The 94,165-nt window shown below is 42.2% G+C and carries 73 protein-coding genes, 1 tRNA gene and 1 pseudogene (1 of these 75 cut by a window edge); 44 read left to right on the top strand and 31 right to left on the bottom strand.

All coding sequences use genetic code 11. The annotated features are described in order from the left end of the window. The 15 genes and pseudogenes from DW640_RS05270 to folK all read left to right on the top strand — a co-directional run. Positions 1–257 (top strand): annotated as a pseudogene (locus DW640_RS05270) (N-acetylmuramoyl-L-alanine amidase); the annotation flags it as partial. Positions 258–262: 5 nt separating this feature from the next. Continuing rightward, positions 263–358 carry a smalltalk protein gene (locus DW640_RS23525; RefSeq protein ID WP_149192781.1) on the top strand — a complete coding sequence of 32 codons (96 nt, stop codon included), beginning with the start codon at positions 263–265 and terminating at the stop codon, positions 356–358. Positions 359–470: 112 nt separating this feature from the next. Beyond that, positions 471–3,617 carry a hypothetical protein gene (locus DW640_RS05265; RefSeq protein ID WP_048699344.1) on the top strand — a complete coding sequence of 1,049 codons (3,147 nt, stop codon included), beginning with the start codon at positions 471–473 and terminating at the stop codon, positions 3,615–3,617. 197 nt (positions 3,618–3,814) lie between these two features. Continuing rightward, complete coding sequence (locus tag DW640_RS23930) at positions 3,815–7,615, top strand: JAB-like toxin 1 domain-containing protein (RefSeq protein ID WP_370448813.1); 3,801 nt, start codon at positions 3,815–3,817, stop codon at positions 7,613–7,615. A 7-nt stretch (positions 7,616–7,622) separates the two neighbouring features. Continuing rightward, positions 7,623–8,663, top strand: a complete 1,041-nt coding sequence (locus DW640_RS05255; protein WP_225637758.1) for an Imm65 family immunity protein — start codon at positions 7,623–7,625, stop codon at positions 8,661–8,663. 169 nt (positions 8,664–8,832) lie between these two features. Further along, a complete protein-coding gene (locus DW640_RS05250; RefSeq protein WP_370448814.1) occupies positions 8,833–9,678 on the top strand; it encodes an RHS repeat-associated core domain-containing protein in 846 nt (281 codons plus the stop codon). 773 nt (positions 9,679–10,451) lie between these two features. Then, the gene (locus DW640_RS23925) at positions 10,452–10,613 is read left to right on the top strand and encodes a hypothetical protein (RefSeq protein ID WP_206665472.1); all 162 of its coding nucleotides are present in this window, start codon (positions 10,452–10,454) and stop codon (positions 10,611–10,613) included. 894 nt (positions 10,614–11,507) lie between these two features. Continuing rightward, complete coding sequence (locus DW640_RS05235; protein WP_022471749.1) at positions 11,508–12,407, top strand: methyltransferase domain-containing protein; 900 nt, start codon at positions 11,508–11,510, stop codon at positions 12,405–12,407. A 3-nt stretch (positions 12,408–12,410) separates the two neighbouring features. Further along, on the top strand, positions 12,411–13,292 hold the full coding sequence (locus DW640_RS05230) for an ABC transporter permease (protein ID WP_008762817.1): 882 nt from the start codon (positions 12,411–12,413) through the stop codon (positions 13,290–13,292). A 49-nt stretch (positions 13,293–13,341) separates the two neighbouring features. Beyond that, positions 13,342–13,575, top strand: a complete 234-nt coding sequence (locus tag DW640_RS05225) for a DUF3098 domain-containing protein (RefSeq protein WP_008762818.1) — start codon at positions 13,342–13,344, stop codon at positions 13,573–13,575. Positions 13,576–13,587: 12 nt separating this feature from the next. Next, positions 13,588–14,382, top strand: a complete 795-nt coding sequence (locus DW640_RS05220) for an undecaprenyl-diphosphate phosphatase (RefSeq protein ID WP_008767449.1) — start codon at positions 13,588–13,590, stop codon at positions 14,380–14,382. A gap of 52 nt (positions 14,383–14,434) precedes the next feature. Next, positions 14,435–15,157, top strand: coding sequence for a tRNA pseudouridine(55) synthase TruB (gene truB / locus DW640_RS05215; protein ID WP_048697329.1), 723 nt, complete (start codon positions 14,435–14,437; stop codon positions 15,155–15,157). Between the two features lie 17 nt (positions 15,158–15,174). Further along, a complete protein-coding gene (gene queA / locus DW640_RS05210; protein ID WP_008762821.1) occupies positions 15,175–16,233 on the top strand; it encodes a tRNA preQ1(34) S-adenosylmethionine ribosyltransferase-isomerase QueA in 1,059 nt (352 codons plus the stop codon). A 16-nt stretch (positions 16,234–16,249) separates the two neighbouring features. After that, positions 16,250–16,585, top strand: a complete 336-nt coding sequence (locus tag DW640_RS05205; protein WP_008767450.1) for a hypothetical protein — start codon at positions 16,250–16,252, stop codon at positions 16,583–16,585. Between the two features lie 7 nt (positions 16,586–16,592). Further along, positions 16,593–17,075 carry a 2-amino-4-hydroxy-6-hydroxymethyldihydropteridine diphosphokinase gene (gene folK, locus DW640_RS05200; protein ID WP_008762823.1) on the top strand — a complete coding sequence of 161 codons (483 nt, stop codon included), beginning with the start codon at positions 16,593–16,595 and terminating at the stop codon, positions 17,073–17,075. Between the two features lie 30 nt (positions 17,076–17,105). Here the strand turns inward: folK and DW640_RS05195 are convergent, their stop codons facing one another. After that, positions 17,106–17,297: a hypothetical protein gene (locus DW640_RS05195; RefSeq protein WP_117577499.1), complete on the bottom strand. Its 192-nt coding sequence runs from the start codon at positions 17,295–17,297 to the stop codon at positions 17,106–17,108. Further along, complete coding sequence (locus tag DW640_RS05190) at positions 17,294–17,497, bottom strand: hypothetical protein (RefSeq protein WP_225700516.1); 204 nt, start codon at positions 17,495–17,497, stop codon at positions 17,294–17,296. Before DW640_RS05190 ends, DW640_RS05195 begins: the two co-directional genes overlap by 4 nt. A 237-nt stretch (positions 17,498–17,734) precedes the next feature. Here DW640_RS05190 and metK point away from each other — a divergent pair, with 237 nt between their 5' ends. Continuing rightward, positions 17,735–19,027, top strand: a complete 1,293-nt coding sequence (gene metK / locus DW640_RS05180; protein WP_008762826.1) for a methionine adenosyltransferase — start codon at positions 17,735–17,737, stop codon at positions 19,025–19,027. Between the two features lie 1,130 nt (positions 19,028–20,157). Here the strand turns inward: metK and DW640_RS05175 are convergent. Together DW640_RS05175 and DW640_RS05170 are read right to left on the bottom strand one after the other, a co-directional pair. Then, positions 20,158–21,804, bottom strand: a complete 1,647-nt coding sequence (locus tag DW640_RS05175) for a lipopolysaccharide assembly protein LapB (protein ID WP_225664795.1) — start codon at positions 21,802–21,804, stop codon at positions 20,158–20,160. Positions 21,805–21,950: 146 nt separating this feature from the next. Further along, on the bottom strand, positions 21,951–22,313 hold the full coding sequence (locus DW640_RS05170; RefSeq protein WP_011108706.1) for a DUF3244 domain-containing protein: 363 nt from the start codon (positions 22,311–22,313) through the stop codon (positions 21,951–21,953). Between the two features lie 396 nt (positions 22,314–22,709). On the opposite strand from DW640_RS05170, the gene DW640_RS05165 reads away from it, so the two are divergent. The 13 genes from DW640_RS05165 to DW640_RS05105 all read left to right on the top strand — a co-directional run bounded on the left by DW640_RS05165 (position 22,710) and on the right by DW640_RS05105 (position 32,756). Then, positions 22,710–23,558 (top strand): DUF4848 domain-containing protein, encoded by an 849-nt coding sequence (locus DW640_RS05165; RefSeq protein WP_225664797.1) that lies wholly within the window; start codon positions 22,710–22,712, stop codon positions 23,556–23,558. An 87-nt stretch (positions 23,559–23,645) separates the two neighbouring features. Beyond that, complete coding sequence (locus DW640_RS05160; protein ID WP_074859802.1) at positions 23,646–24,227, top strand: hypothetical protein; 582 nt, start codon at positions 23,646–23,648, stop codon at positions 24,225–24,227. 180 nt (positions 24,228–24,407) lie between these two features. Continuing rightward, a complete protein-coding gene (locus DW640_RS05155; RefSeq protein WP_055219156.1) occupies positions 24,408–24,995 on the top strand; it encodes a TIGR00730 family Rossman fold protein in 588 nt (195 codons plus the stop codon). Next, positions 24,992–25,714 carry a DUF4271 domain-containing protein gene (locus DW640_RS05150; protein WP_008767457.1) on the top strand — a complete coding sequence of 241 codons (723 nt, stop codon included), beginning with the start codon at positions 24,992–24,994 and terminating at the stop codon, positions 25,712–25,714. The genes DW640_RS05155 and DW640_RS05150 overlap by 4 nt, the downstream gene beginning before the upstream one ends. 4 nt (positions 25,715–25,718) lie before the next feature. Continuing rightward, positions 25,719–26,465 (top strand): uroporphyrinogen-III synthase, encoded by a 747-nt coding sequence (locus tag DW640_RS05145; protein ID WP_008762834.1) that lies wholly within the window; start codon positions 25,719–25,721, stop codon positions 26,463–26,465. A 5-nt stretch (positions 26,466–26,470) separates the two neighbouring features. Then, entirely contained in the window at positions 26,471–26,860 is a 390-nt protein-coding gene (rnpA, locus tag DW640_RS05140) for a ribonuclease P protein component (RefSeq protein WP_008762835.1), read from the top strand. 32 nt (positions 26,861–26,892) lie between these two features. Further along, complete coding sequence (gene yidD / locus DW640_RS05135; protein WP_370448174.1) at positions 26,893–27,132, top strand: membrane protein insertion efficiency factor YidD; 240 nt, start codon at positions 26,893–26,895, stop codon at positions 27,130–27,132. A 28-nt stretch (positions 27,133–27,160) separates the two neighbouring features. Further along, positions 27,161–27,850, top strand: coding sequence for a TatD family hydrolase (locus tag DW640_RS05130; protein ID WP_008767460.1), 690 nt, complete (start codon positions 27,161–27,163; stop codon positions 27,848–27,850). Positions 27,851–27,934: 84 nt separating this feature from the next. Then, positions 27,935–29,227 (top strand): tyrosine--tRNA ligase, encoded by a 1,293-nt coding sequence (gene tyrS, locus DW640_RS05125; protein ID WP_008762838.1) that lies wholly within the window; start codon positions 27,935–27,937, stop codon positions 29,225–29,227. A 108-nt stretch (positions 29,228–29,335) separates the two neighbouring features. Beyond that, positions 29,336–29,409: transfer RNA gene (locus DW640_RS05120), tRNA-Gln, on the top strand. A gap of 264 nt (positions 29,410–29,673) precedes the next feature. Beyond that, complete coding sequence (kduI, locus tag DW640_RS05115; protein WP_061473786.1) at positions 29,674–30,516, top strand: 5-dehydro-4-deoxy-D-glucuronate isomerase; 843 nt, start codon at positions 29,674–29,676, stop codon at positions 30,514–30,516. Positions 30,517–30,555: 39 nt separating this feature from the next. Continuing rightward, on the top strand, positions 30,556–31,359 hold the full coding sequence (locus DW640_RS05110; RefSeq protein ID WP_008762840.1) for a gluconate 5-dehydrogenase: 804 nt from the start codon (positions 30,556–30,558) through the stop codon (positions 31,357–31,359). A gap of 152 nt (positions 31,360–31,511) precedes the next feature. After that, positions 31,512–32,756: a DUF4861 domain-containing protein gene (locus DW640_RS05105; protein ID WP_008762841.1), complete on the top strand. Its 1,245-nt coding sequence runs from the start codon at positions 31,512–31,514 to the stop codon at positions 32,754–32,756. Positions 32,757–33,034: 278 nt separating this feature from the next. Here the strand turns inward: DW640_RS05105 and DW640_RS05100 are convergent, their stop codons facing one another. The 6 genes from DW640_RS05100 to DW640_RS05075 form a co-directional block, all read right to left on the bottom strand. Continuing rightward, complete coding sequence (locus DW640_RS05100; protein WP_117577497.1) at positions 33,035–34,225, bottom strand: hypothetical protein; 1,191 nt, start codon at positions 34,223–34,225, stop codon at positions 33,035–33,037. A gap of 205 nt (positions 34,226–34,430) precedes the next feature. Further along, positions 34,431–35,465: a BACON domain-containing protein gene (locus DW640_RS05095; protein WP_008762843.1), complete on the bottom strand. Its 1,035-nt coding sequence runs from the start codon at positions 35,463–35,465 to the stop codon at positions 34,431–34,433. 17 nt (positions 35,466–35,482) lie between these two features. Beyond that, positions 35,483–36,739 carry a DUF4302 domain-containing protein gene (locus tag DW640_RS05090; protein ID WP_008762844.1) on the bottom strand — a complete coding sequence of 419 codons (1,257 nt, stop codon included), beginning with the start codon at positions 36,737–36,739 and terminating at the stop codon, positions 35,483–35,485. A 12-nt stretch (positions 36,740–36,751) separates the two neighbouring features. Further along, positions 36,752–37,630 (bottom strand): putative zinc-binding metallopeptidase, encoded by an 879-nt coding sequence (locus DW640_RS05085; protein WP_008762845.1) that lies wholly within the window; start codon positions 37,628–37,630, stop codon positions 36,752–36,754. A gap of 13 nt (positions 37,631–37,643) precedes the next feature. Further along, a complete protein-coding gene (locus tag DW640_RS05080) occupies positions 37,644–39,203 on the bottom strand; it encodes a RagB/SusD family nutrient uptake outer membrane protein (RefSeq protein ID WP_008762846.1) in 1,560 nt (519 codons plus the stop codon). Between the two features lie 18 nt (positions 39,204–39,221). Next, positions 39,222–42,353 (bottom strand): SusC/RagA family TonB-linked outer membrane protein, encoded by a 3,132-nt coding sequence (locus DW640_RS05075; protein ID WP_072067222.1) that lies wholly within the window; start codon positions 42,351–42,353, stop codon positions 39,222–39,224. Positions 42,354–42,720: 367 nt separating this feature from the next. On the opposite strand from DW640_RS05075, the gene DW640_RS05070 reads away from it, so the two are divergent. Genes DW640_RS05070 through DW640_RS05050 form a run of 5 tightly spaced genes read left to right on the top strand, consistent with a single transcriptional unit; the run spans position 42,721 to position 50,992 of the window. After that, positions 42,721–46,050 (top strand): SusC/RagA family TonB-linked outer membrane protein, encoded by a 3,330-nt coding sequence (locus tag DW640_RS05070; protein WP_165360391.1) that lies wholly within the window; start codon positions 42,721–42,723, stop codon positions 46,048–46,050. A gap of 35 nt (positions 46,051–46,085) precedes the next feature. Beyond that, a complete protein-coding gene (locus DW640_RS05065; RefSeq protein ID WP_008767465.1) occupies positions 46,086–47,639 on the top strand; it encodes a RagB/SusD family nutrient uptake outer membrane protein in 1,554 nt (517 codons plus the stop codon). Positions 47,640–47,653: 14 nt separating this feature from the next. Next, entirely contained in the window at positions 47,654–48,568 is a 915-nt protein-coding gene (locus DW640_RS05060; protein ID WP_008762851.1) for a putative zinc-binding metallopeptidase, read from the top strand. A gap of 12 nt (positions 48,569–48,580) precedes the next feature. After that, positions 48,581–49,912 carry a DUF4302 domain-containing protein gene (locus DW640_RS05055; RefSeq protein WP_032850617.1) on the top strand — a complete coding sequence of 444 codons (1,332 nt, stop codon included), beginning with the start codon at positions 48,581–48,583 and terminating at the stop codon, positions 49,910–49,912. A gap of 15 nt (positions 49,913–49,927) precedes the next feature. After that, positions 49,928–50,992 carry a BACON domain-containing protein gene (locus tag DW640_RS05050; RefSeq protein ID WP_048698138.1) on the top strand — a complete coding sequence of 355 codons (1,065 nt, stop codon included), beginning with the start codon at positions 49,928–49,930 and terminating at the stop codon, positions 50,990–50,992. Positions 50,993–51,110: 118 nt separating this feature from the next. Here the strand turns inward: DW640_RS05050 and queG are convergent, their stop codons facing one another. The 12 genes from queG to epsC form a co-directional block, all read right to left on the bottom strand. Further along, on the bottom strand, positions 51,111–52,142 hold the full coding sequence (gene queG / locus DW640_RS05045) for a tRNA epoxyqueuosine(34) reductase QueG (RefSeq protein ID WP_048698141.1): 1,032 nt from the start codon (positions 52,140–52,142) through the stop codon (positions 51,111–51,113). Next, positions 52,142–52,756, bottom strand: coding sequence for a polysaccharide deacetylase family protein (locus DW640_RS05040; RefSeq protein ID WP_016269215.1), 615 nt, complete (start codon positions 52,754–52,756; stop codon positions 52,142–52,144). Before DW640_RS05040 ends, queG begins: the two co-directional genes overlap by 1 nt. 102 nt (positions 52,757–52,858) lie before the next feature. Then, positions 52,859–56,233, bottom strand: a complete 3,375-nt coding sequence (locus DW640_RS05035) for a protein O-mannosyl-transferase family (RefSeq protein ID WP_117577495.1) — start codon at positions 56,231–56,233, stop codon at positions 52,859–52,861. 418 nt (positions 56,234–56,651) lie between these two features. Next, positions 56,652–57,443 carry a metal ABC transporter ATP-binding protein gene (locus DW640_RS05030; protein ID WP_048698145.1) on the bottom strand — a complete coding sequence of 264 codons (792 nt, stop codon included), beginning with the start codon at positions 57,441–57,443 and terminating at the stop codon, positions 56,652–56,654. A 59-nt stretch (positions 57,444–57,502) separates the two neighbouring features. Continuing rightward, on the bottom strand, positions 57,503–58,429 hold the full coding sequence (locus tag DW640_RS05025) for a metal ABC transporter solute-binding protein, Zn/Mn family (RefSeq protein WP_048698147.1): 927 nt from the start codon (positions 58,427–58,429) through the stop codon (positions 57,503–57,505). Positions 58,430–58,431: 2 nt separating this feature from the next. After that, on the bottom strand, positions 58,432–59,178 hold the full coding sequence (gene mnmD, locus DW640_RS05020; protein ID WP_048698149.1) for a tRNA (5-methylaminomethyl-2-thiouridine)(34)-methyltransferase MnmD: 747 nt from the start codon (positions 59,176–59,178) through the stop codon (positions 58,432–58,434). Positions 59,179–59,224: 46 nt separating this feature from the next. Next, a complete protein-coding gene (locus DW640_RS05015) occupies positions 59,225–59,704 on the bottom strand; it encodes a YqaA family protein (protein ID WP_008767474.1) in 480 nt (159 codons plus the stop codon). Further along, a complete protein-coding gene (locus tag DW640_RS05010; RefSeq protein WP_048698152.1) occupies positions 59,689–60,699 on the bottom strand; it encodes a membrane protein in 1,011 nt (336 codons plus the stop codon). Before DW640_RS05010 ends, DW640_RS05015 begins: the two co-directional genes overlap by 16 nt. After that, the gene (gene purD, locus DW640_RS05005; RefSeq protein ID WP_117577493.1) at positions 60,699–61,973 is read right to left on the bottom strand and encodes a phosphoribosylamine--glycine ligase; all 1,275 of its coding nucleotides are present in this window, start codon (positions 61,971–61,973) and stop codon (positions 60,699–60,701) included. The genes DW640_RS05010 and purD overlap by 1 nt, the downstream gene beginning before the upstream one ends. Before the next feature lie 73 nt (positions 61,974–62,046). Beyond that, positions 62,047–64,245 (bottom strand): S9 family peptidase, encoded by a 2,199-nt coding sequence (locus DW640_RS05000; protein ID WP_048698156.1) that lies wholly within the window; start codon positions 64,243–64,245, stop codon positions 62,047–62,049. Between the two features lie 209 nt (positions 64,246–64,454). Then, the gene (locus DW640_RS04995; RefSeq protein ID WP_008762863.1) at positions 64,455–65,900 is read right to left on the bottom strand and encodes a class I SAM-dependent RNA methyltransferase; all 1,446 of its coding nucleotides are present in this window, start codon (positions 65,898–65,900) and stop codon (positions 64,455–64,457) included. A gap of 16 nt (positions 65,901–65,916) precedes the next feature. After that, positions 65,917–66,819, bottom strand: coding sequence for a serine O-acetyltransferase EpsC (gene epsC, locus DW640_RS04990; RefSeq protein ID WP_117577491.1), 903 nt, complete (start codon positions 66,817–66,819; stop codon positions 65,917–65,919). Positions 66,820–66,938: 119 nt separating this feature from the next. Between epsC and DW640_RS04985 the strand changes: the two genes are divergently transcribed. Together DW640_RS04985 and DW640_RS04980 are read left to right on the top strand one after the other, a co-directional pair. Continuing rightward, on the top strand, positions 66,939–68,975 hold the full coding sequence (locus tag DW640_RS04985) for a histidine kinase (protein WP_117577490.1): 2,037 nt from the start codon (positions 66,939–66,941) through the stop codon (positions 68,973–68,975). Beyond that, on the top strand, positions 68,972–69,751 hold the full coding sequence (locus DW640_RS04980) for a LytTR family DNA-binding domain-containing protein (protein ID WP_008767481.1): 780 nt from the start codon (positions 68,972–68,974) through the stop codon (positions 69,749–69,751). Before DW640_RS04985 ends, DW640_RS04980 begins: the two co-directional genes overlap by 4 nt. Positions 69,752–69,858: 107 nt before the next feature. On the opposite strand, the gene DW640_RS04975 is transcribed toward DW640_RS04980, so the two are convergent. Together DW640_RS04975 and polA are read right to left on the bottom strand one after the other, a co-directional pair. Then, positions 69,859–70,254 carry a DUF3836 domain-containing protein gene (locus tag DW640_RS04975; protein ID WP_008767482.1) on the bottom strand — a complete coding sequence of 132 codons (396 nt, stop codon included), beginning with the start codon at positions 70,252–70,254 and terminating at the stop codon, positions 69,859–69,861. A gap of 332 nt (positions 70,255–70,586) precedes the next feature. Continuing rightward, positions 70,587–73,436, bottom strand: coding sequence for a DNA polymerase I (gene polA, locus DW640_RS04965; RefSeq protein ID WP_117577488.1), 2,850 nt, complete (start codon positions 73,434–73,436; stop codon positions 70,587–70,589). An 88-nt stretch (positions 73,437–73,524) separates the two neighbouring features. Between polA and DW640_RS04960 the strand changes: the two genes are divergently transcribed. Next, entirely contained in the window at positions 73,525–74,499 is a 975-nt protein-coding gene (locus tag DW640_RS04960) for a polyprenyl synthetase family protein (protein WP_011108724.1), read from the top strand. Here DW640_RS04960 and DW640_RS04955 read toward each other — a convergent pair whose 3' ends face one another. From DW640_RS04955 to mnmG, 7 genes are all read right to left on the bottom strand, one after another. After that, positions 74,500–75,180, bottom strand: coding sequence for a DUF1266 domain-containing protein (locus DW640_RS04955; RefSeq protein ID WP_008767486.1), 681 nt, complete (start codon positions 75,178–75,180; stop codon positions 74,500–74,502). It lies immediately after the preceding gene. Positions 75,181–75,586: 406 nt separating this feature from the next. Then, positions 75,587–76,489 (bottom strand): deoxyribose-phosphate aldolase, encoded by a 903-nt coding sequence (gene deoC / locus DW640_RS04945; RefSeq protein WP_008762870.1) that lies wholly within the window; start codon positions 76,487–76,489, stop codon positions 75,587–75,589. After that, entirely contained in the window at positions 76,476–76,814 is a 339-nt protein-coding gene (locus DW640_RS04940) for a nucleotide pyrophosphohydrolase (protein ID WP_008762871.1), read from the bottom strand. Before DW640_RS04940 ends, deoC begins: the two co-directional genes overlap by 14 nt. A gap of 88 nt (positions 76,815–76,902) precedes the next feature. Beyond that, positions 76,903–77,355, bottom strand: a complete 453-nt coding sequence (gene dtd, locus DW640_RS04935) for a D-aminoacyl-tRNA deacylase (protein WP_016269223.1) — start codon at positions 77,353–77,355, stop codon at positions 76,903–76,905. 484 nt (positions 77,356–77,839) lie between these two features. After that, positions 77,840–79,669, bottom strand: coding sequence for an excinuclease ABC subunit UvrC (gene uvrC, locus DW640_RS04930; RefSeq protein ID WP_011108727.1), 1,830 nt, complete (start codon positions 79,667–79,669; stop codon positions 77,840–77,842). Between the two features lie 75 nt (positions 79,670–79,744). Beyond that, positions 79,745–80,275, bottom strand: coding sequence for an adenine phosphoribosyltransferase (locus tag DW640_RS04925; protein ID WP_008762874.1), 531 nt, complete (start codon positions 80,273–80,275; stop codon positions 79,745–79,747). A 50-nt stretch (positions 80,276–80,325) separates the two neighbouring features. Further along, positions 80,326–82,212: a tRNA uridine-5-carboxymethylaminomethyl(34) synthesis enzyme MnmG gene (gene mnmG, locus DW640_RS04920; RefSeq protein WP_117577486.1), complete on the bottom strand. Its 1,887-nt coding sequence runs from the start codon at positions 82,210–82,212 to the stop codon at positions 80,326–80,328. 832 nt (positions 82,213–83,044) lie between these two features. Between mnmG and DW640_RS04910 the strand changes: the two genes are divergently transcribed. From DW640_RS04910 to DW640_RS04880, 7 genes are all read left to right on the top strand, one after another. Continuing rightward, positions 83,045–83,617 (top strand): RNA polymerase sigma-70 factor, encoded by a 573-nt coding sequence (locus DW640_RS04910; protein ID WP_008762876.1) that lies wholly within the window; start codon positions 83,045–83,047, stop codon positions 83,615–83,617. Between the two features lie 764 nt (positions 83,618–84,381). Further along, complete coding sequence (locus tag DW640_RS04905; RefSeq protein WP_008762877.1) at positions 84,382–85,590, top strand: FecR family protein; 1,209 nt, start codon at positions 84,382–84,384, stop codon at positions 85,588–85,590. A gap of 44 nt (positions 85,591–85,634) precedes the next feature. Continuing rightward, entirely contained in the window at positions 85,635–88,967 is a 3,333-nt protein-coding gene (locus DW640_RS04900) for a SusC/RagA family TonB-linked outer membrane protein (RefSeq protein WP_199610239.1), read from the top strand. 19 nt (positions 88,968–88,986) lie between these two features. Next, entirely contained in the window at positions 88,987–90,456 is a 1,470-nt protein-coding gene (locus DW640_RS04895) for a RagB/SusD family nutrient uptake outer membrane protein (RefSeq protein WP_117577481.1), read from the top strand. A gap of 24 nt (positions 90,457–90,480) precedes the next feature. Further along, complete coding sequence (locus DW640_RS04890) at positions 90,481–91,206, top strand: DUF4843 domain-containing protein (protein ID WP_008767496.1); 726 nt, start codon at positions 90,481–90,483, stop codon at positions 91,204–91,206. Between the two features lie 24 nt (positions 91,207–91,230). After that, on the top strand, positions 91,231–92,889 hold the full coding sequence (locus DW640_RS04885) for a PKD-like family lipoprotein (RefSeq protein ID WP_255420896.1): 1,659 nt from the start codon (positions 91,231–91,233) through the stop codon (positions 92,887–92,889). Between the two features lie 70 nt (positions 92,890–92,959). Further along, positions 92,960–94,165, top strand: partial view of a zinc-dependent metalloprotease gene (locus DW640_RS04880; RefSeq protein ID WP_117577517.1) — the beginning only. The gene runs 1,377 nt beyond the window's last position; the window shows 1,206 of its 2,583 coding nt (coding positions 1–1,206); its start codon is at positions 92,960–92,962; its stop codon lies off the right edge, out of view.

The raw sequence follows: 94,165 nt of genomic DNA, 5'->3' as shown, positions 1-94,165 counted from the left end.
CCCGGACGCCGGAACAGCGTGCTACGCTTCGGCTGCTGATTCATCAGCTGCTGGAGGTATTCCCCGGCTGCCGGGTGTGCGGGCATCGGGATCTCTCGCCGGACAGGAACGGTAATGGAGAGATAGAACCGGAAGAGTGGATGAAGGCGTGTCCGTGCTTTGATGCCGAGCAGGAATTTAAAGAATTTGCGGCAGAAGACACGGAAGAAACACAGAGTAAACTAAACTATTTAAAGAACAAGAAAGGAGGTAAATGATGGCAATGAAGAGATCTGTATGGGATATGATCCTGAAGGTGGTTATCGCGGTAGCGTCGGCTGTGGCAGGCGTATTGGGTGCTAATGCGATGAATCTGTAAGAGAAGTAATTAACGGGAACTCCCTGTCATGGGAATATGCGCGCTACTTTATCGGGCAGGGAGTTTCTTAGTATTGTGATTTTATTTAAGAAACTATTATATATCAAAGAATATGAAAAAAAGACTACTATCAGTATTTGTTTTTCTGGCAATATTCAGTTTCAACTGTATAGGTCAGCAACAAATACCTATTAAAAATGTACCCAGTCCGGAAATAGCCGGTTTGGGAGAATATGGAAAAGTTCCAGTTAGTTTATATACGGGAGTTCCGGATATATCCGTGCCTATTTATGAATTGAAAGCTGGTAACTATTCGTTATCACTTGCTGCAAGTTATCATTTGGCTTCGGTAAAGCCTAATTCCCAGTCTGGTTGTCTTGGACTTGGATGGAATCTTATAGCAGGCGGCTATATTACACGTTCTGTTCGTGGAATGTATGATGAGAAATGTCAATCAAATGGATATGCTCCGGGTTATTATGCACATGCTTCTAAATTGAAAAATATCAGTAATGAACAGTTTAAAGCAGAAACGATGCATATACAAAGCACGGAAAATGATTATTATGAATTAACTGCTGACGAATTTTCGTTTAGTGTTTGTGGTTATTCTGGAAATTTCTACTATGCCGGTAATGGAGAGTGGAATGTTGTTTCTGATCAGGATATACGTGTGGAATTTAATCCTGTTGATGGGGAAGGCTTTCTTAGTTTGTCGGAAGTCGGAAAACGTCTTGATGTAAGTAGATGGGGAGCAAGCACAAGAAACAATCGTTTTTTCAATAAATTTACGCTGATTACTCCTGATGGATGCAGGTATGAATTTGGTGGAATCAACGCTACTGAATATAGTATTCCTTATTATGCCCGCTATAACAGTGATTTAATAGCTACTACCTGGAGGTTGTCCAAAATAACAACCGTAGACAAGCGGGTAATAGAATTCAGTTATGACACTTCAGCTATCATGTGTGATCTTCGTTATGTACCCCAACAGAAAGTGGTGACCAACATACCATGCACTTATAGTGGTATACAAAGTGGGCGTTCAGGGATGACTGGGTATCTGCTTTTCCCAGTTAATTTAAAGACTATAAAAACACCTAACGAGATATTGGAATTCAATTATTACAATGAATACGGATATGGAGATAAGTTTGTTGATAGTTATTTGGCATGGAAAGACAATGCAAATTATGACCGTCAGGATATAGATAACATGAATTTTGAAGACCCGGCTAATCAATTTACTCTGTTTTTAGGAAACCAAATTGATAATACCGATCAGGCAACATTGCGTCAATCGATTAAATCAAAACTACAACATAAAATTCTTCATTGTATTTATGTGAAAGGAAAGAACTCCAAGGCTTTGAAAACTATATATTTTGACTATGCAAGGAATAATCGTACTAAATTGTCTTTAATTACGGAACGTTCAGGGAATCCGGATTTGATCCCTAACTATGTATGGCACCCACATGGATTTTATTTTCTTACTTGGTATAATATACCTGAGAATTTGACCGGAGGTCGCGTACCTGAATATCGTTTTCTTTATAATTCGGAAAAACGTATGCCAAATGATTATGTACGCCCGATTGCCGATTCGTGGGGATATTATACAGGAGGAAGTGTTGCTTTTGCCGAGATACCTAATTTTTCTCAGACTTATAGTAGTTTGCAATATACTTTGGCAGAGGTCTTGACGGAAGTCATTTATCCAACAGGTGGAAAAAGCCGTTTTGAATATGAATTGAACAACTATTCAAAAGTGGTAGCTCCTTCTTTGATGTCATTAACAGACAAAAGTGGTACTGCAGGCGGTTTGCGTATTCGGCGTATTACCAATCTGGATAATGAAGATAATGTGCTTGGTGCCAAGCAATATTACTATTCGAATACCCGTGACCGATTTGGAAAAAGTAGTGGAATATTGAAAAGTCTTCCTGTTAATGAGATGGTGTATACTCTTAAGGATGGAGATAAGGAGCCTGATCCTAAGAATGCAATATCGTTATATCTCAAATCAAAGGGAGGTTTTTTCCCATCAGTTACTAATCTGAATACACCGGATGTAGGTTATTCTTGTGTAATTGAAGAAGCGTTCGACAAAGATAATAAGTCGCAAGGTTATATTGTGCGTCATTACTCTAACTATAATGAGGATATTTATGGTAATACTCATTATGACGAGCTTGCTTTTTATTCTATGTTTGAAGGGAACTCTTATACAATGCCATTTAGCAGTCGTTCTATGGAGAGAGGAAAGTTGTTGTCTGAAGAATACTATGATGTCAATGATCGTTTGCGAAAGAAGGTGAATTACCGATACAAAGAGGTAACTCCAGGCTCATTTGTAACAGCTGATCAAATGGTGTTGTTCTTTTGTACAGATTTAGACAATTTCATGCTAGGAAAAGTGGGGACTTTAACTCGTACATATACACATGCTTATCTGACCGACTCTGTTATAGAAACTCTTTATCCTCAATCGGGAAATACGGCATTTGTTATAGAAAAGGCGTATCAATATAATAAGTATAAGCAGTTAAGCCAAATAGCCGGTAGAAACAGCGATGGAAAAAGTACTCTGACAGAATATGTTTATGCTGCAACTTTACCGGAATATAAATGGATGGAAGAAGCACATATACTATCTCCGGTTTCTAGTAAAAAAGAACAGACAGGCGGCTCTTATTTAAAAGAGGTATATCAGTATATGGGTCCTATACCTTATATAAAGCAGATTAGTACAGATAGAGATGGTTATGTGCATAAACATTACACTGTGCAGGCTGTGGATGGTTATGGGAATCCTATATATCTTCACGAAGAGTCAACGCCCGTTGTATTGATATGGGGAGCTGAAGGTCAACGGTTAATATCACGGATAGAAAATGCCACTCTTAATCAAGTGGAAGAAGCATTGGGAATGAATGTGAAGGATTTCTCTTCATCCGATATCTCTGCAACTAATTTGCTAAAAATAGAAAATATCAGGCATAAGATATCCGGAACGCATTTCTATATTTACAAATATACAAATGAGTTGCGTTTGGTCTCAGAAACAAAGCCTAATGGAATCACTGTGTTTTATAAATATGATTTTCTGGGTCGCCTGACAGAGAATTATATTATGGAATTTAAAGATGGAGATTATCAAAAACGGATATTAAATATATATGATTACAATTATTATTATGGCTCCAAGATTGAAAGTGGAGAAGTAGCCATAGAGAAAGGAGGACAACTATGAAATTGCATAAAATAATATTACTTCTAATTTTGCTGTCAGGATTTTCGATAGAAATACCTGCGCAGAATTCTTTGCAGAATGAGATAGGTAAGCTCGAATATGACACGTTGAAGAGGGATATGGTTAAAACAAAACATCTGGACCATATAAACATTTCTGATACATCGTCAGTGAGTTGCGCAAACTACTTGTTTCGTGTGAAAGAACCATTATATATTTCTTTTAAGTCTAATTATTTCACTATGGGAATGGAAATGGAGAAAGTTCCGGGACAATTGGAATGTCAATTAAAAATAACAGATGATAATTTGCTCACTAATCAGGTGTATTATCAGAATGCGAAAAGTGTTGATCCGGATTCTTTATCATCAGTGAGTTTCACTGATACTCTTTTGTTATTTGCCGGTACATATTGTTTGACATCGACTGTAATAGAAAAGAACAAAGATATTCTTGTTCCTGATGATAATGGTGTGAATGCTGCAAGTGTATTGAAAACTAATACTTTTGATATTAAACCGATCGACCCGCATGAACCAATAAAGCCTTTTCCGCCGATTGATCCTTTTCCGCCAATAGATCCGGTCTTGCCGATGGACTCAATTCGACCACTTCCTTTATTTTATATCATGACTCTGTCAATAGAGACAAAAGGACTTGCTCCGGAAGAACAGCCGATGCCGGCTATTCCTTTTCCTGCAATAAATTGGGGAAATGATCTATTGCCCGAACGTTTTGGCAAAAATGCTGTTTCTGTTTTCAAGAGTAGGACAGGAAATAAGGAAGAAGGTATGCTTGTGGTTAATTACTATGATGGGCTGGGGCGTTCGAAAGAAACGGTACAACAAGGTGTGAGTCCTAGTCATAAAGATTTAGTAACCCTACAAGAATATGATGGGTGGGGGCGTAAAGCCAATACATGGTTGCCAGCTGTAACGACACAAAACACAGGTGATTTCATATCTGTAGCTTCTTGTGGAGAATTGGCACGCAATACTTATGGAGGAGATGCTTATCCGTATTTAACCTTTACCTACGAAAATTCTCCTTTGGAAAAAGTAATTAAACAGCATAATCCGGGGAGAGTATGGCGTGAAAATGGCAGATCATTGAAAATAGATGAGTACGTTAATATCGCTGGTAATGATACTTTAGGTTGTTTCGGTTTTCAATTGATCAATGGGGCAAGAGAAGCATTAAATATTAGTGTAAGTAAACAGTATGAAAATGGAAGCTTGCTTGTTACACGCTCAGAGGATGAAGATGGAGTCACTTTGTTTGAATTTAAAGACCGTTTGGAAAGAACCGTTCTGGAACGTCGTATAGAATCAAGACTGAAAGGGGATAAGCAATTGTCGGATACTTACTATATTTATGATGATTTGGGAAAACTTTGTGCTGTTCTTCCTCCTGCATTGTCCGATCAGTTGAGTGTAGGTAATATTCCTGCAGAAAAACTCGATATGTATGGATATTTGTATAAATATGATGTGGCGGGAAACCTCATGGCTAAAAAGCTTCCAGGAATTTCATGGGAATACTATGTCTATAATGTAAACAACAATCTTATATTTAGCCAGAATGGCGAGGAACGTAAAAGAGGAGAATGGAAATTTAGTATTCCGGATGCATTCGGTCGTGTATGCTTGCAGGGAGTATGTAAAGTTGCGATTGATCCGTTTGATAATCCTTATTTAAAACCTATTTTTAGTGGATTGTCGAATTGGTATGTTTGTCAATACGTAGGAAGTACTGAATATGGGGGGTATCAGTTTAGTGGAAGTCTTATGGCAGGATTAGTGGGGCCGAAACCATTAGTTCAGGTAATCAATTATTATGATAACTATGACTTTATGTATCGGACAGATCTTTCGGCAAGAGATGAATTTAGATATACCCATGAAGAAGGTTTTGCCGCTACGTCATCCAGTGCTAAAGGAATGTTGACAGGAATAGCTAAGTTGCATACGGATGCATACGATCAGTATCGTAATGGTGAATATGGAGTGGATTCTCCCTACAATTACTCAGTGATGTATTATGATGATCGTGGTCGCCTTTCTCAAACTGTTTCTGACAACCATTTAGGTGGTATGGACCGTGATTTCTTTTCCTATGATTTTAATGGGAACGCCTTGCGGCATTTACACCGTCAGACCGGGGCTGGAAATGAGATTTTGAGTGACAGTTATACCTATGAGTATGATCATGCCGAACGTCTTGTAAAGGCGCTGCATCGTTTGGGAGATGCTCAGGAAGTGATTCTTATTGACAATGTGTATGATGATTTGGGACGCTTATCCCGGAAGACGTTCCATAACGGTCTGTTGAATACGTCTTATTCGTATAATATTCGTAGTTGGCTAACTGGTATCACTGGTTCATCTTTTGAGCAAGTATTGCATTATACGGACGGAACGGGTATTCCATATTACAATGGTAATATCAGCAGTATGGTTTGGAAATCGGGTGAAGATGATATAATGAGAGGCTACCACTTTACTTATGATAATTTGAATCGTTTGACGAATGCGGTGTATGGAGAAGGCAGTGTTCTCGTTCAAAATCAGAATCGCTTCAATGAACAAGTAACCGGATACGATAAGATGAGTAATATTTTAGGGATCAAACGTTCCGGACAGACTTCATCTACCGGATACGGCTTGATAGATGATCTGGCAATGTCCTATAATGGGAACCAACTAAAATCAGTATCAGATAGGGCTACAAATTCTGTTTACGGCAATGGCTTTGATTTCAAAGACGGAGTAAACAAAGAAGCTGAATATGAATATGATGAAAATGGTAATATGACGAAAGATTTGAACAAGAAAATATTGAATATCCAATATAATTGTTTAAATTTACCGAGTCGTATAGAATTTGAAAACGGTCATGTCATTTCTTATCTTTATGATGCTGATGGAATAAAACTTCGTACGACGCATATCATAGGGAGTGATACTACAGTAACTGATTATTGCGGCAATGTGATCTATGAAAATGGAATCCCTGTCAAGTTGCTTACAGAAGCTGGCTATGTTACACTGGACGATTCTAAGTATCACTATTTTGTCCAGGATCATTTGGGTAATAACCGTGTGGTTGTAGACCAGAGTGGTAATGTTGAAGAAGTGAACCATTATTATCCGTTTGGCGGTCTGCTATCAAGTTCGGTAAGTAATGCTGTGCAGCCTTATAAGTATAACGGTAAGGAGCTGGATAGGAAGAATGGTCTTGATTGGTATGATTATGGGGCGCGTATGTATGATGCTGCATTGGGTAGATGGCATGCGGTTGATCCGATGAGTGAGAAGTATTATAGTTGGAGTCCGTATACTTATTGTAAGAACAATCCTGTGTTGAGGATAGACTTAGACGGAAAGGATGATTATGTTATCAGCAGATCAGGAAGATTATTTAATGAGACTCCTATTGATAAGAGAGGTAAAGGCTCAACAGATAATTTATATCTTTCCAGTGATCGTTCTATTTCAGTAACTGTAAATCAGGGGTTACTTGGGGAAATACATAGTATGCAGGCGAAAGAGCAGAAGGAAAATCGGGTGAAGAAATCTTATGGAAGTACTCAAGATTTGGAGACAGCTGCTACTGTTTTTAAATTTGCTGCTGATCACACAACTGTTGAATGGAAGTTAGATGTTTATGATGATAATGGTACAAGAACAGCTGTTGTTGCGACAGATCGAGATCCATATGGGGTAGATAATGGTGTATATGCTCAAAATAAACTTTCTGTGAAAGGAGAAAAAGTTATAGATATTCATTCTCATTTGCTCGGAGGAACGAAAGGTGGAGCTGGTAATGATTTTAACTTAGCTAAGCCACAACGTAAGAATGCTGTGTATATGAAAGATAACCGTGTGAGTACTGATAAAAAGGGTATGATATATGAATATACCAAAAATGCAAGTCGGGTAAATTCTATTCGTGTATATGATGCTACAGATTTATTGCAATATATAAAACGTAAATGATATGCTTATGAGAAAATTAGTCTATGTTGTTCTATTAATTATACTGGGGGGATGCATATCCCCCTCCCCTTCTTTGGAAGATATTCATCAGCGTGTAGCAAAACAGGTGGAAGTGCTGATAGATAGTGGCTATTTACTTACGACATATATAGAAATAGATGAAGTGTTTTCGACAGATTCTAATTCACTTTATTATATCGGTGAATCAGATTCTCCTGGTTCTGATGGTGCTGAGTTACCTTCCAGAGTGATAAAGTATAAAGAAAGATATCTTTGCTTTATCGAATTAGATGAGCCTGAAATGTCACGCACAGAATTGTTTGAGAGAGGTTTTGTTTCGGACTCTAACTTTCATGAAAATTTATGTTTAAACAGAGGTCGTGATTGGCTGTTGGCTCTTCGAAAATATGAAGATAAACATATCTTAGTAAAGATGTTGCCTAATTATTATCGTCTATTTGAATATCCGGAACTTTGGTCGTATTTTTCTGGAGATATACCCCAGGAGAAAACTGCATTGATGGGATTGACTTCGCACGATATTATTGTTCCCAGTTCATATATTCCGGACCTTTTTGAACTTGAGATTGATAGTCTGAAGAATTATGTAGAAAGATTCTCAGGAGAAATATTTGTAAGAAATCAGACTGATTCCGTTTTGCTATTATCGAGGAATTCAGCGAGGAGTATGTGCTATGCTGTAATAAATGGACCGGATACATTAAAATTGGTTTTGAGGGATTCACTTCCAGTTGCTATTGCCCCTCATGATTTTAAATCCTTGAAATATGATAGTGAACCTCCCCATTCATTTCTTCAGAATTTACCGGATAAGGATATTTGGATGTCTATGTATAAGCTGTTTAGCGATTCGACTTTTTGCTTCTTGAATATTAATAATATCCCACAGAAATTTAGAATAATGCATAATGATGCAGTTTATTCGAGTGACTTAAGAGATTCTTTATCAAAAAGGGTAAGGTATATTTATAATAAAGGGGTTTATGATAAAGAAGAGAGAATACGACGTTTTTTTAAGTGGGATTAGAATTACAGCAGTTTAAATGAAGTTGGCTATATTGAAGATGGGCAGTATTCTTTTTATCTTCAGGATCATCAGGGTAATAGCCGTGTGGTAGCAAAGTTTGATGGAACAGTTGTCCGGACTAATCACTATTATCCTTATGAGGTGTCATTTGCAGAGAGTACATTAGTAGATAAACATTCGTAAGTATAACGGTAAAGAACTTGATAGGAAGAATGGTCTTGATTGGTATGATTATGGGGCGCGTATGTATGATGCAGCGCTTGGTAGATGGCATGCGGTTGATCCGATGAGTGAGAAGTATTATTCAATTAGTTCGTATGTATATGGATTAAATACACCACATAATTGTATTGACCCCGATGGGCAGAAGATTATTTTTGTTAATGGGTATTTAGGGTTTGGATCTCCTAGAGGAGGTGGCACTTATTGGGGAGGAGTAAATAGTTCTTTTGTTAAAGGTGCAAAAAACTTTTTTAATGATCAAAGTGCCTATTTCACCGACTTTGATTTTAACTATTTGCGTAGTTCTACCTTTTTAAGAAATTTAGATGGATATGCATATGCTAAAGAAAATTACAAACAATTGATAATGGGTATGAATCCACAAGAGGATGTATTCCGAATTATTTCTCATAGTATGGGAGGTGCTTTTTCAGAAGGTATTGTTCGATATTTAAAAGAGCAAGGTTGGAATGTTGATTTCTCAATTCATCTAAATACATGGTTGCCTTCTGAATTGATGGGCTCGGTTGGAACATTTTTGATTGATGCTACGATTACTAATGATTGGGTACAAGGATTAAGTCTTCCAATAGATGGTAGCAGAGATATTCCTAATGCGAATTATAAAATAAGAAAGAAAAGCAATGAAGGGTATCAATATAGGCATAGAGATTGGATTGATAGTGGAAGTTTTTGGAATGCTAACAATGGTATAACTTGGAATCAACTTATGCCAATCTTAGATTCATGGTTAATACAAAATCCAAATATACAAATAAATTATGGACAATAACATATTGAAAATTATTTTCAGAGTAGTTGCAGTGCTACTAAGTTTAGGTGCATTATTTTTTCAATTAATTAATTTTGTTTTTGGGACTATGGTTAAAAATGTCTCAGATATGCAAGATGATTATTGGTATTATGGTACAGAACTTATACCTCATTTATTTACGATTATTATTATTATCTGGTTTGTAGTATTCCAAATAAGGAAGATTATAAATATGAAATAATTATAGATATTTTGATATAGATTGGCCTCTTGCATTAATAAGTGTTACCCTGACATGAAACGATATATATACTCATGTTGGGGTACCTTTTATTCGAGGAGCTATGTGAAAATTGATTTATTTAGATAATATGAATTTTAATACTGAATTAAAAAAGAATATAGGTTGTAACATCGTATATAGTAGTTCTGATGGAGGTAATTACTCAATTATTCTTATGGAATTTGATAGTGGGAATCGTATAATGACATATTGCTATTGGGAAGTTCAGAAAGATGGAAAATGAATTGCTACATCAGAAGATGATATTACAGCTGTCATGGTTTGATGGCACGAACAATTTGACTTTTCGAGAGTCAAAAGGTTGTGGATCTTGAAATAGATGAATCACTTAATTTATTCATTGAAGTAGAGGATGGGTTGAAATAAAGTAAATTTTTCATTTTGGTGATTATGAGAAAAGTGATTATTTCTTTGATATACGTATCAATAGTATTGACTATTCCCCTGGCAGTTGCCTGTCAGGGGGTAAATTTTACCTACCAATGCTATGAATTACAAAGATAAATATATTCTTTTTTATTTGGAAGGGAAAAAAGCGCTGAGTGAAAAGAGAGTTAGTAGAATATTAGGTATTTCATATCCAGATGATATGCCTGATGGCTATCATGGACAAGATCCACGAATATGGGTATACATCAAAGATAAGTAATTAGATAAATCAGCTTTTACACAAATAGGTTATGACACTGAAATTAACTAGAATTTTCATTTGAGATATTTTAATGGTGGAGAAAAAATCCGCTGTAATTGATATCATAGCTTGTGGTAGCCTATTAAATTAGAAGATACGTTCCCGCATGAATACCCTCACAAATTATATGTTCTATTTTGAAGATTACTTTTAAAAAGGGGATGTTCAGACTTATCCTGATAGAAGAAATACTGCATAAAAAGCTGCAAGAATATGCAGGAATGATCTTGCTTTTGGATATAAATAGGTGAAATATGCATGATAACTACCAATGTTAGGAGACGTTTCATTTAAAGAAAAGCTTCGTTGGTTTTAAAGGAACGACTCGTTGGTCGGTGAGAAGCACTTCGCTTCATTTAAAGGAACGGGTAAAAAGGTACTTTGAGTGCTTGTTTTGCTCCGGATGTCGTCAGTTACAGAAGAGTTTGAAAATGTTAGATTGAAAGTTAAATGATGAAATACATATTCGGAATTTATGTTTTTGATCTTATCTGTGTTTTATTGATCGCTATAAAGTAAAATCTGTGTGATTCGGAAATATGCCAATCGCGAATCCTTCCGTTTTTCCTGTTCAGTCCGTACTTGTGTTGTATATTTCTGATTCTACGAGATGATTCCTATCCATTCTTCATGTACTGAGAAATGGCTGTTCTGATTGAGGGAAGTTGATTCACATTTAATTTCATTCTCTGTTTTGAGATACACTTTGAAATAAGTGTCAGAGTAACGTTATATTATTAAAAGTACTTAACGAAAGCCCAATCCATCACTTTTTATTTGTTTCTTTGCACCAAATTCGGGAATAGTGTTGTCTTGTGAATCGAGGCAGCACTTAATTTTGCTTAGAAATTAATGGAGAAACTCATTATAAATGCTTGTCCGGTGTGTGGCAGTACGCACTTGAAACGCGTCATGACTTGTACGGATTTTTATGCTTCGGGCGAACAGTTTGAACTGTGTTCGTGTGAAGACTGCGGATTTACGTTCACGCAAGGTGTGCCGGTAGAAGCAGAGATAGGCAAGTATTACGAGACTCCCGATTACATTTCCCACACTGATACGCGCAAGGGCGCGATGAATACCATCTACCATTATGTACGTTCCTATATGCTGGGTCGCAAAGCGCGTCTGGTAGCAAGAGAAGCACACCGTAAAAGAGGGCGTTTGCTCGATATCGGGACGGGAACCGGATACTTTGCCGACACCATGGCACGCCGTGGATGGAAGGTGGAAGCAGTGGAGAAAAGTCCGCAGGCACGTGCTTTTGCAAAGGAGCATTTCGATTTGGACGTAAAACCCGAATCCGCTTTGCAGGAGTTTGCTCCCGGCAGTTTTGATGTGATCACCCTTTGGCACGTGATGGAGCATCTGGAACACCTCAATGAAACATGGGAAATGCTTCGTGAACTGCTGACAGAGAAAGGGATGCTCATTGTGGCAGTGCCCAACTGTTCTTCCTATGATGCAGGACGTTATGGTGAATATTGGGCGGCATACGATGTCCCCCGCCATCTCTGGCATTTCACTCCCGTCACTATTCAGCAGCTGGCTTCCCGTCATGGATTCATTATGGCGGCTCGTCATCCGATGCCGTTTGATGCGTTCTATGTATCGATGTTGAGTGAGAAACATCGCGGCAGTTCGTGCAGTTTCCTCAAAGGGATGTATGTGGGGACGCTTGCGTGGTTCAGCACGTTGGGGCGGAAAGAACGGAGCAGTTCGATGATTTACGTATTCCGGAAAAAAAGATAGCGCATGGGAAATAAAAACAGATATAAGTCGAAGTCACTGTTCGATATGCAATTCATAACGTCCAGTATCAGTACGACATTGGTGTTGCTGCTGTTGGGGCTGGTTGTGTTCTTTGTGCTCACAGCGCACAATATGTCTGTATACGTCCGCGAAAATATCAGTTTCTCCGTTCTTATCAGTGATGACATGAAGGAGGCGGATATTCTGAAACTCCAGAAGAAACTGAATCAGGAACCTTTTGTGAAGCAGTCCGAGTACATCTCCAAAAAACAGGCTCTGAAAGAGCAGACGGAGGCGATGGGCACCGATCCCGAAGAGTTTCTTGGCTATAACCCTTTCACGGCCTCCCTTGAAATCAAACTTCACTCCGATTATGCCAATTCCGACAGTATCGCGAAGATAGAGAAAATGATCAAGAAGAACTCTAACATACAGGATGTGCTCTATCGGAAAGAGCTGATCGATGCCGTCAATGAGAATATACGGAACATCAGCCTTGTGCTGCTGGCGCTGGCGGTGGTGCTCACCTTCATATCCTTTGCACTGATTAACAATACGATACGGCTTGCCATCTACTCCAAGCGGTTCCTCATTCATACCATGAAGCTGGTGGGTGCCAGCTGGAGTTTTATCCGCGGACCTTTCCTGCGGAAAAACGTGTGGAGCGGCGTATTGGCAGGTATGCTTGCCGATGCCATTCTGATGGGAACTGCCTACTGGGCGGTGACGTACGAGCAGGAGCTGATTCAGGTCATCACACCCGAAGTGATGCTCATTGTCTGCGGCAGCGTGCTGGTATTCGGAATAGTGATAACGTGGTTGTGTGCTTACATCTCGATGAATAAATATCTGAGGATGAAAGCCAATACCTTATATTATATTTAGGAGAATAACATATAGTTGGAAATTTAGTAACTTGTAACAAAATAAGCTTATGTCTGACAAACAGAAATTTGCCTTCGATAAAGTGAACTTTATCTTGCTCGCGATAGGGATGGCGATTGTCATTATCGGATTTCTATTGATGACGGGACCTACGTCGTCCGAAACGGTTTTCGAACCGGATATTTTCAGTGTACGCAGAATCAAGGTAGCACCTGTTGTTTGCCTGTTTGGCTTTATATCGATGATATACGCAGTGTTGCGTAAACCTAAAACAAAAGAATAATAAAAAGAAATTATGAGTTGGTTGGAAGCAATGATCCTCGGATTGATTCAGGGATTGACAGAGTATTTGCCTGTAAGCAGCAGTGGCCATCTGGCCATCGGATCGGCATTGTTTGGGATACAAGGGGAAGAGAATCTGGCATTTACGATTGTCGTGCATGTAGCTACCGTATGTAGTACGCTGGTGATTCTGTGGAAAGAGATTGACTGGATTTTCAAAGGATTATTCAAGTTTCAGATGAACGATGAGACTCGTTATGTGATCAATATCGTGATTTCGATGATACCGATTGGTATTGTAGGCGTATTCTTTAAAGATTATGTAGAAGCTATTTTCGGTTCGGGACTGATGATTGTAGGCTGTATGCTGTTGCTGACTGCTGCCCTGCTGTCATTCTCGTACTATTATAAGCCACGCCAAAAGGATAAGATTTCGATGAAAGATGCCTTTATCATTGGTCTGGCACAGGCTTGTGCGGTGTTGCCGGGGCTGTCCCGTTCGGGATCTACTATTGCTACGGGACTTCTGTTGGGAGATAACAAGGCAAAACTGGCGCAGTTCTCTTTTCTGATGGTGATCCCTCCCATTCTCGGGGAAGCGTTGCTTGATAGTGTAAAGATGATGAAAGGTGAAGATGTAGTAGGGGATATCCCTGCGTTATCATTGATTGTTGGCTTTCTGGCGGCTTTTGTAGCCGGTTGCCTTGCCTGCAAGTGGATGATTAATATTGTGAAGAAAGGAAAGCTGATCTACTTTGCCATCTATTGTGCAATAGCGGGATTGGCGGTAATTATTACGCAGTTGTAAGTCGTGGGTCATTTTACTCCCACTCACAACTCGTTATTTATAACTCTATAACGTGAATTTTAAAAAAGGAGAAGTACTGTTTTTCAATAAACCTCTCGGCTGGACATCATTTAAGGTAGTAGGACACGTCCGCTATCATATCTGCCGCCGGATAGGAGTGAAAAAACTGAAAGTAGGTCATGCCGGAACGCTCGATCCTCTCGCCACGGGAGTGATGATCCTCTGCACCGGCAAGGCTACGAAACGAATAGAAGAATTTCAGTATCATACCAAGGAATATGTAGCCACGCTCCGGCTGGGCGCTACCACTCCCTCGTACGACCTGGAACATGAAATAGATGCCACCTACCCTACCGGACATATCACCCGGGAGCTGGTGGAAGAAACACTGACGCACTTCCTTGGTGCCATCGAGCAGGTGCCCCCTGCCTTTTCCGCCTGCATGGTGGACGGCAAGCGCGCTTATGAGCTGGCACGTAAAGGTGAAGAGGTGGAACTAAAGGCGAAGCAACTTGTTATTGATGAGATAGAGTTGCTTGAATGCCGTCTGGACGATCCGGAACCGACGATCCGAATCCGCGTGGTGTGCAGCAAAGGGACGTATATCCGTGCCCTGGCCCGTGACATCGGCGAAGTGCTTCAGAGCGGAGCCCATCTGACGGAACTGATCCGCACACGTGTGGGGGATGTCCGTCTGGAAGATTGCCTGGACCCCGAACACTTTAAAGAGTGGATCGACCGGCAGGAAATAGAAAACGACGAAGATAATAATTAACGTAATAAGGAATAGATATGAAGCTATCACAATTCAAATTTAAGTTACCCGAGGATAAAATCGCTTTGCATCCTACGAAGTATAGAGATGAGTCGCGCTTGATGGTGTTGCACCGTCGTACTGGAGAGATTGAACACAAGATGTTCAAGGATGTTTTGAACTACTTTGATGATAAAGACGTATTTATATTCAACGATACGAAGGTATTCCCGGCACGTCTGTATGGTAATAAGGAGAAGACGGGAGCTCGTATCGAAGTATTCCTGTTGCGTGAGCTGAACGAAGAACTCCGTCTGTGGGATGTGCTGGTAGATCCTGCCCGTAAAATCCGTATCGGCAACAAGTTGTATTTCGGTGCCGACGACTCGATGGTAGCGGAAGTAATAGACAACACCACTTCCCGCGGCCGTACGCTCCGTTTCCTTTATGACGGACCGCACGATGAGTTCAAGAAAGCCCTCTATGCTCTGGGTGAGACTCCCCTGCCCCATTCCATCATCAACCGTCCTGTAGAGCCGGAAGATTCGGAACGTTTCCAGTCCATCTTCGCCAAGAACGAAGGTGCGGTAACTGCTCCGACAGCCAGCCTGCACTTTAGCCGTGAGCTGATGAAGCGTCTGGAAATCAAAGGTATTGATTTCGCTTATATCACCTTGCATGCCGGTCTGGGCAACTTCCGTGATATCGACGTAGAAGACTTGACGAAGCATAAGATGGACTCCGAGCAGATGATTGTAAACGCGGAAGCTGTCAATACGGTCAACCGTGCCAAGGATAAGGGTAAAAACGTGTGTGCGGTAGGTACAACTGTGATGCGTGCTATCGAAAGTGCGGTGAGCACCGACGGACATTTGAAAGAATTTGAAGGCTGGACCAACAAGTTTATCTTCCCTCCGTATGAGTTTACTGTGGCCAATTCGATGATTTCCAACTTCCATATGCCGTTGTCTACACTGCTGATGATTGTGGCCGCTTTCGGTGGTTACGAACAGGTGATGGATGCTTATCATGTAGCGTTGAAGGAAGGTTATCGCTTCGGTACATACGGTGATGCGATGCTGATTCTGGATAAATAAACGAAAAGATACCGCTATGAAAATCTGTCCCAAATGCCACGAAGAAGTAGAAGATAGCTTTGAAATCTGCTGGAACTGTAATTACAGCTTTCCGGACGATAAGATATTGGATATGACTCCGGCGGAAGAGAGTGATGACAGCGGGCGGTCTATCGACTGTCTGCGTTGTCAGGTCAGGATGGTTTATTCCGGAAAATATGAGTTTCATGAAGGAATGAACACGGGCATTTTTGGAAACTTGTTTGAGTTATTCCAGAATCGCGAAGCATTCGACTTATACGTCTGCCCGAAATGTGGCAAAGTAGAGTTCTTTGTTCCTTTGGACAGGGAGCGGGAGTTTAAGGTAGAATAGACCGGTAATGGCGAAAGTGTATATAAGTCTCGGCACTAATCTGGGAGATAAAGAACAGAATCTCCGGACTGCCGTGCAAAAGATAGAGGAGCAGGTAGGGAAAGTCATTTCCCTGTCTGCTTTTTACATCACTGCCCCTTGGGGATTCGATTCGGAGCATAGTTTCTTGAATGCGGCGGCGTGTGTAGAAACGGAACTGTCGCCTCTGGAAGTACTGCAGAAGACGCAGGAGATCGAACGGGAACTGGGACGTACGCATAAGTCTGTCGGCGGCGTATATAGCGACCGGCTGATTGATATAGACCTGCTGCTTTATGATGATCTGATACTTTCGGTTACTTCTCCTTCCGGAGCAGCACTCAACCTCCCCCACCCTTTGATGGCGGAACGTGACTTCGTGATGCGCCCCTTAACGGAGATTGCCCCCGAACTGGTGCATCCGGTATTGGGAAAGGCAATGAAGGTGCTGCTGGCGCAGATAGAAAAATAATACAGCATTCTCTTCCCCTTGCTTATCCTTTTACTTTTTACTTTTCTTTTCGGCGATAAACCTCGGCAGATAAGCCACACAGCCCACCAATACTGCATATAACAAGTGAAGATCCTGAAACTCAATCTTTAGGAAGTGGCATACAATGGCGTAAATGGCAATGGTGAATCCTATATAAAGCGCCAGTACAAAAAGAGTTCTTAATTTATTGTTGATAATCATATTTTTTTCTGTTTAGGATTAGGATGGCGGAGGAATAAATGACGGTTCAGAAGGCAGATGATAGTTCCGCCGATTCCTCCTTTTGCAAACTCATACATCCATGAAAATTCGTCTCCTTTCCAGAAATAATCCATGACGAGGAAGATGATGACCAGAAGGATAATGGAAAATACATATTGCATTAATGTAATTGTTCTCATACCAATTTCCTGTATATATGTGTTAAACATTGCCCAAAGATAAATATAATCTCCGAATAATACCTATCTTTGTCCCCGAAATGAAAGTGTGGACAGATTTGAGCAGCTTGCAACCACGGAAAAAAATGCTAAAACACGTCTTGTTGACGCCTTTTCGGCAATGCTTCCGCAGCTCTCTTCCTCCCCTCTTTATTTTCCCAATTTTAATTTTCAATTTATAATCTTTAATTTAAAAAGATGGGATACTTATTTACATCCGAATCGGTGTCGGAAGGACACCCCGACAAGGTAGCCGATCAAATATCGGACGCCGTGCTTGACAAACTGTTGGCTTACGACCCCAGTTCTAAAGTAGCTTGCGAAACACTAGTAACTACCGGACAGGTAGTATTAGCGGGTGAAGTGAAAACTAAAGCGTACGTTGACCTCCAGCTCATCGCACGTGAAGTGATTAAGAAAATCGGTTACACTAAAGGAGAGTACATGTTCGAAAGTAACTCTTGCGGTGTGCTTTCTGCCATTCATGAGCAAAGTCCCGACATCAACCGTGGCGTAGAGCGTCAGGACCCGATGGAACAGGGTGCGGGCGATCAGGGCATGATGTTCGGCTATGCAACGAACGAGACAGAAAACTATATGCCGCTTTCGCTTGATCTGGCACACCGCATTCTGCAGGTGCTGGCTGATATCCGCCGCGAAGAAAAGGTGATGACCTACCTCCGTCCGGACGCCAAGAGCCAGGTGACGATTGAATATGACGACAACGGAACTCCTGTCCGTATTGATACTATTGTTGTTTCTACGCAACACGATGACTTTATTCAGCCGGCTGATGACTCTGCCGAAGCACAGCTCAAAGCTGACGAAGAAATGCTGTCTATCATCCGTCGTGACGTTATCGAAATCCTGATGCCCCGTGTCATTGCTTCTATCCATCATGATAAAGTACTGGCATTGTTCAATGATCAGATCGTCTATCACGTCAATCCGACCGGAAAGTTCGTGATCGGTGGCCCTCACGGAGATACCGGTCTGACAGGCCGCAAGATTATTGTGGATACTTACGGTGGTAAAGGCGCCCACGGTGGTGGTGCTTTCTCCGGAAAAGACCCCAGCAAGGTAGACCGTAGCGCTGCTTATGCTGCCCGTCACATTGCCAAGAATATGGTTGCGGCAGGTGTTGCCGACGAAATGCTTGTACAGGTGAGCTATGCTATCGGTGTAGCACGCCCGATCAACATCTTCGTGGACACTTACGGACGTAGCCACGTGAATATGACCGACGGCGAGATTGCCCGTGTGATTGACCAGTTGTTCGACCTTCGTCCGAAAGCTATCGAAGAGCGTCTGAAACTTCGCAACCCGATCTATCAGGAAACTGCCGCTTATGGTCACATGGGACGTGAGCCGCAAGTGGTATCGAAAACGTTCTTCTCCCGCTATGAGGGCAACAAGACCGTAGAAGTAGAACTCTTTACATGGGAGAAACTGGACTACGTGGATAAGATCAAGGCAGCTTTTGGTCTGTAATATTATTTGAAATCAGCTTATAGCTTTACGGCTATTTAGTCCATAGTGAGCCGCAATTTCATCTCTTCTTATACGGGAGAGATGAGTTGCGGCTTTTGTTATTCGGGGTGATGCTATAAGTTACGACTTATAAATAGGTTGAATTTGAACTGTTTATAAGTTATGATTAATAAAATCGTTATATTTGTTGCGGTTGACAAACTTGTAAACAGCAGATGACTATATTTGATTTCTGACACAAAGTATGGGTTGTGGTATATAGTACATGACTTGGTTGTGAGAAGTACTTCAGTTACTGGGTTTCAGTACTACAGTTAGGTTGATGATGTATAACGTTTGGGGCGGAGATGTACAACAATTGAATGAAAGATGTATGACTTTTACTCTATGCTATTATTATCCTGTAATCTGCATTCAGCTTTTTCAGTTTCGTCCGCAAGCTCCCTGTCAGAAGGGGATAGCGGCTGAAAACACTGCTTTACAACCCCGTCTCTGACATACTTTGAAAGGGGGCAGGTGGTTTCAGTTCTTTCAGCCCTGACATACGGGCTAAATTTTGTAAGCCCTGAGCTGAACTTCATTCATCGCCGAGCTAAAGTCTGTTCGCCTCCGAGGTGAAAGTTGGCGAGCTGCCGGCTTATTTCAGATCAATCAAGCGAAGAGTGTGTTCTGATCAAACAGAGGGTCTGTTTGCCTTGGATACAGGCTCTGTTTGAGGTAAATGCAGGTTCTATTTCAACTGTTGGCAGAGTTTATTCATTATACACAGTGACTCGGATAGTAATTAGCGGAAAGCCTGTGTAGGAATGAATAAAATATGGGGAGATTTCCAACTCCTTGAATGGTGCTGGCTGACTTGCGGAATGGTACTGGCTGACCTGCGGAATGGTACTTTCTGACACACTGAGAGGTACCATCTGATATCTTGAACGGTATCAAGTTCGAAATTGTTTTTGGGGACTGAAAGGACTGAAGCACCTTACTCCCTTCATAAAGCTTCAAGAATGGAGTTGTAAAACTGTGCCTTCAGCCGCTATCCCCTTCCGACAGGGCGTTTGCGGGTGAAACTGAAGATTCTGAATGCGGGTATTTCTTCTTTGTGTGGAATATCAGAGATTTAGTTCATCTTTTTAAAAAGAGACAATGAAGTCATCTAGGTTTGCGGGTGTCCCTTCTTTATTGAATATCTTCTTATAAAGCTGTTTTCTGCTCATAGATACAGCGCTTTGTGTACGACATACCAATTGTGAAATTGTAGAAACTGGAATTTTAATTTTTAACAGTAAACAAATACGTAGTTCCATCTTGGTAATAGAGGGATGCAGTATGAATAACTTGTTGGTGAAATTGTCATATGTATCATTAATGATATTTTCTAGTTCTTTCCATTCTGTTTCGGTGAGTCTGATCGAGGAATCTTCTATCGCACGATAACAATAAGCATAAATATCAGACCTTCTAAGCGCTTCCTCAAGTAATGCTTGTTCTCTTTGTGATGTTTCGATAGCTTGATTGGTTTGTTCTAGCTTTTCCTTTTTTGCAAGTAAAAGTTTTTGTTGTAAATCATTGTTTTCCTGTTCGAACGATTTTACCTTTTCTTTTAATTCTTCAATTTTTTTCTTGTTTTCTTCTATATATAGTTGGCTTTTCCGATATTGTTGTTCGTTAATCTCATGAAGTTTTTTCTCTTGTTCCCGAATCATAGCTTTCCTGTTTCTATTATATCGAATAAGGATGATAACTCCTAAAACGATGGCAATAACAATAAAGATGATCCATGCTCGTTGTTCTGCATTTTTCTTGCGCAAATATTCTTTTTCTTTCTCAATATGTTGGTAATCATACAAAGCCTTTATTTTTCGCAAAGATTCTGTGTTGGATATGTCGTAAATGCTATCAGAACATTCTGTATATTTCTCCAGATATGCTAATCCTTCTTCATAGTTGCCACGTTCTTTTTCTATTTCATATAAATTCCGATAGGCTCCTATGTCTGAATATACATTATTATGTCCTATATTTTTCTTGAAGTAATAGGCTGCTGAATCTTTTTGTCCTATACTTACATAGAAATTTCCCCAAACATCATAATTTATATCTTTCTCATCTTGCCATTTACTATTTGTTTCTTGTAGCGTTTTCAATGCTTCGTCATATTTTCCCATTTGAATATAGATGCCTGCCAATTCTTCGAGAATATTTACTTCCCTTTGTATGTCTCCATTGCTATTAGCTAATTGGTATGCTTTGTTATAATAATAGATTGTGCTGTCTGTTATCTCAAGTAAATTGAATGCTCTTCCTAAATCTCGTAGTGCATAAGCGCTAGTAAGACTGTCTTTGCCTAGTTGTAAGTAGTGATAAGCGTTTCGATAAGCTTGTAGTACTTCCTCTGTGAGACCTTCATAGGCAAATAGAGTTCCCATTTGGCTGTATATTCGCCCCAATAAAGCGTAGTTCTTGCTATCTGTAGAGATATCAAAAGCTTTGTGGAAATAAGAAAGTGCTGTAGGACCTTCATGAAGATCAAGGTATACTCTGCCTGTGTAATAATAGGATTTTATCAGTTTGTCCTTATCATTCTCTCTTTCATAATAATCAGTGACGGATAACATTAGAGAATCAGACGTATGAGGCACGTAACATCTGTCACGTGCCTCTGTTAACAGCAGGTAATAGTACATTTTTGCTGATTGTGATTCCTTTGTGATACTCTCACTCAGAGAGTCTAAAATGGTTAATGCACTATCTGGATATTCTTTAATAATATTTTCCACCCGCAGTATTGTGTTGGGGTATGGGGCAGTGCATGAGAATAGGCATATAATGCTTAAATAGAATAGTATAAATTTTCGTCTTTGTTTCATTTGAATGTATGTATCATTGCGATTTTATTTGCGCAAATATACACATATATCAAGACTTATAATATAAAACAACCGATAATATAGTTTTCGCCGGATTTTATTTCGATAATATATTCTCCGGAAGATATATTTTCCAGAGTAAATACATGTTCATTGTTAGCTTGAATACTTGTAAGGTCTAGGTAGATAGTTTTGTTGAAGGAATCCTTTACTTCAATTATAATGTTTTCTAAATCTATATTAGCATGAATAAAGAGTGTACTCCCTTCGTAGTAAAGATTAAGGGGGGTAGATATTGGCACTCTAGTACTTGCTTTTACTTCCCAAGACTCTCTTTTTATTCTGATGCGATTTTTAGCTTGGAGTGCTGTGCATCCTAATACTGCAATAATTGCAATAAATAGTAGTTTTTTCATCATGATCGTTCGTTTATTTTTTTTGCAAATTAAAGGCTAATTGTCTGATTGTTTAGTATGGATGAGTTCAGAAATAATTCAGTTTTTAGATCAAATGGCATTTTTTATTTCTGAATTATTACTGAATTGAATATCTAGGTCGATACCTCCATTATCTCTACTTTTGTAGCAGATAATCTGGTCAAAGTTTTGGTAAGGGTATTTTGAGTACAGGATTATTGAAGGATAGAAAAAGCCATTAAATAATTGAGTCATAAAAAATAGCATAAAGATAGTTGCAACTACGAATTGATATTAACTAAAAAAGAAAAAACAATGAAAAAACTATTTTCAACACTGACACTAACAGTATGTTTAGGTGCATTTATTTCTTGTACCAATGATGAATAGGAAGTGAATATGGTTAAACCGACGAATGCTAATTCTGAAATAGAAGTAATAAACGACGGTACTATGATTAAATTTAAAGATGTGGAATCGTACGAGAATGCTCTTTTGAAAGTGAGTGCAATGTCTACTTCAGAACAAGTTAGTTTTCTTAATTCATTATCTTTTAAGTCTCAGATGATTCTGATGCAAGAAGCGGATGGTGAGTTGGATAAAATCTGTAATCAAGCTGCTGATAAAGCGGAGTTTGATGTTCTATATGAGAAATATAAACATAAATATGGTGATGTATTTATGTTTAATACTATCGATGCTACTGATCTGTCACCTTATTCAAGGCTTGTTTATGTAGCCAATGAATACTTTGTTAATATGAAAGGTGAATTTATGATTGGCGATTCTTTGGTTGTGGATAAGGTATATACTGACTTTAAAGAGCGTCAACAACAATTTACGGTTTCTACTCGTTCGTCTGTTTCAGATTTAAGTTCTATAAACGAAGCATATAGTCGTCAAAAAGATAGAAAAGTAGGATTATATTTATCTGTTTCATCAGGAATAATACATGCTAATTTTACTTCGCAAAAGAAAGGAGTCTTTGGATGGAGCCGTTACTCTACGACATACCATGCTAAAGTAAACCTTCGTGGTTTTGAGTTTGCTCAAGGAGAATTACTGGGGTATGGTCCAGTGTATGTAAATAAAGATGGTATTCCTTTTGCTATTGATACCAAAGAAATGGGTGGAAATGTAACCAAAGTTTTTGGACGTAAGTTAGCACAAGAGTGTACGGGTACAATAGAAATCTGGTCTCGGGGTGTGCCGTATGACCAAAGAGGATTTGCCACTGTGAGATTATAAAAGTGTAAATGAGGACGAAAGTAGCAACAACCATAAACTCTTTTGTCCTCATCATTTGTATATTAAATAATAAAAACTGAACTTCTAATGAAAACAATTACTAATTTAATATTTATAGCTTTGCTATTTATTACAGCATCATTATCTGCACAGGAACATGGTCCTGTTTTAGGAGGCTCTTTAGGAACATTGCATGAAAAAGTGAGTGTGGTTTCCAGTAATTTTGAGGGATATAAACTTCATTATCATATTGGATATGCTTATCGGCAGTATTGGGGTAATCGTAAATTTGCAATGGATGGCATTGCTCTTTTTGGCTCGCAGGGGACTGATTATCAAGCCTTCAATTCGGATAGTCCTAAGTATAGTGTAAACGGAAAATATCTATCAATAGGGACTGTGTTCAGTTATGAATGTTTTTCTAATTTTAGACTTGGAGTCGGAGCAGATGTGGCTTGGTATGTAAATCGATTGGGTGCATCTACTTATAATAGCAAAAAAAATGCGATCGATATACCTATTGTGGCAAGAGTTAGTTATACGCTGAAATGGCTTGAACTACAACTATCTTATAAACAAGGTACTTGCAATCTGATGAATACTAGTGGTGTTGGAAAAGTAACTTCACGAAATATTCAATTTTCTGTTTTTATGCCAATATTTAAATAATGAGTGTTGAAGTAGGAGAATATAGGCTTGACTGTGCTATTTATAGAAATAGAATATGCAGTCTTGCCTTCGTGTTTATTCTTCTATCTTCACTTTGACATAAATTGCACATTCATTTTGATATGTATATGATTTCTTTGTACTTTTGTACCCATTCATCCAGTAAACTTGCAAAAGACAATGAATCAGATACATTCCGTATGCGTATACAGCGCATCCAGCACTAAGATAGCCCCCGTATATTTTGAAGCAGCCGAAAAACTCGGCAGCCTGCTTGCCAAACAACATATCCGTCTGATAAACGGTGCCGGAAGCATCGGACTGATGCGCTCCGTAGCCGACGCAGTTCTGAAGAATGGCGGTGAAGTGACAGGTGTTATCCCCCACTTCATGGTCGAACAGAACTGGCATCACACTGGGTTGACGGAATTGATCGAAGTCACTTCCATGCACGAACGCAAGCAGAAGATGGCGAATCTGAGCGACGGCATCATTGCCTTGCCGGGCGGATGCGGCACTTTGGAAGAATTGCTTGAAATCATCACATGGAAACAGCTCGGACTGTATCTGAATCCGATTATCATCTTGAATATAAACGGCTTTTTTGATCCGCTACTCCAAATGCTCGAACGGGCCATAGAGGAAAACTTCATGCGCCAGCAACACGGTGATATATGGAAAGTGGCACAAACACCGGAAGAAGCGGTGGAGTTACTTCAGACAACTCCCGTATGGGACGCTTCTATCCGTAAATTTGCAGCCATATGATAGCCGATATACTGAACTCCGGATTCGAGGGAATCCCTATCTCCTACTCTCCCCGTACGGATGATGTGATTGCCTTGACATTGCTTGCCTGCTTCTTTCTTTCCTCCATCGCTCTGGCTCGTGGAAAGAAGTTTCTCACCCAACAGGTGAAAGACTTTGTACTGCATCGCGAGCGGACAAGCATTTTTGATAGTTCTACGGCAGCCGATGTGCGCTATCTCCTCGTACTGGTAGTGCAGACCTGTGTATTGACAGGTATCGTGTTCTTCAATTATTTTCATGATACATGTCCGATGCTGATGACCAAGGTCTCCCCTCTCCTGCTATTGGGGATTTATGTCGGCTTCTGTCTTGCCTATTTTTTACTGAAATGGTTACTTTATATGTTCCTCGGATGGGTGTTTTTTGACAAAAACAAGACAAATATATGGCTGGAATCTTATTCTACGCTCATATATTACGTCGGATTCGCCCTTTTTCCTTTTGTTCTATTCCTTGTTTATTTCGATCTGAATCTGACCAATTTAGTGATAATCGGACTAATTATTCTAATTTTTACTAAAATATTGATGTTTTATAAGTGGGTAAAGCTTTTTTTTCATCAATTAAGTGCGGCTTTCCTATTAATTTTGTACTTTTGCGCTCTTGAAATCATACCCTGTCTGCTACTCTATCAGGGAATGATCCAGGTAAACAATGTATTGCTAATAAAAATTTAGGACGTTGAAAATTAAAAAAGTACTAGTTTCGCAGCCTAAGCCTGCGTCAGAGAAATCTCCCTATTACGACATAGCAGAGAAATATGGCGTAAAAATAGATTTCCGGCCGTTTATAAAGGTCGAGAGTCTTTCGGCGAAAGAATTCCGGCAACAGAAGGTTTCAATTCTTGATCACACTGCCGTTATATTCACTTCACGCCACGCAATCGATCACTTCTTTAATCTGTGTACGGAGCTGCGTGTGACTATTCCGGAAACAATGAAGTATTTCTGTGTCACAGAAGCGGTTGCATTGTACATTCAGAAGTATGTGCAATATCGCAAACGTAAAATCTTCTTCGGTGCTACCGGAAAGATTGAAGATTTGGTGCCATCTATCGTAAAGCATAAAACGGAGAAATATCTCGTCCCTATGTCGGACGTGCACAATGATGATGTGAAAAACCTGCTCGACAAGAATAACATACAGCATACAGAAGCTGTAATGTATCGCACAGTGAGCAATGACTTTACATCGGATGAGGAATTTGATTATGACATGCTCGTGTTCTTCAGCCCTGCCGGAGTGACTTCTTTGAAGAAGAACTTCCCGGACTTTGACCAGAAAGAGATCAGAATCGGTACCTTCGGGTCGACTACCGCGCAAGCTGTACGCGACGCCGGACTCCGTCTGGACCTTGAAGCACCGACTGTGCAGGCTCCGTCAATGACGGCTGCGCTTGATATGTTCATCAAGGAAAACAATAAATAAACAGCGTGAGCGTATATACTTTGCGTAAAGCCGAAAGGCTGAATAGTAAAATATTGATCGGAAAGATGTTTGAAGGCGGCCATTCCAAGTCGTTTTCCATCTTTCCGATACGCGTTGTATATATGCCCATAGAACAAGGTGAAGTGCCGGCAACGATACTTATCAGCGTATCGAAGCGGCGTTTCAAACGTGCTGTAAAGCGCAATCGGGTGAAGCGGCAGATACGCGAAGTCTACCGGAAGAACAAACAGCCACTGCTGGACGGTCTGCAAAACAAGGGGCAGCGTCTGGCAATCGCTTTTATCTATCTGTCGGACGAACTTGTAGCCACTGCCGAACTGGAAGAGAAAATGAAGACAGCGCTTTCGCGCATTTCTGAAAAGTTATCCTTATGAAACCCCGTGCTCACCGGGTGTCCGTCTGCTGGATGTCCCTGAAAAGTCTTGTGAGGAAGGTGTTTTCATTCTTACTGCTGATTCCTATCTATTTTTATCGGGTGTGTATTTCGCCCCTTACCCCTCCGTCTTGTCGGTTTACGCCCACCTGTTCGGCCTATGCGGTCGAAGCAATCAAGAAACACGGTCCCGTCAAAGGACTCTATCTGGCTGTCCGGCGCATCCTCAGATGTCATCCGTGGGGTGGTTCCGGTTATGATCCTGTGCCTTAGAAGCGATTTACCCTAAAGAACGAGAGATATGGAGAATAACGCGAGTCATATTCTGGATATTCATACTCACAAGTCGGAGGATGCTTCCCACGGCAGGGCGATTATCAATTTTCCATTACCGGTGGATGATTCGCTGTGCCTGTCGGCTTCGGATGTCAGGACGGCAGGTAAAGAGGGATATTTCTATTCGGCCGGCATTCATCCCTGGAAACTGACGGAACGCAATGCGGAAGAGCAATTTGAACTTCTGCAGCAGTTGCTTGTGAAAGAGCAGTTTGTGGCGGTAGGAGAGGCGGGTTTCGATAAACTGACAGCTGCTCCGATGGAGCTTCAGGTAAGGATGTTTGAGAAGCAGGTGGAATTGTCGGAGAAATATCGGTTGCCACTGATTATTCATTGTGTGAAGGCGATGGATGAGTTGCTGGCGGTGAGGAAGAAACTGAATCCGGCTCAACCCTGGATTTGGCACGGCTTTCGCGGGAAACCGCAGCAGGCAGGGCAACTGATAAAGAACGGCATTTATCTTTCTTTCGGTGCGCATTATTCGGAGGAAACGGTGAAGGGAGTGCCTGTCGGTCGCCTGTTTCTGGAGACGGATGACAGTCCGGTCGACATTGAAGAAGTGCTGAAGCAGGTGGCGAAAGCACGAAGCACGGATGCGGAAGAGCTGCGGCAGGCGATTCGGGAAAATATTCAAAAAGTCTTTTTTAGGCGTTAAGAGTTGTATCTTCCGAGAAAGAGTCGTACTTTTGTCGCACATGGAATTGAAAGACAATAAAAACCTAATAAAAAGAGTAATACGATGAATTTTGTAGAAGAATTGAGATGGCGTGGCATGCTGCAGGACATCATGCCGGGAACGGAAGAGTTGTTAAACAAAGAGCAGGTGACTGCCTATTTGGGTATCGACCCGACTGCCGATTCGCTACACATTGGTCACCTTTGTGGAGTGATGATCCTTCGTCATTTACAACGCTGCGGCCATAAGCCGCTGGCACTCATCGGTGGCGCTACAGGTATGATTGGAGACCCTTCCGGAAAATCGGCAGAACGTAACCTGCTGAACGAGGAAACATTGCGTCACAATCAGGCGTGTATCAAAAAACAGCTTGCCAAGTTCCTCGACTTCGAGTCGGATGTGCCTAACCGTGCTGAATTAGTGAACAATTATGACTGGATGAAAGAGTTTTCTTTCCTTGACTTTGTTCGCGAAGTAGGTAAGCATATCACTGTAAACTATATGATGGCAAAGGATTCTGTAAAGCGTCGCCTCAACGGAGAAGCACGTGACGGACTGTCATTCACCGAATTTACTTATCAGCTGCTTCAAGGCTACGATTTCCTTCATCTGTATGAAACTAAAGGATGTAAACTTCAGATGGGCGGTTCCGACCAGTGGGGAAATATCACTACCGGAGCAGAACTGATCCGCCGTACCAATGGGGGAGAGGTGTTCGCGCTGACTTGCCCGCTGATCACAAAAGCTGACGGTGGTAAGTTTGGTAAAACTGAATCTGGAAATATCTGGTTGGACCCTCGTTATACTTCTCCCTATAAGTTCTACCAGTTCTGGCTGAACGTAAGCGACTCTGATGCAGAACGCTATATCAAGATTTTCACTTCGATCGAGAAGGAAGAAATCGAAGCATTAGTGGCCGAGCACCAGCAGGCTCCGCACTTGCGTGCTTTGCAGAAACGTCTGGCCAAGGAAGTGACTATCATGGTTCACTCCGAAGAAGATTACAATGCAGCGGTAGATGCGTCTAATATCCTGTTCGGTAACGCTACTTCCGAGTCGTTGCGCAAGTTGGACGAAGATACGTTGCTGGCTGTATTCGAAGGCGTACCCCAGTTTGAAATCTCTCGTGACGCCTTGGCGGAAGGAGTGAAGGCTGTTGATCTGTTTGTCGATAATGCGGCTGTATTTGCTTCGAAAGGCGAAATGCGTAAGTTGGTTCAAGGCGGTGGCGTATCATTGAATAAAGAAAAACTGGAAGCTTTTGACCAGGTTATTACGACTGCCGATCTGCTTGACGGGAAATATCTGCTTGTTCAGCGTGGTAAAAAGAACTATTTTCTGCTGATCGCGAAGTAAAATTCAGCGATTTGCAAGGTGGCAAAGTAAAAAAGTAATCGAAATATTTGGAGGTTTGCTTGCAAACCTCTATCTTTGCACCGCTTTTTAACAGAAAGCGCATATGTTTGTCCTATGGTGTAATGGTAGCACAACAGTTTTTGGTTCTGTTTGTCTAAGTTCGAATCTTGGTAGGACAACCAAAAGGAAGCTCTGATAATCATTGATTATTGGAGCTTCCTTTTTTTATATCGTTTTGTATCATTGAAAATAGTCGTCAAACTCCTTCAAAACGTATTATAGTTCGTTAAAAAGATGTACATTGCATCAATTCTGGACATTTTTGGTGGATAATTGGAACAAAATTGCAAGGTTAACCCGTTTTCTTTTACTATTTTTGCATCGTGTACGTAAACGATGTGCATTTGAGAAAGAGAGCTTATTCAATAACTATAAATAAATAAGGTATGAAAACGAACTATGAAATTCGCTATGCTGCGCATCCCGAGGATGCAAAAAGTTATGATACTGCAAGAATCCGTCGCGATTTCTTAATCGAAAAAATATTTGTTTCCAACGAAGTGAATATGGTGTACTCCATGTACGACCGTATGGTTGTAGGCGGCGCGCTTCCGGTAGGAGAGGTGCTGACACTCGAAGCGATCGACCCGCTGAAGGCTCCGTTCTTCCTGACCCGTCGTGAAATGGGTATTTACAATGTAGGCGGACCGGGAGTAGTGAAGGCCGGAGATGCGGTTTTCGAACTTGACTATAAAGAAGCCCTCTACCTTGGTTCGGGCGACCGTGTGGTGACGTTCGAAAGCAAAGACGCTTCCAATCCTGCCAAATTCTATTTCAACTCACTGACCGCACACCGCAACTATCCCGACCGTAAAGTGACGAAAGCGGATGCCGTAGTGGCTGAAATGGGCTCGTTGGAAGGTTCCAACCACCGTAACATCAATAAGATGCTGGTCAATCAGGTATTGCCTACCTGTCAGCTGCAGATGGGTATGACGGAACTTGCTCCGGGAAGCGTATGGAACACGATGCCTGCCCACGTGCACAGCCGTCGTATGGAAGCTTACTTCTACTTCGAAATCCCCGAAGAGCACGCTATCTGCCACTTTATGGGTGAGGTGGACGAAACTCGTCACGTATGGATGAAGGGCGATCAGGCTGTTCTGTCTCCCGAATGGTCGATCCACTCGGCTGCGGCTACCCACAACTATACCTTTATCTGGGGTATGGGCGGTGAAAACCTCGATTATGGCGATCAGGACTTCTCATTAATTACAGATTTAAAATAAACAACTACAATAGTTTTCATCATTTAATAACAAAAAATTATGAATCAGTATTTGAATTTTTCTTTGAAAGGTAAAGTAGCTCTCGTTACAGGTGCTTCTTACGGTATCGGTTTTGCAATTGCTTCTGCTTACGCAGAACAAGGCGCTACTGTATGTTTTAACGACATCAACCAGGAGTTGGTAGACAAAGGCATGGCTGCCTATGCTGAAAAGGGAATTAAAGCTCACGGTTATGTATGCGACGTAACAGACGAACCGGCTGTTCAGGCAATGGTTGCTACTATCGAGAAAGAAGTAGGTACGATTGATATCCTTGTTAATAACGCCGGTATTATCCGCCGTGTTCCTATGCACGAAATGGAAGCTGCTGACTTCCGTCGTGTGATTGATATCGACTTGAACGCTCCGTTCATCGTTTCTAAGGCTGTGTTGCCTGCCATGATGAAGAAGCGTGCCGGTAAAATCATCAACATCTGCTCTATGATGTCTGAGCTGGGTCGTGAAACTGTATCGGCTTACGCTGCTGCCAAAGGTGGTCTGAAGATGCTGACCCGCAATATCTGCTCTGAATATGGTGAATACAACATTCAGTGTAACGGCATCGGCCCGGGTTATATCGCTACTCCGCAAACTGCTCCTCTTCGTGAGAAACAAGCAGACGGAAGCCGTCACCCGTTCGATTCATTCATCTGCGCCAAGACTCCTGCCGGCCGTTGGTTGGATCCGGAAGAACTGACAGGTCCTGCCGTATTCCTGGCTTCTGAGGCTTCTAACGCTGTAAACGGTCATGTTCTTTACGTAGACGGTGGTATCCTGGCTTATATCGGAAAACAGCCGAAATAACGATAACAAGAGATTATTATAAGGTGATAGGGTGGTAAGGAGATTCTTTACCGCCTGTCACCTTATCGTTTTTCTGTTGAATAGTTTACGGTTTACATTTATCCCCTTTCGTTTTTTTACCTGATTCTATCCCCTTATTTGTTGTGTATAATATGAAGAAGATATTTATTTTGGCTGCTATTGCCCTGATGGGTTTTGCCTCTTGTGCTGACAGCAAGCAGTCAATGACGGTTACAGTGACCAATCCTCTGGCGTTGGAGCGCACAGGTGAAATGGTTGAAGTTCCGATGAGTGACGTTACAGCCAAGCTGCAGCTGGCTGATACGGCTCAGATCGTAGTGCTTGGTGAAGATGGCCAGCAAGTACCTTATCAAGTGACGTATGACGAGAAAGTGGTTTTCCCGGCTACGGTGAAAGCAAATGGCACAGCCACTTATACTATCCAATCCGGTACTCCCGACCCGTATAATGTAATTGCCTGCGGCCGCTATTATCCCGAACGTCTGGACGACGTGGCATGGGAGAATGACCTGGGCGGATACCGTGCCTATGGCCCTGCCTTGCAGAAGCGTGGTGAACGTGGTTTCGGCTACGACCTCTTTACGAAGTATAACACTACGGAACCGATTCTTGAAAGTCTTTACGCTGAAGAACTGGATAAGGAAAAGCGTGCCAGAATTGCCGAACTGAAAAAGACAGACCCTAAAGCGGCTGCCGAACTGCAAAATGCCATCTCTTATCACATTGACCACGGCTACGGAATGGATTGTTATGCCGTAGGTCCTACGCTGGGCTGCGGTACAGCCGCTCTGATGGCGGGTGATACGATTATCTATCCTTATTGCTATCGGACACAGGAAATCCTTGATAATGGCCCGCTGCGTTTCACAGTGAAGCTGGAATTTAACCCGTTGACTGTCCGTGGCGATTCTAACGTGGTGGAGACGCGTGTCATCACATTGGATGCCGGTTCGTATCTCAACAAAACCGTTGTTTCGTATACTAACCTGAAAGAAGCGATGCCTGTGACTACCGGAATCGTTCTTCGTGAACCGGACGGTGTGGTTACAGCAGACGCTGCAAACGGCTATATCACCTATGTAGACCCTACAACCGACAGAAGCGGCGGTAACGGTAAGATATTTATCGGCGCTGCATTTCCTTCACTGGTAAAAGAGGCAAAGACCGTTCTTTTCCCGGAAAAGGAGAAGAAGGAGCTGCGCGGTGGAGCTGACGGTCATGTATTGGCAATCAGCGAGTATGAACCGGGCTCGGAATATACTTATTACTGGGGTTCTGCCTGGGATAAGGCTGCTATCAAGACGGTTGATGCGTGGAATGCGTATATGGCTGAGTATGCGCAGAAGGTGCGTACACCGTTGACGGTGACTTACTAAGACGGTAGTTAATAAACTCTGGTACAAGCATTCTAATATGTCACGACAGGTCTTAATATCTGACTTCTCAGGTATTAATACTTGTCGCGTCAGTTATTAATACCTGAGAAGTCAAGTATTAATAGCTGATAACCCAGTTATATAAGGCTCTCCTTATTTCATTCGAAAGGCTGAAATAAGGGGAGTTTTATTGTCGGGTAGAATATGGGTATAACAAGAAAAACGGTTTTATAAGAGATTTCCTAGTGTGAGTACTATATAAACGAATAATGCAGTACTTAAAATGTATATCCTATCACTCCTGACCATCCATTAACGAGGGCTGATTTTTCCATCATGTCTCTTAAGCCTTTGAATTGAGCGCGTATGCATATCATTTGTTTGTTTTTCCGCGAAAGTTTGAAGTTTACTCCCGCATTGGCGTAATAGCCAGGGTAGACACCATCCAGCCATCTCTCGCTCTTATCATTTATCTTTATCTTGGCATTGATCATTCCACTGAAGTCTGCTCCAAGCTCAACAAATGGTCGCGCCATTCCTTTCGGATAGGTATAGCGTATTCCTAACTTACCCGAAAACATTGTTCCGCTATGTTTAAATATAGTGGATGAATTTTCATTATTCAATGATCTTGCAGAGGATGTTATGCGGGAAAAAGACACATCAAAACAACCACTGAGCGAACTCATCCACCGTCTATTGCTGATAGCTAAAGTGACTCCTGCCAGGTAAGATAGTTCGGGTGAGCTATAGAGCCCGATCGGACTACCCGATGGTACATTATATTGAATAACTCCTACATAAGGAGTTATATCTAACTGTATTGAACGTTTATCTTCTTTTGCTTCAAATTCAATGCAATCTTCATTACTGGTACACATTGCATAATGATATTCTTTTGTGATTTTTATCATCTCCTTTCGGCTGAAACGAGCCCGGTCTATTTGGGGAGCCAGGCTTGGGCAGTCTTTGAATGCGTAATGAAGAAGGGGAATATATCGGTCAGTCTGGCCTTTAAACTGTATATTGGTAGCCTGCTTGGACAGTTTGGGCGCATCTATTTTTACAAGGGTATTATTATCTTCAACAAAATAGATTGGTATGTTATCTTCTGTCTCATAGTAGTACAAGCTTTTCATTCCTTGTAGCAAATATTCGAGAAAGACGGGGGTAGAGACACCGTATTTCAATTCTATGTTCTTGGAGACATAGTATTTACCGTCGTCTGTAAAACGGTATCCCAAGATTTCGAAAGGATGATAGGTTACTGGTTCGATATCATTACCTTGTGATTGAAAGACGCAGCGTTTAGCATTCATCTTATCTGTACGGTAGTCGATTTCTCCATATATTGTGTCTTTCTGAACAGTGATGATAAATCCCGGACGATAGTTGTTTTGTGCGTAAAGTACAGGGATTAATAGTAGGCATGTCTTTAAACATATTAGTCGGAAAAGAATCATTTTCATATGTGTGATTGTTGGTTTAACTTTTTTGTGTGTCCGAAAGATACGAATTAATTTAATAATAACATCATCTTTTGTATTGCTTTTTATATGGAAAAGGATAATGTAAAGGGTGTCCAATGTTGAACACCCTTTATATGAATAATTAATGTAAAGCTAAATCTTATACATGTTAGAGAGACAGACTTAGCTAAGCACGCTTGCCGTCTTATTTGCTTAGTGTAAGAGCGTTGAATTTCTCCAACCATCCTGCACTTCCTGTTCCCGCAGCACCGGAGAATGCCCAGTAGGCAATGCCATTGACTACGTCTCCATCCCAGGAGCCATTATCACCAAATACCAAGGCAAATTTGCCATTGATGGATGACGGATAAGCAACATATTGCGTTGACATATCCCAACTGACATATCCACCTTCAGACAATGTTACTGTATAGATGTTATATCTCCCAGCATATGTTCCTAAATTAAGACCTCCCATTGTGAGTAAGGCCTCTCCATTATAGATTAACGGTAGGTCAAAGAAATTGGAAATACCTGACAAGTAGAAGATGGTAGGTTCCTCTTCATCCTGAACTACTTCTATTTCTCCAGCTAGAGTACTATCATCTCCATCAACAAAGGATACTCTCCATTTGCCTGCGATGTCTTTCAATTCATACTCTCCAAGATGATAGTAAATCGTTTTTTTACCTGCGGTAACTTTAACTGCCGCTCCTCGTGGGGTTTTATCAGCACTCGCAGCAACATTAAATGTTATAGTTCTGTTTTCTTCGTCAAGTGTGTATGATAACCAACTTTGGGCTTCGGCGGGTACTTCTATTGAATAAGATGCTGTGGTTGAGAAAGATACTGTAGCAGAACCACCTGCATAAGTAAAAGCATGCCCCAATTCTGATTTATTATACAGAATAACACAGCCACCCTGTGAAACAGGAACCAAAGTGGATGCTTCACCATCTGTTATGGTTACAGCTGCCGTACGTCCGGACATATCATTATTTTCAATGACAGAAACATTTATAATATCTCCATTCACGCTTACGGTACACCAATCTTTATTGGAGGTAGCAGTAATTTCACTTATTGCGTTAACTTTTATTGTACCGGTTCCTCCAGCAGATTCAAATGTGACATTTGAGCTAACAATCTGCAAAGAAGATGTTTCTTTATCGTCGTCGTTACTACATGAGAAGACGAATACGCATAATAATAATGCAAATATGCTTGTTATTTTCTTCATAATATGCTGTTTGTTAATTAATCAACTTTTATCAATGTTACATCTTGGAACATTGTAGAGAATCCATACCAACCGTCTGTTTTTTGATATACCAGCAACATAAGGGTGCAAATAGGATTGTTTACATAAGTGAACTTAATTGTAAGCGGATCTGTATTTGCAATACGTCCTTGGAATACAGCTGAGTCATCTGCATAGAAATTGCCTCCGGGAATTCCTGGATATAATAATACGTTGTAACCTTGATATACGCCAACTGTCTGAGAAGGTACATCAATACAGTCTGTTGTCATATTATAGTTATAGACAAATTCAATAGGAGTACCACTCAAAGCAAAATTCATTGCAAATGATTTTCCTATCATTTTTTGTTTGAGCTCAAGTTGTATACGTTGCCCATTTGCTAATTGTAGTATATAGTTGCCTAAATAGTTGAGATATCCTTCCGGACAATAGAATTCTATTTTTGCATCTACACCTGTATCTGTACAAATATATGTAAGGTTTTCATTATCCCATTTGAAGTTGTTTATTTCTACTCCATTAACTACTAATGGTTCATACATTTTAATGCCTTCCTCTGTATATATGAACGGATATAGACTTACGGTTGTTTCACCGGTTTCGTCTACTTTGGTAACTGAGAAGGCATGCTCTTCCTGTCCCATTTTAGTTATTTCCTGACCATTCACAATTAACTTATAGGTTACATATGAAGCCTGTGAAACGACATTGGCAATATTGGTCAGTTTCTCTTGCCAATTTGTTTCAGCAGGCAGAGGTGTCATGATCAACGTTACTCCATGTTTTTTCCCAGTCAGTACGATCTTTTCTTTTGAAACGCTTCTGAAGACGAACTCATAATCTCCGGCATATCCTGGTGAATTATAACCACTCGGTTCACAGAATTCGTGAATTAATTCATTGTATGAATCAAAACTTAATTCTGTTCCCTGGTATGATTCAACTTTATACAAGGAAGTAGATTCTTCTCCAATTTCGTAATTATCTGTAGCGAAATCTGCAGCCATAATTACATTATTGCCATCAAATCGTGCCAAAACATTGAAGCCACCATATTCTCCGTCTTCTCCTGTATAATACTCGAGTAACCACCCATTGGCTGCGCCCTTTAAAATCTCCTGACATTCGTTGACGGAGGCTATAGCCCGTTGTGCAGAAGATTCATCAAAGATATCATCTTCATTAAACAGACACGATTGCATCATCAGGCAAACGCAAGTCAGTAAGCCATATATTTTAATCTTTCTCATATCCTACAATTATTAAAGCGTACTTAAATCTAATTCGGTAATTTCACTTTGCCGGCGCAAAACAATTTCGCGCAATTTGTCTAAATCAAGTCCCCAGGAATTGAGCATGTAATCAAATACAATCTCAAATTTCTTTTCTATGATCGGTCTTCCTGTTGTGCCGGCACTTGCTAGCATATCTTCCCAAGTACTAGCGTCATTGGTGACATAAATAGCAACCATCTCCGCAAAATCTTCCGTAGCACGGTCCATTGCATAAGGAGAGATAAATCCTTTTTGCAGAGCAACCGACTCAGATACCCTATACCAGCTTGAACCTACGTAGTCGGATTCCGATATACGATCGTATGATGTATCATAGGCTTTTTTCTGATTAAGAATATGTGTAAATTCATGATGCATTGTCTTGAAATAGTACTCATTTAATTGAGCTACACTGAGATTGTTTTTATCTATTTCATTTACACGAAACAGGGTTACTTTCATTCCTCCTTCGGCTTGTCCGAGGATCATACCTGACTCGGTATAAGCAACATTTCCAATGAATTGGAGTAGTTTAGGGACATACGTACGGGTCATGTCAATTCCCCATATTTCGTCATAAGCTTCCATCCATACAAATTTTACAATCTTAGCCAATGTAATTGCGTTGTCATACTTGGCTGGAACCAGATGATATTCTACATCCGTTTCATTGTCATCCAGACGATATTTCACCTGGATATTATAAGTGTAAACATAGTTGTCAAGTAGCCATTTGTCAAACTCGTTGGGCTCATAAACTTCAGTAGGATCAAATATACTGCGTTTGGTATCAATATCATCTTTATTACATGAGCCTAAAAAAACGGCTATAGTAACGATCAATGTATATATTATATATTTTTTCATAACTTATCGATTTTTATTTAGTTCTAGGGTTTGGTTTTAATCCGGCTGAAATAACATCGCTCGGTATCTGTATTGCTCGACGAGGATCATTGGGTTCCAGCTTATCTGTGACGGTAATAGTACCATTATCATTCATTAAACGACGATAGATAGTAATACCGTAGCGTTTAATATCCTGCCAGCGTAACCCTTCATGTAAAGTTGTTAAACGTCGTGCATGAAGTATGCAGTGGATTACATTTTCCTGTGTTTCATTTGTTATAGTAAAGTCGGGGTTCAATTTTTTCTTAACTGTAGATTCAGTAGGAGTGTAATATTCCATGCTTCCGTAGAAATCGTTTATAGATTCTGTGGTAAGCGGGGTAGTAGAACGTGTGTATGCTTCTCGCCATATATTTAAATCAGCAATTGCCTGTGGATACATTTCTTTCATCGCATAAGCTTCTGCACGACAGAGTAATGTTTCATCTGTAGTAAATGCTGCATTGATCATGTGTCCGTTGATTGTTCCGGCTACTGCGTCAACCACTTCTTTATATTGAGTTATTTTCATAACAACGATTTTGGTCGGCAGTGCACTTGAGTTACTCCAAACACCCATATAATAGTCACTTCCCCAAGGACCGACGGAATTGCATGTCTCATTGCCTACTTTCGGTCCATGGGCGTATCTTTCGCCTAGTCCATAAGGTGCATGAACATATCCCCAATAAGAACCTGCACTGACCAATAATAAGTTAGCGCCATTCGTTGCATCTACATAAGCATTTGGCTGAACACTGCCATTTATGTCTAGTGCACCCAAAGATTTCCAGTCGCGTACAGAGGTGGCTGGATTGCTTCCTAATACTTTTGTTGCGTAATCGATCACCTTAGTGTAATTGGATTTATCCGATTTTACATAGTACAAGTAAAAGCGGGCAGCAAAAGCTTGAGCTGCTTTCTTTGTAAAGTGATATTTGGGGACTGCATAAATATCAGTAACCAGATCTAGACCTTCCAATAGATCTTTCTCAATATTTTGGTATACCTCCTCTAGAGTTCCGCGTTGATAATCAGGGCTTACGGTTGTCTCTATCGTTTTCATGTAGGGGATACCCAAGTCTGAACTTGCTTGGCTGCTATAAGCGTTACAAAATATATTGGCAAGTAAAAAATGAGCATAGGCGCGACATACTAGGGCTTCTCCCTTTTCAGCGCTAAGAGAAGCTGGATTTCCTGCGTCTTCAATCACTTTCAAAACCTCGTTGCAGGCAGAGATTGCCATATAGCAAGATTCCCAAAGTGCATGGGGAGAGTCCTGATCTTGTTCTGCAGAGTCTGCCCACTTATAGAGATCTTCTTGCAAACGGTTGAAAGAAGAAAAGCGATTCGGATAAGCATCAGTATTGTCTGATGACATTTCCCCCATCTCACAGATTGCTGTAGTAGGATAGGCGGAAAGTAATATTTTGCCAACATTGTTTTCATTCAGCTCGGTACGATTGTCGGGAAGCTCATCTAAGAAATTAGAACACGATGAGAGCCCTATTGCGAGCGCGGCCACACTGGCCATTATTATGTATTTCTTCATATTCGTTCTTATTTTAAATTATAACCCCAGTCTTAAAGTAATAGTAAATTGGCGGGGAACCGGTGAGGCAACACCACCTGCATTAAAGAATTCCGGGTCCTGACCATTTAGCTTATCATCCGCATAGATTAAGAAAAGGTTGGTGGCTTGGACTTTCAGCGAGAGGTCTGTTAACTTCAATGGGTTGATCCATGCTTTGGGGAAGTCATAAGCCAGTGAGATTTCTTTCAGACGGATAAAATCCCCCTTTGCAATGCGTTCTGTTGAATAATTGTAAGCATTGTAGGCATACTTCAAGTCTTCATTGCTGTCGTACATACGTTTGCTCAAAATAGCAGGAACATTAGTCTTTGCTTCGTCTCCGGGGAGTGTCCATCGATTTTTAAATTCACGAGTCATTGCCGTTAGATCCGAATAATATGCTTTGAATACGGGATTTAAACGGATAACATTTCCAAATGAATAAGTGATAAATAAATTCAAACGGAAACCTTTGTATGAGAACATATTACCCAAACTACCTGTAATGGTAGGATCAGTCGGACCTTCATACTTCAGGAAACCAGTATTTTGGCGTTCCTGGAAATTTATATCGGTACTAGTCGCTTCGCCCTTTTCATTTATAATGACTGGAATACCATCTTTGTCGAGACCTACAAATGGGATAGAGAATAGCCCACGAACCGGATAGCCTTGTTTAGCGAATCCATTACCGGAAATAAGCTCCATCACATTCGCATTTTGTTTCAAATCAGTGACTTCATTTTTTGCATTAGAGAATATAAAGTCGGTGTTCCAGTTGAAATCTTTTGTTTTAATATTCTTAGTTGATAAAGTGAATTCAATACCATGTGATTTCATTGAAGCGATATTTGCATACTTCAGGATCTGTCCACCTGCGCCTTGTGTATTAACGATACCAATCAAATCGTAGTTGTTACGTTTGTACCAGTCTACAGCTAAATTAATGCGGTTATTCAAGAAGCCCATGTCGGCACCAATATTCAACTCGTGCTTCTTTTCATAAGTTAATTCGCTATTTTCTAGTTCCTTAATATACAATCCGGACTCCTGGATAGAAGTAAATGGTCGATAAGGACTATAGCTGGTTATAATAGCCTGTGAGTTTGTTACGTCTGCCGGACCGCGGTCGGCTGTTAACGAATAAGATGCTTTCAGTGTAAAGTGTGAAAGAACAGAAGTTAAATTGCTGAAGAATTTTTCTTCGTGGGCATTCCATGCTCCTGATACGTTCCATGTAGGTAACCAACGTGCCGAGCGGCTCTTACCCATACGGTTAGTACCTTCGTAGCGGGCTGTTCCATTCACAGTATAACGACCTTTATAAGAGTAGGTAGCATTGGCGAAGAAGGCGGCACTACGGCTACGGGTCTGACTCAATGAGTAGTAATTATTGCCGTCTTCGATACCTTTTTTGAAGAATTCATATACATAGTAGGGTATTTCGCCCATTGAGTATTGCATACCCCACCCTTGATAGTAATTCTTTGATCGGTCTGTAGAGTTGATTTCTGTTCCTGCAAAGAAGTTAGTGATATGTATATCATTAAATACGTGGTTCCAACTAGCTGTAGCTCGGAAGTCATAACCTAGCATCTTATAGTCTCTACGTTGATAAATACCACCTTCCGGTAAGATAGAGATCGGTAGTGCATATGGATTATCTGGGTTCTTATAAAGAAATGGATTGCGGTCCATAATTGTCTTGTCATCTAGACCTGCACGATAAGCCGATGCCTGGTTTGACTGGTCTTTAATGTTGTGCTCCTGTGAAGTTGATTGATACTTCACGGCTCCCAAAGCGCTTAGCTCTAATCCGGTAATTGGTTTCCATTTCAACTCGCCTTGGAACTTTAAATCTGCAATGTTCAGTTCCATGTAATTGTTGTCCAATTCGTTCAGAATGTTGAAATCAGCATAGTTGCTGGTGTAATAAGTGTTTGGGTCTAATGTACGTGAAGTATTCAATGCATATGAATAGGGGTTGATGTCAAATTCACGTTTTACCTGACCGTTTACTAGGTCAATGTCTTGTCCTAAAGTTCCCGGTGCTTTTTGCTTACGATAAGAAGCACTTGATATCAAGTTTATGCTTAGGTTCTTTAAGATATTATGATTCATATTTAAGTTGGCTGTATAGCGATCAACTCCACTTTGCTTGTACCATCCCGGATCGTGCATAGCACTTAAAGAAGCATAGAACGATGACTTTTCTGTACCAGAGCTAAGACTTACAGAATGATTCTGACTTAGACTGGGAGAGAAAAGTGTGTCAAACCAATCGGTATTTCTCATTTCAGCTTCACGTAGATAGGCATTTTTAGCTTCGTCAGTATTTAATAACGCATATTGTCCGGTAGTAGGATCGTATGTGTTAATTAACTGATACATCTTTCCGTATACACCACTTTCTGCAGTTCGGGAGGTTTCAGCGAAATTTAACCAGCCTTTCTGTTGCATTTCTTTGTATACTCCCATCTGATCTTGCGAGTTCATGATGTTAAAGTCATTGTAGCTTGGTACTAAACGGGTAGTAAATTCACCGGTATAGCTTATTCTACTGACTCCGGCTTTACCTTTCTTTGTAGTAACAACGATTACACCTGCCATTGCACGTGCACCATAGATTGAGGTTGCTGAGCCGTCTTTCAAAATCTGAAAGCTTTCAATATCATCTGCGTTCAGACCGGCAATAGCCGAACTAATCAGAGTTTCAGCATCGCCTGAAGATAGTTGATCAGCGCTGACTTCTACAGCGTCTTCCATAATAACTCCATCCACTACCCATAATGGTTTGGAACTACCGTAAATGGAGGTAGCACCGCGAACGCGGATTTTGGGAGCTGTACCAAATGTACCGGATACATTCTGGACTGACACACCCGCAGCACGCCCTTCAAGACCACGGCTGATATCTGCCATGCCATTAAGTTTTACGCCTTCTGCATCAAGTTTTGTTGCAGCTCCCGTGAAAAGGCGCTTGTCCATTTTTTGCATACCGGTTACCACTACTTCCTCCAGAACTTCTGCATCTGGTTTCATCAGAATTCTTATTGTTCCTGTTTTGATAGGAATCTCCTGAGTTTTCATTCCAATGTAGCTAATTTTCAAAGTTCTAGCAGAACTTATTTTATTTTCTCTTTTTTACGTAACACATAATTGTATCATATTCTCCTATAACCTATTTTCATACTAATTATTTATATCTAATATAATTTTTATATTATTCAAGGCTTAGTTAAAGATAAAAAGGAAGTGTTTAGATGACATAATGATTATTTGAACAAGGCTAAATTTGCACAGGCTGACATAAATGTGACATTATGATAGTTTGATGATATATATTTATCTTCATAACTATCATAATGTATTTACAATAGTTTTCAAATTTATTTTGAATAATTGTTTTGTATTTATAAATATGTGCTTATATTTGCAAAATAGCACTAAGCGAAAATAAGCGACTTACTAATTCTTATAATAATAAAGAGTGTTTATGAAAAGAAAATTAATGCTGTTATTGGCCTGCTTGCTGGCAAGCATAGGTCTAGTGATTGCCCAAACACCTAAAAAGGTGACAGGTGTCGTCATTTCTGAGGAAGATGATCAGCCTGTTGTGGGAGCATCCGTATTAGTGAAAGGTACAACGATGGGAACAGTCACCGATATCGATGGTAAGTTTACCATAAACGATGTACCAAGTTCTGCTAGAACTTTGAAGATTAGCTATATCGGATTGAAAACTCAGGAGGTCCCCATAAAAGCAGGAACGATAAGAATTCTGATGAAACCAGATGCAGAAGTTCTGGAGGAAGTAGTGGTAACCGGCATGCAAAAAATGGACAAACGCCTTTTTACTGGTGCAACTCAACAATTAACAGCTGATAATGTAAAATTGGATGGTCTCCCTGATATTAGCCGTGGACTTGAAGGGCGTGCTGCGGGTGTGTCAGTCCAGAACGTATCCGGTACGTTTGGTACTGCTCCTAAAATTCGTGTACGTGGTGCTACCTCCATTTATGGTAGCTCCAAACCATTATGGGTGGTGGATGGAGTTATTATGGAAGATGCTATTGATGTGGGACCTGATGATTTATCTTCTGGTGATGCTGAAACTCTGATTAGTTCGGCTATTGCTGGTTTAAATTCCGATGATATTGAGAGCTTTCAGATTTTGAAAGACGGTTCAGCAACCTCAATCTATGGTGCACGTGCAATGGCAGGTGTAATCGTTGTTACTACAAAGAAAGGTAAAGCCGGAGTCAGCAAAATTAATTATACGGGTGAGTTTACTACGCGTATGGTGCCCTCATACAAAGAGTTCAATATTATGAATTCTCAGGAGCAAATGGGAATATATAAAGAATTGGAGCAAAAAGGTTGGTTGAATAGTGCTGATTTATTTCGTGCAAAGAATTCAGGTGTGTACGGACGTATGTATAAACTGATCGACCAGTTTAATGAAACGAATGGTCAATTTGGGCTGATGAATACTTTAGAAGCACGTAATGCTTATTTGACCGAAGCCGAAATGCGTAATACCGACTGGTTTGATGTATTATTCTCAAATAATATTTCACAGAATCACTCTGTAAGTATTACTTCAGGTTCTGATAAATCATCTTTTTATGCGTCATTGAGTGCCATGCTTGATCCGGGATGGTATAAGCAGAGTGAAGTGAAACGTTATACAGCCAATTTGAATACGACTTATAATATCTTAAAGAACCTAAGCATAAATTTGATATCAAGTGCTTCTTACCGTAAACAGAATGCACCAGGTACCATGAACTCATCATTGGACGTTGCGGCAGGTCAGGTTACACGTGATTTTGATATCAACCCCTATTCATACGCACTGAATACTTCGCGTACATTAGACCCTAATACAGATTATGTGGCTAATTATGCTCCATTTAATATTCTCCGTGAATTGGACAATAATTTTATTGAGTTGAATGTTGTTGATGTAAAGTTCCAGGGGGAGTTGAAATGGAAGGTGTTGCAGGGCCTGGAAGTCAGTGCGCTGGGTGCTGTGCGTTATCAATCATCATCACAAGAACATAATATAATGGATGATTCTAATCAAGCAATTGCTTATCGTACGGGATTGGACGATGCTACTATTCGTGATGAAAACGACTGGTTGTATAAGAATCCAGATAACCCATATGCATTACCTATTTCGATTCTTCCTGAAGGAGGTATTTATCAGCGTCAAGATCGTAAGATGTTGGGACTGGATTTCCGTGGTACTGTATCCTGGAATCATCTATTTGCAGAAAAGCATATAACTAATCTTTTTGCAGGAATGGAAGTAAATGATCTTCAACGCTCTAACTCTTCATTCCAAGGATGGGGTATGCAATATTCTATGGGTGAGATTCCATCATATGTTTATCAGTATTTTAAGAAAGGTATTGAGACTGGAGAAAAGTATTATTCTATGGGGCATACTAGATATCGGAGTGTAGCTACATTTGCAAATGCTACTTATTCGTATGACGGACGTTATACGCTGAATGGTACTTTCCGCTATGAAGGAACTAATAGAATGGGGCGTAGCCGTTCTGCTCGTTGGCTGCCAACGTGGAATCTTTCTGCAGCGTGGAATGTTCATGAAGAGAAATTCTTCCAATCACTTCAACCAACGCTTTCAAATTTGACATTTAAGGCATCTTACTCATTGACAGCTGATCGTGGTCCGGCTGATGTAACAAATTCACAAGCTATTATTAAGAGTTATTCACCTTATCGTCCTTTCACTGATATTCAAGAAACGGGTCTTCATATAGTGGATTTGGAAAATAGTGAATTAACGTATGAAAAGAAGCATGAATTGAATATAGGAGTGGATGTAGGTTTTATTAATAATCGCATTAATCTTTCAGCTGACTGGTACACGCGCAATAACTATGACCTGATTGGGTTGATTCCAACACAAGGAGTGGGAGGTACTATTTATAAATATGCCAATGTAGCTACAATGAAGTCACATGGTATTGAATTTACCCTTTCAACCAGCAATATTAAAACGAAAGACTTCTCATGGAATTCTGATTTTATTTTTTCTCATGCTAAGAATGAAGTTACTGATTTGCGAGGACGTACTCGTATGATGGAACTTGTTTCGGGAAATGGATTTGCACGTGAAGGATATCCTGTGCGCGGGCTTTTCTCCATTCCTTTTGCAGGTTTGGATGAAAAAGGTATTCCTATGTTCGATATCAATGGAAATATAACATCGACTGATATTAATTTCCAGGAACGTGAGAAGTTAGATTATTTGAAATATGAAGGTCCGACAGATCCTACAATAACTGGTAGTTTCGGTAACGTTTTTGCATATAAAGGGTTTAAACTCAATGTATTCATGACTTATTCATTTGGTAATGTTGTTCGTTTGAATCCATATTTTAATTATAAATATTCCGATTTGAGTGCTATGCCTCGTGAATTCAAGAATCGTTGGACGCTTTCTGGGGATGAGGCAAAGACTAATATTCCTGCAATCTTGAGTAATCCGCAATATGAAGCAAACCGAACATTGTATAAAGCTTACAATGCTTACAATTATTCTACAGAGCGAATTGCAAAAGGTGATTTTATCCGTATGAAAGAAATCTCACTTTCTTATGAGTTTCCTAAGAGCTGGATTTCTGCTGCGAAGATTTCCAATCTTTCTTTGAAGTTACAGGCAACTAATTTATTCCTTATTTATGCAGATAAGAAATTGAATGGTCAAGATCCTGAATTCTTTAATACTGGTGGTGTAGCTTCACCGGTGCCACGTCAGTTTACATTAACTCTGCGTTTAGGATTGTAAGAGAATGATTTTAATAATAAAAAAAAAGATTAAAGATGAGACGAAATCAATTATATATTCCATTGTTCATCGCAACGCTTGCTATTGTCGGTAGCTCTTGTAATGATTTTCTTGACGAATTACCAGATAACCGGACGGAGCTGAATTCTGAGCAAAAAATAGCTAAAATGCTTGTTTCTGCTTATCCGGAAGGATCTGCGAATGAACTGTTTGAACTTTATAGTGATAATACCGACGATAACAGTGCCAGATATTCTTATTATAAGTTATCTGAGGAAGAGTGCTATAACTGGAAAGATACCCAGGAAGAATATCAGGATACGCCTACAAATCTTTGGGAAACCCATTATATAGCTATTGCTTCTGCTAACATGGCTTTGGAAGAGATTGAGAAACGGGGAAATCCGGAATCGTTGATGCCGCAGCGAGGAGAGGCTCTTGTTTGTCGGGCGTACAATCATTTTGTATTAGCAAATATTTTTTGTAATGCTTATAATACTCATGCATCACAGGAATTAGGTATTCCTTATATGACTAAAGTTGAAACAACTGTGCAACCACAATACGGGCGGGGTACTTTGCAGGAGACTTATGAGAAGATTGAGAAGGACTTATTAGATGGTATGGCTCTTATTTCCGATGATAGTTATTCTGTGCCGAAATATCATTTCACAAGGAAAGCTGCATATGCTTTTGCTGCACGTTTCTATCTTTATTATATGAAGCCTGACTTTTCTAATTGTGATGAGGTGATAAAATATGCAGATCGTGTGTTGGGAAGTGATCCTGCTGCCGAATTACGGGATTGGGAAGCGTTGGGAAAACTCTCTGCTAATGATAATGTACAGCCCGACGCATATATTGCTTCTACAAGTAAGGCTAACTTGTTGATAGGTAGTACCGTATCTAACTGGGGTATTATTCTGAGTAATTACATGACAGGAAAACGTTATCTACATAATAAGTTAATTGCTTCTTACGAAACATCACGTTCTTCCGGATTATGGGGTATCCCTGACCGCATGTATATGCAGCCTTTTACAACATCGGGCTATGAATGCAGTATGTTGAGAAAGGGCGGTTATTATGCTGGTGACTACCTGTATTATATGCCTGTGATTTTCTCTACAGACGAGACTTTGCTTTGCAGGGCTGAGGCTTATACGCTGAAAAAGAACTATCCAATGGCTGCTGCAGATCTTACTACATGGGAGAAAGCATATACTTCTAATAAGCAAACTTTAACTCCGGGGATGATAAATGAGTATTATGATAAGATGGATTATTACAATCCGACACAAAATCCGACTCCCAAGAAAAAGCTTCAGCCTGATTTTACTATTGAATCAGGTATACAGGAGAACTTTATTCACTGCATTCTGCATATGAGACGTATTGCTACTTTGCACGAAGGTCTGCGCTGGCCGGATATTAAACGTTATGGAATTGTTATCTATCGCCGTTCTATTGCTAATAACAATATAGTCGTAACAGATGAAATGCCGGTAAATGACGCAAGACGTGCTATGCAAATTCCTAAGAGTGTAGTTCTGGCAGGAATGCAACCCAATCCACGTACTGAAAATTAAAAGGAGGAAATAATATGAAGAAATATTATATTTATATACTAACGGCTGTTTTGCCCATTCTTTGGGGAGCCTGTAATAATGGCGATGATATTGACACCAAGCATAGTATTTTTTCAACAGAGCCAATGGAACATAATGGTTTTGATGAATGGTTGCTTGCTAATTATACATATCCGTATAACGTTGATTTCAAGTATCGTATGCAAGATATTGAAAGTGATCACAAATATAATCTGGTACCGGCGGATTACGATAAATCGGTTGCTTTGGCCAAGATTATCAAGCATGTATGGATGGAGGCATATACTGAACTTGCCGGACCGGCTTTTCTTCGGTCTTATGTGCCAAAAACTTTTCACTTGATAGGTTCTCCGGCTTATGATAGCAGTGGTACGAAGGTGTTGGGTACTGCCGAGGGAGGAAAGAAGATAACATTGTACGAAGTGAACAGTCTGGACTTTGAGAATGTCGATATCGAAGTTTTGAATGAGTATTACTTTAAGACGATGCACCATGAATTTGCACATATCCTGCATCAGAAGCGTAATTATGACCCATCGTTTGATCGCATTACCGAAGGAAAATATGTTGGTTCCGACTGGTATTTCTATGTTGCTGAAAATGGAAATTCATATTTGCGAGAGGATGCGGATGCATGGCCGGAAGGATTTGTGACGGCATATGCGATGAGTGAGGCAAGAGAAGATTTTGTAGAGAATATCGCCATGTATGTTACTCACGATCAGGCTTACTGGGATAATATGCTGAAGGTTGCCGGAACTGCCGGAGCGGCTATTATTAATCAGAAGTTTACTATTGTATACAATTATATGCTTGAAACTTGGGGTATTAATTTAGATGATTTGCGTGAGATTGTGTTAAGGCGTCAGCAAGAAATTCCGGAGCTGGATTTAAGTACTATTGAATAAAACAGGAAGATTATGAAAAAGAATATAATGATTTATTTGTTGATGGCTCTTGTATGCTTTGGTTTGCAATCCTGTCTTTTCCAGGAAGAGGATTATTTTGATGATTCTTCAGCGAACCGTGCAACAGAGGAAGTGAAGCAATATAGTGAGCTATTAGAATCGGCATCTAATGGTTGGAGAATGGAATATTACATAGGTCAGGACTATGCTTTGGGAGGCATAACTCTTCTGTGCAAGTTTGATGGTCAGCGAGTTACAATGGCATCTCAAGGATACGAAGGCGATGAGACTATTTCCTCTCTTTATAAGGTTGTATCGGAGGAAGCTACTATGCTTACATTCGACACTTATAATGCTTTTATTCATGCATATGCCAAGCCACAAGGCGGAGGTTCCAACCCAAATGCCAACCTGCAAGGAGATTATGAGTTTATTATAAAAGAAGCTTCAGCCGAGAAAATTGTAATGCAGGGCAAAAAGTATGGAAATACGATAGTAATGTATGCGCTTCCGGATGATTTGAACTGGGAGGCATATATAAACTCTGTGAATGACGTAGAAGAGAATGCTTTCTTTATACAATATCAGTTGTTGGTTGATGGAAATTTAGTTGGTATGACGCAGCGAAGTAATTATACTTTTGTTATAGCCTATAATGATGGTGGTAACATTGTACAAGAGCAATCTCCTTTCCTTTTTACAACCGATGGCTTTCGTTTCCGGGAACCAGTTTCACTGGCAGGAGTAACTGTGCAAAATTTTGTGTGGGACCCTTCCTCCGAGCTTTTTACTTGTACTGACGAGGGGGCAACTAACGTTAAAATGAAAGGAATTTATCCGGAGGGATATATTAAATATAATGATTATCTAGGTAATTATACTCTTACCTGCAAGATGTATAAAGATAATAATTTGACAGACGAAGAATTACCAATATCTATTATAGAGGATGTAGAAAATAAGAGTTATATTCTCAAGGGACTAATTGGTGATATAGTGCTCGATTATGATAGAGGTGAAGGAATTATGTCCTTTAAGACTCAAAAGGTAGGTTATATATCAGGATATTATTTGGGATGTACTACATATTGTTATGCCATGGGATTTTATCCTACATATATTAGTTATCAGGCAGGTCTGATGTTTGGTTTTGTGGCAAATGTACAACAGTCTCCGTTTGGATTTACATTTGAGGATGATGGGGTATTCGAAGCAGTAGGTGGTGCAAAAGCTGATTATATGGCCTTCGACCGCTATTCGGCACCTGATTATAGTCAAAGTTCATATGTTCAAGGGGTGGCACGTATGTATGGAGAGATGGTCTTTATGAAAGTTGAGGAATAAATAAAAAACTAGATTATGAAAAATATACTGAATTTATACTTAATAATATTCTGCTTATTTTTTGTTGCAGGATGTTCTTCAGATGACGATGCTGCCACTGTAAAATTGACAATTATAAAATCAGATTTGGATATGAAAGCTAGTGGTGGCACTGGAACTGTCGAATTTGCAGCAACTGGAACTGTCACGGCTACGGTGAATGCCGATTGGTGTCAGGTAATCGAAGTTGCAGATCATAAAGTTTCCATTTCTGTAGATGCTAATACGGGTTATCCGGGGCGTAGCGCACAAATCGTTTTAACTGATGGTGTGAGTACGCAGCAAGCAACCATACTGCAGGAAGGAGCTATTTGGAAATATAATAGAGATGCTACCTATTTCACATTGACAGATGCTGCAGAGGAGGTCCCTGTTGAAATGTCGAGTAATTTGCCTATTCAGGTATCTATTCCAGCAGATGCTTCTCAATGGTTATCCTATGAAATGACGAGTGATGGATTTAAGTTTATTGCAACAGAGAATCTCACTGGTAAAATTCGTTCGGCCATTGTAAAAGTGACTACTGGCATTCGTGAAATTGAATATGCTTTATTGCAGTACGATATTGATGACTTATTGGGACAATGGACAGGTGTTGTGAAAGTCGTTGCTACAGCATTTGGTATTAATCAAGTTCTTTCATTAGAGGAAAATACTCAAATTGTTAAAAATCCGGGTGGTAATGGCTATATATTCCAGCTACCAATGACAAGGCTGTTGGGAGCAACGATTGTTTTAGCGGTCACCTATCAAGATGGAGCTTTAGCTATAACCACTCCACAGCAGCAAAATTATGCTTTGTCTGATGGGCAAGGAGGAGTGATGTACGGCTCAATAATAACTAAAACTGATGATGGTTTGTATTTACAGGGAAAAATTATTCTTTCTCCTGTATTAATGAATGATGGGCAGGTTGCGTTAGCTTATATTACAGATGCATATATGTCAATGGGATTATTTAAGGGAAGAGTTCCGTCTCCTGCAAATTATGCAGGACTTTCTATTGATTTTCCTGCTATTTTGATGCAATATGCTGAATAATATTTTGCATGAAATACTATTTTTATATAGTGGTTTAACTGTTTGTTATGAGAAGAACTTGCATTAATTGATCCTAAGAGCTATTATCGTAAGGTAGTAGCTCTTAATATTTAAATATTTATTTAATAATCTTTATATTACGCATCAATCCACCATACTTAGCCCTTTTCACTGCACTACCTTTGAAAATGGTTTTATATTGCTCCTCACTCAGCGAATGCCAATCATCCTTCCTCATACTTAACAAAGAAGGAGACGGTTGAAATTCGGCTGTCCGGCAAGGAGTGGCAAAGCGATTCCAAGGGCAAGCTTTCAGGCATTCGTCACAGCCATATATTTTATTACCCATTTTTTTGCCTACATTGAGCGAAAGTTCCCCACGATACTCAATGGTAAGATAAGAAAGACATCTCTCGGAATTGAGCCTGAAAGGGGCTTCCAGCGCTTTTGTCGGGCAGGCATCCAGGCAACGTGTACACGAACCGCATTGATTTCGTTGTGGAGAGTCATAATTGTCAGCTTCCCTATCAAGAATAATTTCCCCTAAGAAGAAGCAGGAGCCGGCGTGAGGAATGATGAGATGTGTATTCTTTCCTATCCATCCCAAGCCGGTACGCCATGCCCAATAACGTTCGAGTATGGGAGCGGTATCACAGAATATGCGGCCTTGAAGCGGAGAAGCGGAGGTTTGGGATACTGGGGCTTGGGGTGCTGAGGCGTAGTTTTCAGTATATGTGCCGATATTGTTTGTCGAGGCGATAGTACTGTCTGTTTCTTCGGAGAATGAAACTTCTTTTTCTATAAACTCAAAAAGTTCCTTCAATTTCCCCTTCATCACATCGTGATAATCTTTCCCGTAGGCATACCATGCAATCTGATACTCACCTTCGGGAAGTTTTTTTGCCGGATAATAGTTTAGCGCAACGCTGATCACCGTACGTGCCCCTTCCACCAACAAGCGCGGATCGAGCCGTTTATCCTCATAATTCTGCATATACGCCATCTCTGCCTGGCAACCGTCCGCCAGCCATTGACGGAAGGCGGTAGCCACAGTTTCATCCACAGCTTCGGCAGGCGCCAGTCCGCAGGCGGAAAAGCCGAGGCGTAGTGCTTCGGCTTTAATTCGGTCTGAGGAGAGGAGCTTTTCCATTAAAATACCTTGAATTCATAGCCCTCCGCTTTCAGAAATTCGATGGCACGGGGGAGGGCATATTGCAGATTCCCGTTGTTCCACGATTTCAGAGAGTCGTGGAAGGTGATGATGGAACCGTTGCGTACGTAGCGTTTTACGTTATTCAGTACCTGTTCCGGGCGCATTCGCTTACTGTAGTCACGGGTTACGAGGTCCCACATAATGATACGGTAATGGTGGCGAAGAGTGTAATATTGCCGGAATCCCATGTGCCCATGTGGCGGGCGGAACAAGTCCGAGTGGATAATTTCGTCTACCCGTCTGGTGTTGGCCAGATAATCCGGATTGGAATATTCAAAGCCGCGGATGTGGTTGAAAGTATGGTTGCCGATGCGGTGTCCGTGTTCTACCACCATCCGGTATTCGTCCGGGTGTTTGCGGATATTGTCGCCTACCATGAAGAAGGTAGCTTTAATATCGTGTTTCTTCAGTAGCTCCAGTACCCAAGGGGTTACTTCCGGGATAGGGCCGTCGTCAAAAGTCAGGTAGACAGCCCGTTCGTTTGGGTCCATCCGGAAGATGGCTTGTGGATACAGCGCTCGGAAGAACCAAGGTGGTTGTTCTATAAACATAAGAGTCTTTATTATTAAGTAACAGGTAATAAGTAATAAGTAATAACCGTGCGGCTTATGGCGCAGCTTATTACTTATTACTTAATACTTATTACTTAGTTTTTATTTCCCTTTCATTCTCGCAACGTACTCATTGTATAGCTGGTCGAGTTGTTCCGAGTAATGTTTAGCCAATTCTTCTGATTTGTATTTCTCCATTAGGCGTACTTCTGCGTCAAGCAGTCCTGCGTTGTACATGAAGTTTTCGCTGGCGATGGAAAGTTGGTAATCAGTCAGGCTGAGATACCAGATCATGTATTCGAGAGACTTGTTGGCAAGTTCGTCGATGATCTTGTTCGCTTTTTCGTTTTGTCCCAGCTGGTAGTAGGCTTCCGCCATTTGGAAGGCGCCGTTTGCCCAGTCATACGGTACGTTGTATGACGGGATCATCTTCTCGGCGTAGTCGAGTGCGGCGAGTGCCTTGTCTTTTTTGCCTTCTTTGATGAGCTGTCCTACGAGCTGTGTGAAGATGCGCCGGTGTGTGTAGCACATACGCATTACGTTTTCGTCGATATAGATGCCCGGTTTCTCGATGCCGCCGAACTTGAACTTGTTCATCAGGTTGTCGTACATCTTTTCGCTGTCGATCTTGCTGTTCAGCTTGTCCGTATCGAACGGAGTGAAGCGGTATGCCAGACCTTCCTGCGTGAAGTGGTTGTCCATGCCGAGGTGGTTTTCACTGCCTACGGTGATAGCCATGTAGATGGGACGTTCCCAGTTGGCGTTGGCAAGCATTTCGAGCATCATCAGTTCGCTCTTGTAGAGGGCGCGTTTCGGGTTGCCGTTGGCGTCTCTCAGCAAGATGGTCATGTATTCGGGGATGGAGTCGCCCAGCGCTTCCGGTATTTTCATGCCGGAACGGCGGACAGCTTCCTTGTCGATCTTCATTACGATGCTGTCGGTAGGGATGACGCGCAGCCCTTCCTTATCCGAACGAACCCAGTATTTGAGGATGTTCTTCAGTTCATACGGGTTTTCTCCGAACTGTTCTTTCAGTTCGTTCATCGCTTCCGGATTTCCGTTTTCGAGCGCGCTGTCTGCCTGTGCATACATCTGGTCGATATTCTTCTTTACTTCCGGACGGATGGGGATGTATTCGTTCTGGCCTTCGACGTATTCCACACGGTCCCAAGTGATCGGGAGTGACGGAGAGTCGTAGGCGGGACGTTTCATCTGGTCGATGTACCAGTCGGTTTGCAGGTAACTGAGGTTACAGGTACGTGCATCGGTACGGAAACCTTCTGTCTCCTGATTGTACCACAACGGGAAAGTATCGTTGTCACCATTGGTGAAGATGATCGGATTTCCTTCTTCCTGCAAGGTCATCAGATAGTTCTGACCGAAGTCACGGGCAACAAAGCGTCCGCTACGGTCGTGGTCGTCCCATGTCTGTCCGGCCATTTGGATGGGGACAAGCAGACAGAGTACTGATGCGAGAGCGGCAGCCGGAACTTCTTTCATCTTGCAGTAATCGCGTAACATACGGATGATACCTGCGACTCCCATACCTACCCAGATGGCGAAGGCGTAGAACGAACCGGCATACGCATAGTCACGTTCACGCGGCTGCGCAGGTGTCTGGTTAAGGTAGAGCACAATGGCGATACCTGTCATAAAGAACAGGAAGAACACCACCCAGAATTGCTGGATACCCCGCTGGCTGTGGTATGCTTGCCAGAAGAGTCCGATCAGGCCGAGCAGCAGCGGCAGGCAGTAGAATACGTTGTGTCCTTTGTTGTTTTTGAGGTCCTGCGGAAGCAATTCCTGGTTGCCCACCAGCAGATTGTCGATAAATGGGATTCCGGTGATCCAGTTACCGTGTTCTATTTCTCCGCTGCTCTGAATGTCGTTCTGCCGTCCGGCAAAGTTCCACATAAAGTAGCGCCAGTACATGAAGTTGAGCTGGTAGGAGAAGAAGAACTTGATGTTTTCCCATTGGTTCGGTACGTTCACCATCACCATTTCGCCGCATTGGTCGTATGGGACGTCATGCCCCTTGATGTCTACCCACTGCTTGTAGAGTGAGGAGTGCGCGGAGCTGTACATACGGGGGAAAAGCATATTTTGCGCGTATTCGTATTCGATACGTCCCGGCAGTTCGATGTATGAGTCCTTTTCGTCCGGTGAGGTTTTTTCTTTGCGGACGTATTTACTTCCCGTCTGTGACTGGCGGGGAACGCAGTATCCGTCTTTCACGTCGAGTGCCACTTTCGAGGAGAAAGCAGGACCGTAGAAGAGAGGACGGGTTCCGTATTGTTCACGGCCGAGGTATTCGCCCAGCGTGAAGATATCTTCCGGAGAGTTCTGGTCCATCGGTGTGTTGGCGGTAGAACGGATTACGATCAGTGCATAAGAGGAATAACCGATCACGATCATCATGGTGCACAGCAATGTCGTATTCATGGTACGGGCGGAGATGCGCCATTTCTCTTTGATCTTTTCCTGTACTTGCGGAGCAAGGTAGATGCCAAGAATTGCGATCACTACGACACCGATGAGGATGCTGCTTACGCCGTGTCCATAGAATGGAATACCCAGCAGGGCGATGGTCAGAATGAATGAGATGGCCATGCGGAGTCTGCTCTTTTCGGTGTAGCTTTCGTACACACCCCAGATAAGGGCAGCAGCAAGCAGAATGATATAGACTACGACGCCGGAGTTGAACGACATGCCGAGTCCATTGACAAACAGCAGTTCGAACCAGCCGCCAACTTTAACGATACCGGGCACGATGCCATAAAGCACGGCTGCTACGAGTACGCCCGATCCGAGCAGGGCGAGCAATGAGCCTTTGGCAGTGGCGTTCGGAGTTTTCTTGTAGTAGTACACCAATACGATTGCCGGCAGACAGAGGAGGTTCAGCAAGTGAACACCGATACTCAGTCCGGTCAGATAAGCGATCAGGATCAGCCAGCGGTCGCTGTGGGGCTGGTTGGCTACATCTTCCCATTTCAGAATCAGCCAGAATACAATGGCTGTAAAGAGGGAGGAGAAAGCATATACTTCGCCTTCTACGGCAGAGAACCAGAAGGTGTCGCTGAAGGTGTAGACCAGTGCGCCGACCAGTCCGCTACCCATGACAGTGATAAGTTGTCCTTTCGTGATGTTGCTCTCGTCGGTGATTACCAGTTTGCGTACCAGATGGGTGATGCTCCAGAAAAGGAACAGGATACAGGCACCGCTCATCAGTGCGCTCATGTAGTTTACCATCTTCGCTACGGTGGTTACATCGGAGGCAAATTGAGAGAACAGGTTCGCTACCAGCATGAAGAAAGGTGCGCCGGGCGGGTGTCCTACTTCCAGTTTATAACCGGTAGTTATAAACTCGGGACAGTCCCAAAAACTTGCGGTCGGTTCTATTGTCAGGCAGTAGACCGTTGCCGCAATGATGAATGTAAGCCAACCCACGAGGTTGTTTATAGTTCTGTACTGTTTCATTAGCACTATCTAGATTTTTCGTTAAAAAACAGATTACGTGGGCGCAAAGATAGTGATTTGTAAGGATAATGAGGCAGAAAGTAAGAAATATTAAGTAACGGAAAGGTGATTTACTTTATCTTATGTCCTTTTAGGGAAACAGTGGAATCACTAAACAGTATAAACAACGGTAGGTATGAAGATACCAATTTTGTGTCTTTTATACCAAGCAATGAATCATTTGTTGGTCAATAATACTTGCGTTGTCAGACATTAATAGCTGACTTTTCAACTGTTAATACCTGACATGTCAACTATTAACATCTGACATCTCAATCATTAACAGTTGAGAAGTCAGTTGTTGCTGCTTGATGTGACCGTTGTAAATGGCTGATATGCAGTGCGGCCGTTCTTTGATGTAGCACCGGCAAATGAATGTTTAGTGATGATGATGATGTTCACCGAGAACGCGGTGTGGCAACGTGCCGTGTCCCAGCAGTTCGATAGGGCAGTTGAAGTTTCTTTCCAGCCATTCTGTGGAGACGCCCGTGTCAGGGTGGTAATCCAGTGTCTCGTTGACGCAGGCAATGGATTTCACTTGTTGCAGTACAGTGCCGATGTCGTGACTGACAAGGATGATGGCGCATTCTTTGTTAATCTCCGACAGCAGTTCGTAGAGCCGGGCTTCGAAGCGTTTGTCGATATACGTGCTGGGTTCGTCAAGAATCAGTACCGAAGGGTCGGAGATGATGGCGCGTCCCAGCAGTGCACGTTGTAGTTGCCCGCCGCTAAGCTGCCCGATGGAACGGTGTTCGAGTCCTTCGAGTCCCATACGGGCGATGATATGCTTGCCTTTTTCTCTTTGCTCGGGAGTGAAGCGGGAGGTAAGGGATTTCTGGATACTTAGTCCGGAGAGTATCACTTCCTCTACCGAAATCGGGAATTTCCGGTCGATGGTGCTATATTGCGGCAGATAGCCGAGGGAAAGTGAAGAATTGGAAGTGGAAAGTTGAGAGTGGGAGGATACTTCTGTAGGGGCATGGAAGTTGATTTCTCCGGCTGTCGGTTTCAGCAGACCGAGGATGCACTTGATGAGTGTTGTCTTACCGCCTCCGTTCGGACCGATGATGCCCAGAAAGTCCCGTTCGTAAACGTTCAGGTTGACGTCGTGGAGTACGGTACGGCCGTCGTATCCGGCAGCAAGGTTCTTTATTTCGATAATCGGTTTCATATTTGGAGAATTACTTCGTTTATGTATCATTCGGTCATTAACGCTATGGAGGCCCGTTGTTATTCGGGGTCCATAGGGGTGAGAGCTTTGGCTACGTTCAGCATTTCCGTTTCCCAGTCGTAGCTTAACGGGTTGATGGGGACTACCTTTGTGCCGGTTTGCTGTGCGATGGTTTCCGCGTTGCGCTTGTCGAACTCCGGTTGGACGAAGATGACGTTTACTTTCTCCGATTTGCACAGGTCTATCAGTTCTTTCAGATGGGCGGGCGAAGGTTCCTTGCCCCCTTCTTCGATTGAAATCTGATGCAGGCCGTAGTCACGGGCAAAGTAAGAGAGAGCCGGATGGTAAATCATAAAGGCTTTGGCCGATTCCGGAGCGGAAAGTTGCCGGCGGATAAGGCTGTCGGTGTGCTGGATACGTTGGCAGAGGGAGTCGTAACGTGCCAGATAATATGCTTCGTTGGGCTTGTCGAGCATACAAAGTGCCTTGAAGGTGTTTCCGGCAAGGATGAGGGCGTTGGTGGTAGAGTTCCAGATATGCGGTTCTACGGCGTGGTTGTGCCCGTCGTGGTCATGATGTCCTGCTGCGTGGTTGTGCTCACCGTTGTTCAGAATCAGGTCTATACCTTTCGAGGTGTCGAATACTTGGATATGAGGGGTGTTATTCATCAGTCGGTCCATCCAGGTCTGCTCAAAGCCGATGTAGCCGATGCGGAGATAGGCTTTGCTGTCTCCCAGAGAGACAAGTTGCTGAGGAATAGGGTCGTATGTCTCCGGACTGGAACCTTTCGGGACCATGCTGACTACCGTGAATTTATCACCGGCAATCGCTTCCGTGAAGTAGCGCTGCGGTTCGATAGTGACGGTAATGACCGGTTTCGCTTCTTCGCTGCCGCTTGCTTTGGACGTGCGACCCGTGCAGGCTGCCAACAGGAGGCAGGAGCCGAGAAGAAGGAGTGTTTTCAAATCTTTTAGTTGTTGTTTCATGACTATTGTATTAATATCGGGGGTTGATTCTGTTCCAGTTTTCGGGCACGTAGTATTTCCCGCTTTCCTCCCGGAGGACCGGGAAGGCGCTCTACGATAAAGCCTGCGGCCTGCAGCATACGTCGGATGACTCCTTTGGCACAATAAGTGGTGAGGATGCCTCCTTCATTTAATAAAACATATAAACGGTTAAATAGTTCCTGCGACCACATTTCCGGCTGCTTTTCCGGAGCGAAGGCGTCGAAATAGATAACGTCGAATGATAATGGAGAATGGCTACGCTGTGTAATGGTGCGGTTTATTGTCTGTTGTCCATTTTCTACTCGTTCATTAACCCATTTATTGACGTCGGCTTGTACTTTGCAAAGAGTGAAGTTGGGGGTAAAGGATATTTCTTCTTCCCACGGTGATGTATGAATCGCTCTGAACAGGTCGGTGGCTGCTGGTTGTTCTATATATCCCAGTTGCTCCACCATCTGCCATTCCAACGGATAGAGTTCAAGTCCTGTATAATATACGTTACGTCCGCTTCTTTCTGCTTCTTCAAGTGTAAGCCAAGCATTCAGCCCCGTTCCGAAACCGATCTCCAGAATATGCGGGGAGGGGGCAGCGGAGGCTTTCAGTCCCATGTTGATGAAAATATGCTGGGACTCCGTACGTGCTCCTTTGGTCGAATGATAATGTTCATTCAATTCCGGAACAAATAGGGTGGCGCTCCCGTCATCAGTCTTTTCAATCACTCTTTTCATCTCAAAAAACTTATTACCTATTACCTGTTACTTATTACCTATTATTTCATCCCGCAACGACGTTCCATGCGCTTTCCAGTACGTACAGAAGCAGAATGTAACGTATCAGTTTGCCGACAAACATGGAGGCGGTGGTGAGCCATATATTACTTCGCATAAATCCCAGTGCGATGGAGATCACCTCTCCGATGGCCGGCAGGAAAGCGAAGAATGCCATCAATGCTCCTTTCCCTTGCAGGAATTTCACCATCTTGTCTACTTTCTCCTTCTTTACTTTGAAGTATTTCTCAATCCAGCTTATTTTGCCCAGACGCCCCATATAGTAGCAGGTCATTCCGCCTGCCGTATTGCCAAGGGTGGCAGCCAATATACAGGCAGTGGGTGGCAGTCCGAGTTTTACCAGTGCTACCAACACCAGTTCGGAACTGAATGGTACAATACTCCCTGCGAGTAAGGCCGAGATAAACAATCCCGGAAGTCCCCATTCGATGAGGAGTTGTATCGTTGAATCTATAAAAGCGTCCATACGTTAAAACCAAATAAAAGGATGAGGCAGACCGTGGCAACAATGAAGAATATATTCGATGTTTTGTTGTTGGTCAGCACAAAAAGGTGTCCGATCAGTATGCTGTTGCTTATCATGAGCAACGGCAAGAGATTGCTGCATTGTGATGGCTGTAGCACAATCAGTACGAAGAGAAAGAGTGTCACGTCTATGAGAAACTGTAAATAGGCGCGCGTGCGTATCTTATCTTCGAATCCGGCAACGACGCAATGAGCGGCGCTGACGATGAACAATACAAGCAGATAACCGAGAGTCGCCAGTTCCCACGGCTGGAGTATCTGTAGGTTGAATATGTCTCCAAAAGTGGCCAGCTCTTTGAAAGGATGATAGAACAGCTCCATCTGATCATAGAAGAAAGCGTGTCCGAACAGCATCCAGTAGGGCATTGTCCATCCTACCAGCGCGCCACAGAAACTACGGAACGTAAGTGACTGAAAGCGATGCGCCTCAAACAACCAGAGCACCGAGAAGAAGGTGAGCTGGGGAAAGAGAATGCTCCCTGCACCGATAAACAGGAACGAGTAGAACAGATATCCTGACGCCTGCGACTGCTGGTAACTTTTGAACAGGAAATAGATGGAGAATAAAAAGGCTATGGCGGCAACGTTTCCGGCATATAGAAGGTGCATCTCCGGACAGACGGTGACCAGCAGAAAATAGATGGCTGTCTGCACGGAAGCCCGCATACGGATGATACTGAACCGGTTGTTCAGCTCGATCAGGAAATAGCCGATAGCCGCGTAAATCAAGAAACTGACAAGATGCTCCGCCCATGCGGGGAGCAGCAACGTGCGGGCAGACTGCCAAAGCACGGAACCGCCTTCTTCGCCCGCTGTCATGGTGAGTTCGGGCAATAGGGCAGAGGTCAGCACCCAACAAAGGGTGCAGATGAAAATCGCAGCAGGGAGTGTCCACCGCCCTGCTGTGACCAGACCTTGTAGTCTCTTGCTTTTCATTATAAGTCGAATCCGATATCGCGACGGAAATACTTCTTGTCGAAGTCGATCATATCTGCCACTTTATAGCTCTGTGCCAGCGCTTCTTCCTTCGTTGCGCCATAAGAGCAGACAGCGATCACACGTCCTCCGTTCGTTACGATTTGTCCGTCCTTCATGGCTGTTCCGGCATGGAAAATGATGCTTTCGGTAGCGGCAGCCTGTTCCAGACCGCTGATAGGGAAGCCTTTTTCGTATGCTTCGGGATAACCGCCGCTGACAAGGATCACACAACCTGCCGAGCGCGGGTCCATGACCAGTGTCTTTTCGTGGAGGTTGCCTGCGGCTGTACCTTCCAGCAACTCCACGAGGTCGCTCTGAATGCGGAGCATCACGCTTTCCGTTTCCGGGTCGCCCATGCGGACGTTATATTCAATCACCATCGGTTCGCCTTTCACCCGAATCAGTCCGAGGAAGATGAAGCCTTTGTAGACGATGTTTTCTTCTTTCAGTCCGTTGATGGTAGGTTCGATGATGCGGGTACGTACTTTTTCCATGTATTCTTCGTCGGCAAAAGGAACCGGAGTCACGCTGCCCATACCGCCTGTGTTGAGTCCTTTGTCGCCTTCACCGATACGCTTGTAGTCTTTCGCTACGGGGAGGACTTTGTAGTGTTCGCCGTCGGTAAGCACGAATACGGAACATTCGATACCGCTCAGGAACTCTTCAATTACGACTGTTGCCGATGCGGAGCCGAACATACCGCCAAGCATTTCCTTGAGTTCTTTCTTTGCCTCGTCCAGTGTGGGGAGGATCAGAACGCCTTTTCCGGCACAGAGTCCGTCGGCTTTCAGCACGTATGGAGCTTCCAGCGTTTCGAGGAAAGCCAGACCTTCTTCGAGGTTTTCGGCTGTGATACTTTTATACCGGGCTGTCGGGATTTGATGACGCATCATGAAGCCTTTGGCAAACTCCTTGCTGCCCTCCAGCTGTGCTCCGTTGGCGGACGGACCGATAACGGCGATATGTTTCAGTTCGGGACGATTCTGGAAGTAATCGTAGATGCCTTCTACCAACGGGCCTTCGGGACCTACTACCACCATTCCGATGTTTTCTTTCAGAGCGAAAGCGCTGATCGCTTCAAAGTCGGTAGCTTTGATGTTGACATTCTCGCCTACGGCGTTTGTTCCGGCGTTTCCCGGAGCGATGTACAGCTTTTCAACTTTCGGACTTTGGGCAATTTTCCATGCCAGTGCATGTTCGCGGCCGCCCGAGCCTAGTAATAATATCTTCATAATGAGTATTAAGTTATGAGTTTTCAGTTATGAGTTTTTCGGTGTGATGCTGTGAGCTGTCAATTATAGGTTGCTATAGGTTCTGCTCAAAGTATCGGGTGATTTTCTCGTGCAGATGTACACGGTCGCGGCCTGATACGTTGTGCTTGTGGCACGGATAGATAAACAGGTCGGGATAGGTGCGGGCATCTACACAGGCTTTCATGAACGACAGCGTGTGCTGCGGTACACAAGTGTCATCGTGGTCGTCATGGATAATGAGTAGATGACCTTTCAGCTGTCCGGCAAGGTTCTTCAGATTACATTCTTTGTAGCCTTCCGGATTGCTTTCCGGGGTGTCCATATAACGTTCGCCGTACATCACTTCGTAATATCCCCAGTCGATGACAGGTCCGCCGGCTACGCCTACCTTGAATATTTCGGGGTAGCGGAGCAGCAGGGCAGTGGTCATGTGGCCTCCGAAGCTCCATCCGTGTACACCGATGCGGTTTCCGTCTATGTAGGGGAGGGATTTCAGAAATTCAATGCCTTTCACCTGGTCTTTGCCTTCTTCGATGCCGAGGCGGCGGAAGGTGGCGTTTTCGAACTCCAGTCCACGGTTGGCACTGCCGCGGTTGTCGAGGGTGAACATGATATAGCCTTTGTTAGCCATATAGATATCCCATCCGCGGGAGCCGTTCAGCCAGCCACCGGTGACGAGTTGTGCGTGCGGACCGCCGTATACGTAGACGATGACCGGATACTTTTTGTTCGGGTCGAAATCTGCGGGTTTGGTGAGGCGGTAGTATAGGTCGGTCGTTCCGTCGTCGGCTTTAATAGTACCGGTTTCGATGGTCGGCATCTCATAGCCTTCGTATGGGTCTTTGGCTGTCAGCAGGTTGACTGTTTTCAGGCTTTTGGTGTCCACGATGTCAATGCGGCGCGGAAGGGTGGGAGTCGAATAACGGTCGATGAGGTAGCTTCCCGATGCGCTGAGCATTCCGTTATGTTCTCCTTCTGTGATAGAACGGAAGCTGAACGGGAGGCTGCGCTTTCCTGTGTTGACATTTACTGCAAAGTTATTGGAGCCTGTGCCATCTACTCCTTGGAAGATGACTTCTTTCCTCTTGGCGTTGAAGCCCAGAATGTCGCCTACCAGCCACTTGCCCTCGGTCAGTTGCTTCGTCGGGATGTATTCGATGTGCTTGCCGCCTGCGGCATCGCTTTTCCATTCGCCTTTGAGGCTGGAGGTGAGGTCGCATAAATATAGATGGTTATATCCGTCACGCTGGCTCTGATAGATGAATTTGCTGCTGTCCCACGGTAAGAATACGATGGGGTGCTGAGGCTCTACATACTTGGGGTGCGTTTCTTCCAGCAGCTTGCCCAGTAACTTGCCTGTCGTTGCATCGTATTGGCAGAGTACGGCGTGGTTCTGGTCGCGGTTCAGTTCGATAAGATAGATGCTCTTTTCGTCCGGTGACCAGCTGATATTGGTGAAGTAACGGTCGGTCGGATCACCTGCATTCAGATAGATGGTCTTGCCGGTGGAGGGGTTGTAGACGCCTACTTTTACTTGGTGGCTGGTCATTCCTGCCATCGGGTAACGGACGTTATTCACTTCTCCTACACGTGCCGTGATGTCTACAAGCGGGTATTGCGTAACCATGCTTTCGTCCATGCGGTAGAAAGCGAGCAGGTTGCCTTTCGGGCTCCAGAAGGTGCCTTTGTTGATGCCGAACTCATTGCGGTGGACGGATTGCCCGCAGACGATGCCTTCGGGTTCGTCGGTGATTGCCTGTTCGTTCACATACAGGTTGTTGTTGACTGTGTAGGCTACGTTTCCGTTGGCGACGCAATAATCTTCGTTGGCTGCTTTATCTTTCAACTTCAGTGTGCTGACAATCCGGTTGTTCTCGAAATCGTATACGATGTACTTACCGGATACTTTCAGTAACATTTGCGGTTTGTCCGCCCACGGGTAGCGGATTGAGTACGGGGTCGGCAGTTTCCCTGCTTTATTGTCTGCCAGTACTTTGTTGATTTGTCCGAGGGTAGTCAGCACTGTCTCTTTCCCTGTTCTGGGTTGAACAGTGTAGATGGTGTCGGTACTTGGTTTGATACACACGTCTCCCCACCATTGCAGACCGTAGAGGTTTTCTGCATAACGGTAGGTCTCGCCGCCCGGAATCAACTCTTCCAGTGTCAGCTTTTTGATTTCCTGTGCCATAACATTGAATCCGATTGGTAGCGCCAGCAATATCAGAATGGCTCTTTTTCCAATTTTACTCATTGCTTTTATTTATCTTTATTGGTTTTAAATCCTTCTATTTTACCCTGTTCAGGAGAGTTGTCTTTCTCTGTCGGATGATACGTTTTTTTCGAGATATTCAATTCGCTTTCTTACTCATCAAATGATAAGATCGCAAAATGCGACCTTATATTGTCTATCAATAAGTTAATGGCATTTTTTTAGTGAGATGCCGTTAACTATCTATGAAATTACTCTTCTTCCTTCTTCGGTATCCTAGGCTCCCGATTTCCTCTGAATTCTCTTGGAGCTCTTGAATCTCTTTCCCCACGGAACTCGCCTCTAGGCTTTCTGTCCCTGTCATCCCGGGTAAAGCTTCCTTCTTCCCGTCTCGGCTTGAAGTCTCCTTCTTTACGAGGTTTGAACTCCCCTTCTCGACGTGGCTTGTACTCGCCTTCTCTGCGTGGTTTGAATTCCTTTCTTTCTCTGGGTCTGGGAGTATCATAGCCTCCTTCAGTCTCTTTCTTCTCTTCTCCTTCTCCCTCCTGACTCTTGAACTCCTTATATTTCCCGTCGAAAATCTCGTATTTGCGGAACTCGCATTCCAATGCGCCATTGAACAACGGCACTTTCTTGCTTGGTTTCAGCCCGATCTGATCGAAGCATTCTTCTCTATAAGAGAGTACCCAAGCCTCGTTTCCTACAAATGCATGCTTCAGACGTTCGCCAATCATCTGGTACAGTCCGAGCAGGTCATTGGTAGAGATACGTTCGCCATAAGGAGGATTCATCACGATGATGGACTTCTCCTGCGGCTGTTCGAATTGCTGGAACGGTTGCAGTTTCAGCGTCACATCTTTGGATACACCCGCCGCTTTTATATTATGCGTCGCTATTTCATTCGCTTTCGGACTGTTATCATATCCGTAAATCTTATGGGTGAATTCGCGCTCCTGACTATCATCATTGTAAATCTCATCGAACATCTCCGAATCGAAATCCACCCATTTCTCGAATGCGAATCCTTTGCGGAATACTCCCGGAGCGATGTTTCTTGCGATCAGTGCAGCTTCTATAGGAATCGTGCCCGAACCGCACATCGGGTCAATCAGGTCACATTCACCGCGCCATCCTGTCATCAGAAGCATACCGGCAGTCAATACTTCGTTCAACGGAGCATCTACCTGTTCCTGGCGGTATCCGCGACGATGAAGCGACTCTCCGGAAGAGTCCAGAGACAACGTACAAGTGGTATGTGCAATATGGATATTGAGTAGTACATCCGGATTATTGATGCGTACCGACGGGCGTTTGCCTGTCTTTTCACGGAAATAGTCCACGATGGCGTCCTTCACTTTGTACGAAACGAACTTTGAATGGCGAAATTCTTCGCTGAAAACAACCGCGTCTATCGCAAACGTCTTGTTCACATCAAGATACTCTTCCCATGGAATGGCCTGTATCTGGTTGTAAACTTCATCAGCATCCTTTGCCGTAAAATTCTTGATCGGCTTCAGAATGCGGATAGCAGTACGGAGGCAGAAATTTGCCTTGTACATCATACGCTTGTCTCCTGTAAATGAAACCATGCGACGTCCTATCTGGATATCGTTGGCTCCTAGTGTTGTAAGTTCTTCAGCAAGTATCTCTTCCAGTCCTTGGAAGGTCTTGGCTATCATCTCGAATTGTTCGCTCATATATAGTTTATTGATTTTATTTCTTTGCTTTTGTCTGTACAATCTTTGCTCCGGCGGGAATGTTTTCCGTTACCCAGATATTTCCTCCTACGGTTGCGTCGCTTCCGATAGTAATTCTTCCAAGGATGGTGGCGTTTGAGTAGACTATGACATTGTCTTCCAGTATCGGGTGGCGGGGGATACCTTTGATCGGTTTTCCGTCGGCATCCAGCGGGAAGCTTTTTGCTCCCAGGGTGACACCCTGATATAATTTGACATTGTTCCCGATGATGCTTGTAGCGCCGATCACGACACCCGTTCCGTGGTCTATGGTAAAGTGACTGCCTATCTTCGCTCCCGGATGGATATCGATCCCCGTCTCGCTATGAGCCATTTCCGTGATCATACGCGGAATCAGGGGAACACCAAGTTCCAGCAGTTCGTGCGCAATACGATAATTGCTGATTGCCTTAATGGCGGGATAGCAGAAAATTACTTCACCGTAGCTTTTGGCAGCGGGGTCACCGTTGTAGGCGGCTTCTACGTCCGTAGCCAGTATTCTTCTCATGGCGGGTAGTTTGCTGATAAAGTTCGCAGCCAGTCGGGCGGCTTTTTCTCTTCTCGACTCCGAGCAGACGTTGCAGTCTCCTTCAGCCGTACTGAAACATAGTCCGGCCAGGATTTGCTCTGTGAGCAAGTCAAATAACTTTTCGATATTTACACCGATGTGATAATTGATTGTCCGGCTGTTGATGGTGGAATTTCCGTAGTATCCGGGGAAGAGAATGGCACGTGAAAGCTCGATAATTTCATACAAAACTTTAGCAGAGGGCAATGGTTCGCCATCTTTATGTTGATGAAACAGCCCTTTGTAAGATTCGCTTTCCGATAGCTCATCGACTGCCTGTGTCAGAATGTGGGTAAAGTTCAATGGACTCATTAGGTCAGTTACTCATGTTTATATGGGGACAAAGGTATTAAAAAAAATAATAAATTTCGTTGAGATTCAATATAATTAATGTATTTTTGTGGCATTCAAAATTCAACACGGACAAGGGGATGAATAAAGCGAAATCTACTATGAAGCTATTTGGGTTGATAGGGTTGTTGATATTGTGGAACTGCAGTTGCGTGGATAGGCACCGCAGTCACGCTTTGTGTGAACAGTCACTTATCGATTCTTTAGAAGTCCGTGCACAGGATTCCCTGTTTTCCAACTTACCTTATTCACGTTCTTTATTGCGTAACGCAATGCGTCAGGCACAGGACTCGATGAGTTATTACCGCTTGATGGGATTGTATGGAAAGACTTTCTTCATCTCGTCCGATTTCGACTCTATCCTCTATTATAACCGCCCTGTAAAAGAGTATGATAAGCGTGCAGCTGCATGCCCGCGATGGAATGATGTGCTTTCGGATGTGTATAACATTGAGGGAAATGTCTGGATGCAACTCAATCAGCCCGATTCGGCGGTTGCCTATTATGAGAAATCCTATGCTTACCGTCTGAAAGGAGATAAGGCGCATCTTCTGTCGGATATCTGTATGAATCTGGCGGATGCCCATCTGCATCGTGGCGAACTGGCACATACCGCTTCCTATTACCGGAGAGCATTGTTTATCTGCGACTCCCTGCATCTGTCGGAACATTCCAAATTTCCGGTCTATTGCGGACTGGGACAGACTTACATGGATCTGCGTGATTTTGATTTGTCCAATCATTATTACGAACTGGCAGGACAGTTTTTTGATGAAATGACAGTCAGCGAAAAGTGGGTGTATCTTAATAATCGGGGAAATCATTACTATTATAAGAAAGATTATCAGGAAGCCCTGGTCTATATGCGGCAAGCAGCGGAGCTGATAGCGGATTACCCGCAAATGGTATTCGAAAGCAATCTTTCGAAAGTTAATCTGGGCGATCTTTATCTGCTGACGAACCGGCTGGATTCTGCCGAAAACAATCTGAATGAAGGTTACCGTTACTTTTCGGAGATAAAGAACAACTCCGCCATGCACTACATTGAAACCCTGATGATTGAGCTTTCTCTGAAAAAAGGAAATATCGCTCGTGCCAGGGAAATGATAGCACGGACTGCTTCTACCGGACATGTGGATGCCAATATGCTTACTATACGCAACCAGTATCTGCAACATTATTATGAAAAGGCAGGTGACTACCGTAATGCATATGAGTATCTGAAACGTGATTATCAACTGAATGACTCCATCCGTAGCGAACGGATTCGTACCCGTGTAGCCGAACTGGATATGCGTTACCGTCAGGACACGATCGTATTGCGCAAGGAAATGCAGATTCAACGACAAGCGGGTGAAGTGCGTGTATTGAAACTGAGCATGTATATCTGGGTGCTTGTCTGCCTGTTGCTGGCAGCCGGAACGGTGGTGATCATCTGGTATATGCGGAAAAAGCGGGAGTTTCTTCGTGAACGTTTCTTCCAACAGATAAATCGCGTCCGTATGGAGAATTTGCGGGGCCGGATTTCTCCCCATTTCACTTTCAATGTGCTGGGGCGTGAAATTAATCAGTTCAATGGATCGGAAGAGGTGAAGAATAATCTGATGGAACTGGTCAAATATCTCCGTCGGAGTCTTGAACTGACAGAAAAACTAAGTGTTTCTTTGCAGGACGAGCTGGATTTTGTACAGTCATATATCCGCCTGGAAAGTGGACGTGTCGGCGAAGACTTCACAGTTTCGGTCGTAGTGGAGGAGGGGTTGGATGCAAAAAGTATAATGATTCCTTCTATGATTGTACAGATTCCGGTAGAGAATGCGATTAAGCATGGGCTGGCCGGAAAAGATGATGAGAAGGAATTGACTATCCGTATTTCCCGTGAAGGAAAAGGAGTCCGTATCGTGATTTGTGATAATGGGCGGGGGTATCTTCCGCAAGTGGCTTCTTCGACCAGAGGAACGGGAACGGGGCTGAAAGTGCTCTATCAAACGATACAGCTACTCAATACAAAGAATAAAAATGAGAAGATACGTTTCAATATAGATAACCGAAACGATGGGCAGACCGGTACGCAAGTGTCGGTGTTTATACCGTTTCATTTTTCTTATGATTTATGATGAATGCAGAAGATAAATATAAAGTCGTTATTGTAGATGATGAGCGTACGGCAATCGATGCTTTGCGCAGGGAGCTGGGCGCTTATCAGGAATTTGAAATAAAAGGAACTGCAAACAATGGCGCAAAAGGCAAAAAGATGATAATGGAACTCCGTCCGGATCTGTTGTTTCTGGATGTGGAACTTCCGGATGTGCTGGGGCTTAACTTGTTGAGTGAGATGCGCGATGAGGTGCTGTGGGATATGAAAGTTGTCTTTTATACTTCGTATGATAAATATTTGCTTCAGGCTCTGCGTGAGTCCGCCTTCGATTTCTTACTGAAACCTTTTGAGACGGAAGATCTGAAAGTTGTTATAGAGCGCTACCGGAAGGCTGTAGCTTCGATACCGGCAACTCCTTCTTCCTCTTTTTCTTCTTCTGTCAGCGCTTTGATGCCGCAACAGGGAATGTTTATGATCAGCACGGTGACGGGATTCAAGCTTTTGCGACTGGAAGAAATCGGCTATTTCGAATATCTGAAAGACAAGCGGCAGTGGCAGGTAGTCCTGTTCAATCAGACCCGATTGAATCTGAAGCGAAATACAAAAGCCGAAGATATTATTGGTTATTCACAAGCTTTTATTCAGATCAGTCAGTCGGCTATTGTTAATGTTAATTATCTGGCGATGATTGATGGGAAGTGTTGTCAGCTCTATCCGCCTTTTCATGATAAGAGTGATCTGGTGATTTCCCGAAGTTTTCTGAAAGGGTTGCAGGACCGGTTTTTTGTGTTGTGACAATTACTCCTTAAGATAGATGCGAAAACGCCGTTTCTTCATCAGGAACGGCGTTTTCTATTTGTTAGAATATTAGAATGAGAGAGTATGTTGTTAAAAAAATGCTGTTACAAATTAGTATTGTCCATGGTCACTGTCATTTCTGGAACTAACACGTAAGCGCGTTTCTTATTGTTCCATTTATAGTAATTGGTTGTTACAGTTTTTCCTTCGTATGTATAATTGATGCGGAGATCTTTTTCCCATTCCTCTTTGGTACTGTTCCATTTCAGGGTCTCGCTTTCAATCATGCGCTTGTTGTCATCGTACTTGTAGTTATACTTCATATAGTTGGCAAGTGTACTTCCGTTCATTTTGTAAACGGTCTGACCTACCATTACTCCATTTTCTTCTACTGGATTATAAACCAACTGACCATCATAACTGCGTGCAGAAGCAACAAAAGAGGTCATGAGAAGAACTACGGATAGAACAAACATTTTTAAAGATACTTTTGTTTTCATGGCTATTTGATTTTAGTATTATTCTTTCATTTGTCTAGTAATACTCTTGTATTACGCTGCAAAGTTATATATTTATTCGGTATTTATGCAAATATAAAGCTGAAATAATATCAAAATGTCAGATGATAGCTAAGGTGATACCTTGCTTTTTGCCAAGATTGGTGACAAAAAAATATCCGGCAGTCAACCTGCCGGATATAGAATGAAGCACTTCGTTGGGGAAGTGATCTTTTTCCTTGCTTTCTGGATAGTGGGTTAAATAATGTTATAACTCATTCTCTCCATTATTTAGCTGATTTATCCTGTTTTGTTATGGTAGGATAAACCTTGTTTTAGTGTGCTTCGAGCCAGTTCTTGCCCCAGCCGCAATCTGCTTTCAAGGGAACGTGCATACGGTAAGCGTGTTCCATTTCCTCAATAACGATCTCTTCTACACGTTCTTTTTCGTTGACGGGCACGCTGAAGTTCAATTCATCGTGTACTTGCAATATCATTTTAGCTTGTATGCCTTCTGTCTGGAATCGCTGATAAATGCGTGCCATTGCTACCTTTATGATATCTGCGGCGCTTCCCTGAATCGGTGCGTTGATGGCGTTTCGCTCGGCATAGCCGCGTACAACGGCGTTTCGTGAGTTAATGTCCGGCAAGAAGCGTTTTCGGTGGAAAATCGTTTCTACATATCCTTTCTCCTGAGCTACCTGGATGCTCTTATCCATATAGGCTTTCACGCTTGGATAAGTTTCGAAATAGCCGTCGATCAGTTCTTTGGCTTCCTTCCGGTCTACGTTCATTCGCTCTGCAAGGCCAAATACGGAGATGCCGTAGATGATACCGAAGTTGGCGGTTTTCGCTTTGCGTCGCATATCGGAGTCTACGTCTTTCAGGTCGATCTTATATATTTTGGCAGCTGTAGCTGCGTGGATATCATGATTGCTGAGGAAGGCGTCGATCATATTCTTGTCTTCGCTGAGATGTGCCATGATACGAAGTTCTATCTGCGAATAGTCGGCAGAGAAGAACAGGCAGCCTTCGTCAGGGATAAATGCCTTGCGGATTTCCTTGCCGTTCTCGTCGCGGATAGGAATATTCTGCAGATTCGGGTTACTGGAGCTGAGGCGTCCGGTAGAGGTGACGGTCTGGTTGAAAGACGTGTGTACTCGTCCCGTGCGCGGGTTGATCAGTTGGGGAAGTGCATCGATATAAGTTCCCAGCAGTTTCTTCAGTCCGCGGTGTTCCAGAATCTTTTCTACTACGGGATGTTTATGCCGGAGGCTTTCGAGCACTTCTTCCGAGGTGACGTACTGACCGGTTTTGGTCTTCTTCGCTTTTTCGATGATTCTTAGTTTGTCAAACAGTACCTCGCCTACTTGTTTGGGCGAAGCGATATTGAAGGTTTCGCCTGCCAGTTCATAAATTTCCTGCTCGATGCGTTGCATCTGAGCGGTGAAATGAACAGACGATTGTTTGAGCGCTTCCGTATCCAGCAATACCCCATTCCGTTCTATATTGACCAATACGGGTACAAGCGGCATTTCGATATCATAAAACAAACGTTCGGCATCGTTCTCTTTCAGTTCTTTCTCCAGGACGTTTTTGAGCTTCAGTGTTACGTCTGCATCTTCGCAGGCATAGCGGTAGATATCCTTCGGGTCGAGATCGCGCATGTTTTTCTGGTTCTTCCCTTTCGGACCTATCAGTTCGTCGATGTGGATGGTCTGATAGTGAAGATAGATTTCTGCCAGATAGTCCATTCCATGACGAAGTTCCGGTTGAAGAACGTAATGGGCGATCATCGTATCAAAGAGCGCACCTTTCACTTGCACTCCGCAATTTTCAAGAACGATCATGTCGTACTTGATATTTTGTCCGACTTTCAATGAGTTCTCATTTTCGAAGACCGGACGGAACTCGTTGACGATTTTTAATGCTTCCTCACGATTGTCGGGGACCGGCACATAAAAAGCCTGATTTTCGGTGATAGAGAAACTCATTCCGACCAGTTCGGCGTCCATTGGTTCCGTTCCTGTAGTCTCCGTGTCTAACGAGAGAATTTTCGATGTAAGTAACTTTTGAATGATTTCAGCTCTTTTCTTCTCTGTATCAATGAGTTGGTAGTCGCAATTAAGCGTTTCTAACGTCTCTAGATTCGATTTTTTGGCTTCGCCTGCCTCATTGCCCGTAAAATTCGCAAATAAATCGCCTTGTATGGCTCCTCCTTCTTCGGGAAAAAGTGGAAGAGGAGAGGGAGCACTTTTGGTCGTTGCCGTTTTGCTTCCGGTTGCTGTTGTTACTCCGCCGGCAGAATTTTCTTTTTTCAGTACCCGGTCGATCAGTGTCCGGAATTCCAGTTCTTCAAAAATTCGTCGGAGTGAATCTTCGTCTGCCTGTTCGCGGACGAGCTTATCCATTTCGAGTTGGATAGGAACATCGATTTTGATAGTAGCAAGGAATTTGGAGAAAGTAATCAGTTCCTTGTTGGTTTCTACTTTTGTTTTCAAGGCTCCTTTCAGTTGGTCGGTATGTTCCAGCAGATTTTCGATACTTCCGAATTCGGCGATTAGTTTCTGGGCAGTCTTTTCACCGACACCGGGACAGCCGGGGATATTGTCGGAGGCATCGCCCATCAGTCCGAGCATGTCGATTACTTGTGCGGGCGACTGGATATCGAACTTCGCTTTCACTTCTTCGATGCCCATCACTTCAAAACCTCCCGTATGTTTGGGGCGATACATGAATACGTTGTTCGTCACCAGCTGGCCGTAGTCTTTGTCGGGAGTCATCATATAGGTGGTGATGCCCTGACGTCCGGCTTCTGTGGCTAGAGTTCCGATCACGTCGTCGGCTTCGTATCCTGTCACTTCCAGAATTGGGATGCGGTAAGCGTGGATGATATCCTTTATAATAGGTACGGAGAGGCGGATGGCTTCCGGAGTTTCTTCACGCTGGGCTTTGTATTGCTCGAAAGCTTCGTGGCGGAAGGTCGGTCCGGAGGGGTCGAAGGCTACTCCTATATGTGACGGATTCTCCTTTTTCAGCACCTCTTCGAGGGTATTGACAAATCCGAGGATAGCTGAAGTATTGAACCCTTTGGAGTTGATTCTGGGATTCTTGATAAAGGCGTAATAAGCCCGATATATCAGTGCATAAGCGTCTAAAAGAAATAATTTATTGTCTGACTCCATAGATTTAATTAATTTTTCATGGTAAAAGTACAAAAAAATACCGTATTAAGCGTTTTATTATTACTTTTGTGCTCAAATAGTGTTGTGAATGGATAGTATCTCTCTTATCAAAACCCCGATAGAAGCGGAACTGGAGGATTTTAAAGCTCTTTTTGACACCCCTCTTTCCGATTCGAATGCATTGCTCGACAGCGTAATAACTCATATACGCAAGAGGAATGGCAAGATGATGCGTCCTATTCTTGTCTTATTGGTAGCACGCCTTTATGGGGCTGTGACTCCTGCCACCCTTCATGCGGCAGTTTCTTTGGAATTGCTTCATACAGCCAGTTTGGTGCACGACGATGTAGTCGATGAAAGTACCGAGCGTCGCGGTCAGCTTTCGGTAAATGCTATATTTAATAATAAGGTATCTGTACTGGCGGGTGATTATCTGCTGGCTACAAGCCTTGTGCACGCGGAGCAGACTAATAATTATGAGATTATCCGTCTGGTATCTTCGCTGGGGCAGAAACTAGCTGAAGGAGAGTTGCTTCAACTTTCGAATGTAAGTAATCATAGCTTTTCGGAGGAAGTTTATTTTGACGTAATACGTAAGAAAACAGCGGCTCTTTTTGCCGCTTGTGCCGAGGCGGCTGCCTTGTCAGTGCAGGTGGGTGAGGAGGAAGTCGCTTTTGCCCGTCTGTTGGGCGAATATATTGGTATCTGTTTTCAGATTAAGGATGATATTTTCGATTACTTTGATAGCAAGAAGATCGGCAAACCGACTGGTAATGATATGCTGGAAGGTAAGCTGACGCTGCCTGCCCTGTATGCATTGAATACAACGAAAGATGCGTGGGCGGAACAGATAGCGTTCAAGGTGAAGGAAGGTACGGCAACTCCTGATGAAATCGTACGTCTGATTGAGTTTACCAAAGATAATGGAGGTATTGAATATGCCTGTCGTACAATAGAACAATATAAAAAGAAGGCCTTTGATTTGCTGGCTGCCTTGCCGGATTCAAATATTTGCCTTGCCCTGCGGACTTATCTGGATTACGTGGTCGCCCGTGAGAAATAACTACTCCCCACTGTTCCTGAGCAGAGAGTAACACAGGATTAATTCCTCCCAATCTTCAATTTTATTCGATTTCATCGCTCCTCCGATGAGGAAACTTTTGTCTATTTCTTCCGGTGTGCGGAGGATTTCGGAACATAACGTGCTCGCCTGTTCGATGTATTCCCATGCTTGTTCTTTGGTGATGTAGCCGCAGTCTTTGGCAGCCCGGGCCAGCCCGACAACTTGTGCCATATCCCATCCGATCACTCCTCTCTCTAAGTCGTTAATCCATACAATCGGCTCTCCTCTTTCTTCTATATACTCTTTGAATTTGTATAGATTTCTGCCCTGTTGAATGAATCGGTCTACTCCGTAGAAGCGTTCGCGGATGGTGTTTTCAAACTGGTTTAGGTTTTCGGTAGAGAGTAAATAGGGGACCATAATAGAATAGGAGGCTCTGTCGCCTTCGTTGATGAGGAATAGGAATAGCTGGCAGGAAGAAATTGCATCTGTGCAATGGAACTTATCTGATAATAGTTTACTTAGTTTTTCCGGGTGTACTCCGGTTTCTATACAGTTAAGATAGAAGCCATCCAGTGCAGCCTCCATATAACCGATGCGCAGACCTTGTTTCTTTCTGGTGCCGAGTATCAGATTTAAGGGGTTATGGTTAAAACGTAAGTTCTTTGTGTGTGACTTCATTTTATACTTTTTCGCTTATGGTTAACTAAAAAAAGCGTGAGAACTGCTGCTATATGTCTTTTCCTGGGGCTTCGGCAAGCCGTTATGATGACATAAAAGCAACAGTCTCACGCTCCGTTCGATATATAACAAAAGTATATACATGAAGGTGCGTGAGACCCGTTTGCTTATTACCACTCATAACTTTGAATTTTGCCGAATTCCAGGAATCAGGTAATAAAAGAAACGTTCTCTAATACAGATGATTAACTATGTTAGCATAGCTACATCTATGACAAAGATAATGAAAATAATGGTTTTGTCCATAAGTATCTTTAGTTTTTATTATATAAAAAATACCGCGCTTCCTTCCATAGGAACGGAAGGTGAAGCGCGGTACGGCATACTTGATTGCTAATGTAATTCCTTAGAAGAATTTGATCTCTTCGCCCTTGATATCGGAGAGAAGCAAATTGGCCAAACGACTGGTACCCAGACGGAACAACCGGTTGTTCAGCCATTCTTCGCCTAATATTTCCTTCACAATAGTGTAATAAATGATTGCATCATGGACGGTGTTGATGCCTCCTGCCGGTTTGAAGCCGATCTTGTTGTTTGTTTTTTGATAGTACTCCTTGATAGCTTCGCACATCACATAAGCGGCTTCCGGGGTAGCGGCAGGCTGTTGCTTTCCGGTCGATGTCTTGATGAAATCTGCACCCGAATACATGGATAGGATAGAGGCTTTCTTGATGTTGGAGGCGGTTTTCAAAGCACCTGTCTCGAGGATTACCTTGAGGTGGCGTTCCTTGCAGACTTCTTTTAATTCCTGAATTTCTTCGCACATTGTTTCGTAGTCACCGCTCAGGAATTTACCGATAGAGATAACAATATCTATTTCGTCCGCACCGTCAGCGATAGCCAGTGCCGTTTCCGCTACTTTCACTTCGATGAAAGTCTGAGAAGAAGGGAATCCGCCCGAAACACAAGCGATATTGATGCCATCTACTTGCAGTGTATTCTTTACAATATCCGCGAAATTGGGGTATACGCAGATGGCAGCGACGTTCTTCATATCGGGGAACTCATTGTCGAACTCATTCACTTTTTCGGTGAAATGCATCACGCTTTCATCGCTGTCTGTGCTGTTCAGCGTGGTCAGGTCGATGCAGTTGAACAGGAGTTTCTTGACTTCTTCCGTATTGTTTTCCGGCACTTTCTTTTCAATCAGGTCAGCCACCCGAGCCTGTATGTCTGCATCGCTCAGATTGGTGTTATACTTTGCCAATGCGGCATCATACTTGTTGGATTGTGAGCTATTCTCTTCCATGATCGTTCAGTTTTGGGTTATTGATATGTCTTTTATTATCTCGTTTCGTTTTCTTTTCCAGGCTTTCCCTGAAGGCTTTGGTGATGTCTACGCCTGTCTGGTTGGCGATACACAGGAGCACCCATAAGATGTCTGCTATTTCTTCGTCAAGGTTGTCTTTCTCGCCTTCTTTGAAAGACTGGTCGCCGTATTTGCGGGCCATGACACGGGCCAATTCTCCGACTTCTTCAGTCAGTACGGCCATATTTGTCAATTCGCTGAAGTAGCGGACACCGTATGTCTTTATCCATTTGTCTACTTCTTTTTGAGCTTCTTCCAGGGTCATAATTGCTGTTGGTTTATGATGATTAGTTTGATGTTTAGAGCCTGTTTATCACTCTTCGAAGAGCTTTACCGGCTTTTTCATCAAGGTTTTACTCTTTATTTTTGGTGTCCATACATATAGTAACAGGACCGTCATTTAAAAGTTCAACTTTCATGTCCGCTCCGAAAGTTCCTGTGCCGATTTCTTTTCCCAGCGCCCTGCTCAGGTCCTTGCAGAACCGTTCGTAGAGTGGGACAGATATCTCCGGCTTGGCGGCTTTGATGTATGACGGACGGTTGCCCTTCTTGGTAGAAGCATGCAACGTGAACTGGCTGATGACCAGAATTTCACCTCCATCTTCCAGGATCGACTTGTTCATTACTCCGTTTTCATCGTCAAAAATACGCAGATTTACTATCTTTTTGCAGAGCCAGTCTATATCTTCCTGTCCGTCGGATTCTTCAATGCCGACTAATATCAGCATCCCTTTTCCAATGGAAGACTTGCACTGTCCTTCGATGGTTACTGATGCGTGGCTTACTCGTTGTACAACTATTCTCATTGATATTTTCTCTATTCTATTGAATGTTACGAAAGGCAAATTTACGAAATTAAGAAGAAAAAACGATGGATTGGAAGGAAATATTATAGGAGATAAGTATTAGGTATTAAGTATTAACTGTAGCTGTCATTCGGAAGCGTGTCTGTCTGTTGTGCAGAAGCATATCTATTAGGACGACAGATGTATTTGCCTCATAACTTGATTGAGTTTGCCTTAGAACCGTATAGACATGAACATAAACTCTATAACATTACCGGTAGTACTCTATGTGGTTAGAAATCAATGGTATATAGTTTCCTATGATTTCTTTTAATGGAAACTGTCGTTTCCCGGCGAGGGAACGGCCGTTCCTTTTAATGGAAACGACCGTTCCTTTTAAAGGGAACTGGCGTTTCCTCCGAGGAAACTAACGCTTGCCCTATATGATACTGATACTTGATTTATATGGACTAACAATTTAGCGTATAGCCACATAGAAGTGAGCCTATTCGTTGCTTAACCCTTTTTTTACAGTCTGAGCCTTCACTTCTCCTATGACCTTTGCGATTTCTTCAAGGGATGCCTCTTTGATTCGTTTTACGCTTTTAAACTCCTTCAATAGGGCTGTTTTTGTCTTTTCTCCAATCCCTTTAATGCTATCCAGAGCCGATGCGACCTGTCGCTTGCTGCGCTTGTCGCGGTGGAAAGTAATCGCAAAACGGTGTACTTCATCCTGAATCTGCGTCAGCAGACGGAATAAAGAACTTTGTTGTTTGATCCCAATCGTCTGTGCGGGAAACCCGAAAAGTAGCTCTGACGTGCGATGCTTATTATCCTTAGCCAAACCGGCAATCGGAATATTCAGATGCAGTTCATCCTCGATTACTTCTCTGACGACTTCCATTTGTCCTTTACCACCATCGGTAATAATCAGGTCGGGAAGGGGAGAATTTTCTTCAATGGCGCGCTGATAACGTCGTCTGACCACCTCTTTCATGGAAGCGTAATCATCCGGTCCCACGACCGTCTTAATATTGTATTTACGGTAATCTTTCTTCGATGGTTTCGCCTTTTTGAATACTACGCAGGCAGCTACGGCATCCGATCCTTGTATATTCGAGTTATCGAAACATTCAATCTGCAAAGGTGGCTTGTCTAAATGCAGTTCGTTTTGTATTTCTTTCAGCAGACGCATACTGCGCTGCTCCGGGTTCAGTTTCTCGGCTTGTTTCAATCGGTCGGCCTTATATTGCTTCACATTTAGGATAGAAAGATCGAGCAGTTTTTTCTTATCTCCCCTTTGAGGAACGGTGAAAACGACATTATTCAACTCCAGATCAAGTTCGAAAGGAACAATAATCTCCCGTGAATGGCTCTTGTAGCGCTCCCGCATTTCAATAATGCCTAGCGTCAGTAACTCTTCTTTCGATTCATTTAGCTTCTTCTTGTACTCAAAGGTGAATGCCTGATTGATGGCGCCATTGGTGATGTGGAGATAGTTGACGAAAGCCGAATTTGAATCGTCTTCTTCGATGGAAAAGACGTCGATATTGTGCAGGACAGAACTTACTACCTCCGATTTAGACCGGTAATTCTCTATCAGCAGATACTTCTCCTTAATCTTCTGAGCCTCTTCAAACTTCATTTCATTGGCCAGTTCCTGCATCTTTTCTACCAGCATACGGCTAATATCCTGCGTATTTCCTTTCAAAATCTCTTTGATTTCATCGATGTTCTTCAGATAATCCTCGTGCGATTGCAGTCCAACGCATGGTCCGGCGCACTTCTTGATGTGATACTCCAGGCAAACCTTGAACTTTCCCGCCCGTATGTTCTCCGGAGAAAGGTTCAGATTGCAGGTACGCAGCGGATATAGATGCTTGATCAGATCGAGCACCGCATACATCGAAGGAAGGTGGCTGTAGGGGCCATAATAAGAAGAACCGTTTTTGATAATCTTTCGAGTCCTGAAAATGCGTGGAAAGTATTCATTCTGCACGCAGATGGAAGGGTAGGTCTTGTCGTCCTTCAGTAATACATTGTAGCGGGGCTTATATTTCTTGATCAGATTGTTTTCCAGCAATAATGCATCTTCTTCGGTGTTAACAACGATGTAACGGATATCGGCAATCTTGCTGACCAATACTCGTGTCTTGCCGGGTTCATGCTCTTTGCTGAAGTAAGAATATACCCTTTTTTTTAGGTTTTTAGCCTTTCCAACGTATATAATAGTCCCTTCTGTGTTCAGATACTGATAGACTCCCGGCTTTTCGGGCAGGTTGGCTACAATACCTCTCAGATATTCATTCGTTTTGGCTTCCGGTTCTGTATTCATAATCGTTATAGATGAAATAGCGGGAAATAAAAAAGGGCGTAGAGAATCTACGCCCTGCAAATATAAGCAATTTGTTTATAAAGTCAATACGGATTCTACTTCTACGTCATCTCCGAATACGGATTTGCCATTCAGGTCTTTCAATTCGATAATGAAGTTTACATATACCTTTTTAGGCTTCAGTTTCTTCACCAGTTCGCAGGCTGCTTTCATAGTTCCTCCCGTTGCCAGCAGGTCGTCGTGTAGTAAAACTACGTCGTTTTCATCGAGTGCGTCCTTATGAATCTGCACAGTGTCCGTGCCATATTCTTTGTCGTAGCTTTCTTCGATCACCTCTGCGGGAAGTTTGCCCGGCTTGCGGATAGGAATAAAACCTGCGTTCAGTCGGGTAGCCAGGATAGGCCCCATGATGAATCCTCTGGATTCTATACCTACTACTTTGGTGATACCTTTATCCTTGTACATTTCGAACATGATGTTCGATAATTCTTGCAAGCACCAAGGGTCTTTAAACAGGGTGGTGACATCGTAGAAAAGGATTCCGGGGATCGGAAAATCGGGAATTTCCCGGATGCTTTTAATTAGCGTTTCTTTGCTCATAATCATTGGTTTATCTCGTTTCTTTAAATGATTTGTTTCACGTGAAACGTTGCCGCTTATCGGCCGGAAAGTACCAGCAATACGTTGATGTCGCTTGGTGATACTCCCGGAATCCGGCTCGCTTGAGCAATCGTTTCCGGATCAATCTTCACTAGCTTCTGACGAGCTTCCGTAGATAGCGACTGGATGGAAGCATAATCAAATTTGCCTTTGATCTTGATGCTTTCCAGGCGTGCCAGCTTTTCTGCTATCATTCGCTCTCTGTCAATATAGCCTTGATACTTGATCAGTATTTCTGCCGCTTCCAGAATCTCTTCTTTACGGTCGGAGTCTGCAGTGGTTGCTTTTTCTAATTCTCTTTGGAAGGCGGGGACATGTTCCGCGATATTCTCAATCGTGATTTGCGGACGATTGAGAATTTCGATCAGCTTACAGCCTTGACGAAGGGGAGTTGTTCCCAACTTTTCGAGGGCATCATTAATTAATGCCGGTTTCATCGAATAGTTCTTTGCGAAATTTACTATCTGCTCTAATGCCTCCTTCTTGGTCTTCATTAATTGGTAGCGATCCTCCCTTGCCAGTCCGAGGTGATATGCTCTTTCGGTCAGTCTCATGTCGGCGTCGTCCATGCGGAGAAGAATACGGTATTCGGCACGTGAAGTAAACATACGGTATGGTTCGTCTACTCCTTTGGTCACCAGGTCGTCTATCAATACACCGATATATGCTTCGTCGCGAGCCAGTGTGAAGGCTTCACCACCGTGACAGTTGATGTGTGCGTTGATTCCGGCGATCAGTCCTTGTCCTCCCGCTTCTTCGTAACCGGTTGTTCCGTTCACTTGCCCGGCAAAGAACAGGTTTTTGATAATCTTCGATTCCAGCGAATGTTTTAATTGGGTGGGGTCGAAGTAATCGTACTCAATCGCATATCCGGGACGATAGATGACGATATCCTTGAATGCCGGTACTTTTTTCAGCGCGGCGATCTGAATATCCATCGGAAGAGAAGAAGAAAATCCGTTCAGGTATAATTCCTGTGTTGTTTCACCTTCGGGTTCGAGGAACAGTTGGTGCTGCTCTTTGTCGGGGAAGGTGACAATCTTGGTTTCGATGCTGGGGCAATAGCGCGGACCGATACTTTGAATCTGTCCGTTGAACAGGGGAGAATCCGGCAGCCCTTCGCGCAGAATCCGGTGCACTTCTTCGTTGGTATAGCAGGTCCAGCATTGCAGTTGCTTCAAATGGCGCGTACTGGTATTCATGAATGAGAACTTGTGGAAGTCGCATTCTCCGTCTTGTGTATCCATCAAATCGAAGTGGATGCTGCGTGCGTCGATTCGTACCGGTGTGCCGGTCTTCATCCTTCCGTAGGCAATGCCATGTCGGGCGATGGATTCTGTCAGCTGGTAAGATGCGGGTTCTGCCATTCTTCCGCCGGGCAATTGGTGGCGGCCTACGTGCATGAGTCCGTTCAAGAATGTTCCTGCGGTCAGTACGATACATTTCGCTTTGAATGTGACACCCCAAAGAGTGACGAGTCCGACTACTTCACTGTTTTCAACGAGCAATTCACAGACGGTATCCTGCCAGATATGAAGGTTGGGAGTATTTTCCAGTTTCTCACGCCATGACCAGATAAACTTGGCACGGTCGCATTGAGCGCGGGGACTCCACATGGCGGGACCTTTCGAGCGGTTCAGGATTCGGAACTGGATAGCAGTTTCATCCGTCACCAATCCCATCTGTCCGCCCAGTGCGTCTATTTCGCGTACTATTTGTCCTTTGGCGATTCCTCCTACTGCCGGATTGCAACTCATCTGTCCGATCTTGTTCATGTCCATTGTGATCAGACAAGTTTTGGAACCTAAATTCGCAGCGGCGGCTGCCGCTTCACAACCAGCATGTCCGGCACCAATTACAATTACATCGTACTTAAAATCCATTCTACCTTATTTATTATCAAACGCTGCAAAGTTACGGAAAAGTTGCGAGAGTTGTATCTTCTGCCGGTTTTTGCTTCCGAAATTTCGAGGAGGAGGCGGGGCGGGCGCAAAAAAACGCCGTAATTTTGGATTGGAAATATGCAAGATGTAACGTTTCTGGCTTCTTCTCTTTTGTGTCAAGGCTTCGATTCCTTTCAAAAAGAGATGTAAATGCTCTTTTTTGACATTCTAGGCTTACTTTTTGTCACTTGAAAAAGTGCGCGGCCGTATGATGAAATAGAAGACGAACGGAGCGTTTGGACAGAATTTGTATCAAATCAACATTCGGATGTATGTTTTATACCCAACCTCCACTCTTTCTCTTGACATAAATCAAAAAAATAAGGTAAAACATGTTTTTTAGCATAAGAATTCTTGTTGTTTTCCAAAACACCTCTACCTTTGCAGTGTAGTTGTGAAACTACTAAGATTTTTAGGTATTAGAAAAAGGTAATAACAAAAGAGTAGTATTAGTTTATAAAATTAAGGTATTAGATTTTAAGATTAGTTTTTAGGAAAAAGATTGTTTTGATTAGGTATTAGAAAAAAAGTAGTTTTCAGGTAACAGGTAAATTGAGATGCAGAAAAAAGAATCCCATTTATGGGGGATTCTTTAGGTGGGGCGGAGTTATTCGCTCTTTTTTTATTTTATGCCCCTTTATTCTATTTTTTTATATGAGGGGTGAACTTACATACTGAAAAAACAGATATATTTGTAAGTCATATCTATTATAACCAGTTTTTGCAGTAATTTGAAGAGAGTCTTTTATTGTTTGATTAATCTTGTTGCCGTATGAGCGATAAAGATGATTTGATAGTAGCAGGTGTCAACCAGAAAGATAAGGGAATCTGGAGGGACTTTTATAATCGCTATTATGCGGCCTTGTGCTCATATGTCGAGAAAATCCTGTTCCTCACCGATGCCGTAGAAGATCTGGTTCAGGAGGTGTTTATATCCGTGTGGGAAGGTAAGCGTACTTTTTCCGACTCCCGTGAGCTGACTAATTATCTTTATCGTGCCTGCTATAATAATGCACTGTTGTATATCCGCAACCATCAGATTCATGATTCTATATTGAATGGCTTGCCTCAGGAAGAAGATTTTGAAGACGAGGAAATGCTGTATGCTTTGACTGTGAAAGAAGAAGCTATCCGACAACTTTATTTCTATATCGAGGAGCTTCCTGCCGAACAACGCCGTATCATCCTGCTGAGAATTGAAGGACATTCGTGGGACGAAATCGCATCCCGGCTGGGAGTTAGCATCAATACGGTTAAAACTCAGAAAAGCCGTAGCTATAAATTCTTACGCGAGAAGCTGGCAAATTCCAGTTATTCTGTACTTCTTACTCTTATCTTTTATTAAAAACCGGGCTGTGCATCCTTGCTTTTGTCGGGGTGAAGTGACTGTGATGTGGCTTATTTAAGTGGATGAGCCGGTATGTTTAACAGGTAAACAAAGCTTGGTTAGCATTTTTAGTAAGCTATATGTGTTCGTTCCATGTCTGTAAACCATTCGGATTACGTACGTGAGTCCATGGGATCATGTCCGCAGAGCGATGGGACCATGTATGTGAAATGAAGTCTTGTCGGTGTCTTATTACATTGGTCCGGCATTGGGAATAGATTAATAAAGCAGGCATTTTTGGTTAAATCAAGGACCTTTTTATGAAGTACAGCGCGTCATTCTTTTAGTAGAAAGTGACGATAAAATTTGAAATATTTTTGTTATCACTCTGTCGTCACTGCTTCTCGTCACTTTTATCGCATTGTATATCAATGAGCTAAGTCCGAAAGTGACGGATGATGATGAAATATGAGTTTCAAACTCCTTGATAAAAGCTAAAAAATACATCATTTTAATAGCGGTAACGGAAAAAAACAAATATTTTTTAAGATGCCTAATTGTCATTTATTGATGGCTGAATTTTGATTCCGAAAAGGGAATGATTTGTTGAATACGTTATTTTTGTTGCTGAATAATGACATAATGATAGTTTTTCGTTCTTTTCTGTTTTCGTACGGAGAGTATCTCATAAAAAATAATCATCTTTTTGTCACCCATTTATGGACGTTATGTATAATTATAGTAAAGCAAAGATAAAATCCTCATTAGAAATAGATAAAATTATGAAAAAGTTAGAAAACACATATCAAGATGCCTCTTTGATAAAAAAGGCTCTTTTGGGAGATGCAAGCGACAAAGAGCAGCAGGTGTTGGAACAACGTTTATCTATGCATCCGGAACTGAAAGCCGTGTATGAGAAATTGCAGGATAGTGAGGAATTAAAAGATGCTTTTAATAAGTATAAAGAATATTCATCGGAAAAGGCTTACGAGCATTTCCTTCAACAAATTCAACAAAAAGAGAATTCGTCCGGTGGAAAGATCCACCGTATCCGGACATGGTGGTATGCTGCCGCAGCGATGGTAGTACTGGGAGTAGGAATTTCTTTTTATGCAGTGAATCATTATCAGGCAGTGGAGGAGTCCCAGGCACGTATCGCGCAAATCAAGCCGGGTAGCAAACAGGCAGTGCTGACTTTGCCCGATGGAAGCACTATTGATGTACAAAAGAAAGATATAAATGTAATAGTAGACGGTGTCCAGGTGAAATACAATAAAGGGGTGCTGTCATATCGACCGACCGTCACAACACAACAACACGAAGAAGAAAACGTCGATGAAAGTCCGGTGAAGTCAAATGAACTGGTTATACCACGGGGAGGGGAGAATACTGTCCTTCTTGCTGATGGAACCACTGTTCATTTGAATGCCGGTTCTAAATTGCTTTATCCGGTCCGTTTTGTCGGAAAGCGCCGAATTGTGACACTGGAAGGTGAAGCCTATTTTGATGTGAGAAAGGATGAGGAACATCCGTTTGTGGTCCGAACTCGTTTCGGAGAAGTAACGGTACTTGGTACGGCATTTAATATCAATGCTTATAATGATGCGGATGCATGCTATACCACTCTTGTATATGGGAAAGTAAATTTCTCGACACCCGATCAGAATACTATTACGCTGGCGCCGGGTGAACAGGCAGTCGCCTCTTCCCGTGGCATTGAAAAGCGGGCGGTGGATGTCAATGAATATATCGGCTGGGCACAAGGTGTATATGTTTTCAACAACAAACGGCTGGGCGATATCATGAAAACCTTCGAGCGCTGGTATGATGTTCATGTCTATTATGAGAAGGAGTCTCTGCGCGACCTGACTTATAGTGGTGACTTGCAGCGATATGGCACGATCAATACTTTCCTGAATGCATTAGAACTAACCGGCGATATCTACTATAGAATAAACGGAAGAAATATATTGATATATGAGAATGAGTAATATTGAGTTTTGATTTAAAAATTATGAAAAAAAGAAGAGTCTTTATGCTATGTCTTTTTGCATTGAGTATGGTTCTCAGTGCATGGGCACTTCCACCTGATGAGAAGAAAGTGACACTTGATTTGAAGGATGTGCCGATGGAAACATTTTTAAACACGGTAAAACAGAAAGCTGGAATCAACATGCTTTATAACTCTCAGATGTTTAAAGGAGTTGAACCGGTGACTGTAAAAGCTACCAACGAGCCTTGGAGGGAATTGCTGGACCGCGTTCTTTCACCTAAAGGTTTCACTTATGCTACCAAAGATGGTATTGTGGTCATCAAGAAGAAAGATCAGAAGACACGTACGTTGGAAGGTAAAGTGGTGGATGAACAGGGTGGCGAACTGCCGGGTGTGACGGTGCTGATACTGGGAAAAGAAAGAAATATCGGAACAATGACTGATGCAGACGGTGCTTTTTCTTTAGGACTTCCTGAAGGAGATGTAACAATTCGTCTTTCCTTTGTAGGCATGCAAACTTTGGAAATACATACTGGCAAGCTCAATCTTGATAAAGTGCATACTTTTAAGTTGAAACCCGATTCAAAGCAATTGGAAGAGGTGGTGGTAACCGGTTATGCAAAGATCAGCAAAAATAGCTTTACGGGTACTTCTGTGACGGTTACGTCAGATCAGTTGATGTCGGTTTCCAAAACAAATGTATTAGGAGCTTTGCAAACGTTCGATCCCTCTTTTCGTATTGCTGAAAATAATTTAGCAGGTTCGAATCCGAATAATGTTCCGGAGTTGTATATCCGTGGACGTTCCGGTATTGGAACTACTCAGTTGGATGCGCAAAGCCTTTCTAAAACATCATTGAAGAACAATCCTAATCTTCCGACTTTTATCATGGATGGTTTTGAGATTAGTGTGCAGAAGTTATATGATATGGATCCTAGCCGTATTGAGAGCATTACTATCTTGAAAGATGCTGCTGCTACGGCTATGTATGGTTCTCGTGCAGCTAATGGTGTAGTTATTATTACAACGGTAACTCCGAAAGCTGGTAAAGTCAATATCGATTATAACTTTACTGGAACATTGGAATATCCTGATCTGACCGATTATAATATGATGAATGCGCGGGAAAAGCTTGAAACAGAGGTTGCGGCAGGTATGTTTAAAGCTAAGCCGGAAGCCGGTGCAAGTGAGCAAAATCGATTGGATCAAATCTATAATAGAAAGTTGAATAATGTAGTTCGTGGAGTAGATACCTATTGGTTATCGAAACCGCTTCGTACTGTATTCAATCATAAACATAGTTTGTATCTAGATGGAGGAACGGATGACCTGCGTTGGGGAGCTGACTTTTCTTACAATTCAGGAGATGGCGTAATGAAAGGTTCTTATCGTGATCGTATGTCGGGCGGGTTATCTTTATCTTACCGTTTCGGTGCTTTTCAGGTAAAAAACTATTTTTCTTATACTTATACTAAATCTGAAGAATCTCCTTATGGAAGCTTTTCTGATTATACTTCAAAGTTGCCATATGATGAGTATTTAGATGAGAATGGGAATTATTTGGAAACCACTACCTCATGGACTGGAGGAACAGAAGAGAATCCATTATATGAAGCTACGTTGAAAAGTTATGATCGTAGCAAATCATGGGAACTGATTAATAATACTGAATTATTGTGGAATATAGATAACTATTGGTTACTGAAAGGACAATTTAGTGTTACGAAGTCAAATTCAGATTCACGCCAATTTTTAGATCCTCGTTCAAAAAAGAATTCTGAACCGTTAAATGCTAACAATGTGATTTCTGGACAGTTGGATGTTGCTACTGCCAATAGCTTAAGTTGGGACGCTACGGCTACTTTATCATATAACCGAAATATTAAGAAGAACAATTTGAACTTCTTGATTGGGATTAATGCTACTTCAAGTACTGGCGATAGTTTCGGTATAGCTTATAAAGGCTTTCCTTCTGGGGAGTTATCTTCTCCGGGGTATGCGAACAAAGTACCTACATTACCAGTAAACTCAGATAGTAAAAGCCGTTTGTTCGGTGCATTAGGAACATTCAATTATTCGTTCGATAATATTTATTTGGCTGACGTTTCTCTTCGTTTTGATGGAAACTCGGAATTTGGTTCCGATCAACGATTTGCCCCATTCTTTTCGGGTGGTCTCGGATTGAATCTGCATAATTATAAGTTTATGAAACAATTTGAATGGATGGAGCGCTTTAAGATTCGTGGAACATATGGTATCACTGGTAAGGTGGATTTTTCTCCCTACGAGGCACAGACAATTTATCAAGTAATCACAGACAATTGGTTTAAAACAGGTTTAGGTGCAACACTGATGGCATTGGGGAACAGTTCATTGGGATGGGAGAAGACGCATAATATGGATTTGGGGTTGGATGTTGACATGTTCAAAGGTTTACTTCAGATGAACTTTTCTTATTATCGTAAGAAAACAGTAGATCTGGTGAACAGTGTGACTTTACCTAGTTCTACAGGGTTTACCTCATACAAAGACAATATCGGTGAAGTAATGAATAAAGGTGTCGAAATTCAGTTGCGAAGCACTATCCTGAATTCAAAGGATTGGTATGTGGCAGCCTTTGTCAATATGGCTCATAATAAGAATGAGATAACCAAGATTTCTGATAGCCTGAAAGAGTATAATAAGAGGGTACAAGAGAAATATGCTGATTATAATTCCGGTATTAATAAAGGTAAAGCCGAATATAGTGCTACTTATTTACAGTATGTAGAGGGTGGGTCCTTAACGTCTATTTTTGGTGTAAAGTCGTTAGGTATCAATCCGGCAGACGGTAGAGAAATCTTTGTTCGTCCTGATGGAACGATTACTTACGATTGGAATGCAGCTGATCAAGTTGTAATTGGAAATGAAGAGCCGAAACTTCAAGGTACCTTTGGTTTTAATATGCGTTGGAAGCAATTCTCCGTATATTCAACATTTATGTATGAGCTTGGAGGACAACGGTACAATTCAACATTGGTAAGTAAGGTTGAGAATGCATATATACAAAGTAGCAATGTGGATCGTCGAGTATTAACAGGACGTTGGCAGAATCCTGGAGATTGTACTCCTTACGGACGTTTGCAAACAGATGGAGTGGTTGCAGTAACTCGTCCTACAAGCCGTTTTATTCAGGATTACAATGTCTTAACATTTAATTCTCTGAAGGTAGGTTATGACTTTAATGCAGAATGGTTGAAAAAAGCACATATTGGCTTATTACGTGTAGAATTGTCGGGTAATGATTTATTCCGTGTTTCTACTGTACGTGCCGAGCGTGGTTTGGACTATCCGTATTCTCGTTCTTTTGCAGCTTCGGTAAAGATGAGTTTTTAATAAACAATACTTAGAGTAGATGAATAATATGAAGAAAGTATATGCAATGATATTACTGACAGCTAGCTTGTTTACAACAAGTTGTAGTGATTGGTTGGATGTAGCACCAAGTAATCAAGTCAATGGCGATAAACTTTTCGAAGTTGGCGATGGTTATCGTAACGCTTTGAATGGTATTTATTTGAATTTGGGAACCTCCTCAATGTATGGTAAGAGTATTTCATGGGGGTTTATGGATGTAATAGCACAATATTATCAGTCGGGAAGTAGCTATATGAAAAGTACCTCGTCCTATTATAAAGCTGCTAATTATAAATTCGATGATTCAGATGTAAAAAGTATTATTTCCAGCATTTGGTCTGTTGGTTATAATAATATAGCTAACTGTAATAACTTGATTGCTAATGTAAGTGAAGCATCTCCTTCTGTGTTTGCAGAAGACGAGTTGGAGAAGAATATGATATGGGGAGAGGCATTGGGATTGCGTGCGTTAATCCATTTCGATATGCTTCGGATGTTTGCTCCTTCTATGCTTAAAGACGATGGCAAAGCCTATATACCTTATGTTGATGTATATCCTACTATTGTTCCTTCTTATGAAAACAATAAGGAGATTTTGAGAAAAATAGTTAATGATTTAAAAGCGGCAAAGGACTTGTTGGCAAAGTGTGATACTATTAAAGAAAACAAACATTGGATGTCCACCGAAAATCGTATGTTGGCTGTTAATAGTGGTACTAGTGGAGAACTGGCTAAGGATGTATTTTTTGCGTATCGTGGATATCGTATGAATTATTATGCGGTAACAGCGATGTTAGCTCGTGTTTATTGTTGGGCTGGCGAATATGGTAATGCTTACAAAGAAGCAAAAGAAGTAGTAGATGCCACTTATTCAACAGGAAGCACGTCTACAGCTTCTTGTTTTAACTTCTCTAATAGCTTGACCACTAATCGGAAAGATTATAATAGTATAATTATGACTTTCTTTAAGTCTACTTGCTATGAAGATTATCTTCCGTATATGACTAAAGGGAATGATGTGGCATTAGTTGTAAATACTACAAATCTTTTTGGTGATGAAGCTGGTGCTGACGATCGTAATCTTGATTTGTTTGGGGACTGGGATGGAGGAGATATTAAGTATTCCTTTAAATATGATATAAAAGAAGGTACTTCCGGTACAGACATGATTCCGGCTATACGCTTGAGCGAGATGTATTATATTATGGGTGAATATTTTGCTTATAAAGATGAGTTCTCTAAAGCAGGTGAGATGTTAGATAAAGTACGTTATGCGAGAGGTATTAGTACTACTAATCTAGCATCAAGTATTGGTTCTCTGGAAGTCTTTCATACACATTTGATAAAAGAAATGCGTCGTGAGTTTGTAGGTGAAGGACAGATGTTCTTTCAGTATAAACGTTTGGATCAGAAACCGAAAGATAATGTAGTCTTTGTATTTGACAAACCGAATAATGAAGACATTTAATATTGCTAATCAAAAGAAGAAACGATGAAAAAAAATATATTATTTGCTTTAATCTCTCTTTGTCTTTGGGCGTGTTCAGAGGATGAAATAAAACCCTATCAGGGAGAACAGTATCTTTATTTTAGTCAATTGATAAATACGACAAATGATTACGATAAAGAGAATGGATATATGGAGGTGTCATTCAATAATTATCCGACGAGCGAAGAAATAACGGTAAAGATTGGTATGAGTTTGATTGGTAAGCCTCTCAACGAAGATACTCCATATAGTGTAGTAGTGGTAGAGGAGAATGAAAAAGAAGATCCTACCCCAAATGCGGCTTCAAAGAATTTTCGTTTACCAATTAATCCAAAATTTGGAGCAGGATTGTCTAATGATACGCTAGAAGTTACTTTGGTGAAGACGGATGATTTGAAGGAGAATGTAAAATTGTGTCTGAAACTGGTTCCGAATGAATATTTCCAAGGAACAATGCAGGAATATGAAAAAATAAAAATTGTATTTAATAATGTGGTAAGTAAACCAGAGTGGTGGACTACTCAGGTCACAAGAGTATATTTAGGTACGTACTCTAGAAAAAAATATGAAGAATTTGTGAAGTGTACAGGAGTAACTAATTTCGGGGCATTAAATACGGCTGAGAAGAGAGCTTATTCATTGACATTTAAACGCTATATTGCACAGAATAATGTGATGGATGTGGATGCTGATGGTAAAGAATTTCCAATGACTGTGCCTATTAATTAATAAATAGACTACTTGAATATGAATATGAAAATAATATTTATCGTTATGTTCCTTTTAGGTATGGCATCTTGTTATGATGATAAGGGGAATTATGATTATAAAGAAATGAATGATATAGAAGTCTCTGTTTCAACAGAAACCTCTTATTATTCCTTGGGAGATAAGGTTATCTCAAAACCGGAACTAACTTTTGCTTTGGGACGCGAAAGTCAGAACTTAGCTTATGAATGGAGCTATGATGGACATGTGATAGCTCACTCTAAAGATTTGGAATGGATGGCGGATACGGTAGCCAAAAATAAAGATCTGCGATTGGCAGTATTGGATAAGTCCACTGGAGTATCTTATTTTGGATCAACGACAATCTCAATTAGTTCTCCATATGTGAAAGATGGTTGGGTTATTCTTTCTGAAAAGGATGGTAATAGTATGTTGACATTTATGAAATTCCAAACAGAAGAGGGAGTACTTAAACCTGTAGTTACTCGTGATATTTATCGAATGATAAATAAAGAACCGTTAGGTAGTCAGCCTGTTTCGATATATCCTCATTGGGTAGAGCAATGGGATGGTGAGGATCCAGGTATAAGTTGGCTATGGATAGCGCAAAAAGGTGGGCAAGGAGCTGTAGACGTATCAGGTAGTAGTTATCAGCGTGAAGGAGCATTGTCACAAATGTTCTTGGAGGGTTATCCACAAGATTTAGTACCGGAAGCAGTGATTGATTTGCAGTGTCTGACGATGGCTGTCGGCGAGGACGGTACAATTTATACACGTGTAAAAGAGAGTAATCTTCTTTTTAATACGAGCCGTTTTATCAATACTCCGCTAACATCGGATGCAGAAGGTAAAGTGAAAGTTGACGGTAGTATGATTGCTTATGCTCCATTTTCGGGCCATGGAGGATTGCTATTGTATGATAAGAATTCAAGTCAATATTTACACGTAACAGATAAACTGAGCTCTAATGGAACTTTTAATTCGGGCAAAATACTAACATTGAATGTGGATGAAGCGACATACACAAATCATCCTACTTATGCTCGTTTAGATAATATGAAAGATTATACAGTACATTATGTAGGAGCGTGTGAATCGGGCTCTTATGATTATGGTAAGATGATGTACTTTGCAGTAATAGAGCATAAGCAGTCTCATAAATTCTATATCCAGAAGTTTGCGGTAAGAGACTTTTCCGGTAGTACTACAGTAACTAGTTTGGCTACAACGTATGTGTCGCAGATGGAAGCACCTGCTGAGTTGGGGCAGATAATTGATGGTACTTCAAAGAATAGTTTCTCATTGTTCCGTTATCAAGATTCATGGCAATACCTTTTTATTAGTAAAGGGAACGACCTATATCTGTATTATCTGAAAGAAAATATGTTATTTAAGTGTGCTACATTTAACTCTTCGATTACCTCTGTTGATACACAGTTCTACAATAATCAATATATCATTGTTGGTTTGGAGAGCGGAGATGCCTATATTATGAAAGGATATACTTACAACACTTCTGATGAATATACTATTGATAAATACGTGATAAATAAGGGACAAACAATTCAAGTAACGGAAGTTGATGGGAAATTTGTTCTATATCACGAAAAAGATTTAGGACGTATTGTGCAGGTACGTTATAAGCCTAATACAGGCAATGGATGGGATGATAATTTTGATTGATTATAAACTTAAAAACGATAAAACCTTGAAAAAACTGTATTTACTTCTTCTGGTCGCACTATGCGGGGCTATGATCAGCCCCGCTGTGGCCAAGAAGAAAAACAAGAAGAAAGCTTCTACTGAAGCAACTACAAAGAAAGAGAAGAAGGAAACCAAGTACGACAAACTGTTTAAAGACAAGAAAGTCACCACGGCTAAAGGTTTCATTACTCTTCACAAGTTGGATGATAAAATCTACTTTGAGTTGCCGATTAAGGTGATGAATCGGGATATTCTACTTGGTTCTACCATCGTGGAAACGACCGATAACCAGTTCGGCTGTGTAGGAGAGAAGTCAGGTGATCCTTTTCTGATTCGTTTTGTGCAACGCGACTCAACTATTACATTGCGTCGTGTACAGGCAGGGCAGTTCTCTGAAGATCGTGAAATCAAGAAGCGCTTGGTAAGCAGTACCATGCCGGCAATCGCTGAAACATTCGAGATCAAAGCATATAATAACGATAGCACGGCAGTGGTATTCGATATGACAGACTATCTGCTGAGCGATAAAAAGAACCTTTCTCCGTTCTCACCATATTCAATGATGGAGATGATGGGAGCCGATATTAGTAAGGATTTTGAGAAGGAAAGCTCATTTATTCAGGGAGTCAAAGGCTTTGAGGATAATGTGAGTATACGTTCTTTACTGACCTACAAAATCAGCGTGGGTATGAAGGGAAATTATGCAGTGAAGAAAATGCCGTTTACTGCGGTTATGAATCGTAGCTTCATTCTGTTGCCTGAACAACCGATGCGTCCCCGTTATGCTGATCCACGTATTGGTATTTTTGAACACTCTGTAGTAGAATTTGCTTCCGAAGGTCGTGGGTTGCGTACTCGTCACATTGCTCACAGATGGAATCTGGAGCCATCGGATTCAGCAGCCTATCTCCGTGGCGAACTGGTAGAGCCGAAGAAACCTATTGTTTTCTACATTGATGATACTTTTCCGTTGAGTTGGAATAAATATATCCATAAAGGAGTTGAAGTATGGCAGAAAGCATTTGAGAAGATCGGTTTTAAGAATGCCATCATTGCAAAAGATTTCCCGAAAGATGATCCGAACTTCGATCCGGAGAATATCAAATATTCCTGTATACGTTATGCTCCGTCTACGGTGGCCAATGCGATGGGACCTTCTTGGATAGATCCGCGTTCCGGAGAAATCATTAATGCATCTGTTACGGTATTCCACAATATTGTGCAGTTGGTTCAGTACTGGCGCTTCTTACAGACT

This window comes from Bacteroides sp. AM23-12, assembly GCF_003434395.1.
GTDB lineage: Bacteria > Bacteroidota > Bacteroidia > Bacteroidales > Bacteroidaceae > Bacteroides > Bacteroides thetaiotaomicron.
This window is presented reverse-complemented; position numbering and strand designations above follow the sequence as displayed.

Coding starts and splice junctions, on each gene's coding strand:
- DW640_RS23525 (WP_149192781.1), top strand. CDS start 263: ATGAAGAGATCTGTATGGGATATGATCCTGAAGGTGGTTATCGCGGTA.
- DW640_RS05265 (WP_048699344.1), top strand. CDS start 471: ATGAAAAAAAGACTACTATCAGTATTTGTTTTTCTGGCAATATTCAGT.
- DW640_RS05255 (WP_225637758.1), top strand. CDS start 7,623: ATGAGAAAATTAGTCTATGTTGTTCTATTAATTATACTGGGGGGATGC.
- DW640_RS23925 (WP_206665472.1), top strand. CDS start 10,452: ATGAATTACAAAGATAAATATATTCTTTTTTATTTGGAAGGGAAAAAA.
- DW640_RS05235 (WP_022471749.1), top strand. CDS start 11,508: ATGGAGAAACTCATTATAAATGCTTGTCCGGTGTGTGGCAGTACGCAC.
- DW640_RS05230 (WP_008762817.1), top strand. CDS start 12,411: ATGGGAAATAAAAACAGATATAAGTCGAAGTCACTGTTCGATATGCAA.
- DW640_RS05225 (WP_008762818.1), top strand. CDS start 13,342: ATGTCTGACAAACAGAAATTTGCCTTCGATAAAGTGAACTTTATCTTG.
- DW640_RS05220 (WP_008767449.1), top strand. CDS start 13,588: ATGAGTTGGTTGGAAGCAATGATCCTCGGATTGATTCAGGGATTGACA.
- queA (WP_008762821.1), top strand. CDS start 15,175: ATGAAGCTATCACAATTCAAATTTAAGTTACCCGAGGATAAAATCGCT.
- DW640_RS05205 (WP_008767450.1), top strand. CDS start 16,250: ATGAAAATCTGTCCCAAATGCCACGAAGAAGTAGAAGATAGCTTTGAA.
- folK (WP_008762823.1), top strand. CDS start 16,593: ATGGCGAAAGTGTATATAAGTCTCGGCACTAATCTGGGAGATAAAGAA.
- DW640_RS05195 (WP_117577499.1), bottom strand. CDS start 17,297: ATGATTATCAACAATAAATTAAGAACTCTTTTTGTACTGGCGCTTTAT.
- DW640_RS05190 (WP_225700516.1), bottom strand. CDS start 17,497: ATGAGAACAATTACATTAATGCAATATGTATTTTCCATTATCCTTCTG.
- metK (WP_008762826.1), top strand. CDS start 17,735: ATGGGATACTTATTTACATCCGAATCGGTGTCGGAAGGACACCCCGAC.
- DW640_RS05170 (WP_011108706.1), bottom strand. CDS start 22,313: ATGATGAAAAAACTACTATTTATTGCAATTATTGCAGTATTAGGATGC.
- DW640_RS05165 (WP_225664797.1), top strand. CDS start 22,710: ATGGTTAAACCGACGAATGCTAATTCTGAAATAGAAGTAATAAACGAC.
- DW640_RS05160 (WP_074859802.1), top strand. CDS start 23,646: ATGAAAACAATTACTAATTTAATATTTATAGCTTTGCTATTTATTACA.
- DW640_RS05155 (WP_055219156.1), top strand. CDS start 24,408: ATGAATCAGATACATTCCGTATGCGTATACAGCGCATCCAGCACTAAG.
- DW640_RS05150 (WP_008767457.1), top strand. CDS start 24,992: ATGATAGCCGATATACTGAACTCCGGATTCGAGGGAATCCCTATCTCC.
- yidD (WP_370448174.1), top strand. CDS start 26,893: ATGTCCCTGAAAAGTCTTGTGAGGAAGGTGTTTTCATTCTTACTGCTG.
- DW640_RS05130 (WP_008767460.1), top strand. CDS start 27,161: ATGGAGAATAACGCGAGTCATATTCTGGATATTCATACTCACAAGTCG.
- tyrS (WP_008762838.1), top strand. CDS start 27,935: ATGAATTTTGTAGAAGAATTGAGATGGCGTGGCATGCTGCAGGACATC.
- kduI (WP_061473786.1), top strand. CDS start 29,674: ATGAAAACGAACTATGAAATTCGCTATGCTGCGCATCCCGAGGATGCA.
- DW640_RS05110 (WP_008762840.1), top strand. CDS start 30,556: ATGAATCAGTATTTGAATTTTTCTTTGAAAGGTAAAGTAGCTCTCGTT.
- DW640_RS05105 (WP_008762841.1), top strand. CDS start 31,512: ATGAAGAAGATATTTATTTTGGCTGCTATTGCCCTGATGGGTTTTGCC.
- DW640_RS05100 (WP_117577497.1), bottom strand. CDS start 34,225: ATGAAAATGATTCTTTTCCGACTAATATGTTTAAAGACATGCCTACTA.
- DW640_RS05095 (WP_008762843.1), bottom strand. CDS start 35,465: ATGAAGAAAATAACAAGCATATTTGCATTATTATTATGCGTATTCGTC.
- DW640_RS05090 (WP_008762844.1), bottom strand. CDS start 36,739: ATGAGAAAGATTAAAATATATGGCTTACTGACTTGCGTTTGCCTGATG.
- DW640_RS05085 (WP_008762845.1), bottom strand. CDS start 37,630: ATGAAAAAATATATAATATATACATTGATCGTTACTATAGCCGTTTTT.
- DW640_RS05080 (WP_008762846.1), bottom strand. CDS start 39,203: ATGAAGAAATACATAATAATGGCCAGTGTGGCCGCGCTCGCAATAGGG.
- DW640_RS05070 (WP_165360391.1), top strand. CDS start 42,721: ATGAAAAGAAAATTAATGCTGTTATTGGCCTGCTTGCTGGCAAGCATA.
- DW640_RS05065 (WP_008767465.1), top strand. CDS start 46,086: ATGAGACGAAATCAATTATATATTCCATTGTTCATCGCAACGCTTGCT.
- DW640_RS05060 (WP_008762851.1), top strand. CDS start 47,654: ATGAAGAAATATTATATTTATATACTAACGGCTGTTTTGCCCATTCTT.
- DW640_RS05055 (WP_032850617.1), top strand. CDS start 48,581: ATGAAAAAGAATATAATGATTTATTTGTTGATGGCTCTTGTATGCTTT.
- DW640_RS05050 (WP_048698138.1), top strand. CDS start 49,928: ATGAAAAATATACTGAATTTATACTTAATAATATTCTGCTTATTTTTT.
- queG (WP_048698141.1), bottom strand. CDS start 52,142: ATGGAAAAGCTCCTCTCCTCAGACCGAATTAAAGCCGAAGCACTACGC.
- DW640_RS05040 (WP_016269215.1), bottom strand. CDS start 52,756: ATGTTTATAGAACAACCACCTTGGTTCTTCCGAGCGCTGTATCCACAA.
- DW640_RS05035 (WP_117577495.1), bottom strand. CDS start 56,233: ATGAAACAGTACAGAACTATAAACAACCTCGTGGGTTGGCTTACATTC.
- DW640_RS05030 (WP_048698145.1), bottom strand. CDS start 57,443: ATGAAACCGATTATCGAAATAAAGAACCTTGCTGCCGGATACGACGGC.
- DW640_RS05025 (WP_048698147.1), bottom strand. CDS start 58,429: ATGAAACAACAACTAAAAGATTTGAAAACACTCCTTCTTCTCGGCTCC.
- mnmD (WP_048698149.1), bottom strand. CDS start 59,178: ATGAAAAGAGTGATTGAAAAGACTGATGACGGGAGCGCCACCCTATTT.
- DW640_RS05015 (WP_008767474.1), bottom strand. CDS start 59,704: ATGGACGCTTTTATAGATTCAACGATACAACTCCTCATCGAATGGGGA.
- DW640_RS05010 (WP_048698152.1), bottom strand. CDS start 60,699: ATGAAAAGCAAGAGACTACAAGGTCTGGTCACAGCAGGGCGGTGGACA.
- purD (WP_117577493.1), bottom strand. CDS start 61,973: ATGAAGATATTATTACTAGGCTCGGGCGGCCGCGAACATGCACTGGCA.
- DW640_RS05000 (WP_048698156.1), bottom strand. CDS start 64,245: ATGAGTAAAATTGGAAAAAGAGCCATTCTGATATTGCTGGCGCTACCA.
- DW640_RS04995 (WP_008762863.1), bottom strand. CDS start 65,900: ATGAGCGAACAATTCGAGATGATAGCCAAGACCTTCCAAGGACTGGAA.
- epsC (WP_117577491.1), bottom strand. CDS start 66,819: ATGAGTCCATTGAACTTTACCCACATTCTGACACAGGCAGTCGATGAG.
- DW640_RS04985 (WP_117577490.1), top strand. CDS start 66,939: ATGAATAAAGCGAAATCTACTATGAAGCTATTTGGGTTGATAGGGTTG.
- DW640_RS04980 (WP_008767481.1), top strand. CDS start 68,972: ATGATGAATGCAGAAGATAAATATAAAGTCGTTATTGTAGATGATGAG.
- DW640_RS04975 (WP_008767482.1), bottom strand. CDS start 70,254: ATGAAAACAAAAGTATCTTTAAAAATGTTTGTTCTATCCGTAGTTCTT.
- polA (WP_117577488.1), bottom strand. CDS start 73,436: ATGGAGTCAGACAATAAATTATTTCTTTTAGACGCTTATGCACTGATA.
- DW640_RS04960 (WP_011108724.1), top strand. CDS start 73,525: ATGGATAGTATCTCTCTTATCAAAACCCCGATAGAAGCGGAACTGGAG.
- DW640_RS04955 (WP_008767486.1), bottom strand. CDS start 75,180: ATGAAGTCACACACAAAGAACTTACGTTTTAACCATAACCCCTTAAAT.
- deoC (WP_008762870.1), bottom strand. CDS start 76,489: ATGGAAGAGAATAGCTCACAATCCAACAAGTATGATGCCGCATTGGCA.
- DW640_RS04940 (WP_008762871.1), bottom strand. CDS start 76,814: ATGACCCTGGAAGAAGCTCAAAAAGAAGTAGACAAATGGATAAAGACA.
- dtd (WP_016269223.1), bottom strand. CDS start 77,355: ATGAGAATAGTTGTACAACGAGTAAGCCACGCATCAGTAACCATCGAA.
- uvrC (WP_011108727.1), bottom strand. CDS start 79,669: ATGAATACAGAACCGGAAGCCAAAACGAATGAATATCTGAGAGGTATT.
- DW640_RS04925 (WP_008762874.1), bottom strand. CDS start 80,275: ATGATTATGAGCAAAGAAACGCTAATTAAAAGCATCCGGGAAATTCCC.
- mnmG (WP_117577486.1), bottom strand. CDS start 82,212: ATGGATTTTAAGTACGATGTAATTGTAATTGGTGCCGGACATGCTGGT.
- DW640_RS04910 (WP_008762876.1), top strand. CDS start 83,045: ATGAGCGATAAAGATGATTTGATAGTAGCAGGTGTCAACCAGAAAGAT.
- DW640_RS04905 (WP_008762877.1), top strand. CDS start 84,382: ATGAAAAAGTTAGAAAACACATATCAAGATGCCTCTTTGATAAAAAAG.
- DW640_RS04900 (WP_199610239.1), top strand. CDS start 85,635: ATGCTATGTCTTTTTGCATTGAGTATGGTTCTCAGTGCATGGGCACTT.
- DW640_RS04895 (WP_117577481.1), top strand. CDS start 88,987: ATGAATAATATGAAGAAAGTATATGCAATGATATTACTGACAGCTAGC.
- DW640_RS04890 (WP_008767496.1), top strand. CDS start 90,481: ATGAAAAAAAATATATTATTTGCTTTAATCTCTCTTTGTCTTTGGGCG.
- DW640_RS04885 (WP_255420896.1), top strand. CDS start 91,231: ATGAAAATAATATTTATCGTTATGTTCCTTTTAGGTATGGCATCTTGT.